The following is an 86,601-nucleotide window of genomic DNA, read 5'->3' on the forward strand; positions in this document are numbered from 1 at the left end:
CTCCTCGGTGATGCGCAGCCGCTCGGCGATCTCGGCGGTCGTGGGGGAGCGGCCGAAGGTGGTCGTCAGGTCCTCCGTCGCGCTGTTGACCTGGACCCACAGCTCGTGCAGCCGGCGCGGGACGTGGACGGTGCGGACGTTGTCGCGGAAGTACCGCTTGATCTCGCCGACGACCGTGGGCATGGCGAAGGTCGGGAACTGCACGCCCCGGTCCGGGTCGAAGCGGTCGATGGCGTTGATCAGCCCGATGGTGCCGACCTGGACGACGTCCTCCATCGGCTCGTTGCGGGAGCGGAAGCGGGCGGCCGCGTAGCGCACGAGCGGTAGGTTGGCCTCGATGAGCGCCCCGCGCACGCGGGCGTGTTCGGCGGTGCCGGGTTCGAGCTCCTTCAGCTGGGTGAAGAGCAGCTGGGTGAGGGCGCGGGTGTCGGCGCCGCGCCGCTTCTCCGGGGCCGGCGTGGTGGTCGGGTTCGGGTTCGGGGTCGGCCCGGAGGCCTCGGCCTGAGTGGACTCCTCCTGGGGCGGCGCAGTACTGGCCGACACGGTCAACGCCACCTCTTCGTCGATCAACTCATCTGTCAAAAGCGGTCATAGCATCACAAGACAGGTGCATCGTGTTCAAGCACCGCATAAGCACGTGTTGAGGTATGAATTAGGGCATAAGACGCGAAAAATCCCCGCACCGTTCCGGTGCGGGGTCGAGCGTGCAGCCGTCCGGCCGTACGGCTCGGAACGTTCCGGTCATGCGGCCCGGAACGTTCCGGTCATGCGCCAGGGAACGTCCCGGCGGTACGGCTCAGAACTCGTAGTCGGCGATCACCCACGTGGCGAACTCGCGCCACAGTGCGACGCCCGCCTGGTGGGCCGGATGCTCCAGGTACCGCTTCAGGGCGTCGGCGTCCTCCACCGCGGAGTTGATCGCGAAGTCGTAGGCGATCGGCCGGTCGCTCACGTTCCAGCCGCACTCCCAGAAGCGCAGCTCCTCGATCCTGTCGCCGAGGGCGCGGAAGGCCTCGGCCCCCTCCACGACGCGCGGGTCGTCGCGCTCGACACCCTCGTTGAGCTTGAAGAGGACCAGGTGGCGGATCATGAGTTTCCTCCGTTGGTGACCCATGTCATGAAGTCGCCGATGGCCTTGGCGGCGTCCGATATGCCCTCGAACCCTATCTGGACGTAGTCGGCGGCCTTGGCCGGGTCCGTGATGATCACGTACAGCGCGAAGACCACGAGCACATAGACGACGATCTTCTTGGCGTTCACCGCCATCGCGGCCTCCCCTGTCGCTGGTCGCCCCTGGCGTCGGCTGCACGATGATCGCACGAAGGGCCCCGTCCGGCGGACGGGGCCCTTCTACAGCGGTAGCGGAGGGATTTGAACCCTCGGTGACTTGCGCCACACTCGCTTTCGAGGCGAGCTCCTTCGGCCGCTCGGACACGCTACCGAGGGAGACCTTACAGCACAGTGGGCCCGGGGCCGAAATCCGTTTCCCGGGCGCTCGCCCTCACGGAACGTCCGGGCTCAGCGGGTGCGGAAGAACTCGGTGAGCATGCCGGCGCAGTCCTCGGCGAGCACACCCTCGATCACCTCGGGCCGGTGGTTGAGCCGCCGGTCCCGTACGACGTCCCAGAGCGAGCCGACGGCGCCCGCCTTCTCGTCGCGGGCGCCGTAGACCACTCGGTCCACGCGGGAGAGCACGACGGCCCCCGCGCACATCGTGCACGGCTCCAGCGTGACCACCAGCGTGCAGCCGGACAGCCGCCACTGCCCGACCCGCGCGGCGGCCCGCCGGATGGCGAGGACCTCCGCGTGGGCGGTCGGGTCTCCGGTGGCCTCGCGCTCGTTGTGCCCCGCTCCGAGCACGGTCGTGCCGTCACCGGACAGCACGACCGCGCCGACCGGGACGTCCCCGCCCCGGACGGCCGCCTCGGCCTCGCGCAGGGCGAGCCGCATCGCGTCCCGCCAGGGATCGCGGACGGGGTCGGGCAGACGGGGCACGCCGGTCGTGTCCGGTGTTTCCTGCGGGGTCAGCGGACGGTCTCCAGCACCTCCGAGGCGCCCAGGGCCTCGGCGATCGCGCTCAGTGCGTCCTCCGCGGCCAGGGTGCGCAGTTCCTTCTCACTGACGCCCAGGTCGTCGAGGATCTCGCCGTCACCCAGCGGGCTGTGTGTGATGGCTTCGGCGGAAACGGCCTCCTCCTCGTCGTCCTCGGCGGACGCCGGTTCGCCGTCCTCCGTGCCGTCGAGGTCGAGGGAGTCCAGGTCGGGGACGTCGTCACCGGGCTCCCGGCCGAGCAGTTCGTCGGTGAGCAGGATCTCGCCGTACGAACTGCGGGCAGCGGCGGCGGCGTCCGAGACGTAGATACGAGGGTCGTCCTCGCCGTCCACGCGGACGACGCCGAACCACGCGTCCTCCTGCTCGATGAGGACGAGCACCGTGTCGTCCTCGGCCGAGGCTTCCCGGGCCAGGTCGGCCAGGTCGGACAGCGTCTCCACATCGTCGAGCTCTGTGTCGCTCGCTTCCCACCCGTCTTCGGTGCGCGCGAGCAGTGCGGCGAAGTACACCGTGACTCTCCCACTGGTCATAGGCGTGCCGGTTGGGGGTCCCCCCGGCGGAGGTTCTGGGCGGAGAGAGCTGGGCTCCGAGCCCCACCCACTCGGAATCGTGGCAGAAACAAAGCGTTCAGGGGATGTCTTCGACTCCCTGTGTCCGGCTGTTTTGTCGTCTGTCGGTAAAGCACTCACCAGCGCACTCGTTGCCGCCATCTGCGGATCGTACGCGGCTTTGCCCGGCGGGCACGCACGGCCGCCCCGGAGCGTCGGCGCTGGTGTCGGCCTTCTTCCTCGCGGCGTCGGCCTTCTTCCTTCTGAGTACTGCCCCAGTTCTCTTCCCCGTGCCGCCCGTGTTCTCCCGGGTTCCCCGCAGTGGCCTACGAGCGGAACCGGGCGGAACAGTGGTGCACGAGCGCGACGCACGGCGCCGACGGTGCTCGTCGTCCGTGGTGTTCGGCGCCGGATCCTCGAGGGACCGCCGGTCGGGCATGGGCTCACCACCCCCGGTCCCGTCCCTCCCACTTTCCCTCGGACGGCGGGTCCGACGCCACAACAGCGCGGAAGGGAGCGGGCGGACGGTGCCGCGGAGGGCTGGAGCGGGCTGGAACGGGCTGGAACGGGCGGCGGACGGGCCGCAGGTGGTGGCGGGCGACCCGGTTCCGGGCCCGGCTACTGTTGGCTCATGCGTCTCCACGTCGTCGACCACCCCCTGGTCGCCCACAAGCTCACCACGCTGCGCGACCGCCGCACCGACTCCGCGACCTTCCGCCGGCTCGCCGACGAGCTGGTCACCCTGCTCGCCTACGAGGCGACCCGGGACGTGCGCACCGAACAGGTCGACATCAACACGCCGGTCGCCGGGACCACCGGCGTCAAGCTCTCCCACCCGCGCCCGCTGGTGGTGCCGATCCTGCGGGCCGGGCTCGGCATGCTGGACGGCATGGTGCGGCTGCTGCCGACCGCCGAGGTGGGCTTCCTGGGCATGATCCGCAACGAGGAGACGCTGCAGGCCTCCACGTACGCCACGCGCATGCCGGAGGACCTCTCCGGCCGTCAGGTGTACGTCCTCGACCCGATGCTCGCCACTGGCGGCACGCTGGTCGCGGCGATCCAGGAGCTGATCAGGCGCGGCGCCGACGACGTGACCGCGGTGGTGCTGCTGGCCGCGCCCGAGGGCGTCGCGGTGATGGAACGCGATCTGGCGGGCACCCCGGTGACGGTCGTGACGGCGTCGGTCGACGAACGCCTCAACGAGCACGGCTACATCGTGCCCGGCCTCGGCGACGCGGGCGACCGCATGTACGGGGCGGCCGAGTAGCCGAGGCGCGGTCGAACGGCCGGGCCGGGCGTCGTACGGAGATAGGCCCGGCCCGTCGCACGGATCGGTTTCCGGTTTCCGGTGTCCGGCGTCCCCTCAGCAGCCCTTCTTCGCGGTGGACGTCGGCTGCGGTGCGTTCAGGGCGGCCAGGGCCTTGTCGGCGGCCGGCTTCTGGGCCAGCTGCTTGAAACCGTCGCCGATGATCAGATCGACATCGGTGCCCTTGCGGGTGTCGGTGCGGCTTTCGGCGCCCGGGAGCTGGGTGGCCAGCACCGGCAGCGAGGTGTTGAGGGACGACGCCGGGCCGAGCAGTATCCCGGAGCCCTTGATCTTCTTGTCGAACTCCTTGGTCGCGTTGCCCACCTGGCCGATGCGGAAGCCGCGCTTCTTCAGCTCGTCGGCGGTCTGCTTGGCCAGCCCGCTGCGGGGCGTGGCGTTGAGGACGTTGACGGTGATCTGGCCCGGCTTGGGCAGCGCATGGGCGGTGTGCGACGGCGAGGGCCCGGACTTGGCCGCCGCGTCGGTCGCACAGTGCGTCCCGGCGCCGGCCGCCGAGGCCTTCTTGCCGCCGGTGAAGACGTCGATGAGCTGCAGCGTGCCCCACCCGATCACGCCGAGCGCGGCGGCGGAGGCGACGACCAGGAGCACGAGCCGACCGTGCCGCCGGGGCCTGCGCATTCGGGGGTACTTGTTCCCCGTGATCCGGTACTGCCCGCCCATGCCGGGGGGCGTCAGCATGCTCATGGGCGCAGCGTAGTGCGCGGGAGCGGCGATTCCTACTAGATGATCATTGGATCCGGCTCAGCAGAACCCGAAAGGTCCAAACCGTCACCGAATGGCCGGTGCCCGCCGGGCGATCCGGGCCGTGGGCTCGGTCCGGCCGAGTCAGTCCGGTTGGAGTCGGGCCGGTCGGCCGGGCTCGTCGGAGTCGGGTCGGTGGAGGTCGGGCCGGTGGGAGTCGGGCCGGTCGGCGTCAGTCCAGTTCGAGCACGCGTGCGTGCAGCACCTGGCGCTGCTGCAGCGCCGCCCGGACCGCGCGGTGCAGGCCGTCCTCCAGATACAAGTCGCCCTGCCACTTCACGACATGCGCGAAGAGGTCGCCGTAGAAGGTCGAGTCCTCCGCCAGCAGGGTCTCCAGGTCGAGCTGCTGCTTGGTGGTCACGAGCTGATCGAGGCGGACCGGGCGCGGCGCGACGTCCGCCCACTGCCGGGTGCTTTCCCGGCCGTGGTCGGGGTACGGCCGGCCGTTTCCGATGCGCTTGAAGATCACACGGAAAGCCTACCGGTCAAGACCTTCCGGGCGCAGCCTCGCCGCCGCAGTGCGGCTCTGGAAATGCCGCGGCAAACCCGGGCGAACCAGGATCATGGTCGCGGTGAGCCGGCGGCGAGTGGGCCGGGTGCCGGGACCGTCCGCCGTCCCGGCACCCGGCTCGACCGCTCGGCGGTCAGCGGCGGTCGGGTTCGGCGGCGGGCGGCCGGGGTTCGCCCGGCTCGGGCCGATCAGCTTTCTGCCGACGGGGTTCCTGCCGGTGGGCTTCCTTCACAGGTGGGTGCGGCGGCTTGGGCGCGCTGCGGGCGGCCTCCGCACGCACGAGGGCGCGCAGGACCGCGTAAGGATCGACGGGCATGGCTGTACTTCGCTTCCTGGACGTGCTCGGCCGGGCGTGCCGAGCCGGCCGAGCTTGCTGATGAACTGACCGGGCAGGCGTGCCGGCCGGCTCAGCAGCGCAGGACCAGGCAGCGCAGCGCGTGCAAGCGGTACGGAGGGCGCGAGGGCACGCGCGCGTGGGCGGAGCGGTCCGCCGCGTGCGCGGCTACCCGCGTGGACGGGGGCGTGGGCCGCAGGGGCGGTCCACCGGCGCGCACGCTGCCCCGCACGGAGGTGCGCACTGCGGAGTCGGGGGTGTCGTGCTCGGCGGCGGCGCAGACCGGCCCGCCGGTTCCGGCCGGTGCGTCGGCACCGCCGGCCACCGCCGCGAGGGGGACCGCGTACGCCCCGTACGACCCGTAGACGCCGTACGCCGTGACGGGCCCGCCGGGCATCAGGAGGGCGAGCAGCAGCACGAGCGTCCGCAGGCAGACGATCCGGCTCCGCGCGGGTCGCACGGGACGGCGGCCGGTGCGGTCGGTGAGTCCCACGCGGCCGGTGAGACCCACGCGGCCCGTGCGCACGCGTCCCGTGAGGTCCACGCGGCCGGTGCGGCGCACGCCGCCGACGCGGCCGCCCGTGCGGTCGGTGCGTGGTGCGGCGGGTGCTGTGCTCACGTCGGTCATGTCCCCGGCGTCCGTACCCCGTTCACCGTGCCGACCGGCCGAACCGCCCGCGCGGCGTATCCCGCGGGCGGTGGTCGACGGCGTTCACAGCTGACGCGGGACGTTCTCGGCGTGGCGGCGGACGCGGAAGGCGGTGACGATCTCCATGACGCCGACCACCACCAGCCACCAGCCGCCGACCAGCGTGAGCACGGCGACCGATTCCAGCGGCGAGTCGATCAGCACGATCCCGGCGACGAAAGTGACGATGCCGAGGAAGATCTGCCACCCGCGCGCGGGAGCCGTACGGTCGTGAATGGCGGCGATGGTCTGCGTGATCCCGCGGATCAGCCACCCGATACCGATCCACAGGGCGAGCAGCAGAATCGACTGCATGGCGCCCCGGAAGCAGAACAGGCCCAGCAGGATCGACAGGGCGCCGCTGGCGAAGGCCAGCACGCGCAGCGAGGTCGTCCGGTGCGTGCCGAAGGCCGAGACCAGCTGGAGCACCCCGCTGACCACGAGATAGACGCCGAAGAGGACTCCGGCGGCCACCAGCGAGGCACCGGGCCACAGCAGCACGAGGATGCCCAGGATCAGGGCGGCGACGCCGGTGACGAGGACGGCCTGCCAGGCGGTGCGGGAGAGGAAGTGCAGGGGCCCTTCCAACGGCGGTTCGTGCGGCGGTGCGGAGTGCGGCGCGGATGCCTGCGCCGACGCGGACCGGGCGTCCCGTGCCTCACGTGCCGCGTGGATGTGGCGGTCGTCGTACCCCGGCCCTTCCGGGCCGCCGCTCGGTGGCTCGCTCATGCTCCATGCTGCGGACGGGCGCGGCCGGACCGCCACCGCTGACGGTCCGTTCGGCTGACCCGGCCGCCCGCTCCGGCCGCCGACTTCGGCCACCGGCCCGGACACCGGCTCCGGCGGTCACTGCCCGGTGGGCTTCCGCGCCTTGGATGATGTCCTGGCCTTCTCGGCCGCCTTGGCGGCGGCCTTCAACTCCTGCTTGTGCGCCCGCACCCTGGCCAGTGACTCGGGCCCGGTGATGTCCGCGACGGACCGGAAGGACTCCGGCTCGCCGTACGACCCCGCGGCCTCCCGCCAGCCCTCCGGGCACACGCCGAGCTGCTTGCCGAGGAGCGCGAGGAAGATCTGCGCCTTCTGCTTGCCGAAGCCGGGCAGCTCCTCGAGCCGGCGCAGCAGCTGGGAGCCGCTGTCCACGTCCCGCCAGATGGCCTCGGGATCGCCGTCGTAGTGCTCGACCAGGTAGTGGCACAGCGCCTGGATGCGTTTGGCCATCGACCCCGGATAGCGGTGCACCGCCGGCTTGTCCGACAGCAGCCGGGCGAAGGTCTCCGGGTCGAACGCCACGATCTCGTGGGCGTCCAGGTCCACGGTGCCCATGCGCCGGACGATCGTGGCCGGTCCCTTGAACGCCCACTCCATCGGGATCTGCTGGTCCAGCAGCATCCCGACCAGCGCGGCGAGCGGACTGCGGCCGAGGAGCTCGTCGGCCTCGGGGTCCTGGGCGAGGTGCAGGGTGACGTCCATGCCCCGATGATCGCCCGTCAGGCGCCGGGCCGCAGCCGGGCCGCAGCCGGGCCGCAGCCCGGTCGCAGTCGGGTGGCCGCCGGGCGGCTTTCGTGCCGCACCTGCCCTGGTGCCCCGTTTCCGGCGTCCGTGAGCTTGAGTTAGGTTAGCCTAACCTGATCAGATTGGGGTGGGTGGGATGCACACGACGACCGCCGAGATCCATCGCGACGCCTGGGGTATTCCGCACCTGCGCGCCGACGGCCCCCGCGCCCTCGCCCGGGCCCAGGGCCGGGTCACCGCCCTGGACCGCGCCTGGCAGCTGGAGGTCGAGCGGCACCGGACGCAGGGCACCTCGGCGTCCTTCCTCGGCGCCACCGCCCTCGCCTGGGACGTCTTCGCCCGGCGCGCCCGCCTCGCCGACACCGCCCGGCGCTGTTTCGCGGCCCTGGAGCGACAGGACCCGGAGACGGCCGACTGGGTGCGGGCGTACACCGAAGGCGTCAACGAGGGGCTCGCCGAGGGGGCCCGGCGCGCCCCGGAGTTCGCCAGGACCGGCCTCGCCCCCGGCCGCTGGGAGCCCTGGCACCCGCTCGGCGTCTGGCTCGGTGCGCACATCCTCTTCGCCGGCTTCCCGGCCAAGCTGTGGCGCGAGCACGCCCTACGCCGTCTCGGGACCGGCGCGGTCGAGTTGTTCGCCACCGACGGCCCCGGGACCTCCGGCAGCAACGGCTGGCTGGTGAGCGGAGCGCGTACGGTCACCGGGCAGGCGCTGATCGCCGGCGACCCGCACCGCTTCATCGAGGATCCCGGTGTCTACCAGCAGATACGCCTGGCCTGCCCGGAGTTCGACGTGGTCGGCCTCGCCGTCCCGGGCGTCCCGGGCATCGCCCACTTCGGCCACACCGGCACGGTCGCCTGGGCCATCACCAACGCCATGGCCGACTACCAGGACCTCTACCGGGAGCGCCTGCGCCGCACGGGCGCCGGGATCGAGGCGCTCGGCCCCGACGGCACCTGGCGGCGCGCCGCCCGCCACACGGAGACCGTCGAGATCGCGGGCGAGGCCCCGGTCGAGGTGGAGATCGTCGAGACCGACCGCGGCCCCGTGATCGCGGGCGGTCCGGAGGGCTTGGACGGACTGGACGGCCTGACCGGCCCCCAGGCGCAGACAGCGGGTGGCTCGGAGAGTCCGGAGGGCCTGGAGAGCCCGGAGAGTTCGAATGATCCGGAGGACCTGGAGGACCCGGAGGACCCCGAGGGCCCGGAGAGCCTGGAGAGCCCGGAGAGCCTGGAGAGCCCGGAGAGTTCGGATGATCCGGAGAGTGCGGAGGGCCCGCAGAGCTGGGGGGACCCGGAGAGTTCGGAGAGCCCGGACCGTCTGGGCCGCCGGGACCGCCCGGACCGGGACCGTTTCCAGGGACCGGATGACCGCCCCCGCCCGGAGGATCCCCTCGCGCACCCCGTTGCGCTCAGCCTCCGCTACCCGCCCCGCGTGACCTGTGACCTCGGGTTCGGTGCGCTGCTGCCGCTCCTGCGCGCCCGCCGGGTCGGGGACGTCGACCGGGCCTTCGACGCCTGGGCCGAGCCGGTCAACGTCGTCCTGGCCGCCGACACCGAGGGAGGTGTGCTGCACCGGGTCGCGGGCCGGGTTCCGCTGCGCGCCCCGGACAACCGTCAGCGCCCGGTTCCGGCCTGGGAACCCGGCCACGCCTGGCAGGGTTGGCACGAGCCGCCCCGTGCCGGACTGGTCGATGGTGTCGCCGTGATGGCGAACCAGCGCGGCCCCGCCGCCCCGCTCGGCGTCGAGTTCGCCCCGCCGCACCGCGCCGACCGCATCCGCGCCCTGCTCGCCGGGCGCGCCGTATGGTCCGCCGGCGACATGCCGGCGATCCACACCGACACCCACCTCACCTCCGCCGCGCCGCTGCTCGACCACCTGGCGGCCCTGGACGGCCTGTCCCCGGCGGCGGCCCGGCTGCGTGACCGCCTCCTTCGCTGGGACCGGCGCATGGAAGCGGGCAGCGAGGACGCGGCGGCGTACGCGGCCGTGCGGACGGCCGTCGTACGCCGGCTCGCCGCCCACCCGGTCTTCGCCGCGCTCGCCGAACCGCCCGCCTACCCTGAGGTGTTCCTCCCCTGGCTGGCCCTCGTCCCGCGCATCGGACACGCCCTGGAGAACCTCCTCGGGGCGCAGGAGCTGTACGGGATCGACCGTCCGGCGATCGTCCGCGCGGCCGTGGAGGAGGCGGCGGACCGGCCCGCCACGACGTGGGCGGAGCGGCACCGCCTCGCCGCCTGGCGGGCACTGCCGGAGGCCGGGGCGCCGTACGACGAACCCGGCCTGGCCGGCGACCACGACTGCGTGCTGTGCACCTCCGCCGTGCCGGGGCTGACCGACCTCGCCGCACGCGGGCCGGTGGCCCGTTACGTCTGGGACCTCGCCGACCGCGAGAACAGCCGCTGGGTGGTGCCGCTCGGCGCCGACGGCGTGCCCGGCGCACCCCACCACCACGACCAGCTCCCCCTGTGGACCGCCGGAGACCTCGCCCCGGTCGTCACCGACTGGGCCCGCCTGACGAAGGAGACCGGCCTGTGACGACCCCGGAGCCGCACGTGCCGTACGCCTCCGAGCGCGAAGCCGTCCACGAGCAGGTCGTCGACGGCTTCGGCACCGTCCGCGTCCTGCCCCTGGACCCGTGCACCGACGCCGGCACCGTCCACCGCTGGGTGAGCGAGGAACGCGCCGTCTTCTGGGGCATGACCGGCCTGACGCGGAGCCAGGTCGCGGATGTCTACGCCCACATGGACACCCTGGACACCCACCATGCCTTCCTGGTGGTCAAGGACGGCACCCCGGCCGCGCTGCTCCAGACGTACGAGCCGGAGGCCGACCGCGTGAGCGAGTGCTGTCCGGTCCGCCCCGGTGACATAGGAGTCCACCTGCTGCTCGCCCCGGCCGGTGCGGACGGCCACCGCCCCGGCTGGACGGCGGCGCTGCTGCACGTCGTCCTGACCCACCTCCTGCTGGGCCTGGACCGCAGACGGATCGTGGTGGACCCTGACGTGCGCAACGACAAGGCCATCGCCCGCTTCCTGCGGCAAGGGTTCGAAAGGGGACCGGTCGTCGTCCTGCCGGAGATCGTCCTGCCCGACGTGCACCTGCCCGAGAAGCGCGCCCAACTCGCCTTCCTCTCCCGGGAGACGGTCTTTCCCGACGCCAGGGGGAGGACCGTCACCGACCGGTGAGTGATGCGCCGTCCGCGCCCGTACGTATCGGAAGGCCGGCAAGTCCCACAACTGAGAAGTGACGTGACCCGAGGCTCGGCGCGACGGTTGACGCGACGGTTGGCGGTGCTCGGCGCCGTACCGCTCCTGCTCCTCCTCGGCGGTGCGGGCCCCGCCTCGGCCCACGCGGTCCTGCGCTCCAGCGACCCCGCCGACGGAACCGTCCTCAAGACCGCCCCGCCGTCCGTCACCTTGACCTTCTCCGAGTCCGTCGGCCTGCTCGACGACTCCTTCCGCCTGTTCGGCCCCGACGGCCGGCGGGTGCACACACGCGCGAGGCCCGGCACACGCGCGAGGCCCGGCACGCGCCGGGCCACTCGGACACGGCCGAGGTCTCGTTCCCGGCCGGCCTGGGCCAGGGCACGTTCACGGTGGCGTGGCGGGTGGTGTCGGCGGACAGCCACCCGGTCTCCGGCGCCTTCACCTTCTCCGTGGGGAAGCCGTCCCCGACCTCCGCCGCCGTCGACACGGGCCCGGACGAGAACCCGGCGACCGGGGCTCTCTGGGACCTCGCCCGCTACGCCGCCTACGGCGCCGCCGCCCTGCTCATCGGCACGGCGGCCTTCGTGCTGCTGTGCCGCCCGCCGGACCCCGGCCCGCTGCGCCGGCCGCTGGTCGCGGGCTGGTGGACGCTGCTGGCGTCCACCGTCGTCCTGCTGGCGCTGCGGGCACCGTACGAGACCGGTGCCGGCCCGGCGTCGGCGCTCGACCCGGCCGCCCTGGCCCGCACGCTGACCGGCCGCCCGGGTCTGGTGCTGCCGGCCCGTCTGACCCTGCTCGCACCGGTGGCCGTGTTCCTCGTACGGCTGTCCCGACGCGGCCCGTCGCGCGCGACGCCGGCGACGGGCGCCGTCCTGGCGCTCGCCCTGGCCCTGACCTGAGCCGCGTCCGAGCACGCCTCGGCCGGCATCCAGGTCCCGTCGGCTATGGCGTCGTCGGTGCTGCACCTGCTGGCCATGGCCGTGTGGCTGGGCGGCCTGACGGCGCTGCTGACGACCCTCCAGCGGGCGATGGCGGACCCGGACCCTGAGAGCAGCGCCGGCGACGACCCACGGCTGACAGCGACGGTGGCCCGTTTCTCCCGCATCGCGTACCTCGCCGTCGCCGTCCTGGTGGTCACCGGCGTCTACCAGTCCTGGCGCGGCCTCGGCTCCTGGACCGCGCTCACCGACACCACGTATGGGCGGCTGCTGCTGGTCAAACTGGCCGCCGTGGTGCTGTTGCTGGCGGCCGCGGGCGGCTCACGCCGCTGGACCGCACGGCTGGTGACGGCGGCGGGGAGGAGGGGAAGCGCGGGAAGTGCGGTTGGAAGCGCGGCAAGCGTGGGCACGGCAGGGACCGGGAGCGAGGCCGTACAGGAACGGACCCCGGAGCCGGTCGGCGGCCCGTCGCACCCGACGGCGCGGAAGTCAGCGCCACAGCCGGTCTCGCCCTCAGCCCCGCTCTCGGCCGCACCCTCTGGAGCACCGCTCGACGCATCCACTCCCTGCCCGTCCTCCGCACCGGGCGGCTGCCTGCGCGCACTGCGGCGCTCGGTGCTCGCCGAGGTCGCCGTGGCCGTCGCGGTGCTGGTGATCAGTACGGTGCTGAGCGGCACGCTGCCGGGACGGGCCGCCGCCGAGTCCGCCGGAACCGCACCCGCCGCGGGGATCCCGGGTGCCTCCGTCACGACGATCCCGTTCGACACGGGCACGCCCGGCGGCCGCGGCACCGTGCAGATCACCCTGGAACCGGGCCGCGTCGGCCAGAACGCGGTGGAAGCCGTGGTATTCGGCCCCGACGGAGGCCTGTCCACCGTCCCGGAGCTCCGTCTGTCGCTGTCCCTGCCGGCTCAGAAGATCGGCCCGATCGACGCCCGGCTCACCGACAAGGGGGGCTACTGGGGCACCGACTCCCGCAACCTCCCGATCCCCGGCGCCTGGACCGCGAAGGCGACGGTACGGGTGTCGGAGCTGGACCAGACGAGCGGGTCGCGGACGGTGCGGATCCTGCGCTGAGGGGTGTCTCGCCGATCAGGCCGGGCTCGCGGCGACTGGCACCGCTCCCTGATCCGGCCTGATCGACGAGACACCCCTGGAGCCCTACTCGGTTGGCCCGACCGGGGCCTCTCTTCTCCGCTTCCCGTAACTTTGAATATTCCATTGCGTTGGGGTCGATATCGCGAAGTTGCGTTGCCGTGCTGCGGATGCGGACCCCTCCGGCCTGACGGACTGATGAACCATCCGATCGCACATATAGGCCTGGTCGGGGAATTCCTTCACCCGTTTGCCGCGCATCCGGGGAAGTCGGGTGGCGTTAGTTGGGATATGACTAAGGCAACCAGGGCAGGGTACTTCGGTCTGTTCGCGGGCCGCGAGCGGCAGAACGCGAGTGCCGGATGCGCGGTCGCGCTGGGGCCCTACACCTACCTGCCCGCGCCCGTGCATGCGCCGGGCACCATCAACGGCACCCTGACCAGGGGAGATCTCCCGGTCGCACTCGAAGTGACCGAACCGCTGCTGCGGGATTTCCTGGACTCGATCAGCGCGTTGCAAGCCGACCTCGCCCGCCGCTGGGTGGGCCCGGAAGGCCGGTCCGCCGTGCCGCGACCAGAATAACCGGGTTGCTTCATGTATGACGAACGTATCGACGGACGTCTCGGATATTCCACCGATTACCCGTATGTGGAAGACCCGCAGACCGGTCACGCGCAGAGTGATTACCCGTATACCGGCGGATTAGGCGGAAGTGAAACAGGGCGCGGCACCGGGCGGCACCGGGCGCCGACGCAGTTCTTCGCCGGACCCCTGGTGCCGCCGGACTCGGCATGGGACCCCGCCGAGGAACTGGCCTTCATGCTCCAGGACGCGATGGAGCAGCAGCAGCAGCGGCCGACGAGCCGCACGGCGCGGGACGAGCCCGAGCCCGGCGCGCCCGCTGCGAAAAGCGGGAACACCCCCCTGGAGAACCTGCAGGAGATCACGGCGGAACTGCCCCCGCTGAGGGACGTCTCCCGCGGCCACCGAAAGGTCCGTGAACGCAGACATCCGAACATGCTGCGCACCGCCAGCCATCTCATCGCCGCCCTCGCCGCGGTGATCGCCTCCACGGTGAGCTTCTTCGGCGGCATGGTCGCCTACGATCCGCTGCACATCGTCGCGGTGCCCCGCGTGCACGACGGCATCGCGTCCTGGTGGCCCCTGCTGGTGTACGGCCCCTGGCTGGTCGCGTCGCTGTCCGTCCTGCGTGCCGCCCTGCACCAGCGCCGCGCCGTCCACTCCTGGTGCGTGGTGCTGCTCTTCTCGTCCGTCGCGATGCTGCTGTGCGTGGTCCAGGCGCCGAGGACGCTCGTGGACATGTCGGCGGCCGCCCTGCCGGGTCTGGCGTCCCTGGCCTGCTTCCAGCAGCTGGTACGCCAGATCACCCTGACCCGCCCGCCCCGCCGCGCGACCCCCCGCCACCGCCTGAGCCGGCCCGCGCAGCCCGACACCTTCCCCACGCCGCCCAGCATGACCGCCTCGACCACCCCCGAAGCGGGCGAGCCGAAGCCGAAGTCGTCTTCCGCGGCCATCCGGACGAGCTGAGGAGCCAGGAAACAGGACCACACACGACGAGGGCCCCGACCGGATTCCGGTCGGGGCCCTCGTCTGCCCTGCTGGGCGAAGGCGGAGGATACGAGATTCGAACTCGTGAGGGGTTGCCCCCAACACGCTTTCCAAGCGTGCGCCCTAGGCCTCTAGGCGAATCCTCCGCCGGAAACATTACATGACCGAGAGGAGTGCTCGCGAACTCGTTCCTCGCCCCCGGGATCGGGTACTCTTTCGGCAGCCCCTCACGCGGCGCTATCTGACTGAACTCCCCCAGGGCCGGAAGGCAGCAAGGGTAGGTCGGCTCTGGCGGGTGCGTGGGGGGCGCTTGCGTTCCGGGGGGTGTGCCGGGCGGGGTGGGGTCGAGCCGCCGGCCGGGTCGGTCGTCCCCGGCCGGTTGTCAGTGGGCGCCTATAACCTCGTATGCGTGTCCTCTCTCGCGCTGTACCGCCGCTACCGCCCGGAGTCCTTCGCCGAGGTCATCGGGCAGGAGCATGTCACCGACCCGCTGCAGCAGGCGCTGCGGAACAACCGGGTCAATCACGCGTACCTGTTCAGCGGTCCGCGCGGGTGCGGCAAGACGACCAGCGCGCGGATCCTCGCCCGCTGTCTGAACTGCGAGAAGGGGCCGACGCCCACACCCTGCGGCGAGTGCGAGTCCTGCCGCGACCTGGCCAGGAACGGGCCGGGATCCATCGACGTCATCGAGATCGACGCCGCTTCGCACGGTGGTGTGGACGACGCCCGTGACCTGCGGGAGAAGGCCTTCTTCGGGCCCGCTCGCAGCCGCTACAAGATCTACATCATCGACGAGGCCCACATGGTCACGTCGGCCGGTTTCAACGCGCTGCTCAAGGTGGTCGAGGAGCCGCCGGAGCATCTGAAGTTCATCTTCGCCACCACCGAACCCGAGAAGGTCATCGGGACCATCCGCTCCCGGACCCATCACTACCCCTTCCGGCTGGTCCCGCCGGGGACCCTGCGGGACTACCTCGGTGAGGTGTGCCACAAGGAGAACATCCCCGTCGAGGACGGAGTGCTTCCCCTGGTCGTGCGGGCCGGTGCCGGCTCCGTGCGTGACTCCATGTCCGTCATGGACCAGCTGCTCGCCGGTGCCGGTGAGGACGGTGTGACCTATGCCATGGCCACCTCGCTCCTCGGGTACACCGACGGCTCACTGCTCGACTCCGTCGTCGAGTCCTTCGCCTCCGGGGACGGCTCCGCCGCCTTCGAGGTCGTCGACCGTGTGATCGAGGGGGGCAACGATCCCCGTCGGTTCGTCGCCGACCTGCTGGAGCGGCTGCGGGACCTCGTGATCCTCGCCGCCGTACCCGACGCCGCCGAGAAGGGGCTCATCGACGCCCCGGCCGACGTCGTGGAGCGGATGCAGGCCCAGGCCCGCTCCTTCGGCGCCGCCGAGCTGAGCCGCGCCGCCGACCTCGTCAACGACGGTCTGACCGAGATGCGCGGCGCCACCTCGCCCCGCCTGCAGCTCGAGCTGATCTGCGCCCGTGTGCTGCTGCCCGCCGCCTACGGCGACGAGCGGTCCGTGATGGCCCGCCTCGACCGGCTCGAGCGCGGTGTGAGCTTCTCCACGGCCACGGCCACGGCCACGGGCACGGGCACGGGCACGGGCACGGGCACGGGTGCGGGGGCACCAGCCATGGGGTACGTGCCCGGTCCCGAGGCCCACGCAGGGGCTTCCGCTGTCACCGGCGGGTCCGCCGCGGCGGTGCCGCCCGGCGGCGGGGCGGCTGCGGCCCGGGCCGCGGTGCAGGCCGCCGGGGCCGGGGCCGGTGGTCCTGGGGCCGGTGGTGCGGGCACTGGTGGCTCCGGGGACGGCGGTACAGGTGCGTCGCCTGTGGCTGCCCCTCCCGGACCTGTCTCCGGACCCGTCTCCGGGCCTCCTTCCGGACCCGACTCCGCTCCTGCTCCCGTGTCCGCCGCCGGTGACCGTCTTCAGGAGTCGCCCGCGCCCGGTGCTCCGCAGGCCTCGGGGTCTACCGCCGCGACGCCCGGTGCCTGGCCCACGGCCGCGTCCGCGGGCGGTGGGCGGCGTCCCGGGGGCTGGCCGACCGCTGCCGCGCCCGGGACGGGACGGCCGGCGAGCGGTTCACCCGCCCCTGCCCCCACCGCCGCTCCCACCGCGCCGGCGCCCTCAGCCTCCGCTCCCCGGGCGTCCGGTCCGGTCTCCGGCGGACTCGACCCGCGGCAGCTGTGGCCGAACATCCTTGAAGCGGTCAAGAACCGCCGCAAGGTCACCTGGATCATGCTGGACCAGTACGCCCACGTCGCGGGCTTCGACGGGACGACCCTGCAACTCGGCTTCGCCAGCGCCGGGCCACGGGACAGCTTCGTCAGCAACGGCAGCGAGGACGTGCTGCGGCAGGCGCTGGCCGAGCAGTTCCACGTGCAGTGGAAGATCGAGGCGATCGTCGACCCGACGGGTGGCGGGGGCTCCACCCCGTCGGCCACCGGCGGGTACGGCGGAGGCGGCGGATACAGTGCCGGCGGCTACGGCGGCGGTGCCCCGGCCTCGGGCCGGCCCGCGACGGCCACTCAGCCCGCCGCTCCTGGCGGCACCGGTTCTTCGGCGCCGGTTGCGTCCCCGGCCCAGCCGTCGGCGGCCGCGGGCCCGGCAGCCTCAGGCCCACCCGCCGCGGCCCCGTCGCCGCGGCCCAGTGCCCCCGAGCCGCCCCCCGTCGCTCCCGAGGACGACATCCCCGAGGACGACGACCCCGACCTCGACGAGTCGGCCTTGTCCGGTCACGAGCTGATCGTGCGGGAGCTGGGCGCCACAGTGGTGGAGGAGTACACGACCGAGTAGCGCCCGGCGGAGGACGTCGCCCGGCGGAGGACGTCAGCTGTCGGAGAAACGTACGAACGCCGCTCCGCTCCGCCCTCGGCAACCCGCACAAACCGCTCCCGCCTCCTGCCGTTAGGCTGACCCCGTGAAGGTCCTCGTCATCGGTAGCGGCGCCCGCGAGCACGCCCTGTGCCGTTCCCTGTCCCTCGACCCCGACGTCACCGCGCTGCACTGCGCACCCGGCAACGCCGGCATCGCCGAGGTCGCCGAGCTGCACCCGGTCGACGCGCTCGACGGCGCGGCCGTCTCCGCGCTGGCCACGGAGCTCGGTGCCGACCTCGTGGTCGTCGGCCCGGAGGCACCGCTGGTCGCCGGGGTCGCCGACACCGTGCGCGAGGCGGGCATCCCGGTCTTCGGCCCCTCCCGGGCGGCCGCGCAGCTCGAGGGCTCCAAGGCCTTCGCCAAGGACGTGATGGCCGCGGCCGGCGTACCCACGGCACGCTCCTACGTTTGCACGACGCCGGAGGAGGTCGCCGAAGCCCTCGACGCCTTCGGCGCGCCGTACGTCGTCAAGGACGACGGTCTCGCCGCCGGCAAGGGCGTCGTCGTCACCGGCGACGTAGAGGCGGCCCGTGCGCACGCGGCGGCATGCGACCGCGTCGTGATCGAGGAGTACCTCGACGGCCCCGAGGTCTCCCTCTTCGCCGTCACCGACGGCGAGACGGTGGTCCCGCTCCAGCCCGCCCAGGACTTCAAGCGCGCCCTGGACGGCGACCAGGGTCCGAACACCGGCGGCATGGGCGCGTACTCCCCGCTGCCCTGGGCCGATCCCGAGCTTGTCGACGACGTCCTGCGGACGGTGCTGCAGCCCACCGTCGACGAGATGCGCCGCCGGGGCACCCCGTTCTCCGGCCTCCTCTACGCCGGCCTCGCTATCACCGGCAGGGGCGTCCGGGTGATCGAGTTCAACGCCCGCTTCGGCGACCCGGAGACCCAGGTGGTCCTGGCCCGCCTCCAGACCCCTCTCGCGGGCGTCCTGACGGCCGCGGCCACCGGCGACCTCGCCCATCTGGAGCCCCTGCGCTGGAGCGACGACGCGGCCGTCACGGTGGTCGTCGCCTCGCACAACTATCCTGGCACCCCGCGCACGGGCGACCCGATCACCGGCCTCGACGAGGTGGCCGCCCAGGACGCCCCGCACGCGTACGTGCTGCACGCCGGCACCAAGCAGGACGGTGACGCCGTCGTGAGCGCGGGCGGCCGGGTGCTTTCCGTGACGGCGACCGGCAAGGACCTGACCGAGGCCCGCGAGCGGGCGTACACGGCCGTGGACCGCATCCGCCTCGACGGCTCCCAGCACCGTACGGACATCGCGGCGAAGGCGGCGGCCGGCGCGTAGCCCCACCGCGACCCACCGGCATCACCAGGCGCTTCTCGCCCCACAGCACCAGAAGTCTCTCGACACTCGGGCCCCGGACGCGATCCGGGGCCCGAGTGTCGCTGTCCGTCGTCCACCTCTGACCAAAGCCATTCCATCGAGTGAGCAATGGCCCATACGGCTGACGCAGGCCGGGGCCCCAACTAGGGTGCGGCGCAAGCGTTCCGGCACTTGGCCCACCGGCATTGCGATGTCAGTGGCGGGTGCCACAGTGGGGGAGTGAGCAACACAGGGCAGTCAGGACAGTCGGGAGGGGGTGACGTCCGGTCGTGACCGGTATGGGTGTGGAGGTCGGTGTGCAGTCCGCGCGCTCCCGGGCCCTCGCCGTGCTGCATGTACGCAGCCGGGCGCTGGCCGTCGCTCTGCTGCCCGCCGCCCTTGCCGTGATCCTGCTCGCCGGGGGAGCCACCGGTCACCTCGTGGGCAGGGGCTGGGACGTGGCCCGCTGGGTGGTGGGTGTCGTCGCGGTGGTCGTCCTGCTGGCCGCCGCCGGCATCGGCCTGGTCGTCGCCCGCGCCCGCCCCGCCATGAGCCCGACGGTCCCGATCCCCGAGGAGTCCGCCCCGGACCTGTACCGCCTGGTGCGCGACCTCGCCGACCGTCTCGACGTGCCCGCCCCGTCCGCCATAGCGGTCACCCCGGACTGCGACAGCTGGCTGGAGGACCGCACCCATCCGGCCCACGGCCCGCCCCCACAGGCCCGCGGGCACCACGCCGACGGCGGCCGCGGCCGCGACGATCGCGACGAGCCGAACGGGCTGCGCGGCCTGGCCTCGGCCCGCCCCCGCCGTACGGCGGCGGCTCCCGTGCTCGTCATAGGCTCGCCGTTCCTGTGGTGGATGCGCGTCGGCGAGCTGCGGGCCGTCCTCGCCCCCGTGGTCGCCGGTACGGGACCCTCGGCGCACCCGGACATAGCCGCGGCCCGCCGTTTCGTGCGCGGCCTGGACGCGGCGGTGGCCGTCACCTCGGCGCCCGGCCGCCGTCCCCTGGCCGGCCCGGTGTGCGCGGGCATCGGCTGGGTGGCCCGGCTGCTGCTGCGCGGCTGCCGGGAGTACGCGGCCGAGATGGAGCGGGGGGTGGCGGCCGCGGCCGCCGAGCGTGCACAGGCTGTGGACTACGGCCTGAGAATCGTCGCCCAGGAACAGGTGGGCCTGGCGTACGCCGGCTGGGACCGGCTTCTGACCCGGGTCGCGCTCCCCGCCTGGCGCATGGGCCGCTGGCCCTCCCGGCTGGACGCGGGCGTCGTGGCCGCCCTCACCGAGCTGTCCCGCCGCGACCGCCTGGCCGAGGGCTTCGCCTCCCGGCTCGGCGAGCGCCCCGCCTGCGATCTGCTCGAGGAGCCCGGCGCGGTCGACGAGGCCACCTCACTGCTGGCGGCGCGACTGTTCCACGGCGGTCCTGCCGAGCACGGTCCGGACTGGTCCCCGGTGGACTGGCGCGAGTACCCGGAGGAGGTCGTCGACCGCAAGTGGCGCACCGACGCGGCCCGTCTCCACCGGGTCCTGGACAGGCTCGGCGTACGCCGCTCCCCGAGCCGCCCGGTATCCGATCCCCACGGTCCGACCCTGGCCCGCGTCCTGGACCACCTGTCCGCGCAACCGCACACCCCCACCACCGCCTCCCCCCACGCCGCCACCACCCTCGCCCCGCCCCCATCGGCACCCCCGGCCCGGGACCAGGCAGCTTCCATGGCCGAGGACGCCGAGAGCACACCACCGGACGCCGAGCGCACAGCGAACGCCGACCGCACGGGGGACGCCGAGCGCACGACGGGGGACGCCGAGCCCACGGGAGCTGCCGAGCACGCGCCCGACACCGGCCACGCGCCCGACACCGGCCACGCGCCTGACACGGGCCACGGGCCCGACACGGGCCACGTGACTCACACGGGCCACGGGCCCGACACGTGCCGCGTGCCTGACACCGGCCACGCGCCTGACACGGGCCACGGGCCCGACACGGGCCACGTGACTCACACGGGCCACGGGCCCGACACGTGCCGCGTGCCTGACACCGGCCACCAATCCGAAACAGGTCACGCGCCCGATACCGGCCCAGGTGAGGACGGCGACCTGGCGAACGAGCGGAGTGTGGCGCTCGCGGCCGGGCTCAGCGCCGAGCTGGCCCGTGAGGAGGCCGCCGCGCCCGTGCCCACGACGGCACCGCCGGGAGCCGGAGCCGCCGGCCAGATCCCCGGGGCGCTCCCCCTCTGGGACGAGGGCTCGCTCCCGCTGTTCCCCCTCCAGCCGCCGCGCACCGGCCGGGATCTCCTCGCCGACCACGTCACCGCGATGGTCTGCTGCGCGGCGATGGACACCGCCGGTGCCACCCCGGGCCTCGACTGGCTCGACGGTCCCTCCCTCCTGATCAACGGGGAGAGAGCCGTCGACCTCGGCGCCAAGGTCCGGGCGCTGATCGAGGAGGGCGATCCGGTCCCGTTGCGCACCTGGCTGGTCGATTCGGGCATACGTCCGGAAAAGCCCGTACGGCTCGTCTGACCTGGACCGATGTCCGGGGCGCGAGCGCTCTACCGGACCCCTGGCTTCCACTTTCGGTCAATTCACAACGAGTAGTGACAGCATGCGTGCGTAATGTGATGTGCTGGGATCGTTCACGCACCCGGCAAACGCATACGACATACGACAGACCGCACTGCCGCACCACATGTCACGGGGGCACGAGGGAGGGGAACGGCCATGGGATCGGAGCGGATCCGACGCTGGGAGTCGGGAGCACTCGCGCACGCCGTGACGGACCCTTTCGGTCAGGGCCCCGTCCCCTGGCTGCGCGGCAGCGAGACGTACTTCGACGACACGGGCCAGGTCGTCCCGTGGTACGTCGACCCGCAGCCCGGGACCGGCGCGGCACGCGGCACCACCGGCGTGCCGGGAGCGGCCGGGGCGGCGGGAGCAGGCGGGACGACCGCCACCGCCCCCCGGGTGCCCGCCCCCCGCGCCTCCGCCGGCGGCCCCCGCTCGGCTGACGACGTGCGCCGCCAGATCAAGGGCTTCGTCTCCAACGGCCCCGTCACGCCCGGCGAGGCCATCGACTTCCACATCACCGTCGACCCGCCCCAGCAGTTCGGCGTCGACGTCTACCGCATCGGCCACTACAACGGGGACGGCGCCGCGAAGATCACCACGAGCCCGCGTCTGTCCGGCATCGTCCAGCCCCCGCCGCTCACCGCCGACCGCACGGTCTCCTGCCACCACTGGTGGCTGTCCTGGCGGCTGCAGGTCCCGTCGTACTGGAGCATCGGCGCGTACGTCGCCGTGCTGACGACCGCCGACGGCTACCGCTCCCACATCCCCTTCACCGTGCGCGACAACCACCCGGCGGACCTGCTCCTGCTCATGCCCGACGTCACCTGGCAGGCCTACAACCTCTACCCGGAGGACGGCCGCACGGGCGCCAGTCTCTACCACGCCTGGGACGAGGACGGCCGTCTGCTCGGCGAGGCGGACGCGGCCACCACGGTCTCCTTCGACCGGCCGTACGCGGGCGCGGGCCTGCCCCTGCACGTCGGTCATGCCTACGACTTCATCCGCTGGGCCGAGCGCTACGGCTACGACGTCGCCTACGCCGACGCCCGCGACCTGCACGCCGGCCGCGTCGACCCCACCCGCTACCGCGGCCTGGTCTTCCCCGGCCACGACGAGTACTGGTCGATCCCCATGCGCCGCACCGTCGAACTCGCCCGCGACCACGACACGTCCCTGGTCTTCCTCTCCGCCAACACCATGTACTGGCAGGTGGAGCTGGGCCCTTCCCCGTCCGGCGTCGCCGACCGCCTGCTGACCTGCCGCAAACGCAAGGGTCCGGGCCGGCCGGTGCTGTGGCGGGAGATCGACCGCCCCGAGCAGCAACTGGTCGGCATCCAGTACGCCGGGCGCGTCCCCGAGCCGCATCCGCTGATCGTCCGCAACGCCGACCACTGGCTGTGGGAGGCGACCGGCGCGCAGGACGGCGACGAGATCGAGGGCCTGGTCGCGGGCGAGGCCGACCGCTACTTCCCGCGCACCCCGCTCCCCGACCACCAGGACCGCATCCTGCTCGCCCACTCCCCGTACACGGACACCGAGGGCGTCCTGCGCCACCAGGAGACGTCCCTGTACCGGGCCCCGTCCGGCGCCCTGGTCTTCGCCTCCGGGACGTTCGCGTGGTCCCCGGCGCTGGACCGCCCCGGCCACGTCGACGCCCGCATCCAGCGCGCCACGGCGAACCTTCTCGACCACATCTGCAAACGGGACTGACCCTCCGGCCGGCCCTCCCGCCACCCGCTGTCCGAGGCCCGTGTCCGATACGGGAGAATCGAACCATTGGACAGAACCACGGGGAGGAACCGTGTCCGGATTCGTAGAAAAGCCCGAGCCGATCCAGGTTCCAGGCCTGGTGCACCTGCACACCGGAAAGGTGCGCGAGCTGTACCAGAACGAGGCGGGCGACCTCGTGATGGTCGCCAGCGACCGCATGTCCGCCTACGACTGGGTGCTGCCCACCGAGATCCCCGACAAGGGCCGCATCCTCACACAGCTGTCCCTGTGGTGGTTCGACCGCCTCACCGACCTGGTTCCCAACCACGTCATCAGCACCGAGGTCCCCGAAGGGGCGCCCGCCGACTGGGCCGGCCGCACCCTCGTGTGCAGGTCGCTGCGGATGGTCCCCGTGGAGTGCGTGGCCCGCGGCTACCTCACCGGGTCCGGCCTGGCCGAGTACGACGACTCCCGCACGGTGTGCGGCCTCGCCCTGCCCGAGGGCCTCGTCGACGGCTCCGAACTCCCCGCCCCGATCTTCACCCCCGCCACCAAGGCCGAGGTCGGCGAGCACGACGAGAACGTCTCCTACGAGGAGGTGGCCCGCCAGGTCGGCGCGGAGACCGCCGCACAGCTGCGCCAGGCGACCCTCGCCGTCTACGGCCGGGCCCGCGACATCGCCCGCGAGCGCGGGATCATCCTTGCCGACACCAAGTTCGAGTTCGGCTTCGACGGGGAGACCCTGGTCATCGCCGACGAGGTGCTCACCCCGGACTCCTCCCGCTTCTGGCCGGCCGACCAGTGGCAGCCGGGCCGCGCGCAGCCGTCGTACGACAAGCAGTTCGTGCGGGACTGGCTGACCTCCGCCGAGTCCGGCTGGGACCGCAGGAGCGAGCAGCCCCCGCCGCCGCTGCCCGAGCAGGTGGTGGAGGCGACGCGGGCGAAGTACGTGGAGGCGTACGAGCGCCTGACGGGCACCAGCTGGTCCTAGGCCCCGTAGGACACGCCGGTCGCAGGACACGAGAAGGCCCCCCGGCGGAACCGGGGGGCCTTCACTGGAGCGGACGACGAGGCTCGAACTCGCGACCTCAACCTTGGCAAGGTTGCGCTCTACCAACTGAGCTACGTCCGCATTGCGCCGTGGCGCGACGCCAACTATACCCAACCTCGCTCGCGTGCGAGACGCACTGCCGCATGCCGGTTCTCCGCCCCGAGCTTCGAGACGGCCGACGACAGGTAGTTGCGCACGGTCCCCTGCGACAGCGCGGCCCGCTCGGCGATCTCCGCGACGGGCGCCCCGTCGGCGGCCAGTTCCAGCACCTCGGCCTCCCGCGCGGTCAGCGGGGAGTCCCCCGAGGCGATGGCGTCGGCGGCCAACTCGGGGTCGATGTAACGGTTCCCGGCGTGCACCGTGCGGATGATCTCCGCGAGCCGCTGGGCGCTGACGGTCTTCGGGACAAAGCCGCGCACGCCCGCCGCAAGGGCCCGCTTGAGGTGCCCCGGCCGCCCGTGACTGGTGACGATCAGCACCTGGCAGCCCGGCAGTTCGGCCCGAAGAGATGTGGCGACCCTCACACCGTCGGCGCCCGGCATCTGAAGATCGAGCACGGCCACGTCCGGCTCGTGCGCCCGCGCCCGCGCCAGCGCCTCCGGTCCGCTCGCCGCCTCCGCGACGATCACCAGGTCGTCCTCCAGGGCGAGCAGCGCGGCGAGCGCGCCTCGGATGAGGTGCTCGTCGTCGGCGAGCAGCAGCCGTACCGCATCGGTCATGCCATGATCTCTCTCATACTCAGGGGCACTTCGGCGGTCACCCGGAACGTGTCCCCGCCGACATGACCCGCCTCCAGCGTTCCGCCCACCGCCGACAGCCGCTCCCGCAGGCCGGCCAGCCCGGACCCGCCGCGGGCCGCGGGGCCGGCGGCGCCGTCGTTCTGCACGGTCAGCACGACGCGCCGGTCGTCGACGTCCAGTGCGATGTCACATCGGGCGGCGTCCCCGTGCCGCAGCACGTTCGTCGTCGCCTCCCGCACCACCCACCCCAGCGCCGACTGCACCTCGCCGTCCAGCCCGCCGGCCTGCCCGCGCACCTCGCAGCGGATCCCGGCCGCGTCCAACACACCTTGCGCACCGGTGAGTTCGGCCCCGAGGTCGGCCTCCCGGTAGCCCCGTACGACAGCGCGGACCTCGCGCTGCGACTCCTGCGCGATCCGCTGCACCTCGATCATCTGGTCGACGGCCTCTGGCTGCTCGCGCCGCGCCAGCTGCACGGCGAGCTCGCTCTTGAGCGCGATGACGGCCAGGTTCCGCCCCATCACGTCGTGCAGGTCCCGGCCGAACCGCAGCCGTTCCTCGGCGACGGCGAGCCGCGCCTCGACCTCCCGGGCCCGTTCCGCCTCCCACAGCACGGACAGCGTCCAGGCGCCGCAGCGGCAGGCGAGCAGCGAGAAGAGCGCGCCGAAGGCGGCCAGGGCACCGATCATGGCGATCGGGCCCGGCTCGGGGTCGGTCCAGCCGAACGCGGCCATCAGCACCACGGCGAGCACCGCGGAGCCGCGCAGGAACACCGGCGTGGGCAGCGTCAGGCCGTACAGGACGCCGGGCGGCAGCAGCTCGGCGCCGATGGCGAGCCGTACGGCCACGGGCTCGGCGCCGTCGATCGCCGCGAGCGCCAGGGTCAGCGTCAGCGCGACGGCGAGCAGGACGGCGGCGGGGCGCAGGGCCGCGGGCGGCAGCTCGGCGCGGCCCAGGTAGTGGTCGAGCACGGGCCGGGTGCGCCGGGTGGCCTCCGCGCACTGCAGGCAGCCCGTTACCAGCAGCACGCAGCCGGCCGTCAGCGGCGCCGGCCGCCGCTCCAGCCCGCCCACCAGCGGCAGCGCCAGCCAGCACAGGGAGAAGAACCAGGTCGTGGCGTACCAGGTCACCACGGTCTGGAACTCGACCCGCTCGGCCTTGCTGCGCTCCCCCCAGTGGCGCCGCTGCCATCCCCGTATCCGCCCGAACACCACGCTCTCCCCGCCCTGTCAGCCCGTCCCTCAGCGCCGCGGTTCCCAGCGGAACCACCGCCGTACAGCAAACACCGCCAGCAGGGTCCAGGCCACCGCCGTCGCCACCGCGCCCAGCACCTCGTACGCGCTCAGCTGCCCGGTCCAGCCGCCCCGGACCAGCCTGATCGCCGGGGAGAGCGGCAGGAGCTCGCAGACGGACACCAGCCGGTCGGGCAGGACCTCCGCCGGGACCGCCATGCCCGAGCCCAGCATCGACACGAACACCAGCGGCAGCGCGGTGACCTGGGCACTCTCCACGGTCCTGGTGAAGGCGGCGGTGAGCGCGGCCAGCGCGGCGGACAGCACCAGACCCGCCAGCACACCCAGGACCGTCAGACACGGCGCCTCGGGCGCCCCCGCGTCGAGCAGCACCGCACAGCCGACGGAGACGACCACGGACTGCGCGAGGCCGACGCAGACGGCGGGCAGCGCGGTGCCGGTGAGGATCTCGGCGTCGCCGGGTTCGCCCGTGCGCAGCCGCTTGAGGACGAGTTCCTCGCGGCGGGCGACGCAGGTGCTCACCAGCGAGGTGTACACGGCGAAGAGGAACGCGAAGCCGATCGCGGCCGTCACCATGACCGTGCCGGCGTTCAGGCCCCGCGCCTTCAGGTCCATCCGGTCGACCGCGGGCCGCACGCTGAACGGCAGCGTGAGCGGCACCAGCAAGGCCGTGACCAGCGCACCCCGGTTGCGGCCGAGCAGGGTGAGCTCCGCCCGGGCCAGCGCCCGCAGCCGCCGCCCGGCGGGAGCGAGGGCGAGCGTGCTCATGCCGCCGCCTCCTGCTTCCTCGCGATCCCCAGGAACGCCTCCTCCAGCGAGGCCGAGCGCACATCGAGCCCGGCCAGCTCGACCCGCGACCGCTCGGCCCACACCAGCAGCCCGGTGGCCGCCCGCTGCAGCTCCCGCGTCCGCAGCCGTACGAGGCCGCCGTCCACCTCGTGCCCGCACACGCCCAGCTCACCGAGCGGCGGCAGGTCCCCGAGGAAGTAGCCGTCGGGCAGCCGGAAGGAGATCCGCGAGGGCTGGCAGGCGGTCACCTGCTGCGGGGTGCCGGTGGCCGCGATACGCCCCTCGTGCAGGATCGCCAGCCGGTCTGCGAGGCCCTCGGCCTCCTCCAGGTAGTGCGTGGTCAGCAGCACCGTCGTGCCTGAGTCACGCAGGGCACGCACCAACTCCCAGGTGTCCCGGCGGCCTTCGGCGTCCAGTCCGGTCGTGGGCTCGTCCAGGAACAGCACCTCGGGCCTGCCGAGCAGCGCGAGCGCCAGGTCCAGGCGCCGCCGCTCGCCCCCGGACAGCTGCTTGACCCGTACGCCGGCCCGCCCCGTCAGCCCGACCAGCGCCAGCGCCTCCTCCTCCGGCCGCGCCCCGCTCACGCATCCCGCCCACATCCGCGTGGTTTCCGCGACGGTCAGCTCCGAGGGGAAGCCGCCCTCCTGGAGCATGACGCCGGTCCTCGGCCGTACGGCGCCCCGCTCCCGGTACGGATCGTGCCCGAGCACCCGTACCCGTCCCCCGGCCGGCGGGGCGAGCCCCTCCAGCAGTTCGACCGTGGACGTCTTGCCCGCGCCGTTCGTGCCCAGCAGCGCGAAGATCTCGCCGCGGCCCACGGAAAAGGTGATGCCGCGCACGGCCTCGAACCCGCCCCCGTACACGCGCCGCAGGTCGGTGACCTCTATCACGTGTTCGTGTTCGTTCCTGTCCATGACGTCAGCGTCCCGGCGAACGGGGCCCGGCGGCAGTGCGCGGTGTCATCGCTCGGCATGACAAATGTCAGAAGCGGTCCGCAGACGATCCGCAGACGGTGCGCAGATGGTCCGCACACGAAAAAGACCCCGGTCCCTGAGGACCGGGGTCTCACTCCGAGCGGACGACGAGGCTCGAACTCGCGACCTCAACCTTGGCAAGGTTGCGCTCTACCAACTGAGCTACGTCCGCATTGCCTCCGACCGGCTCCCACCGATCGGTGCGAGCACCAGCCTACCTGATCCACAAGAGTGGTCGGGACCGGCGGTGCGGAGCGGGTGACAGGAATCGCACACTGCGCCTTCCCCCTGGAAGGGGGATGTTCTGCTACTGAACTACACCCGCATGCACTCCGTGGGTCTCGGCCTTTCGGCCTCGCCCCTCGGCGCGCTCCAGACATTAGCTGATCAACAGGGGGGTTGCGCAAGTCGGCTGCGTCCAGGGCCCGCTGACGGACCCTGGGATCTCCTCCGGCGCCCGCCCCGCTCGTCGCCCCGCCCTCTCCTGCGCCGCCCCCTGCCCTGCCCGTCACTGGGCCGCGCTGAACGCCTCGTAGACCTTCTTGGGGATGCGGCCGCGCGCCGGCACGTCCATCTTGTTGGCCTGGGCCCAGGCCCGGACGGCCGCGGGGTCGGGGGCGACCTCCGTCTGCCGGTACGCCTTGCCCGACCGCGACCGCTTGCGGCCCGCCTCCACGTACGGCGCGAGCGCCTTACGCAGTTTCTTGGCATTGGCTTGGTTCAGGTCGATCTCGTAGAACTTGCCGTCCAGTCCGAAGGCGATCGTCTCCGCCGCTTCCGAGCCGTCGATGTCGTCAAAGAGAGTGACCACGACACGCTGCGCCACGAATATCGGTCCCTTCGTGCGACACCTCTGCGCCCACCTGCTCCGTCATGACCTTCGGGACATGTGGAGATGTTCGGAGATGTCGGCTGTCCGCCTGTTATCGGAAAAGTATCGGCTGTTGCCAATTCATTTGTACAGTGCCGGGCATTGCGAAGTGAAGCCCCGACTAAATCTCTCCGCGTGTCCCGGTTCAATACCGCTGTCCAGTGGGGAACGCCGAACTTTCCCAGAACTTTTCACAGCACTCCCGGCCGATGGCCGGCCGTGACGGTCGTCACGTGGCTTCCTACAAGTCTACTCGCGTAGAAATTTTGTGCGGGTAGTCTGAAGGGACCTGCTCAGCACCACACACCGGGAGTGCCAGTGGCACGCGTCGTAGTCGACGTCATGCTCAAGCCGGAGATCCTCGACCCCCAGGGCCAGGCGGTGCAGCGCGCACTGCCGCGCCTGGGTTTCGACGGCATCTCCGACGTACGTCAGGGAAAGCGATTCGAACTGGAAGTGGACGGGCCTGTCGACGACGCAGCGCTCGCCCGCATTCACGATCTTGCCGAATCCTTCCTCGCCAACACCGTGATCGAGGACTTCTCCGTCAAGGTCGAGTCCGATGACGTAGCCGCGGAGGCCGCGAAGTGACCGCTCGTATTGGCGTCGTCACTTTCCCGGGCAGTCTCGACGACCGGGACACCCAGCGCGCGATCCGTCTCGCGGGCGCCGAACCGGTCGCGCTGTGGCACAAGGACAAGGACCTCAAGCAGGTCGACGCCGTGGTGCTGCCCGGCGGTTTCTCCTACGGCGACTATCTGCGGGCCGGTGCCATCTCCCGCTTCTCGCCGGTGATGGAGACCGTCATCGAGCAGGCGAAGGCCGGACTGCCGGTCCTCGGCATCTGCAACGGCTTCCAGGTCCTCACCGAGGCCCACCTGCTCCCGGGCGGCATGCTCGGCAACGACCACCTGCACTTCATCTGCCGCGACCAGAAGCTGCGGGTGGAGAACGCCGCCACCGCCTGGACCGGCGACTACAGCGAGGGCCAGGAGATCTTCATCCCCCTGAAGAACATGGACGGCCGGTACGTCGCCGACGAGTACACGCTCGACAAGCTGGAAGCGGAGGGCCGCGTGGTCTTCCGTTACCTGGACGTCAACCCCAACGGTTCGCTGCGGGACATCGCCGGCATCACCAACGAGGCCGGGAACGTCGTCGGCCTCATGCCGCACCCCGAGCACGCCACCGAGCCGCTGATCGGCACCGGCCGCACCGACGGCCTGCCGTTCTTCACCTCGATCCTGAAGAAGCTGGTCAACGCATGAGCAGGACGCCTCTGGACACGGTCGAGCACGCGGCCGCGACCCCCGACGTCGAGCTGCCCTGGGCCGAACTGGGCCTGAAGAAGGACGAGTACGAGCGGATCGTCGAGATCCTGGGCCGCCGACCCACCGGCGCCGAGCTCGCCATGTACTCGGTGATGTGGTCCGAGCACTGCTCGTACAAGTCCTCCAAGGTCCACCTCCGCCAGTTCGGCGAGAAGGCCCCCGAGAACGACGCGCTGCTCGTCGGCATCGGTGAGAACGCCGGTGTCGTCGACGTCGGCCAGGGCTACGCCGTCACCTTCAAGGTGGAGTCGCACAACCACCCGTCGTACGTGGAGCCCTACCAGGGCGCCGCGACCGGTGTCGGCGGCATCGTGCGCGACATCATCGCGATGGGCGCGCGCCCGGTGGCGGTGGTCGACCCCCTGCGCTTCGGTGCGGCGGACCACCCCGACACCAAGCGGGTGCTGCCGGGTGTCGTCGCCGGCATCGGCGGCTACGGCAACTGCCTGGGCCTGCCCAACATCGGCGGCGAGGTCGTCTTCGACGCCTGCTACCAGGGCAACCCGCTGGTCAACGCGGGCTGCGTCGGCGTGATGCGGCACGAGGACATCCACCTCGCCAAGGCCTCCGGCGCGGGCAACAAGGTCATCCTCTACGGCGCCCGGACCGGCGGCGACGGCATCGGCGGCGCGTCGATCCTGGCGAGCGAGACGTTCGACGACGCCAAGCCGTCGAAGCGCCCGGCCGTCCAGGTCGGCGACCCCTTCCAGGAGAAGCTCCTCATCGAGTGCACCCTGGAGGCGTTCGCCGAGAAGCTGGTCGTCGGCATCCAGGACCTGGGCGCGGCGGGCCTGTCCTGCGCCACGTCCGAGCTGGCCTCCAACGGCTCCGGCGGCATGCGCGTCACCCTGGACGACGTCCCCCTGCGCGACTCCACGCTCTCGCCCGAGGAGATCCTCATGAGCGAGTCGCAGGAGCGCATGTGCGCGGTCGTCGAGCCGGAGAAGGTCGACCGGTTCCTGGAGATCTGCGCGAAGTGGGACGTCATCGCCACCGTCATCGGTGAGGTGACCGACGGCGACCGGCTGGAGATCTACTGGCACGGCGGCAAGATCGTCGACGTCGACCCGCGCACGGTCGCGCACGAGGGCCCGGTCTACGAGCGCCCGTACGCCCGCCCGGAGTGGCAGGACGCCCTCCAGGCCGACGACGCGAACAAGCTGCCGCGCCCGGAGACCGCCGAGGAGCTGAAGGCGCAGGTCCTGAAGCTGGTGGCGTCGCCGAACCAGGCGTCCAAGAAGTGGATCACCCAGCAGTACGACCACTTCGTGCAGGGCAACACCGTCCTGGCCATGCCCGAGGACTCCGGCATGATCCGGATCGACGAGAAGACCGGTCTCGGTGTCGCCCTCGCCACGGACGGCAACGGCCGCTACGCCAAGCTCGACCCGTACACGGGCGCGCAGCTGGCGCTGGCGGAGGCGTACCGCAACGTCGCCACGACCGGTGCGAAGCCGCTGGCCGTCTCCGACTGCCTGAACTTCGGCTCGCCCGAGGACCCGGCGGTGATGTGGCAGTTCGCGGAGGCCGTGCGCGGTCTGGCAGACGGCTGTCAGCAGCTGGGCACCCCGGTGACCGGCGGCAACGTCTCGCTCTACAACCAGACGGGCGAGGCCGCCATCCACCCGACCCCGGTGGTCGCCGTCCTCGGCGTGATCGACGACGTGGCCCGGCGCACCCCGGTCGCCTTCCAGGAGGAGGGCCAGCTGCTCTACCTCCTCGGCGACACCCGCGAGGAGTTCGGTGGCTCCGCCTGGTCGCAGGTGGTCCACGACCACCTGGGCGGTCTGCCCCCGAAGGTGGACCTGGAGCGGGAACGCCTGCTGGCCGAGATCCTGATCTCCGCCTCCCGCGACGGCATGATCGACTGCGCGCACGACCTGTCCGACGGCGGTCTGATCCAGGCGGTCGTGGAGTCCGCCCTGCTGGGCGGCAAGGGTGCGCGTCTGGTCGTCCCGGACGGCCTGGACGCGTTCACCTTCCTGCTCTCGGAGTCGGCCGGCCGCGCGATCGTCACCGTGCCGCGCTCGGAGGAGGTCCGCTTCAACGACATGTGCGGCGCCCGCGGCCTGCCCGCCACCCGCGTCGGTGTCGTCGACGGGGACACGGTCGAGGTCCAGGGCGAGTTCGAGCTGACCCTGGCCGAGCTGCGCGAGGCGCACGAGGGGACGATCCCGGCGCTGCTGGCCTGACCCCCGGGCCTGTGACGGCGGGCCCGCACCACCCGTGAGTGGTGCGGGCCCGCCGTCGTGTCCGGGGCGGCTTCCCGGCTCACAGCGCGGGATCGCCGAACTGTTCGAGGAGGGCGTCGACCGGCGTGGAGGCCAAGGCGGAGGACGTGCCGTCGTCGAGGACCTGTTCCGTCCAGATGATCTTGCCGCGGGGGGTGTACCGCGTTCCCCAGCACTGGGCGAACTGCGCGACGAGGAACAGCCCACGCCCGCCCTCGTCGGTGGTCGCGGCCCGCCGCAGGCGCGGAGAGGTGCTGCTGGCGTCCGAGATCTCACAGGTAAGACTGCGTCCGTACAGCAGCCGTACCTCGATCGGCGGGGCCGCGTACCGGATCGCGTTCGTGACCAGCTCGCTGAGGATCAGCTCCGTGGTGAACGCGACCTCCTCCAGCCCCCACTGCTGCAGCTTCTCGCGGCACCAGGCCCGCACCGAGGGCACCACCGCCGGGTCCGGTGGCACGTCCCGCGTGGCCACGCGCCAGGGCGGGAACAGGCGCGTACGTGCCACCAGGAGCGCGATGTCGTCGCGGCGGTGCGGGGTCTTCACGGCGTCGATCAGCGCCTGGCAGGTCTCGTCCGGGGTGCGCCCCGGGGCCCGGCCCAGCACCTGGCGCAGTGTGTGCAGCCCGGCGTCGAGGTCGTGGGCGCTGTCCTCCACCAGGCCGTTGGTGTACAACACCAGCTGGGAGCGCTCCGGCAGCTGCAGTTCGGCCGGCTCGAAGGGGTAGCCCTGCAGGCCGAGCGGGGCCGAGACCGGGATGTCGGGGCAGGTGACCGTCCCGTCCGGAGGGACCACCGCCGGGACCGGGTGCCCCGCGCTGGCCATCGTGCAGGTTCCGGTCAGCGGATCGTAGATCGCGTACAGACAGGTCGTCCCCGCCACGCCCGCCCCCTCGCCGCCGTCGGGGTGGTCCCCGATGGACTCCTCGTGGTCCATGCGGACCACCAGGTCGTCCAGGTTGCCGAGCACCTCGTCCACCGGGAGGTCCAGCGAGGAGAAGTTGTGCACCGCGGTGCGCAGACGCCCCATCGTCGCCGCCGCGTGCAACCCGTGGCCGACGACGTCGCCCATCACCAGCGCCACCCGTGCGCCCGGCAGCGGGATGACGTCGAACCAGTCCCCGCCCACCCCCGCCGCGGCCGGCAGGTACCGCCAGGCCACCTCGACCGCGTCCTGTTCCGGCTGCCCCCGCGGCAGCAGACTGCGCTGCAGTGCCACGGCCATCGTGTGCTCCCGGGTGAACCTCCGGGCGTTGTCGACGGTCACCGCCGCCCGCGCGGTGAGCTCCTCCGCGAAGGACAGGTCCTCCGACCCGAAGGGCTGGGAGTCCTGGGTCCGGTAGAAGTTCGCCACGCCCAGCGCCACGTTCCGCGCCCGCAGCGGCACGGTGATCAGTGAACGTATCCCCAGCTCCAGGGCCTTGTGGCTGCGCTCGGGTTCGTGCTCCTGCCAGCCGCGCGCCCGCCGCAGGTCCGGCTCCAGCACACCCGTGCCCTGCTCGAGTGCCAGCATCTGCGGGGTCCCGGGCGGGAACGCGACGGTGTCGTCCAGAGGATGGACCGGCAGCGCCTCCTGCGCGCCGCCGATCGCCGTGCGCCGCAACCGCCGCCAGTCCTTCGTCCTCGGCTCCCAGCCGTGCAGCACGGGTTCGAACAGATCGACCGTGACGACGTCGGCGAACTGCGGCGCCGCCGCCTCGGCCAGCTCCTGGGCCGTGCGCCGCACGTCCAGCGTGGTCCCGATCCGTGTGCCGGCCTTGTACAGCAGCTCCAGCCGCTCCCGCGCCACCTCGGCCCGGCCCGACACGGCCGCCAGCTCCGTGGTGTCGCGCAGCGTCACCACGCTGCCGCGCAGCTGGTCGCCCGGGAAGGTGGGCCGCTTGTTCACCGCCAGCAGCCGGCCCTCCACCGGATGCACCTCGTCGGTGACCGCTTCCGGCGACGTGAGCAGGTCCATGATCCGTTCGGGTAGTCCGAGGTCGCGGACCCGGGTGCCCTTCGCCTCCTCCGGCAGGCTCAGCAGCCGTCGCGCCTCGTCGTTGGCGAGGAGCAGCCGACCGCGGTCGTCGGTGATCAGCACTCCTTCCCGCACGGCGTGCAGGACCGCGTCGTGGTGCTCGTACATCCCCGCGAGCTCGGCCGGGGCCAGGCCGTGCGTCTGCCGCAGCAGCCGCCGGCCCACCAGCGTCGTTCCGGCTCCGGCCAGTACCAGTGCGGCCGCGCCGGCACCGAGGGTGATCGGCAGCTGCGGCATCCACAGGCGCGCCACGTTCTTGACCGTGAGGCCCGCCGAGACGAGCCCGACGATGGTGCCGTGGGTGTCGGTCACCGGCACCACCGCCTGCACGTCCGTTCCCCTGCCCGCCGGCAGGGGCGGCCCGCCGGCCTGCTCGACGACGGTCCGGCCGTGCAGCGCGGGTTCGAAGGTGCCGACGAACTTCTTCCCGATCTCCTGCGGGTAGGGGTAGGTGTAGCGGATGCCGTGGGTGTTCATGACGACGACGAAGTCCACGCCCGACCGCTTGCGCGCCTGTTCGGCGCGCGGCTGCAGCACCGCCGTGGGGTGCGGGCCGAGCAGCGCCTGTGCCGTGCCGGGGGCACTCGCGAAGGACTGGGCGGCGACCACCGACACGTGGCGCCCCTGCCGGAGGGCGTCGTTCGCCGCCTGGGTCATCACCGCCGCCACCCCGGCCGCGACGAGCAGCAGCACGATCAGGACCTGGAGAAGGAACACCTGCCCGGCCGAGCTGCGCGGGTTGATCAGGCGAGGGAGCCGACGAGAGCGCCCGGCGAGCGGATCATGCGGCTGTGTTCGGGATCGCCTGAAAGGCACCTCCACCTACCCTTCATAGCACTTCCGGCACCGAGTGGCCGACCGGCGGGAAGGCTCTGCCCACCCGCGGGCCGGAGCGGGACGACCGGATACGGCGAAGAGCCCGCCCGCCGGTCAGCCGAGGGCACCTCCGCACACGGTCACGGGTACCCCGTCGGCCGAGCCGGGACTTCGGCGGCCGCAACGACGAGGAAAGGTGCACGGCGCCATCACCCCGGCGCCGCACGGGGAAACGATGTCCGTCGCGCAGACGCGGGCCGTCACCCGTGCCGCGCGGGGCGCGCGGCACGGGGCGGCGAGGAGACCGGGCACGGGCACCCGGCCTGGTGCGCGGGAGCATGGCGGCCGCGCTGAATTCCGCGCACCCGGCGCTCTCGGCGAGGGCGTCACCGTCGCCTCGTGGCCCGCTGGGGCAGGGAACGGCCTGAAGGGCCGGGTGGCGAGGGCATAGGCTCACCGCCATGCCACCGGCCAAGAAGCGCGCCCGCAGCTACGACCCCGCCAAGACCCGCGCCGCCGTTCTCGCGCAGTTGGGCAACGTGCGGGAGGCCGTGCGCGGCCTGACCCCGGATCAGCTGGCCCTGCCCACCCGGCTCGGCGACTGGACGGTGCGCGAGCTGATCGCGCACATCGGCATGGCGATCACCGCCGTCCACCGAGCCCTGGGCCGGCCCGCGCCGCCCGAGCAGGACGTGACGGTCGTGGAGTGGCCCTTCGCCACGGCGGCCGACGCCACCGCCATCGACGCGTTCACCCGAAACGTCGCGGCCGAACACGGCGACCCGGACGCCTACCTCGCAGGCGTCGACCACGGGCTGCGCGCCCTCCTCGCCGAGCACCCCGGCACCCGGCTGCTGACGACCAACGCGGGCGCGCTGCCCCTGGACGACTACCTGGTCACCCGCACGGTGGAGCTCGTCGTCCACACGGACGACCTCAACGCAGCCGTCCCGGCCCTCGACGTGCCGTACGACCGCCAGGCCCTGGCCACCGCCACCCGCCTCCTCGCCGACGCCCTCGCGGCGAAGGCGCCCGGCGGCTCCACCGAGGTGCGCATCCCGCCGTTCGCCGTCGTGCAGTGCGTCGAGGGCCCCCGGCACACCCGCGGCACCCCGCCCAACGTCGTCGAGACCGACCCGCTGACGTGGATCCGGCTGGCCACCGGACGGACGACATGGCGGGACGCGCTCCACGACGCCAAGCTCAGCGCCGGCGGCGACCGAGCCGACATCTCGGGGCTGCTGCCGCTCATGGCGTGAGCGGGACCCGGGGGTCCGGGGGCGGTCCGGGGGCGCCTCCGCCGCCCGAATGGTGTGCGACACCTCACTCATGTCCACCGCGGCAGGGGCCTCCGAGGCGCGGTGGTGGCGTGGGAGCTTCCCGCCGTCGCGCCTGCGGCACGCCGTTGAGCTGCGCAAACGTCGAAAATAAGTCGTCTGCGGCGGGCAAGTGATCCACTTCCGCCGCGCATCCCCAATTCGGACCAGTGCTCGGCCTCGCCTACACTCGGTGGCGTGCCACGTGGTGACGGTCGACTCAATCACGATCTGCTCCCCGGTGAGAAAGGCCCCCAGGACGCGTGTGGCGTCTTCGGTGTCTGGGCTCCGGGCGAAGAGGTCGCAAAGCTCACGTACTTCGGGCTCTACGCCCTCCAGCATCGGGGTCAGGAATCCGCGGGAATCGCGGTCAGCAACGGCTCCCAGATCCTCGTCTTCAAGGACATGGGCCTGGTCTCCCAGGTCTTCGACGAGACCTCACTCGGTTCGCTCCAGGGTCACATCGCGGTCGGTCACGCCCGCTACTCGACCACCGGCGCCTCCGTATGGGAGAACGCCCAGCCGACGTTCCGCGCCACCGCGCACGGTTCCATCGCGCTCGGCCACAACGGCAACCTGGTCAACACGGCGCAGCTCGCCGAGATGGTCGCCGAACTGCCCAAGGACACGGGCGGCCGCTCGACCCGCGTCGCGGCCACCAACGACACCGACCTGCTGACGGCCCTGCTGGCCGCCCAGGTCGACGAGGACGGCAAGCCGCTGACCATCGAGCAGGCGGCCCACACCGTCCTGCCCCAGGTCAAGGGCGCCTTCAGCCTCGTCTTCATGGACGAGCACACCCTGTACGCGGCCCGCGACCCGCAGGGCATCCGCCCGCTGGTCCTCGGCCGGCTGGAGCGCGGGTGGGTCGTCGCCTCCGAGACCGCCGCCCTCGACATCGTGGGCGCCAGCTTCGTCCGCGAGATCGAGCCGGGCGAGTTCGTGGCGGTCGACGAGAACGGCCTGCGCAGCTCCCGATTCGCGGAAGCGAAGCCCAAGGGCTGCGTCTTCGAGTACGTCTACCTGGCCCGCCCCGACACCGACATCGCCGGCCGGAACGTCTACCTCTCCCGCGTGGAGATGGGCCGCCGCCTCGCCAAGGAGTCCCCGGTCGAGGCCGACCTGGTGATAGCGACCCCGGAGTCCGGCACCCCCGCCGCCATCGGCTACGCGGAGGCCTCGGGCATCCCCTTCGGCGCGGGTCTGGTGAAGAACGCCTATGTCGGCCGGACCTTCATCCAGCCCTCGCAGACCATCCGCCAGCTCGGGATCCGGCTGAAGCTGAACCCGCTGAAGGAAGTCATCAAGGGCAAGCGCCTGGTCGTCGTCGACGACTCGATCGTCCGCGGCAACACCCAGCGGGCCCTGGTGCGGATGCTGCGCGAGGCCGGGGCCGCCGAGGTGCACATCCGGATCTCCTCGCCGCCCGTGAAGTGGCCGTGCTTCTTCGGCATCGACTTCGCCACCCGCGCCGAGCTGATCGCCAACGGCATGACCATCGACGAGATCGGCACCTCGCTCGGTGCCGACTCGCTGGCGTACATCTCCCTGGACGGCATGATCGAGGCGACCACCATCGCCAAGCCGAACCTGTGCCGCGCCTGCTTCGACGGCGAGTACCCGATGGAGCTGCCCGACCCGGAGCTGCTCGGCAAGCAGCTGCTGGAGACCGAGCTGGCGGCCGGTCCCGCCGCCACGGCGGCCACCGACGCCATCCGTCGCCCGTAAGCCTCGTAGAAACCAACCCGAAAGATCCCAGGCAATGTCTGCTGTGTCAGATCAGTCGACTCCGTCGACGGGCCGTTCCGCCGGTGCTTCCTACGCGGCTGCCGGAGTCGACATCGAGGCGGGCGACCGCGCGGTCGAGCTGATGAAGGAGTGGGTGAAGAAGACGCAGCGCCCCGAGGTCCTCGGCGGCCTCGGCGGCTTCGCCGGCCTCTTCGACGCCTCCGCCCTCAAGCGCTACGAGCGCCCCCTGCTCGCCTCCGCCACCGACGGCGTCGGCACCAAGGTCGACATCGCCCGGCAGCTGGGCGTCTACGACACCATCGGCCACGACCTGGTCGCCATGGTGATGGACGACATCGTGGTGTGCGGTGCCGAGCCGCTGTTCATGACCGACTACATCTGCGTCGGCAAGGTCCACCCCGAGCGGGTCGCCGCCATCGTCAAGGGCATCGCCGAGGGCTGTGTGCTCGCCGGCTGCGCCCTGGTGGGCGGCGAGACGGCCGAACACCCCGGGCTGCTCGGCGAGGACGACTTCGACGTCGCCGGCGCCGGCACGGGCGTCGTGGAGGCCGACCGGCTGCTCGGTGCCGACCGTATCCGCACGGGTGACGCGGTGATCGCCATGGCGTCCTCCGGCCTTCACTCCAACGGGTACTCCCTCGTCCGGCACGTGCTGCTGAACCAGGCCGGACTGTCCCTGGACGCACATGTCGAGAACTTCGGCCGCACCCTGGGCGAGGAACTGCTGGAGCCGACCAAGATCTACTCGCTGGACTGCCTGGCGTTGATGCGCACCACCGAGGTGCACGCCTTCAGCCACGTCACCGGCGGCGGGCTCGCCGCCAACCTGGCCCGAGTGATCCCGGACACACTGCACGCCGTGGTCGACCGCGCCACCTGGACCCCGGGCCCGGTCTTCGACCTGGTCGGCAGGACCGGCGAGGTCGAGCGGCTGGAGCTGGAGAAGACCCTCAACATGGGCGTGGGCATGATCGCGATCGTGCCGCAGGAGTCGACGGACGCGGCCCTCGCCACCCTGGCCGACCGAGGGGTCGACGCCTGGGTGGCCGGCGAGATCACCGACCGTGGCGAGCACGACACAGGAGCCGCCCTCGTGGGCGACTACGCCTGATCGGCACGATCACCCGGCGATCACGGGGTGACCGCCGGGTGATCCCCGGGTGACGACAGCACGAAACCCGGTCCGGCGCTGGAAGCACCGGACCGGGTGAAGTGCGGAACCTAAGACACGCGTTGGTACGGCCGAGCTGTCGCGGGCGTCAGGCGCCGCGACGGTGTTGCGAGGAGTCGTCCTGCTCGTCCTCGTCGTCGTCCTCGTACAGGTCGGCGTACCGTGCGTACAGGTCATCGTCGTCGTGCTCATCGTCCTCGAAGCGGTCACCGTTCGGTGACTGGTTCGACGTCGATGCGCCCAGCTCCTCGGCCAGGCGTGAGAGGTCCGTCCCACCGCTGTTGTACTTCAGCTGGCGGGCGACCTTCGTCTGCTTGGCCTTGGCCCGGCCGCGCCCCATGGCTCGACCCCCTCAACGACGGGGCTCAACGGCCCCAGAGTCTGACACGCGTTCATGATCCGGAACGGGCTCTCCACAGAGAGACCGGTCCGTAGGGCTTCCACGGTACCTGAGCCCGCGCCCATACGGTACGTCGCCCGCAGGAAGCGCGTGTGCGCAGAACCTTCGAGGCGCCCCGTCCTCGCTGGTCAGTGGCGATTTTAACCAGTTCCTGCCGGGCGACCCGCCGGTGGAAGTGAGAGTTCTCTCCAACTGGCCACCGGCAGGTACCGTCAAGAGCGGGGCATGCCCGGCGTCACCACGCGTGCGCGCTCCGTGTCACCGGGTCCGCGTGGCGCGCGCCTCCGCCATCCGCTGCTCGGCGATCCGGTCGGCCGCGGCGGCCGGCGGAATCCCGTCATCCTTCGCACGTGCGAATATGGCCAGCGTGGTGTCGAAGATCTTCGCGGCCTTCGCCTTGCACCGGTCGAAGTCGAAGCCGTGCAGCTCGTCGGCGACCTGGATGACACCGCCGGCGTTGACCACGTAGTCCGGCGCGTAGAGGATCCCGCGGTCGGCGAGGTCCTTCTCCACCCCTGGGTGGGCGAGCTGGTTGTTGGCGGCGCCGCACACCACCTCGGCGGTCAGCACCGGCACGGAGTCGTCGTTCAGGGCGCCGCCGAGCGCGCAGGGGGCGTAGATGTCCAGGCCCTCGGTGCGGATCAGCGTGTCGGTGTCGGCGACGGCCGTGACACCGGTCGGGTACTGCTCGAGGATCGCCCGTACGGACTCCTCGCGCACGTCCGTGATCACGACCTCGGCGCCGTCCTTGCGCAGGTGCTCCACCAGATGGCGGCCCACCTTGCCGACGCCGGCGATGCCGACCCTGCGGCCGCGGAGCGTGGGGTCGCCCCACAGGTGCTGGGCCGAGGCCCGCATGCCCTGGAAGACGCCGAAGGCGGTCAGCACGGAGGAGTCGCCCGCACCGCCGTTCTCCGGGGAGCGGCCGGTGGTCCAGCGGCACTCGCGCGCCACGACGTCCATGTCGGCCACGTACGTGCCGACGTCGCAGGCCGTGACGTAGCGCCCGCCGAGCGAGGCGACGAACCGGCCGTAGGCGAGCAGCAGCTCCTCGGACTTGATCTGCTCCGGGTTGCCGATGATCACGGCCTTGCCGCCGCCGTGGTCGAGACCGGCCATGGCGTTCTTGTACGACATGCCGCGGGCGAGGTTCAGCGCGTCGGCGACGGCCTCGGCCTCGCTGGCGTACGGGTAGAAGCGGGTACCGCCGAGCGCGGGGCCCAGGGCGGTGGAGTGGATGGCGATGACGGCCTTGAGGCCGCTGGCGCGGTCCTGGCAGAGCACGACTTGTTCGTGTCCTCCCTGCTCCGAGCGGAACAGGGTCTGCAGTACGTCGGACGCGCCGGTTACGTCGGTCACGGTGGTGACTCCCAGGTAAATAGCGGCGAGTGGGGTCGGGCTCCCGTAAGGGTGGCGGGGGCCGTGGCGGAAGATTAGACCCTGATCACCTCCGCGGCGGGCCCAGTGGTCCGGATCACCCTCCCTCGGAGTAGCGTGCCACCCGCGCGTGGGACGATTTGCAGTGGTTTTCCGTCCGTCCGGGCGCGGGCCGTGCGGGTTTCGCCTCCGGTCCGCTGGGGAGGGAGCAGGCGTGCCCAAGGTGTCCTCCGTGGTCGTTCCGTACGCGACCTACTTGCGCGTCTACGAGCCGCTGGCCGCCTTCCCGGAGCCGGAGCGCAGCCACTGGGCGCGCTACGCCCGCCGCCCCGACCGCCCCTCCTACCAGGACGAACTGCGCCGCTCGCTGGCCGATCTGCTGCCCACCCCGCCGGTGGCGGTGCCGGTGCACGAGAGCCGGGACGCGTTCGTGCTCGACGTCGACGGGGTGGTCTGCGTCTGCCCCTGGCGCACCCGGCTGCGGGGCTGGCAGGCCCTGGGTGATCTCGCCGAGGAGCTGCCGGCGGTGGTCCTGGACGCGGTGCTGCCCCCGCTCGTACGACGCCAGGCCACCCAGGACTACGAGCGCTGGCTGGCGGACAACCCGGACGCCCGGCCCTGGATCCGCACGGCGACCTGGCAGGTGCCGCTGAACTGGTTCGTGCTGGTCTCCGACGAGGAGCGGGAGTACGTCAAGGGCGCGGGCGGGCCGGAGACGGCCGGGGACTGCCCGGGCGACGCGCCGCTGCTGCGCTACCGGACGCCGATGGTGCAGGCCCGGCGGCGGGTGGCGCGGGCGCTGCGGGCGCTGCGGGACGCCATCGACGAGAGCCCGCTGATCGACGGGCTGGTGGACGTGGGCCGCTGGCTGGAGGAGTTCCATCCGCGGTCACTGGTGGAACTGGACTACGGCGGCCTGGTGCACGTGCTGCCGGCCGGTGAGCTGGAGGGCGATCACTCGGCCGCCGACGTGGCCGAGGGGATCGAGGCCCTGCGCCTGGGCGACGGGGCGGCGGCGGGCGAGGCGTACGCGCGGCTGGTGGAGCGCTGGCGGGCGGTGCGCGACCTGCGGTCGGCGAACTGATCGCGGCTCGCGCGCGCCCGGAGTGACCTGGATCACGGCTCGAACACCGTCGAACAGCGTACGGTCAGGGGCATTTGAGGGAGCTGACGGGACGTAGGCCCCGATCCGGGCGTTTGTCCCAAGGGTGACGGACGGCACTTACGAGACCCTTGCTCTAGTTGCCCCTCCTCGTGCCAAAATAGGACAAGGAGTTCGGGGAGTGCTCCGTCCGCCCAACTATGCTCCGGCATGGGTGGAATCTCCGCATTGCACGCTTTGGGGGGTCTGGTGACTTCCTGATTGTCCTGTGACTGATCGTCACAGTGGTGTGACTGTCCGCTATGGCATGGTCCATCGGCTTCCGTCGGTGATGAACACCTGGGAGGGCAATTCCATCGGTTTGGCCGACGCGGCTGGACAGATGGTGTAGTTGTAGTGCCGAGGACAAGCCGTTCGTCCTATAACCGACTCGACTCGCGTCCGCCATTTCGGGCAACGCGGGTCAAGGTGCAGAATTTAGAGGAAAGAACCGAGAAGGTTCGGTTCTCCCGAGGAGGCCGCTCATGACCGCTCGCACCCCTGATGCCGAGCCGCTGCTGACCCCGGCTGAGGTCGCCACGATGTTCCGCGTCGACCCGAAGACGGTCACGCGGTGGGCGAAGGCCGGGAAGCTCACGTCGATCCGCACGCTCGGCGGGCACCGCCGCTACCGCGAGGCCGAAGTCCGCGCTCTGCTCGCGGGCATCCCGCAGCAGCGCAGCGAGGCCTGAACAACTCCATAACCGGGCAAACCGGCTGGTCCCCCAACTGGCTGTCATGTCCGGACCCATAGCTCCAAGCGACGCGGGTCCTGCCCCAACAGGTCCCTCGCCCGAGCCGTCAGAGCTCTTCAGGCAATGCAACGGGTGCGTCGTAGATCGCGCTGGACTCCGCCGGGTCCAGCGCGATCTTTTTTGTGCGCTCGACGGGGGCCGGGTGCCGCGTGTGTGAGCGGCCTTGTCGGAGGTTGGGGAGGGGCGTCGGATCCCTGGTGGAGTCCCCCGCCGGAGCCGCGCCGGCCCTTCCCGAGGGCCTCACAGGGCAGTGCAATTGCACATATTAAATCGACCCCTTGTAGGACGGGTGTAAGTACCGCGCTTTCAAAAACTCATGCGGTGACACCCGTCACATGTCAGGACGCTTGTTGCGCGCCGCCTCCGTGCGCTAGAGGAGCTTCCGGTTCCACCGGCCCACGCAGGCACGGGAGTTCGGGTTGGAACCGGTCGTTCGTGCGCCGGTTCACCGAGATCGTCCGGCGGGCCCTCACGCGGTCGAGGGCTGCTCGTCCTCCCACACCGCCTCCAGGACCTCCAGGGCCTCCTCCGGGGCGCCTTGGGCCGTGTCGGGGGCGTCCGTGTCGATCCGGAGGGAGCTCGCCCCGGGGGAGCCGTCCATCGCCAGCCGCAGGAGGTGGTGACAGATGGGGCAGTGGCGGGTGAGATGGCGGTACGACGAGGCGGCCGCGAGGTGCGCACGGAGTAGCGCCCGTGTCTCGTGCCTGGCCGATGTCGCCATATGCCACCTCCAGCGGACCGCACGGCAACGGCAGCCCTGCTTTCTGGGGTACCGAGGGAATGTGACGCCGTCAAGGCCACACCGCACACGAAGGCTCGGTCCGGCCGGCTGGAGTGGGGGGTGTGCGGCTGCCGTCCCCTGGCGGGAGCTGGGGGTGGCCAGGTGCCTGTCGGTCTGGACGGGTTGGGGTGGCCAGGTGGCCGTCGGTCTGGACGGGGTGGGGGTGGCCAGGTGCCTGTCGGGCACGACGAATTGGGGGTGACCAGGGGGCCGTCGGTCTGGATGGGCTGGGGGTCCAGGTCCGGTCGGCTTGGGCGGTCGGGCGTGCGGGTGTGTCGCTGACGGGGTGGGGTGGGCGGGACCGCGGTCGGCTTGGGGGGTGGGGCGTGCGGGTGCCCGTCGGCCTGGACGGGGTGGGGTGTGCGGGGCCTCCGTCTGGGCGGGTGGGGGCGGGCGGGAGCGCCGCTGACAGGGTGAGGACTGTGCGGGTGCCCGTCGGCCTGGACGGGGTGGGGTGTGCGGGGCCTGTCCGTCTGGGCGGGTGGGGGCGGGCGGGAGCGCCGCTGGTGGGGCGAGGGCGTACAGGTGCTCTGCACCTCGAGGGGCGACGCATGGGGAAGGCCCGCATCCAGTGTTGGATGCGGGCCTTGCTTGCGGCCCTGACGCGATTTGCAGTGTCCGATGGCGGCTTCGCCGCGGGCGCGGCCTCCGCCTCGACAGGGCGGGGTGGGTATGAAGAAGGCCCGCATCCGGTGCTGGATGCGGGCCTTGCTTGCGGTCCTGACGGGATTTGAACCCGCGGCCTCCACCTTGACAGGGTGGCGAGCACTCCAAACTGCTCCACAGGACCAGGTTTTGCGGCGCCATTCGTGCGTTGCGCTGCGAGAAGAGACTGTACAGGAGGTGGGGCGCCTGGTCGAACTCACCTAGCGTGCAGGCGCCGTCACCACCTCACGACCGGGACGGAACCGCCGCGTCGATCGCCTTCACGATCCGCTTGTCCGAGACCGGGTACGCCGTGCCCAGCGCATGGGCGAAATAGCTGACCCGCAGCTCCTCGATCATCCAGCGGATCTCCCGCACCTGCTGGGGCACCGGGCGCCCCTGCGGCATCTGCTCCAGCAGCCACGCGTACTCGTCCCGCATCTCCTGGACCTTCTCCATGCGCGTGGTGTCCCGCTGGACGTTCGTCGGCATCTGCTGCAACCGCCGGTCCGCGGCCACCAGGTAGCGCATCAGGTCGGGCAGCCGCCGTATCCCCGCATCCGTGACGAAGCCGGGCTTCACCAGGCCGTCCAGCTGCTGCCGTACGTCCGCCAGGTTCGGCAGCAGCGCGGGGCTGCGCACGGCCTTCAGCCGGCGCTCACAGGCCTGCCAGGCGGCCAGCACCTGCTGCACCTGGCCCACGGTCCGCACGGTCAGGTCCACAATCTCGGCGCGCACCCTGTCGTAGAGCTTCCGGTACGACTCCTCGTCCCACGCCGGCCCCCCGAACTCCGTGATCAGCCGGTCCGCCGCCGCCGTCGCGCAGTCGTCGAACAGGGCCTGGATCGAACCGTGCGGGTTCGCCGACAGGCCCAGCTTCTGCTGGTTGGTCAGCTTCTCGGACGCGAACTTCGCAGGGCTGACCGGGATGTTGCGCAGGATCAGCCGCCGCGTGCCCTTCCACATCGCCTCGACCTGCTCCGCCTCGGTGTCGAAGAGCCGTACGGAGACGGTGTCCGCCTTCGGCCCGTCGTCGACGAGCGCGGGGTAGGCCTTCACCGGCTGGCCGGCCCGGCGGGTCTCGAAGACCCGGGTCAGCGAGCCGATCGTCCAGTCCGTCAGCCCCGTGCGCTCCAGCGACTCGCCGCCGGTGCGCTCCGCGGTCGCCGCCGCGGCCTGGGAGAGGGCCTTGCGCGCCCTCGGCCTCAGCTTGAGCTTCAGGGCTTCGAGGTCCTTGTCCTCGGCCAGCTTGCGCCGCCGCTCGTCGACGACCCGGAAGGTGATCTTCAGATGGTCGGGGACCTTGGCCCAGTCGAAGTCCTCGGCCTCGAACGGCACGCCGACCATGCGCTTCAGCTCGCGCGCCATCGTGGTCGTGAGGGGCTCCTGGAGGGGTACGGCGGTGTCCAGGAACCGCTTGGCGTAGTTCGGCGCCGGGACGTAGTTGCGGCGGATCGGCTTGGGCAGCGAGCGGATCAGCTCGGTGACGACCTCCTCGCGCAGGCCCGGGATCTGCCAGTCGAAGCCCTCGTCGGTGACCTGGTTGAGCACCTGGAGCGGGACGTGGACGGTCACACCGTCGGCGTCCGCCCCCGGCTCGAACTGGTACGTCACCCGGAACTTCAGGTTCCCCTGCCGCCACGAGTCCGGGTAGTCCGCCTTGGTGACCGCCTCCGCCGACTCCCGGATGAGCATCTCCCGCTCGAAGTCCAGGAAGTCGGGCTGCTCGTGCCGCTTCCGCTTCCACCAGGAGTCGAAGTGCGCACCGGAGACCACGTGTTCGGGCACCCGCTGGTCGTAGAAGTCGAACAGCGTCTCGTCGTCGACGACGATGTCCCGGCGCCGGGCCCGGTGCTCCAGCTCCTCGACCTCGCTCAGCAGCTTGCGGTTGTCGGCGAAGAACTTGTGGTGCGTGCGCCAGTCTCCCTCGACCAGCGCGTTGCGGATGAAAAGCTCCCGGCTGAGCTCGGGGTCGATCCGGCCGTAGTTCACCTTGCGCTGCGCGACGATCGGCACGCCGTACAGCGTGACCTTCTCGTACGCCATCACCGCCGCCTGGTCCTTCTCCCAGTGCGGTTCGCTGTACGTCCGCTTCAGCAGATGGCCGGCCAGCGGTTCGACCCACTCGGGCTCGATCTTCGCGTTGACCCGCGCCCACAGCCGCGAGGTCTCCACCAGCTCCGCGGACATCACGAACCGCGGCGGCTTCTTGAACAGCGCCGAGCCGGGGAAGATCGCGAACTTGGCGTTGCGGGCACCCAGGTACTCGCCCCGCCCGCCGTCCCGGCGCGCGCCCGGACCCGAGTCCTTGGACTCCTTCACGTCCTTCATGCCGATGTGCGAGAGCAGACCGGCGAGCAACGAGATGTGGACACGGTCGCTCGGGGCGTCCTGGTCGTTGAGATGGATGCCCATCTGCTTGGCGACCGTGCGCAGCTGGGTGTAGATGTCCTGCCATTCGCGAATGCGCAGGAAGTTGAGGAACTCCTGCTTGCACATCCGCCGGAAGGAACTGGACCCCCGCTCCTTCTGCTGCTCACGGATGTAGCGCCAGAGGTTGAGGAAGGCGAGGAAGTCGCTGGTCTCGTCGCGGAACCGGGCGTGCTGCTGGTCGGCCTGGGTCTGCTTGTCGGCGGGGCGCTCGCGCGGGTCCTGGATGGACAGCGCGGCGGCGATCACCATCACCTCGCGCACGCAGCCGTTCCGGTCCGCCTCCAGGACCATCCGGGCCAGCCGCGGGTCGACGGGCAGCTGGGCGAGCTTGCGGCCGGTCTCGGTGAGCCGCTTGCGCGGGTCCTTCTGCGCCGGGTCGAGCGCGCCCAGCTCCTGCAACAGCTGCACACCGTCACGGATGTTGCGGTGGTCCGGCGGGTCGATGAACGGGAACTTCTCGATGTCCCCGAGACCGGCCGCGGTCATCTGCAGGATGACGGACGCCAGGTTGGTGCGCAGGATCTCGGCGTCGGTGAACTCCGGCCGGGCGAGGAAGTCGTCCTCGCTGTAGAGCCGGATGCAGATGCCGTCGGAGGTACGTCCGCAGCGTCCCTTGCGCTGGTTGGCGCTGGCCTGCGAGACCGCCTCGATGGGCAGCCGCTGCACCTTGGTGCGGTGGCTGTAGCGGGAGATCCGGGCGAAGCCGGGGTCGATGACGTACTTGATGCCCGGCACGGTCAGGGAGGTCTCGGCGACGTTGGTCGCCAGCACGATCCTCCGGCCGGAGTGCGGCTGGAAGACGCGGTGCTGCTCGGCATGGGAGAGCCGCGCGTACAGCGGCAGCACCTCGGTGAACCTGTACTGCTTCTTGTTGAGCGCGTCGGCGGTGTCGCGGATCTCCCGCTCGCCGGAGAGGAAGACGAGGATGTCCCCGGGCCCCTCGGCCATCAGCTCCTCGACGGCATCGGTGATCGCGGTGATCTGGTCCCGGTCGGCGTCGTCGGAGTCCTCTTCCAGCAGCGGCCGGTAGCGCACCTCCACGGGATACGTCCGCCCGCTCACCTCGATGATCGGCGCGTCGCCGAAGTGCCGGGAGAAGCGCTCGGGGTCGATGGTGGCCGAGGTGATGACGACCTTGAGGTCCGGCCGCCTCGGCAGCAGCTGGGCCAGGTAGCCGAGGAGGAAGTCGATGTTGAGCGACCGCTCGTGCGCCTCGTCGATGATGATCGTGTCGTAGGCGCGCAGCTCGCGGTCGGTCTGGATCTCGGCGAGCAGGATGCCGTCCGTCATCAGCTTGACGAAGGTGGCGTCCGGATCGACCTGGTCGGTGAAGCGCACCTTCCAGCCGACGGCCTCGCCCAGGGGCGTGTCCAGCTCCTCGGCCACGCGCTCGGCGACGGTCCGGGCCGCGATCCGGCGGGGCTGGGTGTGCCCGATCATGCCGCGCACGCCCCGGCCCAGTTCCATGCAGATCTTCGGGATCTGCGTGGTCTTCCCGGAACCGGTCTCACCGGCGACGATGACGACCTGGTGATCGCGAATGGCGTCGGCGATCGTGTCCTTCTTCTGGCTGACCGGCAGCTGCTCGGGGTAGCTGACGGCGGGCACGCGGGAGCGCCGGACGGCCATGCGTGCCTCGGTCTTCCCGATCTCCGCCTCGATCTCGGTGAGGACGGCGGCACGGGCCTCCGGCTTGCGGATCTTGCGCGCGCCCTCGAGCCTGCGCCCGAGCCGGTGCGCGTCGCGCAGCGACAGCTCGGTCAGACGGGAGGCGAGGGCGCCAAGGGCGGGGGCGGGATGCGTAGACATACGCGATCCAGGATCTCACCTCGGGGAAATCGCGCGCGAATGATTTGACCGCGGCGTCCGGTGGACCGTACACGGACCGACTCGGCCGGCTCTGTCCGGCCCGAGCGGCCCTCCCACAGGCTGTGCCGCACAGATCGTGCCGCACAGATCGTGCCGCACAGATCGTGCCTCAAAGGTCGTGTCTCAGAGGTCGTGCGGATCCGCTCGCAGCAGGTCCGTGACGGCCTCCTCGGACCAGTGGCCTACGGCGCCGGGGCAGGCGGCGATGTAGGAGGCGATCGCCTCCGCGTCCCAGGCGCCGGCCGCCAGCAGGCCCCCGGCCAGGAAACGGACGTAGGCGGCAGACGGCGGGTTCGAGCGCACGTCGTTCATGCCCCAGGGCGCGGTGAAGGTGAGGACGGGCAGGCCGTCCACCTGGCCGGCGCAGACGAGGGTCTCGTAGCGGCCCGGGCCCAGCACGGCCCGGCCGTGGGCGAGCACCTCGCCCAGGTCGAGACCCGCGCCGGGCTCGCGGTACATCTCCTGAGCCGCGATGTCGCAGAACTGCTCGGTCGACAGCAGGTGGGCCCGTGCCATGACCCGGCCGTCGGCACGCGGGTCGTAGAAAGCCCTGCCGCCTCCCCACACCGCTGACTCGGTGGCGAAGTACAGGGCGCCGGTCAGTTCCACCGGGATCGACCGGGAGGGCATCCGGGGGTCGCGGCACCCCGGATACGTCCGTGCGGATCCCGGCGGTCTGCCGCCCCGGATGTAGAAGGCGAGCCGGTCGAGATGCATGTTCGAGCCGTAGGACGTGTACCAGACCCGCTCCGGGCGCGGGTCGGTCGGTAACGTCCGATCGATGCTGTTCAGGGCCTTCACGCCTGCTGGCTCCTCGATCCGGCGGCGACGCCGCGCGTCCGGTACGGCGGCACGAGTAAGCCCCTCTCCGTGAGTGCCGGAGAGGGGCTTATGCCCTGGTCAGGGCGGTTGTGGCTGGGGCCGGGGTCGAACCGGCGACCTTCCGCTTTTCAGGCGGACGCTCGTACCAACTGAGCTACCCAGCCACGAGGTTTCACGTGAAACCTCAGCGGTCCTGACGGGATTTGAACCCGCGGCCTCCACCTTGACAGGGTGGCGAGCACTCCAAACTGCTCCACAGGACCATGTGGTTGTGTGCAACATTGTTGCACACGGTATTGCGTGCCCCCAACGGGATTCGAACCCGTGCTACCGCCTTGAAAGGGCGGCGTCCTGGGCCGCTAGACGATGAGGGCGGACTACCGGTACTGCTGCTTCAGGATCCGCCCCGGTGGGACGTCAGAAGCATGTGACTCCGCTTCCCCCCGAGAGGTTCCGCTTCTCCCTTGCCCCTGACGGGGGTCGGGACGGTCAAGCCCTGACCGCTGCCCTTGGGCACGACGAGACTGTACTACGGGTTTCGGGGTGCGACCAAACCGAAAAGATGCGTCGCTCAGGGTTGGTTCTCCTCGGGCAGGTGGCGGCTGACCTCGGCCGTCGTCTGGCCCAGGCCGCCCAGCTTGATCGCGTCCCAGGCCTGGAGGCGGTGGTTGTCGCGGTCGAAGTAGAGGATCGACGCCTCGATCGGGGCCGGGTATTCGTGTTCGACCGCCCGCAGCCCGCTGCCGCCCGTCGAACCCTCCATGCGCAGCCGGGTGCCGTACTTCATGACCTCCGTGTCCTCGTGGTGCAGATGGCCGCACAGGACCAGCGGCACCGTGCCGTCCGTCTCGCGGGCCGCCGACGGCTCGTGGGCGACGGCGACGTCGACCGGAGTGCCCCTGGCCTGCTGCTCGCGCAGCGCCGACGCCAGACGGGTGCCCGCCATCTGCTCCGCCGCGTCGCCGCCGGGCACCGCGGAGCGGTCGGGGGTGAACTGGGGGTCGCCGGTGCCGGCGAAGCGCAGGCCCGCGACCGTCTCGGCGCGGCCGTCGTCCAGGACGTGCACGTTCTTCATGCGCTCCAGGTAGCGCTGGGTGGTCATCGAGTCGTGGTTGCCGCGCACCCAGACGTACGGCACGCCCAGGTCCTTCACCGGGTCCAGGAAGCCGTTCTCCGCCGCCGTGCCGTGGTCCATCGTGTCGCCGGAGTCGACGATCACATCCACCTTGTACTGCTCCACCAGCGAGGCGATGATCTTCCAGCTCGCCGGGTTGAGGTGGATGTCGGACACGTGCAGGACGCGGATGGTCGTCGGGTCCGGCTGGTAGGCGGGGAGCGTGGAGGTGACGTCGTAGAGCTTGGTCACGTTCGTCACCAGGCGCGCCAGCTCCTTCTGGTAGACGTCGAACTCGGTGACGATGCTGCGCGCGTTGCCGACGAGGGAGGGCGCGGAGGACAGCAGCCCGGAGAACTTGGGCTCCAGCACGGACTTGGGATTCCAGGTGGCGTACGCCGTCGCCCCGGACGCGGCGAGCAGGGCCAGCGCCAGGCCGCCGGCCGCCAGGGCGCGGCGCGGGCGGCGGTAGACGGCGAGGCCCAGGGCGGTCGCGCCGGAGACCACGGCCACGCAGGACCGTACGGCCAGGCCGAGGGTGCCGTGCTCGACGTCGTGCACGACCTCGTCCTGGAGGCCGGATATCCGCTCGGGGTGGTCGACCAGTGCCTGGGAGCGTTCCGGGTCGAGCTGGTCGACGTTGACGTCCAGGCGGACCGGGGCCACATGGCTGTCCAGGTCCAGGGCGCCGAGCGGGGAGACGTTGATCCTCGTGCCGCCGCTCAGGGAGGGGCGCAGGGCCATCGTCGTGTTCATGGGGCCGACCGGCACCCGTACGCTGCCGACGATCAGCAGCCCCAGCCAGGCACCGGCGAGCACCACCGTGACCAAGCCGAGGGCGCGGAGCCAGGGGTGCGGCTCTGGGGTCAGGGTGAGGGAACGCACCGCCCTCCGTGGGCCGTGCGTGCGGTGCAGCCGCTTCAGGGCTGCGACGGAGACGCGGGCCATTGGTCGCGTATGCCCATGCGCGGCGCCGGATATGCGGGGTGCGGGGGGATGGGGCGTGTGGGACATGCGCCGGTGTGCGGGTGGGGCCGTGTCCGGTCGGGTACCGGACAATGGGCCTGTGCTGGAGATGACGCGCGAGGAGTTCGAGGAACTGGTCGCCGAGGCTCTCGACCGGATCCCGCCGGAACTGACACGGCTGATGGACAACGTCGCGGTGTTCGTCGAGGACGAACCGCCCGCCGACGACCCCCAGTTGCTCGGGCTGTACGAGGGCACGCCGCTGACCGAGCGCGGTGAGTGGTACGCGGGTGTGCTGCCCGACCGCATCACGGTCTTCCGGGGGCCGACGCTGCGGATGTGCGAGTCCCGCGAGGACGTCGTCGAGGAGACCGAGGTGACCGTGGTGCACGAGATCGCCCACCACTTCGGCATCGACGACGCCCGGCTGCACGCCCTGGGGTACGGCTGAGGCACTGGAACCGGCCGCGCCGGGATACCGGGGCCGGCCATGTCCTGCGGCCGGCGCCCGCGCCCGCGTGTCCTCTTGCGGGCAACGGGAGTTGGGCACGGAGACTTCTTCCTCCCGGAGGTGGCTTCCCGTGCGCCCCTTGCCTGTATCCGTCCGACTCGCCGCCGCGGCTCTCGCCGTCACCGCCGCCGCCGGCTGCGTGAGCGTGGGGGAGGACTCCGGCGGCGGGGCCCGGCCGCCGCACTCCGCGGACCGGCGCGGCGGTGGGGCACAGGCCGGGGGAACGGACGTGGCCGGCGGTACGGCGGGACACGCCGGTGGCGCGGGCGACGCCAGGCACGGGCACGGGGAGCAGGAGAAGGGGAAGAAGGACGCGTCGCCGTCCGCGTCGGCCTCGCCGTCGGCCACGGGCAGCGCGTCCGCCGCACCGCCCGGCAAGCGCGCGGTGCCGCCGAAGCCAGGCGCTCCGACCCCGACCGAACCGGTGCCGGCGCCGCCGCAGACGTCCGCCGCGCCGGAGCCGCCCCCGGCCTCGTCGCCCCCGCCGCCGGCCTCGCCGGAACCGACGGTGGCGGAGCCGTCGTCCTCGGCGCACGAGGGCACAGGGACCCAGCTGGAGCAGCGGGAGCCGGCGCCCGAGCCGGGACGGCTGAGCGGCTGATCGGCTGAGTGGCTGTGCGGCTGTGCGGCTGAGTGGCTGAGTGGCTGAGCGGCTGTGCGGCTGTGCGGCTGTGCGGCTGTGCGGCTGACGTGAGGGCCGGCGGGAATACCGATGTGCGGGGCGGGTGTGATGGCGTCGGCCTGTGGGCGGCCGGGGCGCCGGCTCCTGACCGGTGGAGCCGCTGGCCTTCGGGTCGGCCGGGTCTCCGGGCCTGGGGTTGACCGGGCCGCTGACCTGCGGGTACGGCCTCCGGTTTGCCTTGAGGGGCAGTGGGTGCGTATGGTGGCAGATCGTTTGATCCCATTTGCCCGGCGCCCACGCAGAGCGCGCCGTGTGGCGCGTACTCTCCCTTGCCGTGGCGGACCGCATCGAGGCGGTCGTGATGCGAAACACGGAGTTGACGGGCGCGTGCCGACGAGACTCCGGAAGGTTTCGCATTCGCATGTCCATTGCCAGTACTGATCACGTCGTCGTGCCCGAGAGCATCGAGGACGCCCCCGAGACCCACGAGGCCGCCGAGGCTGCCCAGCAGGCCGGGGCCGCGGAGAAGGAGGGGGCCCGCGAGGTCACCTTCGCGGACCTGGGCCTTCCCGAGGGCGTCGTCCGCAAGCTCGCACAGAACGGCGTGACCACCCCCTTCCCGATCCAGGCCGCGACCATTCCGGACGCCCTGGCCGGAAAGGACATCCTGGGCCGCGGCCGCACCGGCTCGGGCAAGACCCTCTCCTTCGGTCTGCCGACCCTGGCCACGCTGGCCGGCGGCCGCACCCAGAAGCACAAGCCGCGCGCCGTCATCCTCACCCCGACCCGCGAGCTCGCCATGCAGGTGGCGGACGCCCTCCAGCCCTACGGCGACGTCCTCGGCCTGAAGATGAAGGTCGTCTGCGGCGGCACCTCCATGGGCAACCAGATCTACGCCCTGGAGCGCGGCGTCGACATCCTCGTCGCCACCCCGGGCCGGCTGCGCGACATCATCAACCGCGGCGCCTGCTCGCTGGAGGACGTGCGGATCGCCGTACTCGACGAGGCCGACCAGATGTCCGACCTGGGCTTCCTGCCCGAGGTGACCGAGCTGCTGGACCAGGTTCCGGCGGGCGGCCAGCGAATGCTGTTCTCCGCGACGATGGAGAACGAGATCAAGACCCTCGTCGACCGCTACCTGACCGACCCGGTCAGCCATGAGGTCGACGCCGCCCAGGGTGCGGTGACGACCATGTCCCACCACATCCTGATCGTGAAGCCCAAGGACAAGGCGCCGGTCACCGCGGCCATCGCCTCCCGCAAGGGCCGCACCATCATCTTCGTGCGCACCCAGCTCGGCGCCGACCGCGTGGCCGAGCAGCTGCGCGACGCCGGCGCGAAGGCCGACGCGCTGCACGGCGGCATGACCCAGGGCGCCCGCACCCGCACCCTGGCCGACTTCAAGGACGGCTACGTCAACGTCCTGGTCGCCACGGACGTCGCCGCGCGCGGCATCCACGTCGACGGCATCGACCTGGTCCTGAACGTCGACCCGGCCGGTGACCACAAGGACTACCTGCACCGCGCCGGCCGTACGGCCCGCGCCGGCCGCACCGGCACGGTCGTCTCGCTCTCGCTGCCGCACCAGCGGCGCCAGATCTTCCGTCTGATGGAGGACGCGGGCGTCGACGCCTCGCGTCACATCATCCAGGGCGGCGCGGCCTTCGACCCGGAGGTCGCCGAGATCACCGGTGCCCGGTCGATGACCGAGGTGCAGGCCGAGTCCGCGGGCAACGCCGCGCAGCAGGCCGAGCGCGAGGTCGCCCACCTCACCAAGCAGCTGGAGCGTGTGCAGCGGCGCGCGGCGGAGCTGCGCGAGGAGGCCGACCGGCTGATGGCCCTGGTCGCCCGGGAGCGGGGCGAGGACCCGGCCGCCGTGGTGGCCGAGGCGCAGGCGGTGGCCGAGCGGGCGGCCGAGCTGTCGGTGCCGGAGCAGCCGGCGGCGCAGGACGTCGACCGCGCCGAGCGTACGGCGGCTTCGTCGTCGTACGACCGTCGTGAGCGGCGGGACGAGCGCGGCGGGCGGACGTTCGACCGCGAGCGTTCCTTCGACCGGGACCGTGACCGGGACCGTGGTGGCCGTTCGTTCGAGCGCCGTGACGACCGGGGCGGTTTCAACCGGGACCGCGACCGGGATCGGGACCGCGACCGGGACCGTGGTTTCGACCGCGGTGACCGGGGCGGGTTCCGCCGGGACGACCGTGGGGACCGGGGCGACCGCGGCGGCCGTTCCTTCGACCGTGACCGCGACCGTGGCTTCCGCCGCGACGACCGGGACCGTGACCGGGACCGTGGTGGCCGTTCGTTCGACCGCCGTGACGACCGGGGCGGTTTCAACCGGGACCGCGACCGCGACCGTGACCGCGCCCCCCGCTCCTCCGACCGTCGGGACGAGCGCGGTGGTTTCCGCCGGGACGACCGTCCGGCCCGCCGCGACGAGCGTGGCGGTCACCGTGGCAGCGACCGTCCGTTCAACCGCGACCGCCAGGGCGACCGCCCCGGCTTCCGCTCGGGTGGCCACGAGCGTCCGTACGGCCGCCGTGACGACCACCGTGGCGGCGGCTCCTTCGGCCGCCGCGAGGACAAGCCGCGCTGGAAGCGCAACGGCTGACACAGGGTGAACGTGAGGGCCCGCACGACCGATGTCGTGCGGGCCCTTTTCGTTGCCCAGTGATGCATGTCACACCACCGGCAAGGGAATTGCTGGGGGCATGACAGATGACACCGGCGCGGCGCGCGGAACGAGCGGGAAGGGCGGGCTGTCGGACGAGGAGCGGCTGGCCCAGCTCGGCTATACCCAGGTCCTGGCCCGCCGCATGTCGGCGTTCGCCAACTACGCGGTCTCCTTCACGATCATCTCGGTGCTCTCCGGCTGCCTGACCCTCTACCTCTTCGGCATGAACACCGGCGGCCCCGCCGTGATCACCTGGGGCTGGGTGGCCGTCGGCCTGATGACGCTGTTCGTCGGCCTGTCGATGGCCGAGATCTGCTCGGCGTACCCGACCTCGGCGGGCCTGTACTTCTGGGCCCACCGGCTGGCGCCACCGCGCTCGGCCGCTGCCTGGGCCTGGTTCACGGGCTGGTTCAACGTGCTGGGCCAGGTGGCGGTGACGGCGGGCATCGACTTCGGCGCCGCGTCCTTCCTGGGCGCCTATCTGAACCTCCAGTTCGGCTTCGAGGTGACCCCGGGCCGGACGATCCTGCTCTTCGCGGCGATCCTGGTGCTGCACGGACTGCTGAACACCTTCGGCGTGCGCATCGTGGCCTTCCTCAACAGCGTCAGCGTGTGGTGGCACGTACTGGGCGTGGCCGTGATCGTCGCCGCGCTGGCCTTCGTACCGGACCACCACCAGCCGACGTCGTTCGTCTTCACGGAGTTCGTGAACAACACCGGCTGGGGCAGCGGCCCGTACGTCGTCCTCCTGGGCCTCCTGATGGCCCAGTACACCTTCACCGGCTACGACGCCTCCGCCCACATGACCGAGGAGACCCACGACGCCTCCACGGCCGGCCCGAAGGGCATCGTCCGCTCCATCTGGACGTCCTGGATCGCCGGCTTCGTCCTCCTGCTCGGCTTCACCTACGCCATCCAGGACTACGGCCGTGAACTCGCCTCCCCGACCGGAGCCCCGCCCGCCCAGATCCTCCTGGACGCCCTCGGGGCGACGGCCGGCAAGCTGCTGCTCCTGGTGGTCATCGGGGCGCAGCTGTTCTGCGGCATGGCCTCGGTGACGGCCAACAGCCGCATGATCTACGCCTTTTCCCGCGACGGCGCGCTGCCCTTCTCCCACGTGTGGCACACGGTGAGCCCGCGCACCCGTACGCCGGTGGCGGCGGTGTGGCTGGCCGCGCTGGGCGCCCTGGTCCTGGGGCTGCCCTACTTGATCAACGTCACCGCCTACGCCGCCGTGACCTCCATCGCGGTGATCGGCCTCTACATCGCCTACGTCATCCCGACCCTGCTGCGCGTGCGCAAGGGCGACACCTTCGAACGCGGACCCTGGCACCTGGGCCGCTGGTCGCAGACGATCGGGATCGTGTCGGTGACCTGGGTCGGCGCGATCACACTCCTCTTCATGCTCCCCCAGGTCTCCCCGGTCACCCGGGAGACCTTCAACTACGCCCCGGTCGCCGTCCTGGTCGTCCTCGGCTTCGCCGCCACCTGGTGGCTCGCCTCGGCCCGCCACTGGTTCCTCAACCCGGCCCACACCCGCACCCAGGCCCGGGAAGCCGCCCACGCCGACGCCCCGGAACCGGCCGACCCCTGATCTCCCTGACTCCGGACCTCAGCCCCCCGCAGAGCGCCCCCCACCGCCCGTACGCCACACTTACGGCCCGGCTCCCGCGATACCCGATCGGAGACTCGGCCTCCTCCGGCTATGCTCGGGGAGGCAACATCGCCTGGGCCCTTAGCTCAATTGGCAGAGCAGTGGACTTTTAATCCATTGGTTGTGGGTTCGAGTCCCACAGGGCCTACGACTGCGGGGGAGGGGTTCACCCCCTCTGACCTGCGAAGAAGGGCCCTGGTCAGCTTCGGCTGGCCGGGGCCCTTCGAGGTCCCGGTGCGCGTGCGTGAGCGGTGCGTGAGCGACTGTGCAGCCGGCGGACGAAGGGACACGGATCGTGGCTCAGCCGAACACTGACGACCAGCCAAAGTCCTGCCGCCCACCTTCGCGTCCATGACAGTGCTGAGGCTGTGGATATCGCACTCCGATACCGACCGGACCGCAGCGGACAAAGCCATTTAGTATCAGGCGATACCGTATCGAATGAAGTAGTCTGGCCGCATGGCCGCCGACGTTCCTCACCGCACCACCGCCTCGCATGCGACCGACCGCCCCGGGGATCCGTCGCCTTTCGCTCTCGGCCTGCTGCTGCGCCGGGCGCACTGGCGCGCGGCCGCGGTGATGGGGGAGGCGCTCCGGCCGCTCGGCATCGAGTTGCGGCATTTCGCGGTGCTGATCGAGCTGGTCAATCACGGGCCCACGGTGCAGCGGGACCTGGTGGCGGCGACAGGGTCGGACAAGGCGGGAATCATGCGGGTCGTGGACGACCTGGAGCGGAAGGGCCTGGCCGTACGCAAGGCCGTTCCGGGCGACCGGCGGGTGCGGGCAGTGGAGATCACCCCTCAGGGGCTGGAGCTCTTCGACGCGGTCCATGTGGCGGCGGAGTCGCCGGCTGAGCGTCTGGTTGCAGAACTGGGGCCCGGCGAGCCCGAGAAGCTGACGGAACTGCTGACCCGGCTTGCTCATCCGGCAGACGGCGAGGCGTGAGCGCGCGGGCGCACCGCTTGCCGGCCGCGTCGGCAGGCTTGGTCTCATGCGGCTTTCCGCGGCGAACCCGGCCTTGAGGGCTGGAGCCGCCGCCGCGAGCCTGCCCCCGGCGGCGGTCGGCCGGGCTTCACTCTCGTCTGAGAGGGCGCAAGCGCCGAGGACGCCGTGTGACCTCCTGGGCAGGGTGCCACACGGCGTCCACGGGCGGGCGGGTCACGCGGCGAGGCGCTCCGTGAGCTCCTTGGCCTTGGTGGTCGCGTCCTCGAAGGCGCGCCTACGGGAAGCCTCGTAGAGGGGGACCAGGTCTGACATGGCCGGGTTGCGGGGGGCCATGGTGAGTTCCGGGACGATGAAGTCGAGGTCCAGTCCGAGGGTGTTCTTGAGGACTGCCTCCAGGTAGTTCTGTACGAACTCGTAGCCCTCGCGCGGGGTGCCCGGAGCGTAGGACCCGCCGCGGCTGGCGACGACGACAACCGGGGTGCCCTGGGCGGAGGGGGTCTCGCCCGCGGTGCGGCCGAGCAGAAGCACGCTGTCCAGCCACGCCTTGAGGGTCGAGGGAATCGAGAAGTTGTACATGGGGGCGCCGATCAGAACGGCGTCCGCCTGCTCCAGCTCCTCGATGAGCCTCACGCGCGTGGCGAACGCGGCGGACTGCTCCGGGGTGCGCTCGGACGGGGCGGCATAACCGGCGGACCAGGCTCCGGCGGTCATGTGCGGGACAGGGTCGGCGGCGAGGTCGCGGTAGATCACCGTGCCCTCGGGGTGCTGCTCCTCCCAGGTCTTTCGGAAGGCGGCCGTGACCGAACGGGACGAGGACGCCTCGCCGTGAAATACGGACGAGTCGATGTGCAGCAGCGTGGTCATGGATTTTCTCCAAGGTGCAGTGCCCGAGGCAGGGCCGAGGGCGGGGATTCATGCATCGAGATAGTCGCACTCGATACGGTATCGAGTGATACCATTTTGAGTGTAACGAAGACAGACCCGTTGAGCAGATGGAGGCGGCCGGTCATGGACGTCTATGAGGCGGTGACGAGCCGACGGGCGGTGCGTGCGTTCACCGGCCGGCCCGTGCCCAGCGGAACGCTGGAGCGGGCGCTGTCCGCCGCGGCCTGGGCGCCGTCCGGATCGAACATCCAGCCGTGGCACACCTACGTGCTGACCGGCGCACCGCTGGCCGAACTCAAGAAACGTGCCGGCGAGCGCCTGGCGTCGGGTGACCCCTGGGACGCTCCGGAGTACGAGATGTACCCGCCCGAACTGAAGTCTCCGTACCGCGAGCGCCGGTCCGCCTTCGGCGAGCAGCGCTACGGCGCGCTCGGCATCGCGCGTGAGGACCTGGAGGCGCGCCAGCGGGCGGCCGCCGCGAACTGGGACTGCTTCGGCGCGCCCGCTGCCCTGTTCTGCTACATCGACAAGGACATGGGTTCGCCCCAGTGGGCCGACGTCGGCATGTATCTGCAGACCGTCATGCTGCTGCTCCGCGCCGAAGGGTTGCACAGTTGCACGCAGATGGCCTGGGCGAAGTACCACAAGACCGTCGCGGAAGTCCTGTCGCCCCCGGATGGGCTCGTCCTCTTCTGCGGCATGTCCATCGGGTTCGAAGACGTCACAGCGGGTGACGCCCGGATGGGCCGGGCGCCGCTCGACGAGACGGTCACGTTCGTCGACGGTCTCTGACGCTCGCCCCTACTCGGTCGGGCAACGACCGTTCGATGCCACATCCACATAGCGGTCCATATGCGATATTGCGCACGTAATACAGACGAAAGGCATGTCATGAAGATCGCAGTCATCGGCGGTACCGGACTGATCGGATCGCAGGTCGTCAAGAACCTGAACACCGCCGGACACCAGGCGGTACCACACTCGAAGTCCACCGGAGTCGACATCATCAGTGGCCAGGGCCTGGACGGGGCGGTGGCGGGAGCCGACGTCGTCGTCAACCTGACGAACTCCCCGACCTTCGACGACGCCTCCCTGGCCTTCTTCCAGACCTCGATGGACAACCTCCTGGCCGCAGCCCGCAAGAGCGGCGTCGGCCACTTCGTCATCCTCTCGATCGTCGGCGTGGACCAGGTGCCGGAGCTGGACTACTACCGCGCCAAGGCGCTCCAGGAGACGATCCTCGCGGCCGGCCCCATCCCCTACTCGATCGTCCGGGCGACGCAGTTCATGGAGTTCATGGACGCGGCCATGTCCTGGACCGCCGACGCCGACACCGTCCGGCTGCCCGCCACGCCCATCCAGCCCATCGCCTCCAAGGACGTGGCCGACGCGGTGGCGGAGGTCGCCGCCGGCGCTCCGCTGAACGGCATCCGCAACATCGCCGGCCCCGAGGTCTTCACCCTGGACGAGCTGGGCCGGATCACCCTGTCCCACAAGGGCGACAACCGCACCGTCGTCACCGACCCCACCGCCGGCATGTTCGCCGTCGTCAAGGGCGACGTCCTCACCGACAGGAACGCCCACCTCGCCCCCACCCGCTACACCGACTGGCTCTCCTGACATCGCCCTCCTGCATGTCCCCTACCAGCCGGGCAGTCCTTTCGCTGCGCCCGCCGGGTATGGCGGCGTGAGTCGGAACGTCGAAGAACCGTCCGGACCCACTTGGCACACCCTGGCCAGGACTTTCAATCCATTGGTCGTGGGTTCGAGTCCCACAGGGCCTACGACTGCGGGGGAGGGGTTCACCCCCCTGACCTGCGAAGAAGAGCTCTGGTCGGCTTCGGCTGGCCGGGGCCCTTGGAAACTGGCGAGACCCGGCCCTCCAGACCGACGAGTCGGCGGGGCTCCGACCGGGCAGGCTGATCCCGTCCTCGCCGCAAACCGACCCGGTCCGTGCCGACGTCGAACGCCGACGCTTCCCGGCCGTGGCCGCATTCACCGCAGCCGGCGTCGCGATGCCCCTCGCGCATGACCAGGAAGCCACAGCGCGCGTGCTCCGCGGCCGCACCGGGGTGGAAGCACCACGTCTTCAGATCCGCATGGCCCGGGCCGACGGCCTGCTGCGCATCGAGGTCGTCGACGACGGCGTGGGCGGCGCGGATCCCGCCGGGGGCACCGGGTTGTCCGGGGTGGAGCGACGGCTGGCGGCCTTCGACGGGATCCTGGCGGTCAGCAGCCCGCCCGGTGGGCCGACGATCGTGATCATGGAGGTGCCGTGCGCGTAGTCGTCGCGGAAGATCTCTTCCTGCTCCGGGAGGGACTGGTCAGGCTCCTCAAGGCGCGTGGGTTCGAGATCGTGGCGGCCACCGACAGCGCGCCGGGCCTGCTCGGCGCGCTGCTGGAGTTCCGGCCGGACCTCGCGATCGTGGACATCAGGCTGCCGCCCACCCACACCGACGACGGGCTCCGTGCGGCGCTGTCCGCCCGCGAACAGATCCCGGGCCTGCCGATTCTGCTGCTCTCGCAGTACGTCGAGCAGATCTACGCCCAGGAGCTGCTCGCCGACCGGGCCGGAGGGGTCGGTCACCTGCTCAAGGACCGGGTGTTCAGCGACGACCAGTTCGTCGACGTGATCCGTACGGTCGCCGCGGGCGGCACGGTCATGGATCCCGAAGTGGTCACCAAGCTGCTCGGCCGTCGCAGCCGCGTCGAACGCGAACCCCTGGCCAGTCTTACCGAGCGGGAACGGCAGGTGCTGGAGCTCATGGCCGAGGGGCGCTCCAACAGTGCCATCGCGAACCGGCTCTTCGTCAGCGAGAAGGCTGTGTCCAAGCACAGCACCAGCATCTTCACCAAGCTGGAGCTGGCCCCCTCCGACGACGACAACCGCCGCGTGCTGGCCGTGCTCGCCTACCTCATGTCCGCGCCGCGTGACGGCCGCACTCCGCCGAGCCACTGAGCCGATCAAGACCGGAACCGTGCCGCCTGGGCCGACGGGCCCAGGCACCGCGCGTAGCTCACTGCTGCCCAGAGCCCAGGGAGGGTCCGTGACCACCACGCCGTTCACGAGCCGCGAAGGAATGACACGCCGCCGCATGCTCGCAGCCGCGCCGGCAGTCGGGGCCGCCGTGTCGATGGGCGTCGCCCGCCGGGCGCAACCCCGACGCCGGACAACGGCCGCTGCCGAGGCGTACCCGAGCATGGAGAAGATCACCTGATCGTGCCACCGGCCGTCGCGCCACTGCGCCGAGCGCAGCACGCCCTTCCTGACGAAGCCCGCCTTCTCCAACGCACGCTGCTCGGCCAGGTTGGCGCACGCAGTCCGTCCAGGCCCGGAGCCGTTCGGCCCTGGTGTGGTCGAAGAGGTACTCGGCCGGAAGTCGCTCGGCCCAGGTGCCTGTGCCGCGGCCGCGCGCGGCCGGCACCAGGCCGATCGTCGGCGTCCAGCAGGTGGAGGTGGCGGCCGCCCCCAGGTGCCGGCGAACCACTCGACCCGGCCCACCGTCCGACCCCGCCTCCGCCACGGAAAGCACGCCGCCGTCGGCGCCGAGCAGGCCGTTCTCCGCGGACTGCCGGCGCAGGCCGGCCGATGAAGCGAAGCCGAACCACTGGTACGGGCCGGTCCCCTCCGGCCCGTCGAACCCGCGCTCGAACAGGTCGAGATCGTCGGCGGTCACCGGGCGCAGCGTGATCTCGTCGGGCATGGGACCGCGCCTGGCGAGGAGCACCGGCACGGCGCCGCCCCGGCCACTTCATGACCCACATCGCCCTGTGGGAGACCGACGACGTCGACCGGCTCGGCCACGTCACCGACACCCGAGTACGCCGGCCCCCGCACCCGCGACCTGTCCTGATCCACAGACGGTGCCGGTGCGGCATGCCGGGGTTTCGGTCGGGGCGGCGGCCGGTCGTGTGAGACTGCCGGTCTCCGGGTCGGTCGTGTGAGACTGCCGGTCTCCGAGAGAGAGTGCGCCGATGCCCCTTCCGTACGTGCTGTTGTCCGCCGCCGTCTCCCTGGACGGCTACCTGGACGACACCGGCCCCGATCGCCTCCTGCTGTCCAGCCCCGCCGACTTCGACCGGGTCGACGAGGTACGGGCGTCGGTCGACGCGATCCTGGTCGGGGCCGGCACCCTGCGTGCCGACAACCCGCGGCTGCTGGTCAACTCGCCCGAGCGGCGTGCCGCCCGAGTCGCCGCCGGGCAGCCGGAGTACCCGCTGAAGGTCACGGTCAGCGCCTCCGGCGAGCTGGCCCCGGACGCGCGCTTCTGGCACACGGGCGGGGAGAAGATCGTCTACTCGACCGACAAGGGCGCCCAGCGGCTGCGCGAGACCGGCATCGCCGCCCACGCCGTCGACATCGTGCCCCTGGGGGACGAGCTCGACTGGCGGCTGCTGCTGGAGCACCTGCACGACGTGCGCGGGGTGCGCCGGCTGATGGTCGAGGGCGGCGGGACGGTGCACACCCAGCTGCTCCAGCGGCGGCTCGCCGACGAGGTGCAGCTCGTCCTGGCCCCGCTGTTCGTCGGGGACCCGCGGGCCCCTCGGCTGTTCGGCCCCGGCGCGTACCCGGGCGGGCGGCTGCGGCTGGTGGAGACGCGGGCCATCGGGGACGTCGTCCTCATGCGCTACGAGCCGACCGCGCCCGGCACCGGGGCCGAGGCCGCCCCCGCGGACCGGCACTGGCTCAGGATCGCCTGCGAGCTGGCGGCGCAGTGCCCGCCGTCGCGGACCGCGTTCAGCGTGGGCGCGGTCGTCGTCGCCGCCGACGGCACCGAGCTCGCCCGGGGCCACTCGCGGGAGGGCGGCGACCCGGTCGTGCACGCGGAGGAGGCGGCGCTGGCCAAGATCGATCCGGCGGACCCGCGGCTGCCGGCAGCCACGGTGTACAGCAGCCTGGAACCGTGCGCCCGACGCGCCTCCCGGCCGCGCCCGTGCGCCCGGCTGATTCTGGACGCGGGAGTACGGCGGGTCGTCACCGCCTGGCGGGAACCGGACACGTTCGTCGAGGCCGCCAACGGGGCCGCGGTGCTCCTGGACGCCGGGGCGGACGTCGTCGTACTGCCCGAGTTCGAGGGCCTGGCCCAGGAGCCGAACCGGCACCTGGGAGGCGAGGCCCTGGCCAGGGCGGAGGAGAGGCGCTGACGGGGGCCCGACGAACGGCCGGACCAAGGGGTGCGCGAGCTGCCTCGTGGATGGCGTACACTGGTGTCATACCGACGCGGGGTGGAGCAGCTCGGTAGCTCGCTGGGCTCATAACCCAGAGGTCGCAGGTTCAAATCCTGTCCCCGCTACTGAAGGCTCAGGGCCGGAATCCGAATGGATTCCGGCCCTGAGCGTTTTCGGTCCTGAGTGCTTCCGGTCCCGGATCTGCTCGGGGAGTCCGCGTCGATCGCGTATGCATCGTGCCCCCGCTGATGACCATCACGCGCAGTGAACGGACGATCCCCCTCCGCATAACATCTGAGACACCATCAAAACCTCTGTGACTCCTGCGATGCAGGCAACTCGCCCGTTTTTCAGTACTCCTGGGCCAAAAGTCCTGGTCAAAAAGGTTTAAGGATCAAGCCGGACGGCTTGGAATCGAGCCCTCCCGTCTATTAACGTTCGATAACGCAGCGCGGTCGTCCCAGCCGTCACAAGAGGCGGCTCCGTGCGCACGCGCCGAATCCCGCGAGGGAACCGGGGAACCACCAACTTGGGGTGAATCGCGCCTCATCCACCGTGACGATACGGCTGGTTGACGCGCGTAGGAGACCTTCCCGCTCCGAACCCGTCAGCTAACCCGGTAGGCGAGACGGAAGGAAAGGAGCACGCCCGAGTGGCGTCCAACCGGCCCGCACCAGAAGCCCCGTTCGTGCCGAACCAGCGCACCGAGACCTTCGGATACGGCGGTCGGCGCCCCGACGAGGGCCCCTGGGAGGAGTGGAACCCCACCGAGGACTCCCTCCGCCCGGTGCGCGGCCGGCACCGCGTCGCCAAGCAGCGCGGCGGCGGGCTCGCCCGCAGCTCCACCGTGCTCGGCGTGGGCGTCATAGCCGCCGTCGGCGCGGGCGGCATGGCCAGCGCCAACACCGGCAAGCCCCCGGTCTCCATCTCCCTGCCCGACCTGCCCTCCGTGGAGTCCCTGCCCGCCGTGGGCTCCCTGTTCCACGACTCCGCCCACGACGACGCCCCCCAGGGTTCCGCGACCGTGCTCAGCGACGTCGGCGTGAGCTCCGCCGAGACCGGGCAGGGCAGCTCCGACGCGGGCGAGGCCCTGCGCAACCGCATCATGGCCCAGGCCGAGCAGCAGGAGGCCCAGGTCGAGACCAAGGCCCAGGAGGCCGCCGAGGCCGCCGCCGCCAAGAAGGCCCAGGAGGCCGCCGCCAAGGCGCAGAAGGAGGCCGAGGCCAAGGCCGCCGCCGAGAAGCAGAAGGCGGAGGAGGAGGCCAGGAGGAAGGCCGAGGCGGAGCGGCTGGCGGAGCTGGCCAAGCAGTACACGCTGCCGACCTCCTCCTACACCATCACCTCCACCTTCGGTCAGGCCGGCTCCATGTGGTCCTCCGGCTACCACACCGGCCTCGACTTCGCCGCGCCCACCGGCACCCTGATCAAGGCGATCCACAGCGGCACCATCACCGAGGCCGGCTGGGCCGGGTCCTACGGCTACCGCACGATCCTCACCCTCGACGACGGCACCGAGCTGTGGTTCTGCCACCAGTCGTCGATCAGCGTCTCGGTCGGGCAGAAGGTGAACACGGGCGACGTCATCGGCCGCGTGGGCGCCACCGGCAACGTCACCGGCCCCCACCTGCACCTGGAGGTCCACCCTGACGGCCAGGCCACCGCCATCGACCCGATGGCGTGGCTGCGGGGGAAGGGCCTCAACCCCTGAGGCCCCGGCCCCGGCCCCGAAGTCCGTTTACGTGATCTTTGCGGTCCGGTCCGGCGAGGCACGGAATGCGCTCCTCCAACCTGGCCGTTGATGTCCTGCATGACTTCTCTACGCAAGCTCGGTTCGTCCGATCTCGAGGTCTTCCCGCTCGCCCTCGGCGGGAACGTCTTCGGCTGGACCGCCGACCGGACGCAGTCCTTCGCCGTCCTGGACGCCTACACGGCCGCCGGCGGCAACTTCATCGACACCGCCGACTCCTACTCGGCGTGGGTGGAGGGCAACAAGGGCGGCGAGTCCGAGACGATCATCGGTCAGTGGATCAAGGAGCGCGGCAACCGCTCCGACGTCGTCATCGCGACCAAGGTCAGCCAGCACCCGGACTTCCAGGGCCTGTCCGCCGCGAACATCAAGGCCGCGGCCGACGCCTCCCTCAAGCGCCTGGGCACCGATTACATCGACCTGTACTACACCCACTTCGACAAGCCCGAGGTGCCGGTCGAGGAGATCATCGGCGCGCTCGACGAGCTGGTGAGGGCGGGCAAGGTGCGGCACATCGCGGCCTCCAACATCTCCGCCGAGCGGCTCCAGGCCTCCCTGGACTTCTCCGACCGCGAGGGCCTCGCCCGGTACGCGGTGCTCCAGCCGCACTACAACCTCGTCTCGCGCGACACCTACGAGGGCGCGCTGCGGGACGTCGCCGAGCGGTACGGCCTGGCCGCCGTGCCGTACTTCGCGCTGGCCTCCGGCTTCCTGACCGGCAAGTACCGGCCCGGTGCGACGGTGGACAGCGCGCGGGCGCAGGGCGCGGCCAAGCACCTCGAGACCGAGCGCGGCCGGAAGGTGCTCGCCGCCCTCGACGAGGTCGCCCGTGCCCATGACGCCGAGGTCGCCACGGTGGCCCTGGCCTGGCTCGCGGCCGAGCCGACGGTGGCCGCCCCGATCGCCTCGGCCCGGACGGTGGAACAGCTCCCGGCGCTGCTGGCGGTGGCGGAGCTGCGCCTGACGGACGCCGAGATCGCACAGCTGACCAGGGCGTCGGCCTGAGCCTCCGGCCCGCGCCGCCGCCCTACGGCTGAGTTCTGTAGGGGTTGTACGGGCCGTACGCGGGGTACGGCGCCACCGGCCCGGGCGCACCGGTGCCGTGCCCCGGCCCGGGCGAACCGGCCCCCGGCAGGCCGGGCCCGTGCAGGCCGGGCCCGTTCGGTTGCGTGTACGCCCCGTGCGCGTACCTCTGGGACTGCCCGTACACCCCGTACACGGGCCAGGGCGGTGCCACGACCCGCACCGGCGGGGCGGTCATCCGGGCCGCGTAGTCGAGCGCGGGCTGGGCCACCTCGCGCCGTCGCCACATCTCGTGGAGGAGCTCACGCTCCCGTACGGCGAAGTCGGCCCCGGCCCGTCCGAGGCGCCCCCGGCGGCGCAGGAAGGCCAACGAGGTCGCGTACGTCTCGTACTGGGCGACGGTCCGGGCCGCCGGCTTGCCGAGATGGTGTCCGGCGTAGTCGCGGGCCAGCCGGCGGGCCCGCATCGAGCCCAGGGCGAACGGCTCGGCCGGCGTGAGCCACCCGGCGGCGGCGTACGCGGGCAGCTCCTCGCGGACGGCCCGCAGCTCGCGCTGCCGGGTCCAGACGACCAGCCAGGTCAGCAGCCCGAACGCGGGCACCATGAAGGCGCCGTAGACCGCGAAGAAGCCGAACTCGCCGAAGGTGGACGAGCCGTTCCAGAACGCGTGCATGCCCATCGCGAGCAGCAGCCCGGCCGGTGGCAGCAGCAGGCGCCGCAGGCGTCGGCGCTCCCCGGTCAGTGTCGCGGCGATGCCGAAGCCGATGCCGGTCAGGACGGTGAACAGGGGATGCGCGAACGGTGACATGACCACGCGCACGAAGAAGGTCGCCGCGGTGACGGAGGCGATGCCCCGGCCGCCGGCCATCTGGTCGGCGCCGAAGGCGGTGCCCAGATAGAGGATGTTCTCGGTGAACGCGAAGCCGGTCGCGGTCACCCCGGCTATGACCACCCCGTCGACGATGCCGGTGAAGTCGCGTCTGCGGAAGAGGAAGACCAGCAGTACGGCGGCGGCCTTCGCGGACTCCTCCACGATCGGCGCTATCACCGTCGCACCGAGGGTGTCCGCGCTCGCCGGGTCGGCGGTCGCCGTCGCTATCCACTTCGTCGCGAAACTGTTGGCGACGATCGCTATCAGGGCCGCCGCGCAGGCGCCCCAGGCGAAGGCGAACACCATGTTCCGCCAGGGCCCGGGATCGACCCGGTCCAGCCAGCGGAAGGCGGCCACCAGCAGCGGTACGGGCAGGACGGCCAGCCCGAGCCCCACCAGGAACCCCTCCGTGCCGGTCTGCCGGCGGACGAGGGCGAGGATGACGAGCCCGGACAGCGCGAGCAGGGCGGCGAGGGCGCCGTACCGCACCCGTCGTCGCTGCCACCAGTGCGCGTGGGGCGGCCGGCCGCCGACGGGGGCCGGGCCGCTGCCGCTGGGCTGCGTCGGGTACGGAGGACAGGTGGCCACGTGATTGACCCTAACGAGGGAGGGCGCCGCCGCGCGACGGTGCCTCGTTGCCAACGGGGAACGGGAACAGGCTCGTCAGCCGGGAACACCGTGCTGTACGCGACGGAAGAGAAGATCGTTCACCACATGTCCCTTGTCCAGTCCCTGGCCCTCGAAACGGGTCAGCGGCCGGAAGGCGGGGCGTGGCGCGAAGCCGCCGTCGGGCTGTGTGTTCTCGTAGTCCGGGTGCGCCGTCAGCACGTCGAGCATCTGCTCGGCGTACGGCTCCCAGTCGGTCGCGCAGTGCAGGACCGCTCCGGGCTTCAGCCGGGTGGCGGCCAGTGTCAGGAACTCCGGCTGGACCAGCCGCCGCTTGTGGTGCCGCTTCTTGGGCCAGGGGTCGGGGAAGTAGACGCGCAGCCCGTCCAGGGAGTCGGGGGTGAGCATCTCGCGCAGCAGGATGATCGCGTCGCCGTTGCCGACCCGGACGTTGGTGAGCCCGTCGCGGTCGGCGAGGGCCAGCAGGTTGCCCTGGCCCGGGGTGTGCACGTCGACGGCGAGCACGTTGGTGTCCGGGTCCGCGGCGGCCATCCGAGCGGTGGCCTCGCCCATCCCGAACCCGATCTCCAGCACGACGGGACGGGCGTTGCCGAACAGCTCGGCCAGGTCCAGCACCCGATGCCCGTCGATGTCCAGCCCCCACTTGGGCCACAGCCGCTGCAGGGCGTCCGCCTGCCCGGCGGTCACCCGGCTCCGCCGCGGCTGGAAGCTGCGGATCCGCCGCTCGAAGTGCGACCCGGCCGGATCGGCCTTGGGCCCGTCGGGAAACCTCGGCTCCCCCTTGGCCCGGGTATGCCGAACGGACACACCGGGGACGTGCGGGGACCCGGGAGCTGGAGACAGGTTCAGGGAGTCAGACACATCAGACACAGTGAAACCGAGTTTACGGGCAGGGCAGCCGGAACCGGCCCGTCCGGTCGAACACCTCACCGACCTCCGCCGTCACCTTCCGACCTCTCCTCCGCCGTCACCTCCCGACCTCCGCCGTCACCTCGCCGAAGCCAGCACCTCCAGCGCCCTCCTCGCCACCTCACGCCCGATCGGCAGCGAGGCCGTCGCCGCCGGAGAGGGCGCGTTGAGGACGTGCACCGTCCGCGCCCCCTCCCGGATCAGGAAGTCGTCCACCAGCGTCCCGTCCCGCAGGACGGCCTGCGCCCGTACGCCGGCGGCCGCCGGCACCAGATCGTCCTCCGCCACGCCCGGCAGCAGCCTGCGTACCGCCTCCGTGAACGCCGCCTTGGACAGCGACCGCCGCATTTCCCCGGTCCCGTACCGCCAGTGCCGCCGTGCCATCCGCCATGCGCCGGGCCAGCTCAGCGTCCCCGCCAGCTCCCGGGGGCGTACGACCCCCCAGCCGTACCCCTCCCGGGCCAGCGCGGGCACCGCGTTCGGCCCGATGTGGACGCCTCCGTCGATGCCCCGGGTCAGATGCACCCCGAGGAACGGGAACGCCGGATCCGGCACCGGATACACCAGCCCGCGCACCAGCTCCGGGCGGGCCAGCTCGTAGTACTCCCCCCGGAACGGCACGATCCGCACGCCCGGCTCGTCCCCGGTCAGCCGGGCCACCTCGTCGCACCGCAGCCCCGCGCAGTTGACCAGGACGCGCGCGCGTACGACGTCCCCGCGCGCCGTACGGACGGCCACCCCCAGCTCGGGCCGCCGGTCCACCCGCACGACGTGCGCCCCGTAGCGGATCTCCGCGCCGGACGCGTCCGCCAGCCGCCGCGCCACCGCCACGTAGTCGCAGATCCCCGTCGTCCCCACGTGGATGGCGGCCAGTCCGCGCACCTCCGGCTCGTACTCCCCGATCTGGGACGCGCCCAGCTCCCGCACCGGGATGCCGTTCTCCCGGCCGCGCTGCACCAGTGCGTGCAGCCGCGGCAGCTCCTGACGCTCCGTGGCGACGATCAGCTTGCCCGTGACGGCGTGCGCGATGCCGTACTCCGCGCAGAACTTGACCATCTCTGCGGCGCCCCGCACCGCGTACCGCGCCTTCAGGGAGCCCGGCCGGTAGTAGATCCCGCTGTGGATCACGCCGCTGTTGCGTCCCGTCTGGTGCCGGGCCGGGCCCGGTTCCTTCTCCAGTACGGTCACGCGGGTGCCCGGCGCGGCGCGTGTGATCGCGTACGCCGTCGCCAGGCCGACGATCCCGCCTCCGATCACCAGCACGTCACAGTCGTAAGCGATGTCCGGCCGCACCCGCTCCACCTCCCGGTTCCGATAGTGCACTGCGCCACTGACAATGCCCTCAAACCGGGAGCCGGCCCCGACGTCCCATCCCCCCTCCGGCCCAGGCCGGGGTCGTCGGCCCCGCCGGCTCAGGCCGGGGCCATCAGCAGGGGCCGTGCCCGCTCCCGCAGCTCGGCCACGCGGGGCTCGTCGCCGTAGGGCTCCAGCCGGTGCAGGAGGTCCTTGACGTACTCGGTGGTGCGCGCCGAGGAGATGCGCCCGGCGACCTCCACGGCCCGTACGCCCTGCTCGCAGGCCGCGTCCAGGTTGCCCGACTCCAGTTCGGCGACCGCGGAGACGACCAGCCGCAGGCCGTGCGAGCGCACGAACTCCTCCGTCGGCTTCGACAGCGCCTGCTCGGTGAAGCGGCGGACCTGGCGGGGCGCCTTCAGGTCGCGGTAGCACTCCGCGGCGTCGGCGGCGAACCGGTCGTAGCCGTAGAAGCCGAGCCAGGTCGGGTCGTTGTCGCCCTCTCGGGACCGCTCCAGCCAGCCCTCGGCGGCCTTCAGGGCCGCGCCGGCGGCCTGGGCGTCTCCCGCGCGCGCGTGGGCGCGTGCCTCGACGAGGCGGAAGAAACTCATGGTGCGGGCCGTGGCCAGGCCGCGGTTGCGCTCCAGGGCGGCCTGCGCCAGGTCGACGCCCTCGTCGCCGAAGCCGCGGTAGGTCGCCTGCAACGACATCGACGCCAGGACGTATCCCCCCAGCGGCACGTCGGCCGCCGCGCGGGCCAGGCGCAGCGCCTGGATGTAGTACCGCTGCGCGGCCTCCTGCTGGCCGGTGTCGAAGGCCATCCACCCGGCGAGGCGGGTCAGTTCGGCGGACGCCCCGAACAGGGCGCGGCCGACCTCGTCGGAGTACGAACCGAGCAGCAGGGGTGCCGCCTCCACCCGTAAACACTCGGGCACCATCGACGAACGCCAGTCGCCGCCTCCGTACTTGGAGTCCCAGCGCCTGGCGTCCTCGGCGGCCTCCCGCAGCTTCCGCACATCGCTGTGGCCGACTTTGATCGGTGCGCCCGAGCCCTCCGCCCCTGCCGCCTCGCGCGCCACCGAGCTGTCGGCCGGGGTTATCAGCCATCGGGAGGCGGGCGTCGCGTATGCGGTCACTGCGAACGATCCGGCGAGCGACTGCCAGATGCCGCCGGAGCCGGCCCGGCGGCCGGCGAGGTCGAGCCGGTACAGCTCCGTCGCCGACTTCACCGCCTGGCCCACGTCCCTGGGGAAGGCGAGGCCCACTTCGGGTGCGGGATCCGCGTCCGCCAGGCCGATCTCGTGGAGCGGCACCGGGCGGCCGAGCTTCTGGCCGATGGCGGCCGCGATGAGGTGCGGCGCCGCTCCCTGCGGCACCATCCCCTTCGACACCCAGCGCGCCACCGAGGTCTTGTCGTAGCGAAGCGTCAACCCGCGTTGGGCGCCGAGGTCGTTGACGCGCCGCGCGAGTCCTGCGTTGCTGATTCCCGCGAGGGCGAGAACGGCGCCGAGCTTTTCGTTCGGCCCGCGTTGCTCCCTGGACATGCGCCACCCCTCGACACAGACGGCCGCCGCGCTGGCATAACCACGCGGCATTCGTAAACCCAGCGTAGTTCGCCGCATCCCAAGCGTTAAGGGGCATTCTTCCGGATGGCGGGATTGTGGCCCGTACGGAAGTACGGGCCCTGCACGGACGGTTGCGGCGTGCCCCCGTTGTGTGGCCGTGCGCCCGTCCGTGCGCTCTTCTCCGGCCATCGGGGGAGCGGTTCCATGGTCCCTGCGTGGGTCGGCCCGCTGTACTGGATCCAGTGGGCTGGGGGACACCGCCGCCTTCATCCCCGCGGGCGGCGGAACGGTCCGGGAGGCGAACTCCGCCTCCCGGACCGTGCGTTGTCCGCGCGCTGCGCAGAGCATGTACGGAGCGTGCGCGCGCCCGTGCCCCCGACGAGGATTTGGCCGAAAACCGACCCCGCTTTCCGCCGCCAATTACGCCTCCTACCACGGTACTTGACGGCGCACGGGGTGTTGAGGGGAGCGCATCAGGGGGCGCATTCAGGTCGCAGCGGCCGTGCCCGGTACGGGCGTTCGCCATCTTCCCGGCAGGCGCGCGGGGGCGCGCACCGCGGATCGAAGGCGGCGCCGCCTCCCCTCCGGCGCGCCTCCTTCGTGGCAGCATGGTGACCCGGTTCATTCGGTGCACTGGTTGTCCACAGTCCGTGGAGGCGTCGATGCGGTGGTTGGTGGGTTGGAGCAGCACCGCCGCGGGCCCCGACCGGATCGGCTCCGCGGGCGCCACCGGGTACGACGGGGAGACCGTGCACCCGGTGGGTTCCCAGCTCCTGTGGGGCGACCCCGACCCGTTGTGGGCGGTCGGCGACTGGCGTCCGGACGAGGTCCGGCTGGTGCGGGTCGACGCGCAGACCAGGATCGCCGTGCTCGGCATCTGCGGCGCCTCGGACGAGCAGCTGCGGGTCGGTCTGCTCGCCGCGCGCGGGGGCGCGCTGCGCCATCTGACCGCCTGGCCCGGCAGCTACACGGCGGTGGTCCAGGTGGGCCGCCGCATCACCGTCTGCGGCGATCTCGCGGGCGCCCGCCCGGTCTTCCACACCCCCTGGGCCGGTGGCACGGCGTACGCGACCGCCGCGCTGCCGCTGGCCGACCTCGTCGAGGCCAACCTCGACTTCGGGCACCTCGCCGCCCTGCTCGCCGCCCCCGACGTACCGGCGGCGCTGCACGACTCCACTCCGTACGAGGGCGTACGGCGCATCCCGCCGGGGCACGCGCTGATCCTGCGAGCCGGGGCGCGCGAGGTCGCCGGGTACGAGCCGGTCGCCTCGCTCGCGGTCGCGGCGCCCCCGGCCGACCCCGACAGCGCGGTCGGCGCGGTGCGCGACGCCCTTGTCGAGGCCGTGCGCGTCCGGCTGTCCGCGCCCCGCCATGTGCCCGAGATCGACCCCGGCCCGGTGCCCGGCATGGGGCCGGCCGAGCGCCGCGCGGCCCGCGGCATGCCGGCGCCGGGCATCGGCGCGGACCTGTCCGGCGGCCCGGCATCCGGAACGCTCGCACTGCTGGCGGCGGGCCTGCCGGGCAACCCCGGCACGCTCCTGGGCCACGGCACCGGCGCCGGCGAGCGCCTGCTCGCCGTCACCTTCAACGACCTCGCCGTCGGCGGGCGGGAGGCCGAGCTGGAGCGGGCCGGGGCGCTCGCCGCCAATCCGCGCCTGCACCACGTCGTGGTGACCGGCGGCGAGGAGGCGCTCCCGTACGCCGACCTGGAGGGGCCGCTGACCGACGAACCCGGGCCGTCGCTGGTCACGGCGGCACGCCACCGCGCGCGCCTGGCCTCGGGCAGCGCGGACCATTTCACCGGCCACGGCGCCCGGCAGGTGCTCGACGCCCATCCCGCGCGCCTGGCCGACCTGCTGATGGACCGCCGCCGGCGCCACCTGGTCCGGCCCGTCGCCGCGCTCGCCAAGGCCGACGGGTCGGTGATGGTCCCCGCGCGCGTGTACAGCGCGGCGCGGCGGCTGGCGCGGACGTCCTACCGCGCGGGACTGGAGGCGCTCGCCGAGCGGCTGCTGCAACGCCGCTTCGACGAACCCTCGGGCGCGGTGGGGGCCTCGCTGGCGGCGCTCACCTGGGCCAGACCCGGGCCCGCGGCACGCTGGCTGACCGGTGAGGCACTGGCTGAAGTATCGGTTCGCCTGCAGGGCGCGACGGGCCGTTCGACGGTCGGTCCGGGCCAGCGGCCGGGGGACTACCGCGCGCGTGCGGCCCTGGCCAGACATGCCGCGGACCTACGGGTCCTGGAGCAGGCCGCGGAGATCCGCTCCCAGCGCCTGCACGCCCCGTTCCTCGACAACCAGGTGGTCCGCGCCGCCCGCGTCCTGCCGGAGGCGCTGCGGGTGCGGCCGGGGGCGCGGGCCGCCATCCTGCGCACGGTCCTGGAGGGCGCCGGAGTGAGCGAGCTGCCCCCCGGCTGGGGAGCCCCTTCGCACGCTCCGTCGGCGGTCGCGGCCCGCGCGGGCCTGCGCGTGGCCGTGGACGACCTGATGGCCCTGTTCGCGACCCCCTTGCTCGCGGAGGCCGGCCTGGTGGAGGCGCGGGTGGTCCGCAAGGCCCTGCGGGCGGCGGCGGAGGGAGAGCCGCTGCCCCTGGACGGGCTGGCCGACCTGGTGTCCCTGGAGGTGTGGCTACGGCGCCTGCTGGCCCGCCGGGGAACCTGCTGGACCGGCACACCCGCGCGCGCACGCGCGGTACCCGCGGGGATCGCGCCGCAGAGGGGGGCGCTGGCGTCCGGGGGATGACCTGGCGATGTCGACCCACCCCCACTTCCTGTGACTCGAACGACCTCCGGTGGCGGATGGTGGCCGGTGGCTGGCGGCTGGCGGCGACGGGCGGTGCGGTACGGCGGTACCGGGAACCTTCCACGGACTCATACCGGGGTGTCCGGCTGGGGGATCGTCCGGTCCCGGCCGAGGCGCCCCGGCGACAAACTCCGTGCCTCGCTCCCCGCACCCGGTGACAATGAGCCGGTGCGGTACAGAATCCTGGGCGTCACCCAGGCGGAGGACGACGACCAGGGCACCGGCATGTCCCGGTACACGGGCATGCACGGAGGGGCCGCGCGGTGAACTCCTGGTCCTTGACAACTGCGAACATGTCATCGGCGCCGCCGCCGACCTCGCCGAGACCCTCCTCACCCGCTGCCCGGGGCTCACGATTCTCGCCACCAGCCGTGAACCCCTGGGAGTGCCCGGTGAGTTGGTGCGCCCGGTCGAGCCGCTGCTGCCCGACCAGGCGCACCGCCTCTTCGCCGAGCGTGCCGCCGCCGCCCGTCCCGACGGTGCCGACGTGCTCGGCGACGAGGAGGCCGTCGCGGAGATCTGCCGCCGCCTCGACGGCCTGCCCCTGGCCATCGAGCTGGCCGCCGCGCGACTGCGGCTGCTCACCCCCCGGCAGATCGCCGACCGGCTCGACGACCGCTTCCGGCTGCTCACCGCCGGCAGCCGCACGGTCCTGCCCCGCCAGCAGACCCCGCGGGCCGTCGTCGACTGGTCCTGGGACCTGCTCGACGAGCGGGAGCGGACGGCGCTGCGCGAGGTGTCCGTCTTCGCCGGCGGCTGGGACCTGGCCGCCGCCGAGGCCGTGTGCACCGGCCCGGCGGCGGACCTCGTCGGGGCGCTCGTCGACAAGTCCCTGATCGTGGCGACCCCGGCCGACGGCGAAGGCGGCATGCGCTACCGGATGCTGGAGACCATCCACGAGTACGCCGTCGAGCGCGCCGCCGAGGTTCCCGAGCTGCGCGCCGCCGCCGAACGCAGACACCGCTCGTGGGTGCGCGCACTCGTCGAGAAGGCCGAACCGCTGCTGCGGTCGGCGGCCCAGCTGCCGTGGATAGCCCGGCTGGAGAACGAGCTGGACAACATCCGCGCGGCCCTCGACCGCGCCCTCGCGGCCGGCGACGAGGAGGAAGCGGGCGCACTCGTCCTCGCCATGGGCTGGTTCTGGTGGCTGCGCAACTACCGCCGGGAGGCCATCGAGTGGGCACAGCGCGTCCTGAGCCTGGGCGCCGCGCGCGACGCCGCCGACGCCCCCGGAGCCTGCTCGGCCGGCGCATCGGACGGACCGGCCCCGGCCGGCAGCGGCCCCGGACTCCCGGCCCCCGCCGCCGGTGCCGACCCCGTGGACGTCCTCCTCGACGCCCCGGACGGGGGACGGGCCACCCGCTGCACGCCCTGCGCATGGACCTGCGGATGCTGCACCTGTTCCTGATCTCCGAGTCCCAGCCGCCGGACGAGGTGCGCGGCGAGCGGTTCCAGCGGTACGTCACCCGCGTCCGGGCCGCCTTCGAGGCCGGCGGTCCCCGGGCGGCCCGGATGCCCGGCATCATCTGGCCGCTGACCGTCTACTACACGAGCACCCCGGACGACATCCGGCCCGCCATGGACAAGGCCGTCGCCAACTGCCGTGCCCACGGCGGGGACTGGGAGACCGGTGTCACCCTCATGTTCCGCACCCACATGGTCGTCGACTCCCCGGGCAACCTGCGCGGCGTCGACGACGACCTGGCGGAGCTGCGGCGGCTCAGCCGGCGCGTGGGCGACCGCTGGATGCGGGCCCAGGTGTGCAGCGCGAGCGGCGAGGCGGCCATGGCGCGCGGCCGATTCGAGGAGGCGCGCGGCGAGTACGAGGAGGCGCTGCGGCTCGCCCACGAGGTGGGCGCGCACGCCGAGTCGCCGTTCCTTCTCGCACGGCTCGCCGAGATCGCCTACCGCTCGGGCGACCGGGCCGGTGCCCTGAGCACCCTGGAGGAGGCCGGTGCGGCGGCCGAGCGGCACAGGGTGGCGGACTCGCGGGCGTTCGTGGCGCTGCTGCGGGCGCAGATCGCTCTGGACGACGGTGACGTGGCGGGTGCGCGCGCGCTGTGGGAGGCGGCCCGTGAGGAGACCGAGCGCGGCACCCCGCCGCCGCAGTTCGAGGCGATGCTGGGCGCGGTCGGCGCCCTCGTCGCGGCCGGGGAGTCCGGCCCCGAGCACGGTTTGCCGCTGCTGGCCGACGCGCTCCGCACGGCCGTCGAGCAGCGGTGCTCGGAGGTGGTCACGGCGGGGCTGGTCGACATGGCGGCCGAGCCGCTGGCCCGCCTCGGCGAGCTGCCGCGCGCGCTCCGACTGCTCGCCGCCGACCACTGGCGCGGCGGCCGCCCCCGTCCCATGCAGGAGCGCGTGGTGGCCGAACGCATCGAGGCCGAGGCCCGCGCGGCCCTCACCGCCGACCGCTGCGCCGCCGAGCGCACCAGCGGCGCCGCCCTCACCGTGGACGACGTCCTGGCCGAACTCGCACAGGCGGTACGGGCCCACCCCGCACGCGGCGGTGACCGGTGCCTACCCGCAGGTGAACCGTGACTGCGCCCAGTCCACGAGCATCACGGTGTCGAAGGGGCGGTGCGGCTCGACGGCCAGCCGTACGGTGCTGCGGCCGGCGAGGTTCACATGGACCGGGACGGCTGGTTCGCCGCCCGCGATCGTCCTCGAACTCCACAGCCGGACGCCGTCGGCGTACACGGAGAAGGTGACCTTGCCGAGCCCGGCCATCAGATCGTCGACACCGACCAGGGCGTCGTAGGCGGAGCACGCGCGGTTGAGGTCGATGGTGACCGAGGAGCGGCCGTGGACGGTCACCCCGTGGGTGTACCGCTCGCCGGCGATCGACAGGCTGTGGCGCTGCCACACCCAGCCGCTGCCGGCCAGCCGCATCTCGGGGCCGGTGCCGTCACCGGTGATGTCGTGGTCCAGTTCGTTCCACTGGTAGACGGCCGAGGCGGGCGGCGGGGGAGGCGTCGGTGTCGGTGTCGGCGTGGGGGTCGGGGACGGCCGGGGCGAGGGCGGCGGCGTGGCTGCGGGCTTCGGGGACGGTGGCCGCGTGTGCGTCGGCGTGGGCGCCGGACGAACCGCGGCGGGGCGCACCGGTGGCTTCGGCCGGGGCGGCGGCGTCGGCTTCGGCGGGGTGGGTGTCGGCGGCTGCGGACTGACGGCCGGCGACGAGGGCGGGGCCGCCGCGGGCTTCCCGGCCGGGGCTTCCTGGCCGGCCAGCGCGAAGGCGACCGCGGCGGCGGCCACGGCGACGACACCGGCCGCGATACCTGCCTTCACCGGTGCGCCCAGCCCCTCGGAGGCCGCGGCACCGCCCCCGGCCCCGGCCCCGCCGCCGGACCCGCTCCCGGCGGCGGCCGCCCCCGCCCCCGCGCCGGCCGCCGCGCCCCCGGCCGAGCCGCCCCCGGCCGAGCCGCTCCCGGCCGAGCCGCCGCCGGCCGCCACGGCGGCTCCCGCCGCGCCGGCGGCACCGGCCGCGCCCGCACCGCCCGCGACGAGGCCCAGCGCCTTGGCGTATCCGGCGGCGCCGAACCAGCCGATGACGGCGACCGGGACGACCGCCGGGATTCCGCTCGCCACCTCCTCGATCTGGACGGCCGCCAGCCGGCACCTGGCGCACTCCTCCAGGTGCTTGCGCAGGCCCCGTTCGGCGCGGGTGCGCAGCTTGCCGCGGGCGTAGCCGCCGAGCTGGTCGGCGTAGCGGGCGCACTCCTCGTCCTCGGTCAGGGCGGTGCTCACATGCGCCTGGAGGTAGGCCTGCTTGAGGCCCTCGCGGGCCCGGCTGGCCAGGACGCGCGTGCCGTTGGCATCCAGCCCGAACAGGGGCGCGACCTGGCTGGGCGACTCTTCCTGGACCTCGGTGTGCCACAGCACGGCCTGCCACCGTTCGGGCAGCGACCGGAACGCCCGCATGGCCATGGACTGCTCGGCCTCGTGCATGGCACGCACATCGGCGCCCAGGTCCAGCCCCGCCCCGAAGGAGCCGGCGGGTGCGGTGTCGTCGGACACCTCGGAGGCGCGGGCGGCCTGCGCGGCGAACACCGCGAAGTCGTCGACCAGTTGCTCGCGCCGGGCCGACTTCGTCCAGTGCGCGGCGACCCGCCGGACCGTGGTGAGCAGATAGGCGCGTACGGCGTGCTCGGGACCGGAACCGCCGCGCACCGCCTGAAGCATGCGGGCGAACACCTCGGCGGTGAGGTCGTCGGCGGTGTCGGCGTCCCGGCAGCAGGTGCGGGCATAGCGGCGCACGGCGCCGGCGTGGCGCCGGTACAGCTCCTCGTACGCGGTGTCGTCACCGCCGCGCATCCACCCGATCAGCTCGGCGTCGGACGGCGGCACCTCCCGCGGAGGCGGCAGCACCCCGTCCTCGCGCCGCTCGCGCTGCGCCGGGACACTGCCGGACACCGGTGCGGCACCCCCGGCCGGGGGACCGCCCGGGGCGGGCGTGCCACCGCGCGAGGCACCGGCCGACCGGTCCTGGTTCGGTACGTGCGGCCGGTCCTGGGGCGCATCCTGGTGCGGTACCTGCGGCGGGCGCGGACCTTCCGCACCCGCCGCGTCGTCACCGCGTGATGCACCCCGCCCGTCAGTGCCCATCGCCGATAGTCCCCGCCGTCAGCCCAGCCGTCCCCGTCACCCGGTCAGACTGCCACAGGGCGATCGGTCAGGACTCAGCAGGAAGGATCCGCCACTCGTCCGTGGGGACTCGCCGCGACGCAGTACTGGAATTCACCCGTACGGGAACGCTCCCTCACCCCACCACACCACACCGTCGCTCCACCGCACCGTGGCTCCACCGCGCGCCGTTCCCGGCTCACGCCGGCCGCGACCGCAACCCCTCCAGCAGGATGTCCAGCAGCCGGGCCGAGGCCGCCGCCTGCTGGTCCGCGTCCGGGAGCGAGGGCGCCGCCGTCGCGATGACCAGCAGCACGTCCGAGACCGACACGTCCGGCCGCAGCTCGCCCGCCGCGCGTGCCCGCTCCACCAGCCGGCCCACGACCTCCAGCAGCGCCGCCGCCCCGGCGTCGTCGTCCTCCGCGTCCGGCGCGAGCGCCCCGGCCCCGTCGGGCACGAGCCGCAGCTCCCCCGGACCCGGCTGGATCCGCTGCTGCGGCACCCGCGCCCCGTCGGCACGGTCCTCGGCGACCCCGACCCGCAGCACCTGCGGCGGCAGCAGCCGCCCGGCACCCGACGCCACCGACGTGCGCAGGAACCGCGACAGCGCCGACCACGGCTCGTCCTCCTGGCCGAGCGCGGCCCGCGCCTGGTCGGTCAGCCGGGCCGTTTCCTCCTCGGCTATGCGCCGCACCAGGACGTCCTTGCTCGGGAACCGCCGGTACACCGTCCCCACACCGACCCGCGCGCGCCGCGCCACGTCCTCCATCGGCGCGCCGTAGCCCAGCTCGCCGAAGACCTCGCGCGCCGCCCGCAGCACGTGCTCGAGATTGCGCTGTGCGTCCACGCGCAGCGGTGTCGTCCGGACCGACCGGCCGTCCTCCCCGCGCCCGTTGCCCGCCGCCGCGCCCATCGCCCCGCCACCGGGTGCGACGGCGGACGCTGTGGACCAATGAGTGTCCTGAGTGTGCATGACTGATCCCCCGGTAATGACGTCTCCCCCCGGAGACTCCCCGCCGCTGAATCCGGGGTGTGCGGAACGGGGATCACGCACGACCGACCCCGCTCGCCGGGACCCGATCAGGCCCCGCGGACTCGTTCGACCACATCCCCCACACCCCGTCGACACACGAACATAGTTGAGAGGGGGTCAATTCAGAAGGGGCAGGTTCCGCACAGAGCGCCCCCCGATCGGAGTACGGGCCGCATACGTCCCGATTGCGTTCCCTGCCACGGCCCACCCGATACCGTCTGACCTGCACGGCTTCCCAGCACTCCGGCGATCTCGCCGACCCGGTGCGGCCCCGGCCCGCGGTCACACAATTCGTCGAGGCTGTGGACAAACGACAGTCACGGGTGCGTCATGGGATGGTGAAGGAACGTGCGCGCATTCTCGTTGTCGGTGGCGGCTACGTCGGGATGTACACGGCCCTGCGCCTGCAGCAGCGGATGAAACAGGAGCTCAGGCGGGGCGAGGCCGAGATCACCGTTGTCACGCCCGACCCTTATATGACGTATCAGCCGTTCCTTCCCGAGGCGGCCGCCGGCGCGATCTCCCCGCGGCACGTCGTCGTGCCGCTGCGCCGCGTCCTCGACCAGTGCCGCATAGTCGCCGGCGAGGTCCAGAGCATCGACCACGCGCACCGCACCGCCACCCTCACCACCCTCGCCACCGAGGAGCGGGGCGGCACCGAGCAGCTGACGTACGACGAACTCGTCCTCGCGCCCGGTGCCGTCTCACGCACCCTGCCCATCCCCGGCCTCGTCGACTACGGCATCGGCTTCAAGACCGTCGAGGAGGCCATCGGGCTGCGCAACCACGTCATCGAACAGATGGACATCGCCTCCTCCACCCGCGACCCCGCCGTCCGCGACGCCGCCCTCACCTTTGTCTTCGTCGGCGGCGGATACGCCGGCGTGGAGGCCCTCGGCGAACTGGAGGACATGGCCCGCTACGCCGCCCGCTACTACCACAACGTCAAACCCGAGGACATGAAGTGGATCCTCGTCGAGGCCTCGGACCGCATCCTGCCCGAGGTCGGCGAGGAGATGGGCCGCTACACGGTCACCCAGCTGCGCCGCCGCAACATCCAGGTGCTGCTCGGCACCCGCCTGGAATCGTGCGCCGACCGCGTGGCCGTCCTCAGCGACGGCCAGCGCTTCCCCACCCGTACCGTCGTGTGGACCGCCGGCGTCAAACCGCACCCCCTGCTGGCCGCCACCGACCTGCCATTGGACGCCCGCGGCAGGCTGAAGTGCACCCCGCAGCTGACCGTCGACGGCGTCGAGCACGCCTGGGCCGCGGGCGACGCCGCGGCCGTCCCCGACGTCACGGCCGCCGATCCCGGCGCCGACACCGCCCCCAACGCCCAGCACGCGGTGCGCCAGGCCAAGCTCCTCGGCGACAACATCGCCCGCTCCCTGCGCGGCGAACCCCTTCAGACATACGCGCACAAGTACGTCGGCTCGGTCGCCTCCCTCGGGCTGCACAAGGGCGTCGCACAGGTCTACGGACGCAAACTGAGGGGCTACCCCGCCTGGTTCATGCACCGCGCCTACCACCTCAGCCGGGTCCCCACCGTCAACCGCAAGGCCCGGGTGCTCGCCGAGTGGACCCTGGCAGGACTGTTCAAACGGGAGATCGTCTCCCTCGGTTCACTGGAACATCCCCGCGCGGAGTTCGAACTGGCCGCCGGTGGAAAGCATCCTCTCGACCCGAACATCAACCCGAAAGGGTCGTCCTGACCGGACCGAGGAACTCCACCGGACGCCCAGGCGTCCCACGGATGTCGGCGCGCGGCGGCCACACTGCCAGACTGGTCCACGACCGGAGGCGGTCGGCCGTCCACCCCCGATGAACCGAGGACGCATTCCGCTGTGCCGCACCCCCCGGGGCAGCGACCACGTGCGGTCACCGCCGCGCGGCCCCACACCCCCGCCGGGCCCGGAGCCGGCCTGAGACGACAGACACGAGGCAAGGATTCGTGAACTTCACGCGCTGGAGCGCCCGGCTCCCCGGAATCCCCGGCACACAGCGCCGCGCCGCAGCGCGGACCGAACTCGCCACCACCACCACCACCGCCGACCGCCGGGCCGATGGCTCCGTACCCGCCGCCCGCGCCGAACACCTGACCGACGGCACAGCCCCCGTGCCCGCCGTCGACGAACTCCCCGCCCGCGAAGTCCTCGACCGGGTCCCCGCCCTCGTCGCCCTCGTCCACGGCCGTGACCACCGCATCGCCTACGTCAACGACGCCTACACCGCCGCCTTCGGCGCACGCCCCCTCGGCGAACCCGCCCGCGACGCCCTCCCCGAACTGCGCGACCTCGGCCTGCTCCCGCTCCTGGACCAGGTCCTGCGCAGCGGCAGGCCCCGCACCCTGAAGTCCCGCAAGGCACCCGACGGCCGCTCCTACACCTTCACCTGCACCCCGGTCAGTGAGGCCGAGAGCCGGTCCCGCACCGCCGGCTCGGGAGTCCTCGTCTTCGCCACCGACGTCACCGACCACGCCGAAGCCGCCGAACGCCTGCGCGCCAGCGAACGCCGCCAGCGCGAAACCGCCGTCACCCTCCAGCGCTCCCTCCTCCCCCAGGTCCTCGAACAGCCCGACGATCTGCGCATCGCCGCCACCTACCAGCCCGGCGGCACCGAAGCCGCCGTCGGCGGCGACTGGTACGACGTCATCACCCTCGGCGGCGGACGCACCGCTCTCGTCATCGGCGACGTCATGGGCCGAGGAGTACGGGCCGCCGCCGTCATGGGCCAACTGCGCACCGCGGTCCGCGCCTACGCCCGCATTGACCTGCCGCCCCACGAGGTCCTCCAGCTCCTCGACGGCCTCGCCGCCGAGATCGACCCCGACCAGATCGCGACCTGCGTCTACGCCGTCCACGACCCCAACGAGGGCCGGCTGGTCTACTCCTCCGCAGGCCACCTGCCGATCTTGGTCCGCGACGAGAACGGCACCGTGCTGCGCGCCGACGAACCCACCGGCCCCCCGCTGGGCACCGGCGGCTGGATGCACTCCTCCGGCTCGGTCCCGCTCGGTCCCGGCGCCACCGCGGTGCTCTACACCGACGGCCTGGTCGAACGCCGCGACGAGGACCTCGACGAGGGCATCACCTCCCTGGAGCGCGCCCTGGCCGGAGCCACCGGCACCCCACAGGTTGTCTGCGACCGCCTGGTCCGCTCGGCCGGTGTGCAGGCCGACCACGACGACGACGTGGCCGTCCTCGTCCTGCAGCACCCCGCCCGCACCGGCCCGGACAGCGAGCTCTTCCGCAACGCCGCGCTGGAACTCCTCGGCGGAGTGGAAGCGGCCCCCCGCGCGCGTGCCTTCGCCTCCGGCGTCCTGACCAGCTGGCGCTTCCCGACCGAGCTGCACGACCTCGGCGTCCTCGCGGCCAGCGAACTCGTCGCCAACTCCCTGCAGCACGGCACACCCCCCATGCGCCTGCGGCTGCGCCGCACCGACCGCCGCCTCATCGTCGAGGTCACCGACGGGGACGACCACCTGCCCAGGCGTCGCCGCGCCGAACCCGTCGACGAGTCCGGCCGCGGCATCGCCATCGTCGCGACCATCGCCTCCAACTGGGGCGCCCGCCGGACCCCGGGCGGCGGAAAGACGGTGTGGTGCGAGTTCACCCTGCCGAGAAAGCAGCCGTAGCGGCCGCGCCGGCCATGGTGGGCCGGGTAGCGGCCGTACGACGGGACGGGACACGGCCGTACGACAACCGGACGCAGCCGCACGACACGGCACAGCGGCGGCCACCACCCGAAGGGCGACGGCCGCCGCTGTGGTCGGGCAGGAGGCTCACGCCTCCGCGTTGACCGCCGGAGCGGCCGCTCCACCGCGCGCCACCACCCGGCTGCGCGCGCCCCACGGTTGGTCCTGTGCGGCGGTGAGCCCCCGCCCCAGCCGCACCGCCAGGACACTGATCCCCAGCGAGAACACCAGGAACGTCACCACATACGGTCCCGGCAGCGATGCGGCCAGCGGGCCGCCCACCGCCGGCCCGACCGCCAGCGCGAGCTGCTTCACCAGGGCGAACGCCGAGTTGTACTGCCCGGCCATGCCCGTCGGCGCCAGGTCGGCCACCAGCGGCGCGAGCGTCGGCGACAGCATCGCCTCACCCAGACCGAACAGCGCGTACGTCGACACGAACGCGGCCGTCGCCATCACCTGGCTGCCGTGCCCGAGCCCCGCGTACGCCGCCGCGCCCCACGCGACCGCCCAGATCACACCCACCGCCGCGATCACCCGCGACCGCCGGCGCCGCTCGACGAACCTCAGCACCGCGAACTGCGCCACCACGATCATCATCGTGTTCGCCGCCAGCGCCGTCCCCAGCGCCGACGTCGATATCCCGGCGGCCTCCACGCCGTAGGCGCTCAGACCCGACTCGAACTGCCCGTAGCAGGCGAAGAACAGCACGAAGCCCAGCACGCACAGCTGGACCATGGCCCGGTTGCCGAGCAGCTGCCTCCAGCTGCTCCGTGCCGAACGTCCGGCGCCGGTCGGCGCCTCCTCGACGCGCGGTGCATGCGGCATCCGCACCGTCGCCATCAGCACCACCAGCAGCAGGAACACCGCCGCCTCGATGGCGAAGAGCAGAGTGAAGGAGGAGACGCGGGTGGTGTCGACGAGGTGACCGCCTATGAGGCCACCGACGCCGAGCCCCAGGTTCTGCAGGAAGAACTGCATCGCGAACGCCCGCGACCGCGTCTCCGTGGTCGAGCAGTCCACGATCATCGTCGCCAGCGCCGGCTGCATCACCGCCTGCCCGGCCCCCAGCGCGCCGGCCGATAGCAGGACGGCCCCCGCATGACCCGCCAGACCCAGGCTCAGCGCGCCCAGCGCGGCCATGACCAGGGCGGCGAGCAGGACCGGCAGCGGGCCGCGCCGCACGATCGCCCTGCCGGCGAACGGCAGCACGATCAGCGCGGCCACGGCGAAGACGGCGAGGACGAGCCCCGCCGTCATGGCTCCCAGGCCCCGCACCTGCGCCACATAGACGTACAGGTAGGGGACGGTGAAGCCGAGCCCGAACGCGCTGAGTGCGTTGCCCACGTGGATCCGGCGCATCGCTGCGCCCATCGCCCTGGTCACGTTCACCTCTCTCCAGTAGTGGTACGGATGGTTGGAGTGCCTCAGTACTTAGAAGCGAAGACTTCGAAACTAAAGTTCGATATCGAAGACTACACCTCGAAGGACTTCGATGCCAGCGCCCTCGTGCGATACTGCGGACATGGGTGAGACCTCCGGCAGCATCGGCGACACCGACGGCATCGACACCGAGCCGACGCTCGAGGAGCAGATCGCCGCCTACCAGCGCGAGTTCCAGGACCTGGACCCCCAGGTCGAGAAGATCGTCTCTGCGCTCTCCCGCCTGAACCGCCGGATGAACGTCGCCTACGGCCGGCAGACCGCCGCCCTCGGCATCAGCAACGCCGAGTGGGAGGTCCTCAAGGCGCTGGTCCTCTCCGGAGCCCCCTACCAGTTGGGCCCGAGCGAACTCGCCAAGCGCCTCGGCCTGACCCCGGCCGCGATGACCCACCGAATCGACCGCATGGTCGCGGAGGGCCTGGTCACCCGGGAGCGCGACGAGTCCAACCGTGTGCGGGTCATCGTCGAGCTGACCCCCGAGGGCCGCGAGAAGTGGCTGGAGGCCATGCGGCTGGCGACGGTGTTCGAGGGTGACCTCCTCCAGGACCTCTCCCCCGCGGAGCGCGCGGTCCTCGGCGAGGTGCTGACCAGGCTCCTGCGCCGGGTCGAGGAGGCCCAGCCGGACGCCGGCGGACGGCTCAGCGACCTCGACTAAAAGATCTTGACAGGGGGCGCTTGACAGCCCTCTCGCGGATCCGTAAAGTTCTTCGGGTTGTCGCGGAGCCTTAACGGTTCTCCGGCAGCACCTCCCGCCGCTCCAGCGGCACCCCAAACCACCAGCACGATCTCCCGAACGGGTTGTTTTCGGCGCGTCCGAATTCAATTCGAAAGGGACTCGTCGACCCGCATCGGATCCACTCAGGGCCCGATTGGGAATCGCCGAGGAGATCCGCTAAGGTTTGAAA

At 72.2% G+C, this 86,601-nt stretch carries 65 protein-coding genes, 11 tRNA genes, 1 other RNA gene, 2 pseudogenes and 1 riboswitch (1 of these 80 running past the window's edge); of the genes and pseudogenes, 39 read left to right on the plus strand and 40 right to left on the minus strand.

What is annotated here, in order from left to right; all coding sequences use genetic code 11:
• The 6 genes from R2S09_RS02325 to R2S09_RS02350 form a co-directional block, all read right to left on the minus strand.
• A protein-coding gene (locus R2S09_RS02325; RefSeq protein ID WP_306190633.1) for an RNA polymerase sigma factor SigF crosses the window boundary here: on the minus strand, positions 1-549 show its 5' portion. It extends 324 nt beyond the left edge of the window; the window shows 549 of its 873 coding nt (coding positions 1-549); it begins with the start codon at positions 547-549; the stop codon falls past the left edge of the window.
• 247 nt (positions 550-796) lie between these two features.
• Complete coding sequence (locus R2S09_RS02330) at positions 797-1,090, minus strand: Dabb family protein (RefSeq protein WP_306190612.1); 294 nt, start codon at positions 1,088-1,090, stop codon at positions 797-799.
• Positions 1,087-1,266 carry a hypothetical protein gene (locus R2S09_RS02335; protein WP_306190611.1) on the minus strand — a complete coding sequence of 60 codons (180 nt, stop codon included), beginning with the start codon at positions 1,264-1,266 and terminating at the stop codon, positions 1,087-1,089. The genes R2S09_RS02330 and R2S09_RS02335 overlap by 4 nt, the downstream gene beginning before the upstream one ends.
• 90 nt (positions 1,267-1,356) lie before the next feature.
• Positions 1,357-1,441: transfer RNA gene (locus tag R2S09_RS02340), tRNA-Ser, on the minus strand.
• A 77-nt stretch (positions 1,442-1,518) separates the two neighbouring features.
• Positions 1,519-1,950, minus strand: a complete 432-nt coding sequence (gene tadA, locus R2S09_RS02345; RefSeq protein WP_316739591.1) for a tRNA adenosine(34) deaminase TadA — start codon at positions 1,948-1,950, stop codon at positions 1,519-1,521.
• A gap of 74 nt (positions 1,951-2,024) precedes the next feature.
• On the minus strand, positions 2,025-2,561 hold the full coding sequence (locus R2S09_RS02350) for a hypothetical protein (protein ID WP_306190632.1): 537 nt from the start codon (positions 2,559-2,561) through the stop codon (positions 2,025-2,027).
• Positions 2,562-3,231: 670 nt separating this feature from the next.
• Here R2S09_RS02350 and upp point away from each other — a divergent pair.
• Positions 3,232-3,867 (plus strand): uracil phosphoribosyltransferase, encoded by a 636-nt coding sequence (gene upp / locus R2S09_RS02355; RefSeq protein ID WP_306190609.1) that lies wholly within the window; start codon positions 3,232-3,234, stop codon positions 3,865-3,867.
• Positions 3,868-3,963: 96 nt separating this feature from the next.
• Here the strand turns inward: upp and R2S09_RS02360 are convergent, their stop codons facing one another.
• The 5 genes from R2S09_RS02360 to R2S09_RS02380 form a co-directional block, all read right to left on the minus strand.
• On the minus strand, positions 3,964-4,587 hold the full coding sequence (locus R2S09_RS02360) for a LytR C-terminal domain-containing protein (RefSeq protein WP_306190631.1): 624 nt from the start codon (positions 4,585-4,587) through the stop codon (positions 3,964-3,966).
• A 253-nt stretch (positions 4,588-4,840) separates the two neighbouring features.
• Complete coding sequence (locus R2S09_RS02365) at positions 4,841-5,137, minus strand: type II toxin-antitoxin system VapB family antitoxin (RefSeq protein WP_004943146.1); 297 nt, start codon at positions 5,135-5,137, stop codon at positions 4,841-4,843.
• Between the two features lie 449 nt (positions 5,138-5,586).
• Positions 5,587-6,141, minus strand: a complete 555-nt coding sequence (locus R2S09_RS02370; protein ID WP_316739495.1) for a hypothetical protein — start codon at positions 6,139-6,141, stop codon at positions 5,587-5,589.
• 84 nt (positions 6,142-6,225) lie between these two features.
• On the minus strand, positions 6,226-6,930 hold the full coding sequence (locus tag R2S09_RS02375; RefSeq protein ID WP_316739497.1) for an HdeD family acid-resistance protein: 705 nt from the start codon (positions 6,928-6,930) through the stop codon (positions 6,226-6,228).
• Between the two features lie 117 nt (positions 6,931-7,047).
• On the minus strand, positions 7,048-7,671 hold the full coding sequence (locus tag R2S09_RS02380; protein WP_306190606.1) for an HhH-GPD-type base excision DNA repair protein: 624 nt from the start codon (positions 7,669-7,671) through the stop codon (positions 7,048-7,050).
• A gap of 178 nt (positions 7,672-7,849) precedes the next feature.
• Here R2S09_RS02380 and R2S09_RS02385 point away from each other — a divergent pair, with 178 nt between their 5' ends.
• The 5 genes and pseudogenes from R2S09_RS02385 to R2S09_RS02405 all read left to right on the plus strand — a co-directional run bounded on the left by R2S09_RS02385 (position 7,850) and on the right by R2S09_RS02405 (position 14,501).
• Complete coding sequence (locus tag R2S09_RS02385) at positions 7,850-10,249, plus strand: penicillin acylase family protein (protein ID WP_316739500.1); 2,400 nt, start codon at positions 7,850-7,852, stop codon at positions 10,247-10,249.
• Positions 10,246-10,899, plus strand: coding sequence for a GNAT family N-acetyltransferase (locus R2S09_RS02390; protein ID WP_316739502.1), 654 nt, complete (start codon positions 10,246-10,248; stop codon positions 10,897-10,899). The genes R2S09_RS02385 and R2S09_RS02390 overlap by 4 nt, the downstream gene beginning before the upstream one ends.
• Before the next feature lie 99 nt (positions 10,900-10,998).
• Positions 10,999-12,935: pseudogene (locus tag R2S09_RS02395) on the plus strand (copper resistance protein CopC).
• A 309-nt stretch (positions 12,936-13,244) separates the two neighbouring features.
• Positions 13,245-13,535, plus strand: a complete 291-nt coding sequence (locus R2S09_RS02400; protein ID WP_306190603.1) for a hypothetical protein — start codon at positions 13,245-13,247, stop codon at positions 13,533-13,535.
• A 12-nt stretch (positions 13,536-13,547) separates the two neighbouring features.
• Positions 13,548-14,501, plus strand: coding sequence for a hypothetical protein (locus tag R2S09_RS02405; protein WP_316739505.1), 954 nt, complete (start codon positions 13,548-13,550; stop codon positions 14,499-14,501).
• An 82-nt stretch (positions 14,502-14,583) separates the two neighbouring features.
• On the opposite strand, the gene R2S09_RS02410 is transcribed toward R2S09_RS02405, so the two are convergent.
• Positions 14,584-14,668 (minus strand) — tRNA-Ser (locus R2S09_RS02410).
• A gap of 72 nt (positions 14,669-14,740) precedes the next feature.
• Between R2S09_RS02410 and ffs the strand changes: the two genes are divergently transcribed.
• From ffs to R2S09_RS02440, 6 genes are all read left to right on the plus strand, one after another.
• Positions 14,741-14,839: signal recognition particle sRNA small type (gene ffs, locus R2S09_RS02415), an RNA gene on the plus strand.
• 92 nt (positions 14,840-14,931) lie between these two features.
• Positions 14,932-17,331, plus strand: a complete 2,400-nt coding sequence (locus tag R2S09_RS02420; protein WP_316739507.1) for a DNA polymerase III subunit gamma and tau — start codon at positions 14,932-14,934, stop codon at positions 17,329-17,331.
• Positions 17,332-17,455: 124 nt separating this feature from the next.
• Positions 17,456-18,709 (plus strand): phosphoribosylamine--glycine ligase, encoded by a 1,254-nt coding sequence (purD, locus tag R2S09_RS02425; RefSeq protein WP_306190600.1) that lies wholly within the window; start codon positions 17,456-17,458, stop codon positions 18,707-18,709.
• A gap of 308 nt (positions 18,710-19,017) precedes the next feature.
• Positions 19,018-21,246, plus strand: a complete 2,229-nt coding sequence (locus R2S09_RS02430) for a hypothetical protein (protein WP_316739510.1) — start codon at positions 19,018-19,020, stop codon at positions 21,244-21,246.
• 198 nt (positions 21,247-21,444) lie between these two features.
• On the plus strand, positions 21,445-23,001 hold the full coding sequence (locus tag R2S09_RS02435; protein WP_316739511.1) for a N,N-dimethylformamidase beta subunit family domain-containing protein: 1,557 nt from the start codon (positions 21,445-21,447) through the stop codon (positions 22,999-23,001).
• Between the two features lie 91 nt (positions 23,002-23,092).
• On the plus strand, positions 23,093-23,992 hold the full coding sequence (locus R2S09_RS02440; RefSeq protein WP_316739513.1) for a phosphoribosylaminoimidazolesuccinocarboxamide synthase: 900 nt from the start codon (positions 23,093-23,095) through the stop codon (positions 23,990-23,992).
• 65 nt (positions 23,993-24,057) lie between these two features.
• Here the strand turns inward: R2S09_RS02440 and R2S09_RS02445 are convergent.
• The 8 genes from R2S09_RS02445 to R2S09_RS02480 form a co-directional block, all read right to left on the minus strand.
• Positions 24,058-24,133, minus strand: a tRNA-Gly gene (locus R2S09_RS02445).
• A 23-nt stretch (positions 24,134-24,156) separates the two neighbouring features.
• On the minus strand, positions 24,157-24,771 hold the full coding sequence (locus tag R2S09_RS02450) for a response regulator transcription factor (RefSeq protein ID WP_316739514.1): 615 nt from the start codon (positions 24,769-24,771) through the stop codon (positions 24,157-24,159).
• Entirely contained in the window at positions 24,768-26,003 is a 1,236-nt protein-coding gene (locus tag R2S09_RS02455) for a histidine kinase (RefSeq protein WP_316739515.1), read from the minus strand. Before R2S09_RS02455 ends, R2S09_RS02450 begins: the two co-directional genes overlap by 4 nt.
• A 30-nt stretch (positions 26,004-26,033) precedes the next feature.
• Entirely contained in the window at positions 26,034-26,813 is a 780-nt protein-coding gene (locus R2S09_RS02460) for an ABC transporter permease (RefSeq protein WP_316739516.1), read from the minus strand.
• Positions 26,810-27,748: an ABC transporter ATP-binding protein gene (locus tag R2S09_RS02465; protein ID WP_316739518.1), complete on the minus strand. Its 939-nt coding sequence runs from the start codon at positions 27,746-27,748 to the stop codon at positions 26,810-26,812. Before R2S09_RS02465 ends, R2S09_RS02460 begins: the two co-directional genes overlap by 4 nt.
• A 159-nt stretch (positions 27,749-27,907) precedes the next feature.
• A tRNA-Gly gene (locus R2S09_RS02470) sits at positions 27,908-27,980 on the minus strand.
• Positions 27,981-28,061: 81 nt separating this feature from the next.
• Positions 28,062-28,133: transfer RNA gene (locus tag R2S09_RS02475), tRNA-Gly, on the minus strand.
• A 183-nt stretch (positions 28,134-28,316) separates the two neighbouring features.
• Entirely contained in the window at positions 28,317-28,634 is a 318-nt protein-coding gene (locus tag R2S09_RS02480; protein WP_028421372.1) for an Lsr2 family protein, read from the minus strand.
• Positions 28,635-28,997: 363 nt separating this feature from the next.
• Between R2S09_RS02480 and purS the strand changes: the two genes are divergently transcribed.
• The 3 genes from purS to purL are packed head-to-tail and all read left to right on the plus strand — an operon-like array spanning position 28,998 to position 32,202.
• Positions 28,998-29,270: a phosphoribosylformylglycinamidine synthase subunit PurS gene (purS, locus tag R2S09_RS02485; protein WP_306190593.1), complete on the plus strand. Its 273-nt coding sequence runs from the start codon at positions 28,998-29,000 to the stop codon at positions 29,268-29,270.
• The gene (gene purQ / locus R2S09_RS02490; protein ID WP_306190592.1) at positions 29,267-29,947 is read left to right on the plus strand and encodes a phosphoribosylformylglycinamidine synthase subunit PurQ; all 681 of its coding nucleotides are present in this window, start codon (positions 29,267-29,269) and stop codon (positions 29,945-29,947) included. The genes purS and purQ overlap by 4 nt, the downstream gene beginning before the upstream one ends.
• On the plus strand, positions 29,944-32,202 hold the full coding sequence (gene purL / locus R2S09_RS02495; RefSeq protein WP_316739522.1) for a phosphoribosylformylglycinamidine synthase subunit PurL: 2,259 nt from the start codon (positions 29,944-29,946) through the stop codon (positions 32,200-32,202). Before purQ ends, purL begins: the two co-directional genes overlap by 4 nt.
• A gap of 79 nt (positions 32,203-32,281) precedes the next feature.
• Here purL and R2S09_RS02500 read toward each other — a convergent pair whose 3' ends face one another.
• Positions 32,282-34,975 carry a SpoIIE family protein phosphatase gene (locus R2S09_RS02500; RefSeq protein WP_316739524.1) on the minus strand — a complete coding sequence of 898 codons (2,694 nt, stop codon included), beginning with the start codon at positions 34,973-34,975 and terminating at the stop codon, positions 32,282-32,284.
• A gap of 560 nt (positions 34,976-35,535) precedes the next feature.
• On the opposite strand from R2S09_RS02500, the gene R2S09_RS02505 reads away from it, so the two are divergent.
• The 3 genes from R2S09_RS02505 to purM all read left to right on the plus strand — a co-directional run bounded on the left by R2S09_RS02505 (position 35,536) and on the right by purM (position 39,250).
• A complete protein-coding gene (locus tag R2S09_RS02505) occupies positions 35,536-36,333 on the plus strand; it encodes a sterol carrier family protein (RefSeq protein ID WP_316739526.1) in 798 nt (265 codons plus the stop codon).
• Between the two features lie 255 nt (positions 36,334-36,588).
• Positions 36,589-38,118: an amidophosphoribosyltransferase gene (gene purF, locus R2S09_RS02510; RefSeq protein ID WP_306190588.1), complete on the plus strand. Its 1,530-nt coding sequence runs from the start codon at positions 36,589-36,591 to the stop codon at positions 38,116-38,118.
• 34 nt (positions 38,119-38,152) lie between these two features.
• A complete protein-coding gene (gene purM / locus R2S09_RS02515) occupies positions 38,153-39,250 on the plus strand; it encodes a phosphoribosylformylglycinamidine cyclo-ligase (RefSeq protein WP_316739529.1) in 1,098 nt (365 codons plus the stop codon).
• A 148-nt stretch (positions 39,251-39,398) separates the two neighbouring features.
• Here the strand turns inward: purM and R2S09_RS02520 are convergent, their stop codons facing one another.
• Positions 39,399-39,650, minus strand: a complete 252-nt coding sequence (locus tag R2S09_RS02520) for a DUF3073 domain-containing protein (protein WP_306190586.1) — start codon at positions 39,648-39,650, stop codon at positions 39,399-39,401.
• Between the two features lie 318 nt (positions 39,651-39,968).
• Positions 39,969-41,069, minus strand: coding sequence for a Glu/Leu/Phe/Val dehydrogenase dimerization domain-containing protein (locus R2S09_RS02525; protein WP_316739531.1), 1,101 nt, complete (start codon positions 41,067-41,069; stop codon positions 39,969-39,971).
• A gap of 232 nt (positions 41,070-41,301) precedes the next feature.
• Here R2S09_RS02525 and R2S09_RS02530 point away from each other — a divergent pair, with 232 nt between their 5' ends.
• The gene (locus R2S09_RS02530; protein WP_316739533.1) at positions 41,302-42,171 is read left to right on the plus strand and encodes a hypothetical protein; all 870 of its coding nucleotides are present in this window, start codon (positions 41,302-41,304) and stop codon (positions 42,169-42,171) included.
• Between the two features lie 542 nt (positions 42,172-42,713).
• A complete protein-coding gene (gene bldC / locus R2S09_RS02535; RefSeq protein WP_003949541.1) occupies positions 42,714-42,920 on the plus strand; it encodes a developmental transcriptional regulator BldC in 207 nt (68 codons plus the stop codon).
• Between the two features lie 532 nt (positions 42,921-43,452).
• Here the strand turns inward: bldC and R2S09_RS02540 are convergent.
• From R2S09_RS02540 to R2S09_RS02575, 8 genes are all read right to left on the minus strand, one after another.
• Entirely contained in the window at positions 43,453-43,704 is a 252-nt protein-coding gene (locus tag R2S09_RS02540; RefSeq protein WP_306190583.1) for a DUF6274 family protein, read from the minus strand.
• Between the two features lie 775 nt (positions 43,705-44,479).
• Positions 44,480-44,554, minus strand: a tRNA-Asp gene (locus R2S09_RS02545).
• Positions 44,555-44,655: 101 nt separating this feature from the next.
• Positions 44,656-48,651, minus strand: coding sequence for an ATP-dependent RNA helicase HrpA (hrpA, locus tag R2S09_RS02550; protein WP_316739536.1), 3,996 nt, complete (start codon positions 48,649-48,651; stop codon positions 44,656-44,658).
• A 183-nt stretch (positions 48,652-48,834) separates the two neighbouring features.
• Positions 48,835-49,512: a histone deacetylase gene (locus R2S09_RS02555; protein ID WP_316739537.1), complete on the minus strand. Its 678-nt coding sequence runs from the start codon at positions 49,510-49,512 to the stop codon at positions 48,835-48,837.
• 111 nt (positions 49,513-49,623) lie between these two features.
• A tRNA-Phe gene (locus R2S09_RS02560) sits at positions 49,624-49,697 on the minus strand.
• 24 nt (positions 49,698-49,721) lie between these two features.
• Positions 49,722-49,796 (minus strand) — tRNA-Asp (locus R2S09_RS02565).
• Positions 49,797-49,834: 38 nt separating this feature from the next.
• Positions 49,835-49,907 (minus strand) — tRNA-Glu (locus R2S09_RS02570).
• Between the two features lie 197 nt (positions 49,908-50,104).
• Entirely contained in the window at positions 50,105-51,595 is a 1,491-nt protein-coding gene (locus tag R2S09_RS02575) for a metallophosphoesterase (protein WP_316739539.1), read from the minus strand.
• 118 nt (positions 51,596-51,713) lie between these two features.
• Between R2S09_RS02575 and R2S09_RS02580 the strand changes: the two genes are divergently transcribed.
• The 6 genes from R2S09_RS02580 to R2S09_RS02605 all read left to right on the plus strand — a co-directional run bounded on the left by R2S09_RS02580 (position 51,714) and on the right by R2S09_RS02605 (position 58,019).
• Positions 51,714-52,064 carry a metallopeptidase family protein gene (locus tag R2S09_RS02580; RefSeq protein WP_306190579.1) on the plus strand — a complete coding sequence of 117 codons (351 nt, stop codon included), beginning with the start codon at positions 51,714-51,716 and terminating at the stop codon, positions 52,062-52,064.
• Between the two features lie 130 nt (positions 52,065-52,194).
• Positions 52,195-52,725, plus strand: coding sequence for a hypothetical protein (locus R2S09_RS02585; protein ID WP_316739542.1), 531 nt, complete (start codon positions 52,195-52,197; stop codon positions 52,723-52,725).
• A 442-nt stretch (positions 52,726-53,167) separates the two neighbouring features.
• Complete coding sequence (locus R2S09_RS02590) at positions 53,168-55,357, plus strand: DEAD/DEAH box helicase (protein ID WP_316739544.1); 2,190 nt, start codon at positions 53,168-53,170, stop codon at positions 55,355-55,357.
• A 100-nt stretch (positions 55,358-55,457) separates the two neighbouring features.
• Positions 55,458-57,014, plus strand: coding sequence for an amino acid permease (locus R2S09_RS02595; RefSeq protein ID WP_316739546.1), 1,557 nt, complete (start codon positions 55,458-55,460; stop codon positions 57,012-57,014).
• A gap of 135 nt (positions 57,015-57,149) precedes the next feature.
• Positions 57,150-57,222 (plus strand) — tRNA-Lys (locus R2S09_RS02600).
• A 311-nt stretch (positions 57,223-57,533) separates the two neighbouring features.
• Positions 57,534-58,019 carry a MarR family winged helix-turn-helix transcriptional regulator gene (locus R2S09_RS02605; protein ID WP_316739548.1) on the plus strand — a complete coding sequence of 162 codons (486 nt, stop codon included), beginning with the start codon at positions 57,534-57,536 and terminating at the stop codon, positions 58,017-58,019.
• Between the two features lie 213 nt (positions 58,020-58,232).
• Here R2S09_RS02605 and R2S09_RS02610 read toward each other — a convergent pair whose 3' ends face one another.
• Positions 58,233-58,883 carry an FMN-dependent NADH-azoreductase gene (locus R2S09_RS02610; RefSeq protein ID WP_306190574.1) on the minus strand — a complete coding sequence of 217 codons (651 nt, stop codon included), beginning with the start codon at positions 58,881-58,883 and terminating at the stop codon, positions 58,233-58,235.
• Between the two features lie 144 nt (positions 58,884-59,027).
• Between R2S09_RS02610 and R2S09_RS02615 the strand changes: the two genes are divergently transcribed.
• The 4 genes from R2S09_RS02615 (at position 59,028) to R2S09_RS02630 (ending at position 61,863) form a co-directional block, all read left to right on the plus strand.
• Positions 59,028-59,696 carry a nitroreductase gene (locus R2S09_RS02615; protein ID WP_306190573.1) on the plus strand — a complete coding sequence of 223 codons (669 nt, stop codon included), beginning with the start codon at positions 59,028-59,030 and terminating at the stop codon, positions 59,694-59,696.
• 99 nt (positions 59,697-59,795) lie between these two features.
• Positions 59,796-60,524: an SDR family oxidoreductase gene (locus R2S09_RS02620; RefSeq protein ID WP_306190572.1), complete on the plus strand. Its 729-nt coding sequence runs from the start codon at positions 59,796-59,798 to the stop codon at positions 60,522-60,524.
• A gap of 365 nt (positions 60,525-60,889) precedes the next feature.
• Positions 60,890-61,189 carry a hypothetical protein gene (locus tag R2S09_RS02625; RefSeq protein ID WP_316739552.1) on the plus strand — a complete coding sequence of 100 codons (300 nt, stop codon included), beginning with the start codon at positions 60,890-60,892 and terminating at the stop codon, positions 61,187-61,189.
• Positions 61,180-61,863, plus strand: a complete 684-nt coding sequence (locus tag R2S09_RS02630; protein ID WP_306190571.1) for a response regulator transcription factor — start codon at positions 61,180-61,182, stop codon at positions 61,861-61,863. The genes R2S09_RS02625 and R2S09_RS02630 overlap by 10 nt, the downstream gene beginning before the upstream one ends.
• Positions 61,864-61,921: 58 nt before the next feature.
• Here the strand turns inward: R2S09_RS02630 and R2S09_RS02635 are convergent, their stop codons facing one another.
• Positions 61,922-62,608, minus strand: a complete 687-nt coding sequence (locus tag R2S09_RS02635; protein WP_316739554.1) for a hypothetical protein — start codon at positions 62,606-62,608, stop codon at positions 61,922-61,924.
• Positions 62,609-62,879: 271 nt separating this feature from the next.
• On the opposite strand from R2S09_RS02635, the gene R2S09_RS02640 reads away from it, so the two are divergent.
• The 4 genes from R2S09_RS02640 (at position 62,880) to R2S09_RS02655 (ending at position 66,825) form a co-directional block, all read left to right on the plus strand.
• Positions 62,880-64,049 (plus strand): dihydrofolate reductase family protein, encoded by a 1,170-nt coding sequence (locus tag R2S09_RS02640; protein WP_316739556.1) that lies wholly within the window; start codon positions 62,880-62,882, stop codon positions 64,047-64,049.
• A gap of 75 nt (positions 64,050-64,124) precedes the next feature.
• Positions 64,125-64,198 (plus strand) — tRNA-Met (locus R2S09_RS02645).
• A 358-nt stretch (positions 64,199-64,556) separates the two neighbouring features.
• A riboswitch (cyclic di-AMP (ydaO/yuaA leader) is annotated at positions 64,557-64,714 on the plus strand.
• An 11-nt stretch (positions 64,715-64,725) separates the two neighbouring features.
• Positions 64,726-65,781, plus strand: coding sequence for a M23 family metallopeptidase (locus R2S09_RS02650; RefSeq protein WP_316739558.1), 1,056 nt, complete (start codon positions 64,726-64,728; stop codon positions 65,779-65,781).
• Positions 65,782-65,880: 99 nt separating this feature from the next.
• On the plus strand, positions 65,881-66,825 hold the full coding sequence (locus tag R2S09_RS02655; RefSeq protein WP_316739560.1) for an aldo/keto reductase: 945 nt from the start codon (positions 65,881-65,883) through the stop codon (positions 66,823-66,825).
• A gap of 22 nt (positions 66,826-66,847) precedes the next feature.
• Here the strand turns inward: R2S09_RS02655 and R2S09_RS02660 are convergent, their stop codons facing one another.
• The 4 genes from R2S09_RS02660 to R2S09_RS02675 form a co-directional block, all read right to left on the minus strand.
• The gene (locus R2S09_RS02660; protein WP_316739562.1) at positions 66,848-68,302 is read right to left on the minus strand and encodes a PrsW family intramembrane metalloprotease; all 1,455 of its coding nucleotides are present in this window, start codon (positions 68,300-68,302) and stop codon (positions 66,848-66,850) included.
• Between the two features lie 75 nt (positions 68,303-68,377).
• Positions 68,378-69,202 (minus strand): tRNA (guanosine(46)-N7)-methyltransferase TrmB, encoded by an 825-nt coding sequence (gene trmB / locus R2S09_RS02665; RefSeq protein WP_316739593.1) that lies wholly within the window; start codon positions 69,200-69,202, stop codon positions 68,378-68,380.
• Positions 69,203-69,328: 126 nt separating this feature from the next.
• Positions 69,329-70,573 (minus strand): L-2-hydroxyglutarate oxidase, encoded by a 1,245-nt coding sequence (lhgO, locus tag R2S09_RS02670; protein WP_316739564.1) that lies wholly within the window; start codon positions 70,571-70,573, stop codon positions 69,329-69,331.
• Between the two features lie 89 nt (positions 70,574-70,662).
• Positions 70,663-72,087 (minus strand): MFS transporter, encoded by a 1,425-nt coding sequence (locus R2S09_RS02675; protein WP_306190562.1) that lies wholly within the window; start codon positions 72,085-72,087, stop codon positions 70,663-70,665.
• Positions 72,088-72,770: 683 nt separating this feature from the next.
• Between R2S09_RS02675 and R2S09_RS02680 the strand changes: the two genes are divergently transcribed.
• Together R2S09_RS02680 and R2S09_RS02685 are read left to right on the plus strand one after the other, a co-directional pair.
• Complete coding sequence (locus tag R2S09_RS02680; RefSeq protein WP_316739566.1) at positions 72,771-74,849, plus strand: asparagine synthase-related protein; 2,079 nt, start codon at positions 72,771-72,773, stop codon at positions 74,847-74,849.
• 316 nt (positions 74,850-75,165) lie between these two features.
• Positions 75,166-77,447, plus strand: a pseudogene (locus R2S09_RS02685) (ATP-binding protein); the annotation flags it as partial.
• Here R2S09_RS02685 and R2S09_RS02690 read toward each other — a convergent pair.
• Together R2S09_RS02690 and R2S09_RS02695 are read right to left on the minus strand one after the other, a co-directional pair.
• A complete protein-coding gene (locus R2S09_RS02690; protein WP_316739568.1) occupies positions 77,427-79,511 on the minus strand; it encodes a sigma-70 family RNA polymerase sigma factor in 2,085 nt (694 codons plus the stop codon). The pseudogene R2S09_RS02685 and the gene R2S09_RS02690 sit on opposite strands and share 21 nt — an antisense overlap.
• Positions 79,512-79,728: 217 nt before the next feature.
• Positions 79,729-80,502, minus strand: coding sequence for a TetR/AcrR family transcriptional regulator (locus R2S09_RS02695; RefSeq protein ID WP_306190559.1), 774 nt, complete (start codon positions 80,500-80,502; stop codon positions 79,729-79,731).
• 395 nt (positions 80,503-80,897) lie between these two features.
• Here R2S09_RS02695 and R2S09_RS02700 point away from each other — a divergent pair, with 395 nt between their 5' ends.
• Both R2S09_RS02700 and R2S09_RS02705 read left to right on the plus strand, forming a co-directional pair.
• Complete coding sequence (locus R2S09_RS02700; RefSeq protein ID WP_306190558.1) at positions 80,898-82,274, plus strand: NAD(P)/FAD-dependent oxidoreductase; 1,377 nt, start codon at positions 80,898-80,900, stop codon at positions 82,272-82,274.
• Between the two features lie 239 nt (positions 82,275-82,513).
• Entirely contained in the window at positions 82,514-84,196 is a 1,683-nt protein-coding gene (locus tag R2S09_RS02705; protein WP_316739569.1) for a SpoIIE family protein phosphatase, read from the plus strand.
• A gap of 147 nt (positions 84,197-84,343) precedes the next feature.
• Here the strand turns inward: R2S09_RS02705 and R2S09_RS02710 are convergent, their stop codons facing one another.
• The gene (locus tag R2S09_RS02710) at positions 84,344-85,615 is read right to left on the minus strand and encodes an MFS transporter (RefSeq protein ID WP_316739594.1); all 1,272 of its coding nucleotides are present in this window, start codon (positions 85,613-85,615) and stop codon (positions 84,344-84,346) included.
• Positions 85,616-85,799: 184 nt separating this feature from the next.
• Here R2S09_RS02710 and R2S09_RS02715 point away from each other — a divergent pair, with 184 nt between their 5' ends.
• Positions 85,800-86,351 carry a MarR family transcriptional regulator gene (locus tag R2S09_RS02715; protein ID WP_316739595.1) on the plus strand — a complete coding sequence of 184 codons (552 nt, stop codon included), beginning with the start codon at positions 85,800-85,802 and terminating at the stop codon, positions 86,349-86,351.
• Positions 86,352-86,601 lie beyond the last annotated feature (250 nt).

The organism is Streptomyces sp. MK7 (genome assembly GCF_032658145.1).
Taxonomy (GTDB): domain Bacteria; phylum Actinomycetota; class Actinomycetes; order Streptomycetales; family Streptomycetaceae; genus Streptomyces; species Streptomyces spiralis.

Coding starts and splice junctions, on each gene's coding strand:
- R2S09_RS02330 (WP_306190612.1), bottom strand. CDS start 1,090: ATGATCCGCCACCTGGTCCTCTTCAAGCTCAACGAGGGTGTCGAGCGC.
- R2S09_RS02335 (WP_306190611.1), bottom strand. CDS start 1,266: ATGGCGGTGAACGCCAAGAAGATCGTCGTCTATGTGCTCGTGGTCTTC.
- tadA (WP_316739591.1), bottom strand. CDS start 1,950: ATGCGGCTCGCCCTGCGCGAGGCCGAGGCGGCCGTCCGGGGCGGGGAC.
- upp (WP_306190609.1), top strand. CDS start 3,232: ATGCGTCTCCACGTCGTCGACCACCCCCTGGTCGCCCACAAGCTCACC.
- R2S09_RS02360 (WP_306190631.1), bottom strand. CDS start 4,587: ATGGGCGGGCAGTACCGGATCACGGGGAACAAGTACCCCCGAATGCGC.
- R2S09_RS02370 (WP_316739495.1), bottom strand. CDS start 6,141: ATGACCGACGTGAGCACAGCACCCGCCGCACCACGCACCGACCGCACG.
- R2S09_RS02375 (WP_316739497.1), bottom strand. CDS start 6,930: ATGAGCGAGCCACCGAGCGGCGGCCCGGAAGGGCCGGGGTACGACGAC.
- R2S09_RS02380 (WP_306190606.1), bottom strand. CDS start 7,671: ATGGACGTCACCCTGCACCTCGCCCAGGACCCCGAGGCCGACGAGCTC.
- R2S09_RS02385 (WP_316739500.1), top strand. CDS start 7,850: ATGCACACGACGACCGCCGAGATCCATCGCGACGCCTGGGGTATTCCG.
- R2S09_RS02400 (WP_306190603.1), top strand. CDS start 13,245: ATGACTAAGGCAACCAGGGCAGGGTACTTCGGTCTGTTCGCGGGCCGC.
- R2S09_RS02405 (WP_316739505.1), top strand. CDS start 13,548: ATGTATGACGAACGTATCGACGGACGTCTCGGATATTCCACCGATTAC.
- R2S09_RS02435 (WP_316739511.1), top strand. CDS start 21,445: ATGGGATCGGAGCGGATCCGACGCTGGGAGTCGGGAGCACTCGCGCAC.
- R2S09_RS02450 (WP_316739514.1), bottom strand. CDS start 24,771: ATGACCGATGCGGTACGGCTGCTGCTCGCCGACGACGAGCACCTCATC.
- R2S09_RS02460 (WP_316739516.1), bottom strand. CDS start 26,813: ATGAGCACGCTCGCCCTCGCTCCCGCCGGGCGGCGGCTGCGGGCGCTG.
- R2S09_RS02465 (WP_316739518.1), bottom strand. CDS start 27,748: ATGGACAGGAACGAACACGAACACGTGATAGAGGTCACCGACCTGCGG.
- purL (WP_316739522.1), top strand. CDS start 29,944: ATGAGCAGGACGCCTCTGGACACGGTCGAGCACGCGGCCGCGACCCCC.
- R2S09_RS02505 (WP_316739526.1), top strand. CDS start 35,536: ATGCCACCGGCCAAGAAGCGCGCCCGCAGCTACGACCCCGCCAAGACC.
- purM (WP_316739529.1), top strand. CDS start 38,153: ATGTCTGCTGTGTCAGATCAGTCGACTCCGTCGACGGGCCGTTCCGCC.
- R2S09_RS02520 (WP_306190586.1), bottom strand. CDS start 39,650: ATGGGGCGCGGCCGGGCCAAGGCCAAGCAGACGAAGGTCGCCCGCCAG.
- bldC (WP_003949541.1), top strand. CDS start 42,714: ATGACCGCTCGCACCCCTGATGCCGAGCCGCTGCTGACCCCGGCTGAG.
- R2S09_RS02540 (WP_306190583.1), bottom strand. CDS start 43,704: ATGGCGACATCGGCCAGGCACGAGACACGGGCGCTACTCCGTGCGCAC.
- hrpA (WP_316739536.1), bottom strand. CDS start 48,651: ATGTCTACGCATCCCGCCCCCGCCCTTGGCGCCCTCGCCTCCCGTCTG.
- R2S09_RS02575 (WP_316739539.1), bottom strand. CDS start 51,595: ATGGCCCGCGTCTCCGTCGCAGCCCTGAAGCGGCTGCACCGCACGCAC.
- R2S09_RS02590 (WP_316739544.1), top strand. CDS start 53,168: ATGTCCATTGCCAGTACTGATCACGTCGTCGTGCCCGAGAGCATCGAG.
- R2S09_RS02595 (WP_316739546.1), top strand. CDS start 55,458: ATGACAGATGACACCGGCGCGGCGCGCGGAACGAGCGGGAAGGGCGGG.
- R2S09_RS02605 (WP_316739548.1), top strand. CDS start 57,534: ATGGCCGCCGACGTTCCTCACCGCACCACCGCCTCGCATGCGACCGAC.
- R2S09_RS02610 (WP_306190574.1), bottom strand. CDS start 58,883: ATGACCACGCTGCTGCACATCGACTCGTCCGTATTTCACGGCGAGGCG.
- R2S09_RS02615 (WP_306190573.1), top strand. CDS start 59,028: ATGGACGTCTATGAGGCGGTGACGAGCCGACGGGCGGTGCGTGCGTTC.
- R2S09_RS02620 (WP_306190572.1), top strand. CDS start 59,796: ATGAAGATCGCAGTCATCGGCGGTACCGGACTGATCGGATCGCAGGTC.
- R2S09_RS02635 (WP_316739554.1), bottom strand. CDS start 62,608: ATGCCCGACGAGATCACGCTGCGCCCGGTGACCGCCGACGATCTCGAC.
- R2S09_RS02640 (WP_316739556.1), top strand. CDS start 62,880: ATGCCCCTTCCGTACGTGCTGTTGTCCGCCGCCGTCTCCCTGGACGGC.
- R2S09_RS02655 (WP_316739560.1), top strand. CDS start 65,881: ATGACTTCTCTACGCAAGCTCGGTTCGTCCGATCTCGAGGTCTTCCCG.
- R2S09_RS02675 (WP_306190562.1), bottom strand. CDS start 72,087: ATGTCCAGGGAGCAACGCGGGCCGAACGAAAAGCTCGGCGCCGTTCTC.
- R2S09_RS02680 (WP_316739566.1), top strand. CDS start 72,771: ATGCGGTGGTTGGTGGGTTGGAGCAGCACCGCCGCGGGCCCCGACCGG.
- R2S09_RS02690 (WP_316739568.1), bottom strand. CDS start 79,511: ATGGGCACTGACGGGCGGGGTGCATCACGCGGTGACGACGCGGCGGGT.
- R2S09_RS02695 (WP_306190559.1), bottom strand. CDS start 80,502: ATGCACACTCAGGACACTCATTGGTCCACAGCGTCCGCCGTCGCACCC.
- R2S09_RS02700 (WP_306190558.1), top strand. CDS start 80,898: ATGGTGAAGGAACGTGCGCGCATTCTCGTTGTCGGTGGCGGCTACGTC.
- R2S09_RS02710 (WP_316739594.1), bottom strand. CDS start 85,615: ATGCGCCGGATCCACGTGGGCAACGCACTCAGCGCGTTCGGGCTCGGC.